This is a genomic window from Pseudomonas sp. NPDC096917 (genome assembly GCF_044762555.1).
GTDB lineage: Bacteria > Pseudomonadota > Gammaproteobacteria > Pseudomonadales > Pseudomonadaceae > Aquipseudomonas.
In genome coordinates, this window is the sequence record NZ_JBIWEO010000002.1 from 115344 (window position 1) to 230686 (window position 115343).

Annotated in this window: 98 protein-coding genes, 1 pseudogene and 1 riboswitch (2 of these 100 cut by a window edge); of the genes and pseudogenes, 52 read left to right on the forward strand and 47 right to left on the reverse strand. The window is 58.9% G+C overall.

The features are described 5' to 3' along the window. The 9 genes from ACIQYF_RS02705 to ACIQYF_RS02745 all read left to right on the forward strand — a co-directional run. Nucleotides 1-1012: the 3' portion of a flavin monoamine oxidase family protein gene (locus tag ACIQYF_RS02705; protein WP_402856511.1), read on the forward strand. 671 nt of this gene lie to the left of the window's left edge; the window shows 1012 of its 1683 coding nt (coding positions 672-1683); the start codon falls outside the window, past its left edge; it ends in the stop codon at nucleotides 1010-1012. Between the two features lie 98 nt (nucleotides 1013-1110). Then, the gene (locus ACIQYF_RS02710) at nucleotides 1111-1905 is read left to right on the forward strand and encodes a carbon-nitrogen hydrolase family protein (RefSeq protein ID WP_402856514.1); all 795 of its coding nucleotides are present in this window, start codon (nucleotides 1111-1113) and stop codon (nucleotides 1903-1905) included. A 49-nt stretch (nucleotides 1906-1954) separates the two neighbouring features. Continuing rightward, nucleotides 1955-4399, forward strand: a complete 2445-nt coding sequence (gene pqqF, locus ACIQYF_RS02715) for a pyrroloquinoline quinone biosynthesis protein PqqF (protein WP_402856517.1) — start codon at nucleotides 1955-1957, stop codon at nucleotides 4397-4399. A 150-nt stretch (nucleotides 4400-4549) separates the two neighbouring features. After that, nucleotides 4550-4624 carry a pyrroloquinoline quinone precursor peptide PqqA gene (pqqA, locus tag ACIQYF_RS02720; protein WP_003422658.1) on the forward strand — a complete coding sequence of 25 codons (75 nt, stop codon included), beginning with the start codon at nucleotides 4550-4552 and terminating at the stop codon, nucleotides 4622-4624. A gap of 97 nt (nucleotides 4625-4721) precedes the next feature. Beyond that, nucleotides 4722-5633, forward strand: a complete 912-nt coding sequence (pqqB, locus tag ACIQYF_RS02725; RefSeq protein ID WP_402856520.1) for a pyrroloquinoline quinone biosynthesis protein PqqB — start codon at nucleotides 4722-4724, stop codon at nucleotides 5631-5633. Between the two features lie 38 nt (nucleotides 5634-5671). Next, nucleotides 5672-6424, forward strand: a complete 753-nt coding sequence (gene pqqC / locus ACIQYF_RS02730; protein WP_131653336.1) for a pyrroloquinoline-quinone synthase PqqC — start codon at nucleotides 5672-5674, stop codon at nucleotides 6422-6424. After that, nucleotides 6421-6696 (forward strand): pyrroloquinoline quinone biosynthesis peptide chaperone PqqD, encoded by a 276-nt coding sequence (gene pqqD, locus ACIQYF_RS02735; protein WP_402856524.1) that lies wholly within the window; start codon nucleotides 6421-6423, stop codon nucleotides 6694-6696. Before pqqC ends, pqqD begins: the two co-directional genes overlap by 4 nt. Then, nucleotides 6668-7840 (forward strand): pyrroloquinoline quinone biosynthesis protein PqqE, encoded by a 1173-nt coding sequence (gene pqqE / locus ACIQYF_RS02740; RefSeq protein ID WP_402856527.1) that lies wholly within the window; start codon nucleotides 6668-6670, stop codon nucleotides 7838-7840. Before pqqD ends, pqqE begins: the two co-directional genes overlap by 29 nt. Further along, complete coding sequence (locus ACIQYF_RS02745) at nucleotides 7806-9632, forward strand: S9 family peptidase (protein ID WP_402856530.1); 1827 nt, start codon at nucleotides 7806-7808, stop codon at nucleotides 9630-9632. The genes pqqE and ACIQYF_RS02745 overlap by 35 nt, the downstream gene beginning before the upstream one ends. Before the next feature lie 93 nt (nucleotides 9633-9725). Here the strand turns inward: ACIQYF_RS02745 and ACIQYF_RS02750 are convergent, their stop codons facing one another. After that, a complete protein-coding gene (locus tag ACIQYF_RS02750) occupies nucleotides 9726-9890 on the reverse strand; it encodes a YqaE/Pmp3 family membrane protein (RefSeq protein ID WP_402856533.1) in 165 nt (54 codons plus the stop codon). A gap of 180 nt (nucleotides 9891-10070) precedes the next feature. Then, nucleotides 10071-11354 carry an aspartate aminotransferase family protein gene (locus ACIQYF_RS02755; protein ID WP_402856536.1) on the reverse strand — a complete coding sequence of 428 codons (1284 nt, stop codon included), beginning with the start codon at nucleotides 11352-11354 and terminating at the stop codon, nucleotides 10071-10073. Nucleotides 11355-11582: 228 nt separating this feature from the next. Between ACIQYF_RS02755 and ACIQYF_RS02760 the strand changes: the two genes are divergently transcribed. Beyond that, the gene (locus ACIQYF_RS02760; protein WP_402856539.1) at nucleotides 11583-12467 is read left to right on the forward strand and encodes a LysR family transcriptional regulator; all 885 of its coding nucleotides are present in this window, start codon (nucleotides 11583-11585) and stop codon (nucleotides 12465-12467) included. A 301-nt stretch (nucleotides 12468-12768) separates the two neighbouring features. Here the strand turns inward: ACIQYF_RS02760 and ACIQYF_RS02765 are convergent, their stop codons facing one another. The 7 genes from ACIQYF_RS02765 to bioB all read right to left on the reverse strand — a co-directional run bounded on the left by ACIQYF_RS02765 (nucleotide 12769) and on the right by bioB (nucleotide 21364). Continuing rightward, nucleotides 12769-14547: an acyl-CoA dehydrogenase C-terminal domain-containing protein gene (locus ACIQYF_RS02765; RefSeq protein ID WP_402856542.1), complete on the reverse strand. Its 1779-nt coding sequence runs from the start codon at nucleotides 14545-14547 to the stop codon at nucleotides 12769-12771. 229 nt (nucleotides 14548-14776) lie between these two features. Further along, nucleotides 14777-16582 carry a phenylacyl-CoA dehydrogenase gene (locus tag ACIQYF_RS02770; protein WP_402856544.1) on the reverse strand — a complete coding sequence of 602 codons (1806 nt, stop codon included), beginning with the start codon at nucleotides 16580-16582 and terminating at the stop codon, nucleotides 14777-14779. A 255-nt stretch (nucleotides 16583-16837) separates the two neighbouring features. Beyond that, nucleotides 16838-17518 carry a dethiobiotin synthase gene (gene bioD / locus ACIQYF_RS02775; protein ID WP_402856546.1) on the reverse strand — a complete coding sequence of 227 codons (681 nt, stop codon included), beginning with the start codon at nucleotides 17516-17518 and terminating at the stop codon, nucleotides 16838-16840. Further along, nucleotides 17515-18327, reverse strand: a complete 813-nt coding sequence (gene bioC / locus ACIQYF_RS02780) for a malonyl-ACP O-methyltransferase BioC (RefSeq protein WP_402856549.1) — start codon at nucleotides 18325-18327, stop codon at nucleotides 17515-17517. The genes bioD and bioC overlap by 4 nt, the downstream gene beginning before the upstream one ends. Continuing rightward, the gene (locus ACIQYF_RS02785; RefSeq protein WP_402856552.1) at nucleotides 18320-19051 is read right to left on the reverse strand and encodes an alpha/beta fold hydrolase; all 732 of its coding nucleotides are present in this window, start codon (nucleotides 19049-19051) and stop codon (nucleotides 18320-18322) included. Before ACIQYF_RS02785 ends, bioC begins: the two co-directional genes overlap by 8 nt. Beyond that, nucleotides 19044-20216 (reverse strand): 8-amino-7-oxononanoate synthase, encoded by a 1173-nt coding sequence (bioF, locus tag ACIQYF_RS02790; protein ID WP_402856555.1) that lies wholly within the window; start codon nucleotides 20214-20216, stop codon nucleotides 19044-19046. The genes ACIQYF_RS02785 and bioF overlap by 8 nt, the downstream gene beginning before the upstream one ends. A gap of 92 nt (nucleotides 20217-20308) precedes the next feature. Next, on the reverse strand, nucleotides 20309-21364 hold the full coding sequence (gene bioB, locus ACIQYF_RS02795; RefSeq protein ID WP_402856557.1) for a biotin synthase BioB: 1056 nt from the start codon (nucleotides 21362-21364) through the stop codon (nucleotides 20309-20311). 88 nt (nucleotides 21365-21452) lie between these two features. Between bioB and ACIQYF_RS02800 the strand changes: the two genes are divergently transcribed. The 5 genes from ACIQYF_RS02800 to rarD all read left to right on the forward strand — a co-directional run bounded on the left by ACIQYF_RS02800 (nucleotide 21453) and on the right by rarD (nucleotide 27201). After that, the gene (locus ACIQYF_RS02800) at nucleotides 21453-22193 is read left to right on the forward strand and encodes a ComF family protein (RefSeq protein WP_402856560.1); all 741 of its coding nucleotides are present in this window, start codon (nucleotides 21453-21455) and stop codon (nucleotides 22191-22193) included. A gap of 59 nt (nucleotides 22194-22252) precedes the next feature. Next, nucleotides 22253-23017 (forward strand): TOBE domain-containing protein, encoded by a 765-nt coding sequence (locus tag ACIQYF_RS02805; RefSeq protein WP_402856563.1) that lies wholly within the window; start codon nucleotides 22253-22255, stop codon nucleotides 23015-23017. Nucleotides 23018-23209: 192 nt separating this feature from the next. Further along, nucleotides 23210-25111: a PhoX family protein gene (locus ACIQYF_RS02810; RefSeq protein ID WP_402856564.1), complete on the forward strand. Its 1902-nt coding sequence runs from the start codon at nucleotides 23210-23212 to the stop codon at nucleotides 25109-25111. Nucleotides 25112-25269: 158 nt separating this feature from the next. Then, a complete protein-coding gene (locus ACIQYF_RS02815; protein WP_402856566.1) occupies nucleotides 25270-26244 on the forward strand; it encodes a serine/threonine protein kinase in 975 nt (324 codons plus the stop codon). A 69-nt stretch (nucleotides 26245-26313) separates the two neighbouring features. Continuing rightward, nucleotides 26314-27201 carry an EamA family transporter RarD gene (gene rarD / locus ACIQYF_RS02820; RefSeq protein ID WP_402856569.1) on the forward strand — a complete coding sequence of 296 codons (888 nt, stop codon included), beginning with the start codon at nucleotides 26314-26316 and terminating at the stop codon, nucleotides 27199-27201. A gap of 17 nt (nucleotides 27202-27218) precedes the next feature. Here rarD and ACIQYF_RS02825 read toward each other — a convergent pair whose 3' ends face one another. Continuing rightward, nucleotides 27219-27737, reverse strand: coding sequence for a glycine cleavage system protein R (locus ACIQYF_RS02825; protein WP_402856571.1), 519 nt, complete (start codon nucleotides 27735-27737; stop codon nucleotides 27219-27221). A 422-nt stretch (nucleotides 27738-28159) separates the two neighbouring features. Between ACIQYF_RS02825 and ACIQYF_RS02830 the strand changes: the two genes are divergently transcribed. Next, the gene (locus ACIQYF_RS02830) at nucleotides 28160-30337 is read left to right on the forward strand and encodes a malate synthase G (protein WP_402856574.1); all 2178 of its coding nucleotides are present in this window, start codon (nucleotides 28160-28162) and stop codon (nucleotides 30335-30337) included. A gap of 78 nt (nucleotides 30338-30415) precedes the next feature. Here the strand turns inward: ACIQYF_RS02830 and ACIQYF_RS02835 are convergent, their stop codons facing one another. After that, a complete protein-coding gene (locus ACIQYF_RS02835) occupies nucleotides 30416-30856 on the reverse strand; it encodes a response regulator (protein ID WP_402856577.1) in 441 nt (146 codons plus the stop codon). A gap of 269 nt (nucleotides 30857-31125) precedes the next feature. Here ACIQYF_RS02835 and ACIQYF_RS02840 point away from each other — a divergent pair, with 269 nt between their 5' ends. The 8 genes from ACIQYF_RS02840 (at nucleotide 31126) to ACIQYF_RS02875 (ending at nucleotide 40557) form a co-directional block, all read left to right on the forward strand. Then, the gene (locus ACIQYF_RS02840; protein WP_402856579.1) at nucleotides 31126-33060 is read left to right on the forward strand and encodes a putative nucleotidyltransferase substrate binding domain-containing protein; all 1935 of its coding nucleotides are present in this window, start codon (nucleotides 31126-31128) and stop codon (nucleotides 33058-33060) included. Beyond that, a complete protein-coding gene (locus ACIQYF_RS02845; RefSeq protein ID WP_402856582.1) occupies nucleotides 33057-33767 on the forward strand; it encodes a PolC-type DNA polymerase III in 711 nt (236 codons plus the stop codon). Before ACIQYF_RS02840 ends, ACIQYF_RS02845 begins: the two co-directional genes overlap by 4 nt. Before the next feature lie 229 nt (nucleotides 33768-33996). Beyond that, on the forward strand, nucleotides 33997-34515 hold the full coding sequence (locus ACIQYF_RS02850; protein WP_402856585.1) for an RNA polymerase sigma factor: 519 nt from the start codon (nucleotides 33997-33999) through the stop codon (nucleotides 34513-34515). Further along, nucleotides 34512-35480 (forward strand): FecR family protein, encoded by a 969-nt coding sequence (locus ACIQYF_RS02855; protein WP_402856587.1) that lies wholly within the window; start codon nucleotides 34512-34514, stop codon nucleotides 35478-35480. The genes ACIQYF_RS02850 and ACIQYF_RS02855 overlap by 4 nt, the downstream gene beginning before the upstream one ends. A gap of 97 nt (nucleotides 35481-35577) precedes the next feature. After that, nucleotides 35578-38004, forward strand: coding sequence for a TonB-dependent siderophore receptor (locus ACIQYF_RS02860; RefSeq protein ID WP_402856590.1), 2427 nt, complete (start codon nucleotides 35578-35580; stop codon nucleotides 38002-38004). A gap of 116 nt (nucleotides 38005-38120) precedes the next feature. Beyond that, nucleotides 38121-39233, forward strand: coding sequence for a PepSY-associated TM helix domain-containing protein (locus ACIQYF_RS02865; protein WP_402856593.1), 1113 nt, complete (start codon nucleotides 38121-38123; stop codon nucleotides 39231-39233). Then, entirely contained in the window at nucleotides 39230-39406 is a 177-nt protein-coding gene (locus tag ACIQYF_RS02870; RefSeq protein ID WP_402856596.1) for a hypothetical protein, read from the forward strand. Before ACIQYF_RS02865 ends, ACIQYF_RS02870 begins: the two co-directional genes overlap by 4 nt. Before the next feature lie 185 nt (nucleotides 39407-39591). Then, complete coding sequence (locus ACIQYF_RS02875) at nucleotides 39592-40557, forward strand: RHS repeat-associated core domain-containing protein (protein ID WP_402856599.1); 966 nt, start codon at nucleotides 39592-39594, stop codon at nucleotides 40555-40557. Between the two features lie 16 nt (nucleotides 40558-40573). Here the strand turns inward: ACIQYF_RS02875 and ACIQYF_RS02880 are convergent, their stop codons facing one another. Beyond that, nucleotides 40574-41074 carry an ATP-dependent zinc protease gene (locus ACIQYF_RS02880; protein WP_402856602.1) on the reverse strand — a complete coding sequence of 167 codons (501 nt, stop codon included), beginning with the start codon at nucleotides 41072-41074 and terminating at the stop codon, nucleotides 40574-40576. A 261-nt stretch (nucleotides 41075-41335) separates the two neighbouring features. Between ACIQYF_RS02880 and ACIQYF_RS02885 the strand changes: the two genes are divergently transcribed. Continuing rightward, nucleotides 41336-42223: an acyltransferase gene (locus ACIQYF_RS02885; RefSeq protein WP_402856605.1), complete on the forward strand. Its 888-nt coding sequence runs from the start codon at nucleotides 41336-41338 to the stop codon at nucleotides 42221-42223. A gap of 3 nt (nucleotides 42224-42226) precedes the next feature. Here the strand turns inward: ACIQYF_RS02885 and ACIQYF_RS02890 are convergent, their stop codons facing one another. Further along, entirely contained in the window at nucleotides 42227-42799 is a 573-nt protein-coding gene (locus tag ACIQYF_RS02890; protein WP_402856608.1) for a DUF2780 domain-containing protein, read from the reverse strand. 269 nt (nucleotides 42800-43068) lie between these two features. Between ACIQYF_RS02890 and ACIQYF_RS02895 the strand changes: the two genes are divergently transcribed. The 3 genes from ACIQYF_RS02895 (at nucleotide 43069) to ACIQYF_RS02905 (ending at nucleotide 45610) form a co-directional block, all read left to right on the forward strand. Then, a complete protein-coding gene (locus tag ACIQYF_RS02895) occupies nucleotides 43069-43701 on the forward strand; it encodes an RNA polymerase sigma factor (protein WP_402856611.1) in 633 nt (210 codons plus the stop codon). Beyond that, the gene (locus ACIQYF_RS02900; RefSeq protein ID WP_402856614.1) at nucleotides 43698-44372 is read left to right on the forward strand and encodes an anti-sigma factor domain-containing protein; all 675 of its coding nucleotides are present in this window, start codon (nucleotides 43698-43700) and stop codon (nucleotides 44370-44372) included. Before ACIQYF_RS02895 ends, ACIQYF_RS02900 begins: the two co-directional genes overlap by 4 nt. 215 nt (nucleotides 44373-44587) lie before the next feature. Then, nucleotides 44588-45610 (forward strand): RHS repeat-associated core domain-containing protein, encoded by a 1023-nt coding sequence (locus ACIQYF_RS02905; RefSeq protein WP_402856617.1) that lies wholly within the window; start codon nucleotides 44588-44590, stop codon nucleotides 45608-45610. Nucleotides 45611-45684: 74 nt separating this feature from the next. On the opposite strand, the gene fdhA is transcribed toward ACIQYF_RS02905, so the two are convergent. From fdhA to glyA, 7 genes are all read right to left on the reverse strand, one after another. After that, nucleotides 45685-46881 (reverse strand): formaldehyde dehydrogenase, glutathione-independent, encoded by a 1197-nt coding sequence (gene fdhA / locus ACIQYF_RS02910; RefSeq protein WP_402856620.1) that lies wholly within the window; start codon nucleotides 46879-46881, stop codon nucleotides 45685-45687. A gap of 396 nt (nucleotides 46882-47277) precedes the next feature. After that, nucleotides 47278-48135 carry a formyltetrahydrofolate deformylase gene (gene purU / locus ACIQYF_RS02915; protein ID WP_402856623.1) on the reverse strand — a complete coding sequence of 286 codons (858 nt, stop codon included), beginning with the start codon at nucleotides 48133-48135 and terminating at the stop codon, nucleotides 47278-47280. A 65-nt stretch (nucleotides 48136-48200) separates the two neighbouring features. Next, nucleotides 48201-48833 (reverse strand): sarcosine oxidase subunit gamma, encoded by a 633-nt coding sequence (locus ACIQYF_RS02920; RefSeq protein ID WP_402856626.1) that lies wholly within the window; start codon nucleotides 48831-48833, stop codon nucleotides 48201-48203. A gap of 12 nt (nucleotides 48834-48845) precedes the next feature. Continuing rightward, entirely contained in the window at nucleotides 48846-51863 is a 3018-nt protein-coding gene (locus ACIQYF_RS02925) for a sarcosine oxidase subunit alpha (protein ID WP_402856629.1), read from the reverse strand. After that, the gene (locus ACIQYF_RS02930) at nucleotides 51860-52192 is read right to left on the reverse strand and encodes a sarcosine oxidase subunit delta (protein WP_402856632.1); all 333 of its coding nucleotides are present in this window, start codon (nucleotides 52190-52192) and stop codon (nucleotides 51860-51862) included. The genes ACIQYF_RS02925 and ACIQYF_RS02930 overlap by 4 nt, the downstream gene beginning before the upstream one ends. 14 nt (nucleotides 52193-52206) lie before the next feature. Then, nucleotides 52207-53457, reverse strand: a complete 1251-nt coding sequence (locus tag ACIQYF_RS02935) for a sarcosine oxidase subunit beta (RefSeq protein WP_122784113.1) — start codon at nucleotides 53455-53457, stop codon at nucleotides 52207-52209. 22 nt (nucleotides 53458-53479) lie between these two features. Beyond that, nucleotides 53480-54733, reverse strand: coding sequence for a serine hydroxymethyltransferase (gene glyA / locus ACIQYF_RS02940; RefSeq protein WP_402856637.1), 1254 nt, complete (start codon nucleotides 54731-54733; stop codon nucleotides 53480-53482). 362 nt (nucleotides 54734-55095) lie between these two features. Between glyA and ACIQYF_RS02945 the strand changes: the two genes are divergently transcribed. After that, nucleotides 55096-56136, forward strand: coding sequence for a threonine aldolase family protein (locus ACIQYF_RS02945; protein ID WP_402856640.1), 1041 nt, complete (start codon nucleotides 55096-55098; stop codon nucleotides 56134-56136). A gap of 112 nt (nucleotides 56137-56248) precedes the next feature. Here ACIQYF_RS02945 and ACIQYF_RS02950 read toward each other — a convergent pair whose 3' ends face one another. From ACIQYF_RS02950 to gbcB, 3 genes are all read right to left on the reverse strand, one after another. Next, nucleotides 56249-56551: a cell division protein ZapA gene (locus ACIQYF_RS02950; protein WP_402856643.1), complete on the reverse strand. Its 303-nt coding sequence runs from the start codon at nucleotides 56549-56551 to the stop codon at nucleotides 56249-56251. Next, the gene (locus tag ACIQYF_RS02955) at nucleotides 56548-56778 is read right to left on the reverse strand and encodes a hypothetical protein (RefSeq protein ID WP_402856646.1); all 231 of its coding nucleotides are present in this window, start codon (nucleotides 56776-56778) and stop codon (nucleotides 56548-56550) included. Before ACIQYF_RS02955 ends, ACIQYF_RS02950 begins: the two co-directional genes overlap by 4 nt. A gap of 223 nt (nucleotides 56779-57001) precedes the next feature. Further along, nucleotides 57002-58102 carry a glycine-betaine demethylase subunit GbcB gene (gene gbcB / locus ACIQYF_RS02960; protein ID WP_402856649.1) on the reverse strand — a complete coding sequence of 367 codons (1101 nt, stop codon included), beginning with the start codon at nucleotides 58100-58102 and terminating at the stop codon, nucleotides 57002-57004. Nucleotides 58103-58383: 281 nt separating this feature from the next. Between gbcB and gbcA the strand changes: the two genes are divergently transcribed. Beyond that, nucleotides 58384-59676, forward strand: a complete 1293-nt coding sequence (gene gbcA, locus ACIQYF_RS02965; RefSeq protein WP_402856652.1) for a glycine-betaine demethylase subunit GbcA — start codon at nucleotides 58384-58386, stop codon at nucleotides 59674-59676. Between the two features lie 32 nt (nucleotides 59677-59708). On the opposite strand, the gene ACIQYF_RS02970 is transcribed toward gbcA, so the two are convergent. From ACIQYF_RS02970 to ACIQYF_RS03000, 7 genes are all read right to left on the reverse strand, one after another. Then, nucleotides 59709-60287: a GNAT family N-acetyltransferase gene (locus ACIQYF_RS02970; RefSeq protein WP_402856655.1), complete on the reverse strand. Its 579-nt coding sequence runs from the start codon at nucleotides 60285-60287 to the stop codon at nucleotides 59709-59711. 523 nt (nucleotides 60288-60810) lie between these two features. Beyond that, nucleotides 60811-61581, reverse strand: coding sequence for an electron transfer flavoprotein subunit beta (locus tag ACIQYF_RS02975; protein WP_402856658.1), 771 nt, complete (start codon nucleotides 61579-61581; stop codon nucleotides 60811-60813). Nucleotides 61582-61641: 60 nt separating this feature from the next. Continuing rightward, the gene (locus ACIQYF_RS02980; RefSeq protein ID WP_402856661.1) at nucleotides 61642-62853 is read right to left on the reverse strand and encodes an electron transfer flavoprotein subunit alpha/FixB family protein; all 1212 of its coding nucleotides are present in this window, start codon (nucleotides 62851-62853) and stop codon (nucleotides 61642-61644) included. Then, nucleotides 62850-64793, reverse strand: coding sequence for a dimethylglycine demethylation protein DgcB (gene dgcB / locus ACIQYF_RS02985; RefSeq protein WP_402856664.1), 1944 nt, complete (start codon nucleotides 64791-64793; stop codon nucleotides 62850-62852). The genes ACIQYF_RS02980 and dgcB overlap by 4 nt, the downstream gene beginning before the upstream one ends. Nucleotides 64794-64837: 44 nt before the next feature. Next, nucleotides 64838-66898 carry a dimethylglycine demethylation protein DgcA gene (gene dgcA, locus ACIQYF_RS02990; protein WP_402856667.1) on the reverse strand — a complete coding sequence of 687 codons (2061 nt, stop codon included), beginning with the start codon at nucleotides 66896-66898 and terminating at the stop codon, nucleotides 64838-64840. A gap of 15 nt (nucleotides 66899-66913) precedes the next feature. Next, nucleotides 66914-67444, reverse strand: coding sequence for a DUF5943 domain-containing protein (locus tag ACIQYF_RS02995; RefSeq protein ID WP_402856670.1), 531 nt, complete (start codon nucleotides 67442-67444; stop codon nucleotides 66914-66916). Between the two features lie 92 nt (nucleotides 67445-67536). Next, nucleotides 67537-68514, reverse strand: coding sequence for a dipeptidase (locus tag ACIQYF_RS03000; protein ID WP_402856673.1), 978 nt, complete (start codon nucleotides 68512-68514; stop codon nucleotides 67537-67539). Between the two features lie 229 nt (nucleotides 68515-68743). On the opposite strand from ACIQYF_RS03000, the gene ACIQYF_RS03005 reads away from it, so the two are divergent. The 3 genes from ACIQYF_RS03005 to ACIQYF_RS03015 all read left to right on the forward strand — a co-directional run bounded on the left by ACIQYF_RS03005 (nucleotide 68744) and on the right by ACIQYF_RS03015 (nucleotide 70076). Next, the gene (locus tag ACIQYF_RS03005; protein ID WP_402856676.1) at nucleotides 68744-69145 is read left to right on the forward strand and encodes a lysozyme inhibitor LprI family protein; all 402 of its coding nucleotides are present in this window, start codon (nucleotides 68744-68746) and stop codon (nucleotides 69143-69145) included. Nucleotides 69146-69159: 14 nt separating this feature from the next. After that, a complete protein-coding gene (locus tag ACIQYF_RS03010) occupies nucleotides 69160-69576 on the forward strand; it encodes a DUF3010 family protein (RefSeq protein WP_402856679.1) in 417 nt (138 codons plus the stop codon). 245 nt (nucleotides 69577-69821) lie between these two features. After that, on the forward strand, nucleotides 69822-70076 hold the full coding sequence (locus tag ACIQYF_RS03015) for a hypothetical protein (protein WP_402856682.1): 255 nt from the start codon (nucleotides 69822-69824) through the stop codon (nucleotides 70074-70076). A gap of 61 nt (nucleotides 70077-70137) precedes the next feature. Here ACIQYF_RS03015 and ACIQYF_RS03020 read toward each other — a convergent pair whose 3' ends face one another. The 4 genes from ACIQYF_RS03020 to ACIQYF_RS03035 all read right to left on the reverse strand — a co-directional run bounded on the left by ACIQYF_RS03020 (nucleotide 70138) and on the right by ACIQYF_RS03035 (nucleotide 75141). Next, complete coding sequence (locus ACIQYF_RS03020; RefSeq protein WP_402856685.1) at nucleotides 70138-71241, reverse strand: GlxA family transcriptional regulator; 1104 nt, start codon at nucleotides 71239-71241, stop codon at nucleotides 70138-70140. Nucleotides 71242-71587: 346 nt separating this feature from the next. Next, on the reverse strand, nucleotides 71588-72643 hold the full coding sequence (locus ACIQYF_RS03025) for an RHS repeat-associated core domain-containing protein (RefSeq protein WP_402856688.1): 1056 nt from the start codon (nucleotides 72641-72643) through the stop codon (nucleotides 71588-71590). 221 nt (nucleotides 72644-72864) lie between these two features. Beyond that, entirely contained in the window at nucleotides 72865-73959 is a 1095-nt protein-coding gene (locus ACIQYF_RS03030; RefSeq protein ID WP_402856691.1) for an RHS repeat-associated core domain-containing protein, read from the reverse strand. Between the two features lie 201 nt (nucleotides 73960-74160). Then, the gene (locus ACIQYF_RS03035) at nucleotides 74161-75141 is read right to left on the reverse strand and encodes an RHS repeat-associated core domain-containing protein (RefSeq protein WP_402856694.1); all 981 of its coding nucleotides are present in this window, start codon (nucleotides 75139-75141) and stop codon (nucleotides 74161-74163) included. Between the two features lie 452 nt (nucleotides 75142-75593). Between ACIQYF_RS03035 and ACIQYF_RS03040 the strand changes: the two genes are divergently transcribed. After that, nucleotides 75594-75944: a DUF6124 family protein gene (locus ACIQYF_RS03040; RefSeq protein WP_402856697.1), complete on the forward strand. Its 351-nt coding sequence runs from the start codon at nucleotides 75594-75596 to the stop codon at nucleotides 75942-75944. A gap of 119 nt (nucleotides 75945-76063) precedes the next feature. On the opposite strand, the gene ACIQYF_RS03045 is transcribed toward ACIQYF_RS03040, so the two are convergent. After that, nucleotides 76064-77440, reverse strand: coding sequence for an L-serine ammonia-lyase (locus tag ACIQYF_RS03045; protein WP_402856700.1), 1377 nt, complete (start codon nucleotides 77438-77440; stop codon nucleotides 76064-76066). 358 nt (nucleotides 77441-77798) lie between these two features. Between ACIQYF_RS03045 and ACIQYF_RS03050 the strand changes: the two genes are divergently transcribed. The 3 genes from ACIQYF_RS03050 to choV all read left to right on the forward strand — a co-directional run bounded on the left by ACIQYF_RS03050 (nucleotide 77799) and on the right by choV (nucleotide 80836). After that, on the forward strand, nucleotides 77799-78746 hold the full coding sequence (locus tag ACIQYF_RS03050; RefSeq protein WP_402856703.1) for a choline ABC transporter substrate-binding protein: 948 nt from the start codon (nucleotides 77799-77801) through the stop codon (nucleotides 78744-78746). 69 nt (nucleotides 78747-78815) lie between these two features. Continuing rightward, a complete protein-coding gene (choW, locus tag ACIQYF_RS03055; protein WP_402856706.1) occupies nucleotides 78816-79661 on the forward strand; it encodes a choline ABC transporter permease subunit in 846 nt (281 codons plus the stop codon). Further along, nucleotides 79658-80836 (forward strand): choline ABC transporter ATP-binding protein, encoded by a 1179-nt coding sequence (gene choV, locus ACIQYF_RS03060; RefSeq protein ID WP_402856709.1) that lies wholly within the window; start codon nucleotides 79658-79660, stop codon nucleotides 80834-80836. The genes choW and choV overlap by 4 nt, the downstream gene beginning before the upstream one ends. 113 nt (nucleotides 80837-80949) lie before the next feature. On the opposite strand, the gene ACIQYF_RS03065 is transcribed toward choV, so the two are convergent. Next, nucleotides 80950-82887: a BCCT family transporter gene (locus tag ACIQYF_RS03065; protein ID WP_402857175.1), complete on the reverse strand. Its 1938-nt coding sequence runs from the start codon at nucleotides 82885-82887 to the stop codon at nucleotides 80950-80952. Between the two features lie 389 nt (nucleotides 82888-83276). On the opposite strand from ACIQYF_RS03065, the gene betI reads away from it, so the two are divergent. The 6 genes from betI (at nucleotide 83277) to mdtD (ending at nucleotide 91902) form a co-directional block, all read left to right on the forward strand. After that, on the forward strand, nucleotides 83277-83870 hold the full coding sequence (gene betI / locus ACIQYF_RS03070; RefSeq protein WP_402856712.1) for a transcriptional regulator BetI: 594 nt from the start codon (nucleotides 83277-83279) through the stop codon (nucleotides 83868-83870). A gap of 109 nt (nucleotides 83871-83979) precedes the next feature. Then, entirely contained in the window at nucleotides 83980-85452 is a 1473-nt protein-coding gene (gene betB / locus ACIQYF_RS03075) for a betaine-aldehyde dehydrogenase (protein WP_402856715.1), read from the forward strand. Nucleotides 85453-85587: 135 nt separating this feature from the next. Further along, entirely contained in the window at nucleotides 85588-87291 is a 1704-nt protein-coding gene (betA, locus tag ACIQYF_RS03080; RefSeq protein ID WP_402856717.1) for a choline dehydrogenase, read from the forward strand. A 262-nt stretch (nucleotides 87292-87553) separates the two neighbouring features. Beyond that, a complete protein-coding gene (locus ACIQYF_RS03085; protein WP_402856720.1) occupies nucleotides 87554-88996 on the forward strand; it encodes a TldD/PmbA family protein in 1443 nt (480 codons plus the stop codon). Next, nucleotides 88996-90333: a TldD/PmbA family protein gene (locus ACIQYF_RS03090; protein ID WP_402856723.1), complete on the forward strand. Its 1338-nt coding sequence runs from the start codon at nucleotides 88996-88998 to the stop codon at nucleotides 90331-90333. Before ACIQYF_RS03085 ends, ACIQYF_RS03090 begins: the two co-directional genes overlap by 1 nt. 138 nt (nucleotides 90334-90471) lie before the next feature. Next, nucleotides 90472-91902, forward strand: coding sequence for a multidrug transporter subunit MdtD (mdtD, locus tag ACIQYF_RS03095; protein WP_402856726.1), 1431 nt, complete (start codon nucleotides 90472-90474; stop codon nucleotides 91900-91902). A 129-nt stretch (nucleotides 91903-92031) separates the two neighbouring features. Here the strand turns inward: mdtD and ACIQYF_RS03100 are convergent, their stop codons facing one another. Then, the gene (locus ACIQYF_RS03100; protein ID WP_402856729.1) at nucleotides 92032-92418 is read right to left on the reverse strand and encodes an MAPEG family protein; all 387 of its coding nucleotides are present in this window, start codon (nucleotides 92416-92418) and stop codon (nucleotides 92032-92034) included. Between the two features lie 13 nt (nucleotides 92419-92431). Then, a pseudogene (locus tag ACIQYF_RS03105) lies at nucleotides 92432-92711 on the reverse strand (EamA family transporter); the annotation flags it as partial. A gap of 144 nt (nucleotides 92712-92855) precedes the next feature. On the opposite strand from ACIQYF_RS03105, the gene ACIQYF_RS03110 reads away from it, so the two are divergent. The 3 genes from ACIQYF_RS03110 to ACIQYF_RS03120 all read left to right on the forward strand — a co-directional run bounded on the left by ACIQYF_RS03110 (nucleotide 92856) and on the right by ACIQYF_RS03120 (nucleotide 96608). Further along, complete coding sequence (locus ACIQYF_RS03110) at nucleotides 92856-94121, forward strand: cation:proton antiporter (RefSeq protein ID WP_402856732.1); 1266 nt, start codon at nucleotides 92856-92858, stop codon at nucleotides 94119-94121. A gap of 122 nt (nucleotides 94122-94243) precedes the next feature. Further along, on the forward strand, nucleotides 94244-94615 hold the full coding sequence (locus ACIQYF_RS03115) for a hypothetical protein (protein ID WP_402856735.1): 372 nt from the start codon (nucleotides 94244-94246) through the stop codon (nucleotides 94613-94615). Nucleotide 94616: 1 nt separating this feature from the next. After that, nucleotides 94617-96608, forward strand: coding sequence for a pyrroloquinoline quinone-dependent dehydrogenase (locus tag ACIQYF_RS03120; protein ID WP_402856738.1), 1992 nt, complete (start codon nucleotides 94617-94619; stop codon nucleotides 96606-96608). Nucleotides 96609-96846: 238 nt separating this feature from the next. Here the strand turns inward: ACIQYF_RS03120 and ACIQYF_RS03125 are convergent, their stop codons facing one another. Next, nucleotides 96847-97488: an HD domain-containing protein gene (locus ACIQYF_RS03125; protein WP_402856741.1), complete on the reverse strand. Its 642-nt coding sequence runs from the start codon at nucleotides 97486-97488 to the stop codon at nucleotides 96847-96849. Here ACIQYF_RS03125 and ACIQYF_RS03130 point away from each other — a divergent pair. Together ACIQYF_RS03130 and ACIQYF_RS03135 are read left to right on the forward strand one after the other, a co-directional pair. Beyond that, nucleotides 97487-97618, forward strand: coding sequence for a hypothetical protein (locus ACIQYF_RS03130; protein WP_402856744.1), 132 nt, complete (start codon nucleotides 97487-97489; stop codon nucleotides 97616-97618). The two genes, ACIQYF_RS03125 and ACIQYF_RS03130, sit on opposite strands and share 2 nt — an antisense overlap. Nucleotides 97619-97680: 62 nt before the next feature. Then, on the forward strand, nucleotides 97681-98646 hold the full coding sequence (locus ACIQYF_RS03135) for a GlxA family transcriptional regulator (RefSeq protein WP_402856747.1): 966 nt from the start codon (nucleotides 97681-97683) through the stop codon (nucleotides 98644-98646). A gap of 53 nt (nucleotides 98647-98699) precedes the next feature. Here the strand turns inward: ACIQYF_RS03135 and ACIQYF_RS03140 are convergent, their stop codons facing one another. Together ACIQYF_RS03140 and ACIQYF_RS03145 are read right to left on the reverse strand one after the other, a co-directional pair. Then, complete coding sequence (locus ACIQYF_RS03140) at nucleotides 98700-99419, reverse strand: 16S rRNA (uracil(1498)-N(3))-methyltransferase (protein ID WP_402856750.1); 720 nt, start codon at nucleotides 99417-99419, stop codon at nucleotides 98700-98702. Nucleotides 99420-99552: 133 nt separating this feature from the next. Beyond that, entirely contained in the window at nucleotides 99553-100959 is a 1407-nt protein-coding gene (locus ACIQYF_RS03145) for an adenosylmethionine--8-amino-7-oxononanoate transaminase (protein ID WP_402856753.1), read from the reverse strand. Between the two features lie 287 nt (nucleotides 100960-101246). Here ACIQYF_RS03145 and ACIQYF_RS03150 point away from each other — a divergent pair, with 287 nt between their 5' ends. Both ACIQYF_RS03150 and ACIQYF_RS03155 read left to right on the forward strand, forming a co-directional pair. After that, nucleotides 101247-101798: a cytochrome b gene (locus ACIQYF_RS03150; protein ID WP_402856756.1), complete on the forward strand. Its 552-nt coding sequence runs from the start codon at nucleotides 101247-101249 to the stop codon at nucleotides 101796-101798. 32 nt (nucleotides 101799-101830) lie between these two features. Next, the gene (locus ACIQYF_RS03155) at nucleotides 101831-102409 is read left to right on the forward strand and encodes a YceI family protein (protein ID WP_402856759.1); all 579 of its coding nucleotides are present in this window, start codon (nucleotides 101831-101833) and stop codon (nucleotides 102407-102409) included. Between the two features lie 140 nt (nucleotides 102410-102549). On the opposite strand, the gene ACIQYF_RS03160 is transcribed toward ACIQYF_RS03155, so the two are convergent. The 3 genes from ACIQYF_RS03160 to ahcY all read right to left on the reverse strand — a co-directional run bounded on the left by ACIQYF_RS03160 (nucleotide 102550) and on the right by ahcY (nucleotide 107121). Next, nucleotides 102550-104403 carry a DEAD/DEAH box helicase gene (locus ACIQYF_RS03160; RefSeq protein WP_402856762.1) on the reverse strand — a complete coding sequence of 618 codons (1854 nt, stop codon included), beginning with the start codon at nucleotides 104401-104403 and terminating at the stop codon, nucleotides 102550-102552. A 388-nt stretch (nucleotides 104404-104791) separates the two neighbouring features. Next, a complete protein-coding gene (gene metF, locus ACIQYF_RS03165) occupies nucleotides 104792-105637 on the reverse strand; it encodes a methylenetetrahydrofolate reductase [NAD(P)H] (RefSeq protein ID WP_402856765.1) in 846 nt (281 codons plus the stop codon). A gap of 74 nt (nucleotides 105638-105711) precedes the next feature. After that, the gene (ahcY, locus tag ACIQYF_RS03170) at nucleotides 105712-107121 is read right to left on the reverse strand and encodes an adenosylhomocysteinase (RefSeq protein WP_402856768.1); all 1410 of its coding nucleotides are present in this window, start codon (nucleotides 107119-107121) and stop codon (nucleotides 105712-105714) included. A 23-nt stretch (nucleotides 107122-107144) separates the two neighbouring features. Further along, a riboswitch (S-adenosyl-L-homocysteine riboswitch) is annotated at nucleotides 107145-107251 on the reverse strand. 198 nt (nucleotides 107252-107449) lie between these two features. Here ahcY and ACIQYF_RS03175 point away from each other — a divergent pair. Together ACIQYF_RS03175 and ACIQYF_RS03180 are read left to right on the forward strand one after the other, a co-directional pair. Further along, nucleotides 107450-107851 (forward strand): acyl-CoA thioesterase, encoded by a 402-nt coding sequence (locus ACIQYF_RS03175; RefSeq protein ID WP_402856771.1) that lies wholly within the window; start codon nucleotides 107450-107452, stop codon nucleotides 107849-107851. Nucleotides 107852-108024: 173 nt separating this feature from the next. After that, nucleotides 108025-108879, forward strand: a complete 855-nt coding sequence (locus ACIQYF_RS03180) for a formate/nitrite transporter family protein (protein ID WP_402856774.1) — start codon at nucleotides 108025-108027, stop codon at nucleotides 108877-108879. A 125-nt stretch (nucleotides 108880-109004) separates the two neighbouring features. Here the strand turns inward: ACIQYF_RS03180 and ACIQYF_RS03185 are convergent, their stop codons facing one another. The 3 genes from ACIQYF_RS03185 to ACIQYF_RS03195 all read right to left on the reverse strand — a co-directional run. Then, complete coding sequence (locus ACIQYF_RS03185; RefSeq protein ID WP_402856777.1) at nucleotides 109005-109622, reverse strand: hemolysin III family protein; 618 nt, start codon at nucleotides 109620-109622, stop codon at nucleotides 109005-109007. Between the two features lie 227 nt (nucleotides 109623-109849). Beyond that, nucleotides 109850-110299 (reverse strand): chemotaxis protein CheW, encoded by a 450-nt coding sequence (locus ACIQYF_RS03190; RefSeq protein WP_402856780.1) that lies wholly within the window; start codon nucleotides 110297-110299, stop codon nucleotides 109850-109852. Beyond that, nucleotides 110292-115343, reverse strand: the 3' portion of a protein-coding gene (locus tag ACIQYF_RS03195) for an Hpt domain-containing protein (RefSeq protein WP_402856783.1). The gene runs 858 nt beyond the window's last position; only the last 5052 of its 5910 coding nucleotides appear in the window; its start codon lies off the right edge, out of view; it ends in the stop codon at nucleotides 110292-110294. The genes ACIQYF_RS03190 and ACIQYF_RS03195 overlap by 8 nt, the downstream gene beginning before the upstream one ends.

Genomic DNA, 115343 nt, shown 5'->3' on the forward strand with positions numbered 1-115343 from the left:
GTTTGGGCAGGTCGGGTTTGGCACGGGCGGCTGGGACTCGGACTTCCCGAACTCCATGCTCGAAATTTTCCGCGTGGTGATGACCAACTGCGACGACCACCAGCACTTGGTCGTCGGCGGCGTTGAGCAAGTGCCGCTGGGCATCTGGCGCCATGTGCCTGAGCGCTGCGCACATTGGCCCGAGGGCACCAGCCTGCGCTCGCTGCACCGTGGCGCGCCACGCACCGGGGTCAAAGCCATCTCGCGCTCGGCTGACGGGCACTTTTCGGTCACCGACAACCTCGGCGTTACCCGCACTCACGAGGCCGTTTTGGTCACCTGCCAGAGCTGGCTGCTGACAACGCAAATCGAATGCGAAGAGTCGCTGTTCTCACAAAAATTGTGGATGGCGCTGGACCGCACGCGCTACATGCAATCCTCTAAAACCTTCGTCATGGTCGATCGCCCGTTCTGGAAAGACAAAGATCCAGAAACCGGCCGCGACCTGATGAGCATGACCCTCACCGACCGCCTGACCCGTGGCACGTATCTGTTCGATAACGGCGACGAAAAACCGGGGGTCATTTGCCTGTCGTACTCGTGGATGAGCGATGCGCTGAAAATGCTCCCGCACCCGGTGGAAAAGCGCGTGAAACTGGCGCTCGACTCGCTGAAAAAAATCTACCCCAAGGTCGATATTGCCAGCCGCATCATCGGCGATCCGATCACCGTGTCATGGGAAGCCGACCCACACTTCCTGGGCGCCTTCAAAGGCGCATTGCCGGGTCACTATCGCTATAACCAACGCATGTATGCGCACTTCATGCAGCAAGACATGCCCAGCGAACAACGCGGCATTTTCATTGCTGGCGATGATGTATCGTGGACCCCAGCCTGGGTTGAAGGCGCGGTGCAAACGTCATTGAATGCGGTGTGGGGCATCATGACCCACTTCGGCGGCCGCACCCACGCGCAAAACCCTGGCCCAGGCGATGTGTTCAACGACATCGGGCCGATTGCCCTGCCGGATTGAAACAAGCCACCGCTAGCCGCTGGCGCAGGCTGCGATAAGGGCCGAAGAACCTTCACCCCATCGCAGCCTGACAGCGTTATGAATCAGGAGAGCCTCCCATGCGCGTCGCCCTATACCAATGCCACCCATTGCCGCTGGATGTCGCTGGCAATCTGCAACGCTTGAAAACCATCGCCTCACAGACCCAAAACGTTGATTTACTGGTGCTGCCCGAGATGTTTCTCAGCGGCTACAACATTGGTGCTCAGGCCGCGGCCGATCTGGCCCAGGCCCACGATGGCGATGCCGCACAACAGATCGCAGACCTGGCAAAAACCAGCGGTATGGCGATTGTCTACGGTTACCCCGAACGCGATGCAAACGGGCACATTTACAACAGCGTGCAGGTCATCGACCGCCACGGCAAAAGCCTGTGCAACTACCGCAAAACCCACCTGTTTGGTGATCTGGATCGCGACATGTTCAGCGCCGGGCCTGATGCGTTCCCGGTGTTCGAACTCAATGGCTGGAAACTCGGGGTATTGATCTGCTACGACCTCGAGTTCCCGGAAAACACGCGCCGCCTGGCCTTGGCCGGGGCTGAGTTGATCGTTGTACCAACCGCCAATATGACGCCCTACGACTTTATTGCCGATGTCACCGTGCGTTGTCGGGCTTTCGAAAACCAGTGCTATGTGGCCTACGCCAACTATTGCGGGCATGAAGGCAGCATCCAGTACTGTGGCCAAAGCAGCATCGCCGCGCCCAATGGCCTGCAAGTCGCATTGGCCAAACAGAACGAAACGCTGATCGCCGCCACCCTCGACCGCCAACAGCTGCTGGATGCCAAAACCGGAAACTTCTACCTCGCGGACCGCCGTCCCCAGCTTTACAGCGCACTGAGCAAGCGCTGATTACCCGTAATCCGCTAGCATGGTAGGCATCTCTGTTCCGGAAATGCCCATGCCTGCGCTGAACCACCCTCATGCCCAACGTTTGACCCTCGATAGCGGTCTTACCCTTTCACTGCGCCATGAACCGCGCCTTAAACGCTGTGCGGCTTTTTTACGGGTTCACGCAGGCAGCCACGACGTACCAGCTGCCTGGCCCGGCCTGGCACATTTTCTGGAACACCTGCTGTTTCTGGGCACTGAACGCTTTGCAGCTGACGACAACGTGATGGCTTACGTGCAACGTCACGGTGGTCAGATAAACGCCCGCACCAGCGAACGCCACACCGATTTCTTTTTTGAACTGCCGCCCGCCGCTTTTGAAGGCGGCCTAGAGCGGCTGTGCGACATGCTCGCCCACCCGCGCATGAATCTGGACGACCAACTGCGCGAGCGCGAAGTGCTGCACGCAGAGTTCATTGCCTGGGCCCGCGAGCCTTCGGCGCAGCGTCAACTGAGCCTGCTCCAGCCGCTGAACCCTGCGCACCCGCTCAGGGCTTTCCATGCGGGTAATCGCTACAGTTTGCCGATCCCGCGTCCAGCCTTTCAGCAGGCGCTGCGGGGCTTTTACCAGCAGTTCTATCAAGCGTCGAACATCAGCCTCAGCCTCGTAGGGCCCATGCCGCCAGACACACTTCGCGCCCTCGCCGAGCGTTACACCGATCAATGGACGACAGGCCCGACGCATGTCCCAGCCCGCCCACCCGCGCTGATGCCAAACCATGAAACGGCGTACCAACAGCTTGCCGGGCAGCGCCTGAACCTGATGTTCCCCTTCGAGCAATTGCCAGAGGCGTCAGACGCGGCCCTGGACTTCCTGTGTCATTGGATCAATGCCGACAAGCCCGGGGGACTCATCGCACACCTGCGTGATCAGCAACTGTGCAACAGCCTTAAGGCTGACGTGCTGTATCAGTTCAACGGCCAGGCCCTGCTCCACCTCGAATTCAGCGCACCGAATGACATCGCACACCACACTGCGCAGATCTGCGACACGTTTTACGACTGGCTGGCGTTCTTCAGCGCTCAACACGACTGGCCTGCCCTGCGCAGTGAATTCCAGCGGCTGCAACAGCGTCAGCAAGACGTCAGCGGCGCACTGCAACTTGCCCGTCGTGACGCTGAGCAACGTGCAGCCGAGCTGTCAGATCAAGCCGTGGCTGCGCTCAAGGCCCTCTTGCAACACATGCTGCCCGCCACGCAGCCTGCCGTCCGTCACGCTTGGCAACTGCCTGCGCCCAACCCGTTTCTGGCTGCGCCAAAAGAGCCGGCCAATGCCGGTCTGATTCGAGGCCAGACCAGCGCTCACCGAGGCCTGCGAACCTTTGCTCAGGATCGCCTGCGCAGCCGTCGCGACGGATCGTCGGCCATGAGCTTCAGCGCGGAACTGCCTACGCTCGACGGCGAGGCGGCGATTTACCTGCGCTGGCGTTTAGCGGCCACCCCGCAGAGCACCCTGCTGCCGGGGTTGGAAGAGCGTTTGCGCCCGCTGCAGCACGATGCCCGCCAAGCCGGGGTTGAACTGTCATTGAGTGCAGCCGGCAAAGACTGGGTGCTGAAAATCCATGGCTTTCATACGCCGCTTCCCGCCATCCTGGAGCACGCACTGCGAGCGCTGAGTGCGCCCATGGCTGACATGTTCACCCCGCCGCCTGCAGCGCCGTTAATGCCCATCCGCCAATTGCTTAAACGCCTGCCCGATGCCAGCCAGCCGCCTACCGAATCGATGATCAGCGACGTGGCGCAATGCTGGGCCTCAGCGCGCTGGGACGGCCTGGCCGTTGGTCTGCCCAGCGCTACGCAGCCTTTGATCAGTGCCGCATTGAGCAAAGCCCCCGGCACCCCGGATGCGAGCTTGCCGACACTCGAACATCCCGCCCAACGGCGCTGGATCACCGAAACGTGCGACTCCAGCGAACAGGCCTTGCTGTTGTTTTGCCCGGCCCCCACAGGTGATCTGGAGGCCGAAGCGGCCTGGCGCCTGCTCGCTCACCTCACACACACGCCCTTCTACCAGCAACTGCGTGTTGAGCAGCAACTGGGTTACGCGGTGTTCAGTGGCCTGCGCCAGCTCAACGGGCAAACCGGCCTGCTGTTCGGCGTGCAATCGCCTCACGCCTCATGCGCCGAAATCTTTGAGCACATCCGAACCTTCCTCGCTGATTTGCCTGCGCTGATTACCGCGCTGGATGAAACATCTTTCATCCAGGCACGTGCCACCTTGGCACAACAATTCTCACCCGAGTCCCTGAGCGGGTTTCCTGCCTGCGAACTGTTGTGGCAAGCCAAATTGGGCGGCCACCCGTCGGACTACTTGAAAGCCCTCTACGCCGCGCTTATAAGGCTGGATCTACGGGCTACACTGAAAGCAGCCCAGCACATTGCTGACCCTGACTGCGCGTGGTTATGTGTCGCCACTCAGTCAGCAACTGAAACGTTTTTTCTCGGGAAAAGCTGATTTTTACCAGCGCCGTAAAGAGCTTTCTCCTACATTGAGCGTTCAGCAGCAGACAATTTTAGTAACATAGCCACCTAAGCATCGGAACAACTCCTTCGGGAGCTGGACTGACCAAGAGAAACCCCACCCACCCGCTGAAGGAGACACCCTATGTCGTGGACTAAACCTGCTTACACCGACCTGCGTATTGGCTTTGAAGTGACCATGTACTTCGCAAGCCGTTGATCTGCCCTGGCTCTTGGTTAACAAGAGTTGAGCAGCGCAACCCAACGCCTCGGCTCGCCGGGGCGTTTTTATTTGAAGATTGACAAGAGAACACGCCATGTTTGTCCAGATTTTAGGTTCCGCCGCTGGCGGTGGTTTCCCACAGTGGAACTGTAACTGCGTCAACTGCGCGGGTTTTCGTGATGGCAGCCTGAACGCCAAGGCACGTACCCAATCCTCGATTGCGATCTCTGACGATGGCGTGAACTGGGTGCTGTGCAACACCTCACCGGACATTCGTGCGCAACTCCAAAGCTTTGCCCCGATGCAGCCAGGCCGCGCCCTGCGTGACACGGGGATCAGCGCAATTATCTTGATGGACAGCCAGATCGACCACACCACCGGCCTGCTGAGTCTGCGCGAAGGCTGCCCGCACGATGTGTGGTGCACCGACATGGTCCACGAAGACCTGAGTACCGGTTTCCCGCTGTTCAACATGCTCAAGCACTGGAACGGCGGGCTGAACTGGCATCGCATTGAGCTTGAAGGCTCGTTCACCATCGCTGCCTGCCCGAACCTGCGCTTCAGCCCTCTGCCCTTGCGCAGTGCTGCCCCGCCCTACTCGCCGCATCGCTTCGACCCGCACCCGGGCGACAACATCGGCCTGATCGTCGAAGACCTGCGCACCGGCGGCAAACTGTTCTACGCCCCCGGTTTGGGCAAGGTTGACGCGCCTTTACTGGACATCATGGCGGGCAGCGATTGCCTGCTGGTGGACGGCACGATGTGGGACGACGACGAAATGCAGCGCCGTGGCGTTGGCACGCGCACAGGGCGTGAAATGGGCCATCTGGCGCAAAACGGCCCCGGCGGCATGCTCGAAGTGCTGGAACAATTGCCCGAACAGCGCAAAGTGCTGATCCATATAAACAACACCAACCCGATTCTCGACGAAGACTCGGCCGAACGCGCCGAACTGGCCCGTCGGGGCGTTGAAGTGGCTTTTGATGGCATGAGCATCGAGCTGTAACAGCCAGCGGCGACACAATCAATTAATTTGGAGACACCATGACCCAAGCCCCTCTCTCCACCGCCGAGTTCGAAGCCGCACTGCGGGCCAAAGGCGCGTATTACCACATCTATCACCCGTATCAGGTGGCGATGTATGAAGGCCGCGCGACCCGCGAGCAGATTCAGGGCTGGGTCGCCAACCGCTTCTATTACCAAGTGAACATCCCGCTCAAAGACGCCGCCATTCTGGCCAATTGCCCAGACCGCGAAGTGCGGCGCGAGTGGATCCAGCGCTTGCTCGACCACGACGGCGCCCCCGGTGAAGACGGCGGTATCGAAGCCTGGCTGCGTCTGGGCCAGGCAGTCGGCCTGGACCCGGACCAACTGCGCTCACAGGAACTGGTCCTGCCCGGCGTACGCTTTGCGGTCGACGCCTACGTTAACTTCGCCCGTCGCGCCAGCTGGGAAGAAGCCGCCAGCAGCTCATTGACCGAAATGTTCGCGCCGCAAATCCACCAGTCGCGCCTCGACAGCTGGCCTCAGCATTACCCGTGGATCGACCCGGCCGGTTATGAGTACTTCCGCACCCGTCTGGGTCAGGCCCGCCGCGATGTGGAGCACGGGCTGGCGATCACCCTGCAGCACTACACCACCTACGAAGGCCAGCAGCGCATGCTCGAAATTCTCCAGTTCAAACTGGACATTCTGTGGAGCATGCTCGATGCCATGACCATGGCTTACGAACTGGACCGCCCGCCTTATCACAGCGTGACCGACCAACGCGTCTGGCACAAAGGAATCACCCTATGAGCTTTGATCGCAGCAAAATCCCGACCTGGCGCCCGGGCTATCGTTTCCAGTACGAACCCGCGCAAAAAGGCCATGTGCTGCTATACCCCGAAGGCATGATCAAACTTAACGACAGCGCGGCCTTGATCGGCGGGCTGATCGACGGCCAGCGAAACGTCGCGGCCATCATTGTCGAACTGGATAAACAGTTCCCCGGCGTACCCGAGCTCGGTGAAGACATCGAGCAATTTATGGAGGTCGCGCGTGCACAGCACTGGATCGAACTTGCCTGAACGCCCACTGGCGCTGCCGCCAAAACCCGAAATCGGCTTGCCGCTGTGGCTGCTGGCCGAGCTGACCTATCGCTGCCCGCTGCAATGCCCGTACTGCTCCAACCCGCTGGACTTTGCCCAGCAAGGTAAAGAGCTAAGCACCGAGCAATGGATCAAGGTGTTTCGCGAAGCGCGGGAAATGGGCGCGGCGCAACTGGGCTTTTCAGGCGGTGAACCGCTGGTGCGCCAGGACTTGGCCGAGCTGATTGGCGAGGCGCGCAAACTGGGGTTCTACACCAACCTGATTACCTCGGGCATCGGTCTCACCGAGCAAAAAATCAGCGACTTCAAACAGGCCGGACTGGACCATATCCAGATCAGCTTTCAGGCCAGCGACGAACAAGTGAACAACCTGCTGGCGGGCTCAAAGAAGGCTTTCGCGCAAAAGCTCGAAATGGCTCGCGCCGTCAAAGCCCACGGCTATCCGATGGTGCTGAACTTCGTCACGCATCGGCACAACATCGACAAGATCGACCGCATCATCGAGCTGTGCATCGCCCTTGAAGCCGACTTCGTCGAGCTTGCCACCTGCCAGTTCTACGGCTGGGCGCAGCTCAACCGGGTGGGCTTACTACCGACTAAAGAACAGTTGGTGCGCGCCGAACGCATCACCAATGAATACCGGGCCAAACTTGAAGCCGAAGGTCACCCCTGCAAGCTGATTTTCGTGACCCCAGACTACTACGAAGAACGTCCAAAAGCCTGCATGAACGGCTGGGGCAGCATCTTCCTGACAGTGACCCCGGACGGCACCGCCCTGCCGTGCCACGGTGCTAGACAAATGCCGGTCGAGTTCCCTAACGTACGTGACCACAGCATGCAGCACATCTGGTACGAATCGTTCGGCTTCAATCGATTTCGAGGCTATGACTGGATGCCCGAGCCTTGCCGCTCGTGCGACGAGAAAGAAAAGGACTTCGGCGGCTGTCGATGCCAGGCCTTTATGCTCACCGGGGACGCCAGCAATGCGGACCCGGTGTGCAGCAAATCGCCGCAACACGACCTGATTCTCAAGGCGCGCGAAGAAGCTGAGCACGCTACCCAGACCATCGAACAATTGGCCTTCCGAAATGAACGAAACTCTCGCCTCATCGCCAAAGGCTGAACCTTTCAGCGCCGCCCTCGCCGTAGCCGCGGGTATCGATTTCGCAGAATTGCGAGTCGGCCCACGGGGCCTGTTCTGGAACGAATACCGCCCGCAAGACGGGGCCAGCCGCATCTGGCACTGGCGTGATGGCCAGGCACATTGCCTGACACCCGCCGAATTCAGCGTGAGCAGTCGGGTGTACGAGTATGGCGGCGGTTCGTTCTGCCTGAGCGATGACGGCGTCGTGTTCGTCAACGAAAAAGATCAACAGCTGTATCGACACGCCTTGGATGGCAGCGCCCCGCAAGCGCTGACCCAAGGCAACTGCCGTTACGGCGATGTGCAGTGTGCTGACGGCCAGATAATGGCCGTCGAACAAGACGCCGATCAACATCGACTGGTCAGCATTGACGTGGCCACGCAACAGCGTCAGGTATTGGCTGAAGGCGCCGACTTCTATGCCGCCCCGACCCTCAGCCCAAATGGCCAGCGTCTGGCCTGGATCGAGTGGAGCAAGCCGCATCAACCGTGGACCTCAACCCGCCTGATGCTTGCCGAAGGGCAAACAGATGGTCATTGGAACCCCGCGCATTGCATTGCCGGAGACCTCAGTGAAGAGTCGCTGCAACAACCGCGCTTTGACGAGCACAACCGCCTGTATTGCCTCACCGACCGTGCAGGCTTCTGGCAGCCGTGGGCCGAGTCGGGCGAAGGTCTGGTAGCGGCGCAAAGCGCTGCTGCCGATCATGCCGCAGCCCCTTGGCAACTGGGCGCCAGGACGTGGCAGCCACTGGGCGAGCAGGCCTATCTGGCCACCTGGACTGAAGCCGGCTTCGGCCGTTTGGGCATTCACGCAGCCGATGGCTCAATTGAGGAGTTCACCGGCCAATACAGCCGTTTCCGCTGCCTGGCGCTGGATGATGGGTTTATCTATTGCATCGCCGCGTCGCCGGTCAGCCCGTCGGCGATTATCAGCATCCGTCGCCGCGACAAGCAGATCAGCGTGCTGGCCGGTGGTGTTGCGCCGTTGCCGCCCGAGCACATCAGCCGTCCACAGACCTTGCGTTACCCATCGGGTAACGGCGAGGCGCATGGCTTTTTCTACCCCGCCATGAACGGCAAAAGCAAACCGCCCCTGGTGGTGTTTGTACACGGCGGCCCCACGTCGGCCTGCTACCCGATGCTCGACCCGCGCATCCAGTACTGGACGCAGCGCGGCTTTGCCGTGGCCGACCTCAACTACCGTGGCAGCACCGGCTATGGCCGCGAATACCGTCAGGCCTTGCACCTGAACTGGGGCAAAGTCGACGTCGAAGATGCCTGCGCGGTCGTCAGCTACCTCACGGCACAGGGTGTGATTGATGGTGACAACGCCTTCATTCGCGGCGGCAGTGCGGGCGGATACACCACCTTGTGCGCGCTGGCCTTCCACGATGTATTCCGCGCGGGCGCCAGTCTGTATGGCGTGAGCGACCCAATAGCTTTGGCGCGCACGACGCACAAGTTCGAAGGCGACTACCTCGACTGGCTGATTGGTGACCCCGTGCGCGATGCCGAACGTTATGCAGCGCGCACGCCATTGCTGCACGCGAACCAGATCCGCGTGCCGGTGATTTTCTTTCAAGGTGAACTGGATGCAGTGGTGGTGCCCCAGCAAACCCGCGACATGCTCAAGGCCCTTGAAGACAATGGCATCCCGGCCAAGGCCTACTACTACCCTGAAGAACGCCACGGCTTTCGCAAAGCCAGCAACCAGGCCCATGCGCTGGAGCAGGAATGGTTGTTCTACAGCGAGTTGCTGACCCAATAACGACATGGGAGCTGCCGCAGGCTGCGATCTTTTGATGGTGAAGATCATAGAATCGCAGCCTACGACAGCGCCCACGCAGGTTAGGCGTCAGTATCAGTCTGAACGCTTGGCAATGATGTACACCGCGTGCACGATGCCCGGAATGTAGCCGCACAGGGTCAGCAAAATATTCAGCCAGAACGCGCCGCCTAAACCCACTTGCATAAACACACCCAGTGGAGGAAGCAGAATGGCGAAGATGATTTTAATAAGTTCCACAGGCTCAGCTCCCAATTGATAACGGGCTCCAATGAGCCCCACAGTCAATCGACTCCGGGCGCCGACAAAAGGTTCATCTGGCCTTTTATCCACAGACAAAAAAAACGCCCTGTGCCGAACTAAAAGGCACAGGGCGATGCGTTATACCGCGAGACGGTTCTTTAAATGCGGTGTGGCGTTTTAGACGCCAATCCCGCGACGACAATGCAGTCGTGCTGTGCGAACGCGGGCGAAGGCCCGGGCCAGGCGCAGCAACATCTCATCAATGTTGCCTTTGCTCACGCACAGCGCCGGGGTAAACCGCAGGCAGTCGGGTTGCGGGGCACTGATCAGCAACCCTTCGTACAACGCGGCTTTAACCACCTCAGCGGCCGAGTCATCCGATAACTTCAGGCCCCAAAACAAGCCCTGCCCGCGCAATTCACCCTGTGCATAACTATTGGCCAGTCGCCCAAGGCCTTCGCGCAGGTATTGACCCGCGTCGCGCACGTGCGGCAAAAAATCTTTTTCCAATAGCGTATCCAGCACTGCAACACCGGCCGCTGTCATCAGCGCATTACCGTGATGGGTGCCGCCCAACTCACCCGGCGCCAGGCAACACGCCTTGCCCCGCGCCAGCACCGCCGCCAGTGGCACACCACCGCCCAGGCCTTTGCCCAAGGTGATGATGTCGGCACGCACGCCGTAATTCTGTTCAGCGAGCAAGGTGCCGCAACGGCCCATGCCGGTCTGGACTTCATCCAGAATCAGCAAAATGCCCAGTTCACGGCACAGACGCTCCACGCCCTTGAGGTAATGCTCGGTGGCAGGAATCACCCCGGCATCGCTTTGAACCGGCTCCAGCATGATGGCAACGGTCTGCGCATCCACCGCTGCGTGCAACGCGGGCAGGTCGTTGAACGGCACATGGATAAAGCCCGGCAGTTGCGGCTCGAAGCGATTATCAAAGGTGGTACTGCCTGAGGCTGACATAGCACCAAAGCTGCGGCCATGACAGCTGCGGCTCGCGGTAATAATGCGATGAGCGCCGCCACGGTGCAGTTGCCCCCACTTGCGCGCGAGCTTGATCGCGCCTTCGTTGGCCTCAGCCCCGGTGTTTAAAAAATACACCTGATCGCTGCCGGTGCTGTGGCACAGGCGCTCCGCCAGGTTCAGCATGGGCCGATTGAAAAAGCCTGCGCCGGGGTTCATCAACGACTGAGCTTGATCAGCCATCGCCTTGATCAGCACCGCCGGGCTATGACCCAGGCTGTTAACTGCGCCACCTTGGATGAAATCGAGGTAAGCGCGGCTGTCGCTGTCCCACATCCACGAACCCTGGCCACGCACAAACTCCTGCGCCGGGCGCTCAACGCTGGGCATCAGGCAATGACGAGCCGAGGGGTTGCTGGTGTGCGACGGCACCGATTCAGCCGTCAGTTGATCAAGACTTGAGTGTGAGCGACGCAGGTTAAACAGGTTCATGCACGCAGACCTTGTAATCATAAGCAGATTCGATTTGCAACTACCCCACTGTTACCGGGGCGCTAAAACCTCTATCGGGTTTTTAGCCTTACCTATGCAAATTAGTGCTCCAATCGGGCGCTTTAGCTCGCGCTATCACTCGATGCACCCAGTAGAACGGGCGTAGACTAGGCGGCCACGGCGCGTTGAGCCATTTCGTTTTTTAAGCATTTTCGATAAGTAATACTTATGGATTTCAAACAACTGCGTTATTTCGTCGCGGTGTACGAAGAGGGCCATGTCGGGCGTGCTGCCGAGCGTCTGTCGATCTCACAACCTGCGCTGTCACAACAGATCCGCCAACTGGAACACAACCTTGATGTGACCCTGTTTGAACGCAGCAGCAAACGCTTGCTGCCGACCCTGGCCGCACACACCTTGCACAACCATGCATTGCCGCTGCTCGAAGGGTTGCATCGCGCCAAAGAGGCATTACGCAACTTCCAGGGCCATGCGCTGCGCACCATTGCCATTGGCGTGCTGCAAACCGTGCACACCAGCCTGGTACCGCAAATGCTTGAGCGCGTGCGCCAGGCGCAACCGCACCTCGTGGTACAGATTTACGAACTCACGGGGCTGGAGATAGAGCGTCGCTTGCTCAATGGATCGCTCGACATCGGCATCAGCTACCTGCCTGCGCGCCAACCGGGGCTGCACGGCACGTTGCTGTACGAAGATGAATTGCAATTGGTGATCCCGACGGATCACCATTTGCGCGAATTCAAGAAAGTCTCGCTGACCCAGGCAGCCGAATTGCCAATGTTGCTGTTGGGAGAAGAGTTTCAGGTGCGCCAGATCTGGCAAGCGCAACTGGCCAGCTTAGGCCGCCGTCCACAGGTACAGGCCGAGTTGAACACCATGGCCGCGATACTCGACAGCCTGCTACATACCCGGCTGGCGACGGTGCTGCCGGGGCGCTCCCGTCACGAACATGACCATCAGGCATTGCTATGGAAACCGCTGACTGAGCCTCGGGTGCCGCTGAAGGTAGGTTTGGTGTGCCGCGACGTGCAACGCCAGCAAGCCACAATGGGGCTATTGCGCACCTTGCTGGAGGACGTGATGAATTCGTAGGCGCTGCCTAAGGCAGAGATTGCCGCAACGCCCATCGCAGCCTCGCGCCTCGACAGCGACTGCAAGGAATAGATTTTTCAGACACGGAAAAAAGAAAACCCCGCCTAAGCGGGGTTTTGCAGACTGTTTCCCTGACATCCTTTTCACTCCGCCATCCTGGCAGAATCCTACGTGTCCGTGTTGTTGCTTTGAGCTTCCTGCTCAACGTCCATTGAAAGTAGATTACCCCTGGATCCAATCTGGCGATATGGGCGATTGCCAGCACGCAATGTAAGCAAATGCTTACATCACACTAAACACCTTAAAAGTGTGCTTCATCCAGCAAATACAACGACTCACTGCCCGCCTTCACCGATGCACTCAACGAATGGATACGCGGCAGTAAACGCGCGAAGTAGAAGCGTGCAGTGCCCACTTTGCTGACATAGAACGCATCCTCAGACACTTTGCCCAGCGCCGTGCGGGCCATCAGTGCCCACATGTAGGCATACGCCGTGTAACCAAAAACTTGCAGGTACTCGACCGACGCCGCGCCGATTTCGTTCGGGTTTTGTTGCGAGCGCTCCAAGACCCAAGCTGTCAACTGGTCAAGGTTTTCCAGCGCCGCCGCCAGCGGTTGAGTGAACTCATTCAGTTCGTCAGAGGCAGAGGCGATGAACTGACGAATTTCGTCCGCGAACACCCGGTAATCCGCCCCGCGGTTGCCGACGATCTTGCGCCCCATCAGGTCCAAGGCTTGGATGCCGTTGGTGCCTTCGTAGATCTGAGTGATGCGCACATCACGCACTAATTGCTCCTGGCCCCACTCGCGAATGTAGCCATGGCCGCCAAACACTTGTTGGCCATGAACGGTGGTTTCCAGTCCCAGGTCGGTCAAAAAGGCCTTGGCCACCGGCGTCAGCAATGCCACCAGGCCATCGGCCCGCGCACGTGCGGTCGGGTCTTCGCTGAATTTGGCGATGTCCAGTTGATTGGCCACGTAAGTCGAAAAGGCCCGGCCACCTTCGTTGGAAGCTTTCATGGTGAGCAGCATGCGGCGCACATCCGCGTGCACGATGATCGGATCAGCGATTTTGTCTTTGGCCTGTGCACCCGTTGCAGAACGCCCCTGCAGACGGTCACGAGCGTATTCCACTGCGTTCTGATACGAACGCTCGCCCGACGCCAGGCCCTGAATACCGACCCCAAGACGCTCGTAATTCATCATGGTGAACATGGCCGCCAGGCCACGATTAGGCTCGCCCACCAGATAACCGACGGCCTCGTCGAAGTTCATCACACAGGTGGCCGAGGCCTGAATACCCATTTTGTGTTCGATAGAGCCGCAGGTCACCGAGTTGCGGTCGCCCAGGCTGCCATCGGTATTAACCATGAACTTGGGCACCAGAAACAGCGAAATGCCTTTGGGTCCGGCGGGGGCATCCGGCAGCTTGGCCAGCACCAGATGAATGATGTTTTCGGTCAGGTCGTGCTCACCGCCGGTGATAAAAATCTTGGTCCCGCTGACTTTATAAGAGCCGTCTGCCTGAGGCTCAGCCTTGGTGCGGATAATCCCCAGATCAGTACCGGCATGTGGCTCGGTCAAGCACATGGAACCGGCCCACTCGCCCGAGTACATGTTCGGCAAGTAAGTCGCTTTCAGTTCCTCGCTGGCATGGGCATTGATCGACACGCACGCGCCGGAAGTCAGCATCGGATACAGGCCGAATGCCAGGCTTGAGGAGTTGATCATTTCTTCGACTTGCGCCGACACCGACTTGGGCATGCCCATGCCGCCGAACTCAGGGTTGCCGCCCACGCCGACCCAACCGCCTTCGGCGTAGGTTCTGTAGGCGTCGACAAAACCGGCTGGCGTCGTGACCACGGTGTCATGCCAATGGCAGCCTTCTTCATCAGCGCTGCGGCTCAATGGCGCGATGCTTTTGGCGGTCACTTTGCCTGCTTCTTCGAGAATGGCTTCAACCGTTTCAGCATCAACAGACTCTGCCAATGCAGGCAGTTGCGCCCAAAGAGAAGCAACGTCGAACACTTCATTGAGGACGAAGCGCATATCACGCAGGGGCGCTTTGTAATCAGCCATGGCAAACCTCGTAATCGGTAAACGGTGAAGCCCTGAACGGGCCATTGAACGAAGGATTCAGTCTAGCTTAACGACGATAGTGATACATAGGGTCATGCTGTGACTAAAACAATAAACCAAGTCACGCCAATTCCTGCGGCAGCTCCCACGTGATTGAATCGAGCCACATAAACCAAAAAAGCCGCTCCTCCAAAGGAGAAGCGGCTTTTTAAAGGTGACTCACCAAGACTTAGTAGCCCAGGTCGAAGTCTTCTTCTTTCATGTCCATCAGGTTAGCAGCACCCGACAGCATAGCTGCAACGTGCGTGCGAGTACGCGGCAAGATGCGCTGGAAGTAGAAACGCGCCGTTTGCAGCTTGGCTTTATAGAAGGCTTCTTCGGACGTGCCCTGTGCCAGCTTTTCAGCCGCCAGACGCGCCATGTCAGCCCAGAAGTACGCCAGGCACGCATAACCGCAGTACATCAGGTAGTCGACCGAAGCCGCCCCCACTTCTTCGCGGTCTTTCATGGCGGCCATACCGACCTTCATGGTCAGCTCGCCCCATTCCTTGTTCAGTGCAGCCAACGGCGCGACGAACTCTTGAACCGCTTCGTTGCCTTCGTTGTTCTGGCAGAACTTGTGGACGATTTTGGTGAAGCCTTTAAGGGCCTCGCCTTGGGTCATCAAGACTTTACGGCCCAGCAGGTCGAGAGCCTGAATGCCGGTGGTGCCTTCGTACAGCATCGAAATGCGGCTGTCGCGAACATTCTGCTCCATGCCCCACTCAGCGATAAAGCCGTGGCCGCCGTAGATTTGAACGCCGTGGTTAGCAGCCTCAAAGCCAACTTCGGTCATGAAGGCCTTGGCAATCGGCGTCATGAACGCCAGCAGTGCGTCAGCTTTCTTTTTCTCTTCTTCGTCAACGCCGTATTTCACGATGTCGACTTGCTTGGCAGTGAAATAAACCATGGCGCGGTTGCCTTCAGCGAACGCCTTGGTGGTCAACAGCATGCGACGTACATCCGGGTGGACGATGATCGGGTCAGCCGCCTTTTCAGGGGCTTTAGGGCCGGTCAACGAACGCATTTGCAAACGGTCACGCGCATATTTCAAGCCGCCCTGGAAGGCGATTTCAGCGTGCGACAGCCCCTGCAGTGCAGTCCCCAGACGCGCAGTGTTCATAAAGGTGAACATGCAGTTCAGGCCTTTGTTCGGCGGGCCGATCAAGTAACCCGTGGCGCCGTCGAAGTTCATCACGCAGGTGGCGTTACCGTGGATACCCATTTTGTGCTCAAGGGAACCACACGACACCGCGTTGCGCTCACCGGGAGTGCCATCGGCATTCACCTTGAACTTAGGCACGATGAACAGCGAAATGCCTTTGGTGCCAGCCGGTGCATCCGGCAGGCGGGCCAGAACGATGTGGACGATGTTGTCGGCCATGTCGTGCTCACCGGCCGAGATGAAGATCTTGGTGCCGGAGATTTTGTACGAACCATCAGCCTGGGGTTCAGCCTTGGTTCGCAGCATGCCCAAGTCAGTACCGCAGTGCGATTCGGTCAGGCACATGGTGCCCGTCCATTCGCCGCTCACCAGCTTGGTCAGGTAAGTGGTTTGCTGTTCTGGGGTGCCGTGCTCGGAAATGGTGTTCATCGCGCCGTGCGACAGGCCAGGGTACATGCCCCACGACCAGTTGGCCGCGCCAACCATTTCACTCACTGCCAGACCCAGCGACTCGGGCAGGCCTTGGCCGCCATGGGCTACGTCATGGGCCAGGCTTGGCCAGCCGCCTTCAACGAATTGTTTGTAGGCTTCTTTAAAACCGGTAGGAGTTTTAACCCCGGACTCGCTCCATGTGCAGCCTTCGATGTCACCCACACGGTTCAGCGGTGCCAGCACTTGCTCACAAAACTTGGCGCCCTCTTCGAGAATGGCGTCAACCATATCTGGAGTAGCGTCCTGGCAAGCGGGCAGGCTCTGATAGTGAGCTTCGTAACCGAGCAGTTCGTCACGAACGAAGCGAATATCACGCAAGGGGGCCTTGTAGTCAGGCATAGCGATAAACCTCTGCTGATGAATCCGGGGATGAACAACCGCATGAATTTTTATAGGCGGTCAAACAGTTGTTTGAAACATACGTTTACGCCCATTTATTGTCAAGCAGCACGAAGCCTCCGTTCGTCTAGGTACGGGGCGATCAGATGAGGGAGATTTGGAAATAATCGTGCAGGAGCGAGCTGGCTCGCGAGCTTTTATACGTTCAAAAGATCGCGAGACAGCTCGCTCCCACGCCGTTTAGAGCGCTGGGACTCAGTCCAGCAAGTCCAGTTGCAAATGCTCGGCCACGGCTTGGGCCGACGCCGATTTGAGTTTGGGCACACGCCCCAGACAAGGTGCCGGGAGACGCTCCGCCAGGGTGGCGAGGTTCTCTTCAAGGCGCGCGTTTTTCGACCCAATAATGTTGGCCACCCAACCGGCCAATTGCAGGCCGTCGCGGGCAATCGCCTCGGCTGTCAGCAAGGCATGGCTGATGCAGCCCAAACGCACGCCGACCACCAGAATCACCGGCAGGCCCAGCGCCTGGGCCAAGTCCGACAAGCTGTCCTGACCCGACAGCGGCACGCGCCAGCCACCGGCCCCTTCAATCAGGGTGAAATCTGCCTTCTGCGCCAGGATGTGGCGCATAGGCGTCAATAACGATTGCACGCTCACCCCCACACCGGCTTCACGCGCCGCAATGTGCGGAGCGATGGGCGGTTCGAAGGCAAACGGGTTGACCTCATCGTAGGTCAGCGCCACAGAACTCTCGGCCATCAGCGCCAGCGCGTCGGCATTGCGCAGGCCTTTGGATGTCATTTCACAGCCGGACGCCACGGGTTTGCCCGCCGCGGTGCTTAACCCGGCTTCGCGTGCGGCATATAACAAACCGGCGGCAATCGTGGTTTTGCCTACATCGGTGTCGGTTCCTGTAATGAAGTACGCAGGGCTCATCGCGTTTTCTCCAAAATGCCGTAGACCACCTGATACGTCGCCGGGAGGCCCTGTGGCTGACGAAATTGCTCGTAGGCGCTGACCAATCCTTGAAGCCGCGCCCTGCCAGTCAACCCTTCAGGGCGGCCAGGGTTTAGATTATGCGCGCCCAACGCTTTAAGTTCATGGGTCAGTTGGCGTACCTGCGCGTAGTGCAGCACATGTGGCTGACTCTGCAAGTCAAGCACGCGCAAATCACTCTCGGCGCACAGCTGCTGATAGCGCTCGAACTCACGAAAACGGTTCACGTGGACTTGCCCGTCAACCGTGCGCCAACTGTCGCGCAGTTCGCTCAAGGTGCCGACGCACAAACTGGCAAACGCCAGCACGCCGCCGGGTTTAAGCACACGATGGACTTCACTGAGCACACGGTCGAAATCAGCGCACCATTGCAACGCCAGACTTGAAAAAACCAAGTCACAGCTGTTGGGCTGCAACGGCAGGCTTTCGGCATCTGCGGCAATAAAATACGCGGCGCCGCCCAAGGGCCGGGCAAACGTCAACATGCCATGGGCGATGTCCAGCGCCAGCCCTTCACTGTGGGCAAACTGCTGGCTCAGCACCCGACTGAAATAACCGGTGCCGCTGCCCAGATCCAGCCACCGTTGCGGCGCCAAACCGGCGGGCAAGCGGGTCATCAACTCATGCCCCACTGCACGTTGCAGCTCGGCCACGCTGTCGTAACTGGACGCCGCCCGCGAAAACGAAACCGCTACCTGACGCTTGTCTGGCAGATGGCCTGCCAGGGTTGCCACACTTAAATCAGTCATCGCCCAGCTCGTGTAAAAAAGCCTGAATCGCGGCCGCCAATTCGTGGGGCGCTTCCAGTAGAAATGCATGACAGGCCTGTTCAATCAGACCCACTTCGACATCGGGCAACAGGGCCAGCAACGCATTGGCCGCTTCGGCTGGCACCACACCATCGGTGCCGGCAAACAGGTGCAATTGCGGCCCATTAAACGCTTGCAGCGCGGGGCGAACGTCCAGTTGCCCAAGCAACTCAAGACCCGCCAGCAAGGTGGACGGCTGCGCGCGCGGTGCCCCGTCCAGCAGCAACTTCGCCATCGGTCGCGGGTCAACCGCGCCTTGGCTGCACAACAGGCAAAAACGTTTGAAGGTACTGTCAGGCGCTTCGGCAAAACCGGTAATGAAGGCATCGAAGGTCGTGTTGGGCATGGCCGTGGGCCAATCGTCACGACTGACAAAACTCGGGTTGCTGGCCAGCGTGACCAGCCCGCAGCAACGCTCGCCGCGCCGTGCTGCCAGTTCACTGGCGAGCATGCCGCCGAGCGACCAGCCGCCCAGCCATGCGTTGTCTGGCAGGGTGCTGTCCAACTCGTCGAGCCAGTCATCCAGCCGGGCAGACTCCAGCACCGGCAGCGGTTCTATTTCGACCCGTAAATGCTCGTCCACCCCTCGTAGCGCAGCGGCCAAGGGTTCCAACGGAGAAATACCCAAGCCCCAGCCGGGCAGCAAAATCAGACGATCACGCATGGTCGGGCTCCAGCTTGCGCCAACAGTCATACAGGACGCTTAACAATAGCTGCACCTGTGCCTCTGTGTGGGCTGCCGACAAAGTCACGCGCAAACGCGCACTCCCGGCAGGCACGGTTGGCGGGCGAATCGCAGTCACCAACACGCCACGCTCGCGCAACATCGCAGACAGGCGCACCGCCCGGCCGCTGTCGCCAATCAGGATCGGCTGAATAGGCGTGAAGCTGTCCATCAACTGCAGGCCGATCTGCTCCGCGCCCTCGCGGAACTGACGAATCAAGGTGTTGAGGTGCTCGCGGCGCCACTGCTCGCGGCGCAACAGCTCAAGGCTCTTCAACGTGGCGCACGCCAACGCGGGAGGCTGGCTGGTGGTGTAAATGTAGGGCCGGGCGAACTGGATCAGGCTTTCTATCAACGCTTCGCTGCCCGCGACAAACGCGCCGCTGGTGCCAAAGGCTTTGCCCAGAGTGCCCACCAGCACCGGCACATCGTCCATGCTCAAACCAAAATGCTCGGCAATCCCGCCGCCATTGGCGCCCAAAGGGCCAAAGCCGTGGGCATCATCGACCATCAGCCACGCGCCTTTAGCTTTGGTTTCGCGGGCCAAGGCGGGTAAATCGGCCACATCGCCATCCATGCTGAACACGCCATCGGTGACCACCAGTGTATTGCCGCAGGCTTTCTCCAGGCGCTTGGCCAGGCTTGCCGCGTCGTTATGCAGATAGCGATTGAAGCGTGCGCCGCTGAGCAAACCGGCATCCAGCAAAGACGCGTGATTTAGACGGTCTTCGAGCACCGTATCGCCCTGCCCGACCAAGGCTGTGACAGCGCCCAGATTGGCCATGTAGCCATTGCTGAACAACAGCGCCCGCGGGCGTCTGGTGAATTCGGCCAGGGCTTCTTCCAGCGCGTGGTGCGGACCGCTGTGGCCGATGACTAAATGCGACGCCCCGCCGCCCACGCCCCAGCGCGATGCTCCGGTCTGCCAGGCTTCTATCACCTGCGGATGATTGGCCAAACCCAGGTAATCGTTATTGCAGAACGCCAACAAAGGCTGGCCATCCACCACTACCAGCGGCCCTTGCGGGCTTTCAAGCAGTGGGCGTTGGCGATACAGATTGTCGGCACGACGCGCGGCCAGACGGGCGCTTAAATCAAAAGACATTTTGCGCAAGACCTCTTGTAGCCGCTGTCGCAGGCGGCCCTGCTGTTGAACCAAAAGCGAAGGGCCTGCGGCAGCGGCTACAAACTGTGTGGTTAAACCGCAGCGTTGTAGAACTGTTCGCTGGATTTGTGTTCGATCAGCGCTTGCTCAATCGCCGCCTGATGTACCTCGTCGGCGTGCTCTTCACGGGCTTCAGGCAAGATGCCCAAGCGCGCAAACAGCTGCATGTCTTTGTCGGCCTGCGGGTTGGCCGTGGTCAGCAATTTGTCGCCGTAGAAAATCGAGTTGGCCCCGGCAAGGAATGCCAGCGCCTGCATTTGCTCGTTCATCGCCTCACGCCCGGCCGACAACCGCACATGGCATTTAGGCATCATTATCCGGGCCACTGCCAGCATGCGGATGAAATCAAACGGGTCGATGTCCTCAGCGTTTTCCAGCGGCGTGCCCGCCACTTTCACCAGCATGTTGATCGGCACCGACTCCGGGTGTTCGGGCAGGTTGGCCAGCTGGATCAACAGATTCGCGCGGTCGTCCAGCGACTCGCCCATGCCCAGAATCCCGCCGGAACAGATTTTCATCCCGGCATCACGCACGTAGCTCAGGGTTTGCAGGCGCTCGCTGTAGGTACGGGTGGTGATGATGCGGGTGTAAAAGTCCGGCGAGGTGTCGAGGTTGTGGTTGTAGTAATCCAGCCCGGCGTGCGCCAGCGCTGCCGTTTGCTCCTGATCAAGCTTGCCCAGCGTCATGCAGGTTTCCAGGCCCATGGCTTTTACGCCTTTGACCATCTCCAGCACATAGGGCATGTCTTTGGCAGACGGGTGCTTCCAGGCCGCGCCCATGCAAAAACGCGTCGAGCCGATGGCCTTGGCCCGTGCGGCTTCTTCGAGCACCGCCTGCACCTGCATCAACTTCTCTTTTTCCAGGCCCGTGTTGTAGTGGCCCGACTGCGGACAATATTTGCAATCTTCCGGGCACGCGCCGGTTTTGATCGAAAGCAGCGTCGAAACCTGAACCCGATTCGCGTCGAAATGCGCGCGGTGAACGGTCTGCGCCTGAAATAACAGGTCATTGAACGGCTGGACAAACAACGCCCTGACCTCGGCTAAAGTCCAATCATGTCGCAAGTTGGCAAGGGTGCTGGCGCTCATCGGCGTTTCTCTTGTTTATGCTTTGACTAGAACCTGAGGCAATCGCCCCAGGCACGGCACGGATGCTCGGCATGTTTAAGGATGTGACATGAGTTGTCAACCGCGCTTGAGAGCGCTGGTTGACAGCTGGTTATTTAATAACCAAACCTGTTTATTGTGTGATGAACGCACCCATACCCGCCTCGCGCTATGCACGGCGTGTGAACTTGAACTGCCCTGGTTAGGCGACAGTTGTCAGCGCTGCGCATTGCCCTTGCCAATGGAGGGGCTCACCTGTGGCTTTTGCCTCAAGCAACCTCCGGCCTTCGAGGCGGTACATGCGCCGTGGGTGTATGGCTTTCCAGTCGACAGTTTGATCATTGGTTTTAAACACAACAGCAAGTGGCCCTATGGCCGACTGTTAGCCGAACTTCTCGGCCAATCGCTGCGCAATCACTTCGATACAGGCAACGAGCCGCCCGACTTTTTACTGCCCGTGCCGCTGTCTGTTCAGCGCCTGCGCCAACGGGGCTACAACCAGTCGACCATGCTCGCAGACTGGCTCAGCGCACACTTGAAAATCCCTTGTCGAGAACACTGGCTGCTGCGCCCCCAAGACACCACCGCGCAACAGGCACTCAACGCCAAGACCCGCAAACGCAACTTGCTGCAAGCCTTCAGCCTTGCGCCGGGGATTGAGGTGCAAGGCTTGCACCTCGCGCTGGTGGACGATGTGCTCACCACAGGTGCCACTGCTCAGAGCCTGGCTCGCCTGCTACTCGAGGCAGGGGCGCGGCGGGTGGATGTGTACTGCCTGGCGCGAACGCCCAAGCCCGACGGGCCACCTTGACGGCACCTCGCTGAGCAGGCACTTTCCGAGGCTCTGCCCGCTTTGCGAAACACGCCGCCATGCCGCTACCCACTTTGCTGACGCAACACATCGCCCGCCGCCCACAGCGCATTGCCCTGTTGCAACACATCGCCGAGCAAGGCTCGATCACCCGTGCGGCCAAAAGCGCGGGCATCAGCTACAAATCCGCGTGGGACGCCATTGATGAGCTGAACAACCTGGCACAAACCCCGCTGGTTGAACGCAGTGTCGGCGGTAAAGGCGGCGGCGGTGCGCACTTGTCTGTTGCCGGCGAGCGGGTACTGCGGCTGTATCAGCGCTTGCAGGTGCTACAGAGCCAGGTACTGGACGCTGCCGAGGACAGCAGCGACCTCGATCTGCTAGGTCGGTTGATGCTCAGGACCAGCGCTCGCAACCAGTTGCACGGCAGCGTGATAGCCATCGAGCCCCATGGGCACAATGATCTGATTCAGTTGGCGTTGCCCGGTGGTCTGACGCTGAACGCACACATTACCCGCGACAGTACCCAGCGCCTGGAATTGAGCATCGGAGCCCCGGTGGTGGCGCTGATCAAAGCGCGATGGCTGCAACTGACTGCCCCGGACCAACCCGCGGTGCCTGAACACAATCAACTGCAGGGGCAAATCGAACAAATTCTCCACGCCGACGATGGCCCCAGCGAAGTGCGCATCAGCCTGCACAGCGGCCAAATCTTGTGCGCCCTGACCGAAACGCAACAACTCGAAACACTCCAGTTGAAGGTCGGCAGCCCGGTCAATGTGCAGTTCTCGCCGGCGCTGGTGTTGCTGGGTACACCGCTTTAAAGAAAGCCCAACGCCCTGTAGCCGCTGCCGCAGGCCGCGATGGTTTGCATCGCGACTCTGTTGTTGAAGGTCCAGCGGCCCTGATCGCAGCCTGCAGCAGAGGCGCCTGGGCGGGCTCGCCTAAAATCTGAAACATCGCTGTCATACCCGCTGCTTAAGGTTGCTGCAAAAACCTTCGAGAGCCTGCGCGATATGAACCTGTTAGAAGAACAACAACTCACCGACCTTGAGCAAATGATCGGCCTCAGTCGGCGGCGTTTTATCAGCGCCGGCGCTCTGTGCGGGGCGGCCATGTTTTTAGGGGGCAACCTGTTGAGTCGCAGCGCGCTGGCCAACGGTGTCAGCGCCGCCTCCAGCCCGTTGCTCGGCTTTGAAAGCATCAACGCCGCCAGCAGCGACACCCTCAGCCTGCCGCCCGGTTATCGCGCCTCGGTACTCATCAGTTGGGGCCAACCCTTGCACGTCAACGGCCCGGCCTTCGACCCGAGCGGCAATGGCAGCGCCGAAGCCCAGGAGGTGCAGTTCGGCGACAACAACGACGGCATGAGCCTGTTCGCGTTCCCCGATGACCCGAACCGCGCCCTGCTGGCGATCAACAACGAATACACCAACTATCGCTACCTTTACCCGCATGGCGGCCAGCCCACGTCGGCCGAAGAGGTGCGCAAGGCCCAGGCCAGCGAGGGCGTGTCGGTAATCGAAGTTCAACGCAAAGAGCATGGCTGGCAGTTTGTGCAGGGCTCGCCCTTCAACCGGCGCATCCACGGCAACAGCCCGATCCGCCTCAGCGGCCCCGCCGAAGGCCACGCCTTGCTGCGCACCCAAGCTGATATTAATGGCTCGCGTGTGCTGGGCACGTTTCAAAACTGCGCCAACGGCAAAACGCCATGGGGCACCTACCTGACCTGCGAAGAAAACTTCACCGACTGCTTTGGCAGCTCTGATCCCAAGCAAACCTTCGACCCCGCGCAAAAACGCTACGGCGCCGTCACCACCAGCAAAGACATCAACTGGCACCTGCACGATCCGCGCTTCGACCTGGCGCTCAACCCCAACGAATTCAACCGTCACGGCTGGGTGGTCGAAATTGACCCGTTCGACCCGCAGTCAGTGCCGGTCAAACGCACCGCGCTGGGCCGCTTCAAGCATGAAAACGCCGCACTGGCGCAAACCCGCGATGGGCGCGCCGTGGTGTACATGGGCGACGACGAGCGCGGTGAGTTCATCTACAAATTCATCAGCCGCGACAAGATCGATCATCAAAACCCCAAGGCCAATCGCGACCTGCTGGATCACGGCACGCTGTATGTGGCGCGCTTCGACGCAGGTGACAACAACCCCGATCACCCCAAGGGCCAGGGGCAGTGGATCGATCTCAGCCACGGGCAAAACGGCCTCGACGCAAGCAAGGGCTTTGCCAGCCAGGCGCAGGTGCTGATTCACGCCCGGCTGGCGGCCAGCGTGGTCAACGCCACGCGCATGGACCGTCCGGAATGGATCGTGGTCAGTCCTAAAGACGGCCAGGTGTATTGCACCCTCACCAACAATGCCAAGCGCGGCGAAGACGGGCAGCCTGTGGGCGGCCCCAACCCGCGCGAGAAAAACGTCTACGGGCAGATCCTGCGCTGGAAAACCCACAACGACGACCACGGCGCGAACAGCTTCGACTGGGACCTGTTCGTGGTCGCAGGCAACCCGGTGGTCCACGCCAAACAGCCCAAGGGCGGTTCGCCCAACATCACCCCGCAAAACATGTTCAACAGCCCGGACGGCTTGGGCTTTGACGACGCCGGGCGGCTGTGGATCCTGACCGACGGCGATGACAGCAACAGCGGCGACTTCGCTGGCATGGGCAACAACCAAATGCTCTGCGCCGACCCCGACAGCGGCGAAATTCGCCGATTCATGGTCGGCCCGATCGGCTGCGAAGTGACCGGCATCAGCTTTTCACCCGACCAGAAAACCCTGTTTGTCGGCATCCAGCATCCTGGTGAAAACGGCGGCTCGACCTTCCCCGAGCACACTCCCAACGGCAAACCCCGCTCATCCGTCATGGCCATCAGCCGCGAAGACGGCGGCATCGTCGGCAGCTAACCACTGTGGGAGCTGACGAGGCACGAAGGCTGCGATCTTTTCAACAGATCAAAAGATCGCAGCCTGCGCCAGCGCCCACAGGTTTTGTGCCAGGTTGTAAGCGGTCTACGCTAAGATGCATGGCCGGACGCGGCAGCCTGCTGCGCGCAGGAGTCAGCATGTCTCATCCGTTTGCAACACTTACCCCTGATCTGGTGCTCGACGCCGTCGAAAGCATTGGTTTCCTCAGCGATGCCCGCGTGCTCGCGCTCAACAGTTACGAAAACCGCGTGTACCAGGTCGGCATCGAAGACTCGGAACCGCTGATCGCCAAGTTCTATCGCCCGCAGCGCTGGACCAACGAAGCCATTCTCGAAGAACACCGCTTCACCTTCGAACTGGCCGAGTGCGAAGTGCCGGTGGTCGCCCCAATGATTCACAACGGCCAAAGCCTGTTCGAACACGAGGGCTTTCGCTTCACCCTGTTTCCACGCCGTGGCGGCCGTGCGCCCGAGCCGGGCAACCTCGACCAGCTGTATCGACTGGGCCAACTGCTGGGCCGCCTGCATGCCGTTGGGGCCACCAAGCCGTTTGAGCACCGCGAAGCCCTGGGCGTGAAGAACTTCGGCCATGACTCGCTGACCACGTTGCTCGAAGGCAACTTCATTCCGCGCAGCCTGTTGCCTGCCTACGAGTCTGTGGCCCGTGATCTGCTCAAGCGGGTCGAGGATGTGTACGCCGCCACCCCGCACACCAACATCCGCATGCACGGCGACTGCCACCCCGGCAACATGATGTGCCGCGACGACGTGTTCCATATCGTCGACCTCGACGACTGCCGCATGGGTCCAGCCGTGCAAGACCTGTGGATGATGCTGGCCGGTGATCGCCAGGAATGCCTGGGCCAACTGTCCGAATTGATGGACGGCTACAGCGAGTTCCACGATTTCAACCCGCGTGAACTGGCCTTGATCGAACCGCTGCGCGCCTTGCGCCTCATGCACTACAGCGCGTGGCTGGCCCGCCGCTGGGACGACCCGGCCTTCCCGCACAGCTTTCCGTGGTTTGGCAGCGAGCGCTATTGGGGCGACCAGGTGTTGGCGTTACGCGAACAACTGTCGGCACTGAATGAAGAACCGCTGAAGTTGTTTTAAGATCATGCCCCCCGGCAGGAGCCCGCGCGCTCCTGCCGCACCCGTCAGTTGCCTAAGCAAGGATTCTGCATGCAAGCCGCAAACCCGCGTCGCGGGTACATTTTAGGCCTCAGCGCCTATGTCATCTGGGGGCTCTTCCCGCTCTACTTCAAGCTACTAGAGAGCGTACCCGCCGCCGAAATCATCGTCAGCCGAGTGCTCTGGTCAGCGTTGTTCGGCTCACTTCTACTGCTGGTCTGGAAACACCCCGGCTGGTGGCAAGAACTGCGCGACAACCCCAGGCGCATCGCTGTACTCGCCGGCAGCGGTCTGCTGATCGCGATTAACTGGCTGACGTACGTGTGGGCGGTCAACAACGACCGTATGCTCGAAGCCAGCCTGGGTTATTACATCAACCCGCTGGTAAACGTGCTGCTCGGCATGTTGCTGCTGGGCGAGCGTTTGCGTCGCTTGCAATGGATTGCCGTAGGTCTGGCCGTCGTGGGTGTTGCGCAACAAGTGTGGCAAGTCGGTAGCCTGCCGTGGGTGTCGCTGGTACTGGCGCTGACCTTTGGCTTTTACGGACTGATTCGCAAACAGGCGCCGGTCAAGGCGCTGCCGGGGCTGGTGGTCGAAACCTGGATTCTGGTGCCCATCGCTATCGTCTGGCTGCTGATACACCCCGAGGCCAACAGTGCCCACGCCGAATTCTGGACGACATCCCAGGCATGGCTGTTGGTGGCGGCAGGCCCGGCAACGTTGATTCCACTCGTCTGCTTCAACGCCGCCGCCCGGCATTTGCCCTACACCACACTCGGCTTTATGCAGTACCTGGCGCCGACGCTGGTGTTAACCCTGGCGGTGTATGTGTTTGGCGAGCACTTGTCCGAAAGCACCTTGCTCGCCTTCATATTTATCTGGGCGGGTCTGGTGGTGTATAGCCTCGACGCGTGGCTGAGCATGCGCCGAAACGCCTGATCAAAAAACGCACAGGCTTACTCGTCTGTGCGTAATTTAAGCTCAACCAGCATTTCATCGGCCAACGCCTCCAAACGTTCCTGCAATACGTGCAGCGACAACGTCAGCGGCACCGCCAGAATCGCTTCGGCATGAAACAGCGGCTCGTTGCTCATGGGCGCGGGCCGCACATCGGTCACCAGCCGCTCAAGGTTAACGCCCTGCTCCGTCAATACCCGGGTGATGTCGCGCACGATGCCGGGGCGGTCATTGCCCACCAGCTCCATGGCAATGGGCTTCCAGGTGCAGGACTGCTCAATGCCGCTTTCGGCGATCAAAATCCGAATCCCTTCTGGCGCCAAACCGTGCAGCGCCTCGACCAGCCCGTCATGGGCCTCGGCGGGCACCCCCACGCGCAAGATCCCGGCAAATTGCCCGGCCATGCGCGACATCCGGCTTTCCAGCCAATTGCCGCCATGCTCGGCGATGCATTGGGCAATGCGCTCGACCTGCCCGGCCTTGTCCGGGGCAAACACCGTAATCACGAGATGGTTCATGACAGGTTCTCTTCTCTTATTAGATTAGGGGGGGTCGGGTGAGTATAGGCAGCGTCTGCGTGAGAGCTGGTGCAGACTGCGATCTTTTGATCTGGAAAGATCGCAGTCTTCGTCCCTCGACAGCGCCCACGGGGATCAACCACGAACAAATTGTGTACTGTTTTTAGAATTATCTGGAACAACCTGTGTGTTTCTTGAGAACATCCCGTACTTCTACGTGACCGATAGCTTAAAAACAGTCGCACAAAGACGTAGCTAGTCTGATTTTCACATCGGCAAATGATCATGTAGTATGCCTCGGCGACCACTACATAATTAGCAACAAGGTCGGTCAAGGCGTCTGCTTTACCCCCGTACAAACCCGCTCAGGCGGTGTTTTGAGAAGCGCTCCAGGCTTTAAATAAAAATGAGTGAGGCAAGCAATGACTGAACACGTTCACGTCGGTGGCCTGCAGGTCGCCAAAGTCCTGTTCGACTTCGTCAACAACGAAGCCATACCCGGTACCGGCCTCAACGCCGACCAGTTCTGGGCCGGTGCCGACAAGGTCATCCATGACCTGGCACCCAAGAACAAAGCACTGCTCGCCAAACGCGATGATTTGCAGGCGCGGATCGACGCCTGGCACCAGGCTCAGGCTGGCAAGGCCCATGACGCCGTGGCTTACAAAGCCTTTCTACAAGACATTGGGTATCTGCTGCCAGAAGCGGCTGATTTCCAGGCAACGACGCAAAACGTCGATGACGAAATCGCTCGCATGGCTGGCCCCCAGTTGGTGGTGCCGGTCATGAATGCGCGCTTTGCCCTCAATGCGTCGAACGCCCGCTGGGGCTCGCTCTACGACGCGCTGTACGGCACCGATGCCATCAGCGAAGCCGAGGGCGCCGAAAAGGGTCAAGGCTACAACAAGGTCCGAGGCGACAAAGTCATCGCCTTCGCCCGCGCCTTCCTTGACGAAGCCGCACCGCTGGCCAGCGGCTCGCACGTTGCCTGCACCGCCTACACGATTGTCGACGGTGCCTTGCAGGTCACGCTCAAGGGCGGCGCCCTCACCGGCCTGCGCGACACTGCGCAACTGATCGGCTACCACGGCTCGGCCTCGGCGCCGACCGCTGTGTTGCTCAAACACAATGGCCTGCACTTCGAGATCCAGATCGACGCCACAAGCCCTGTCGGCCAAACCGATACGGCAGGTGTCAAAGACGTGCTGATGGAAGCCGCGCTGACCACCATCATGGACTGCGAAGACTCGGTCGCCGCCGTCGATGCCGACGACAAAGTGGTGATCTACCGCAACTGGCTCGGCCTGATGAAGGGCGACCTGAGCGAACAAGTCTCCAAAGGCGGCACCACCTTCACCCGCACCATGAACCCGGACCGCGAGTACACAGCGCCCAATGGCGGCACGGTCAGCCTGCATGGCCGTTCACTGCTGTTCGTGCGTAACGTGGGTCACCTGATGACCATCGACGCAATCCTCGACAAAGACGGCAACGAAGTGCCTGAAGGCATCCTCGATGGCTTGTTGACCAGCCTGGCAGCGATCCACAGCCTTAACGGCCAAGCCACGCGCAAAAACAGCCGCACCGGTTCGGTCTACATCGTTAAGCCGAAGATGCACGGCCCGGAAGAAGCCGCGTTCACCAACGAGCTGTTCGGGCGCATCGAAGACGTGCTCGAGCTGCCACGCAATACGCTCAAAGTCGGGATCATGGACGAAGAGCGTCGCACCACCGTCAACCTCAAGGCGTGCATCAAGGCCGCCAGCGAGCGCGTGGTGTTCATCAACACCGGCTTCCTGGACCGTACTGGCGACGAGATCCACACCTCGATGGAAGCCGGGCCGATGGTGCGCAAGGCCGACATGAAAGCCGAGAAGTGGATTTCGGCCTACGAAAACAACAACGTCGATGTCGGCTTGAGCACGGGCCTGCAAGGCCGCGCGCAAATCGGCAAAGGCATGTGGGCCATGCCTGATCTGATGGCGGCGATGCTGGAGCAGAAAATCGCTCACCCGCTGGCCGGTGCCAACACCGCCTGGGTGCCTTCGCCGACAGCCGCGGCTTTGCACGCGCTGCACTACCACAAGGTTGACGTGTTCGCGCGTCAGGCCGAACTGGCCAAGCGCGCGCACGCCTCGGTCGATGACATCCTGACCATCCCGCTGGCCGTGAACCCGCAGTGGACGCCTGAGCAAATCCAGAACGAACTGGACAACAACTCGCAAGGCATTCTGGGTTACGTGGTGCGCTGGATCGACCAGGGTGTGGGTTGCTCGAAAGTGCCGGACATCAACGACATCGGCCTGATGGAAGACCGTGCGACGCTGCGTATTTCGAGCCAGCACATCGCCAACTGGCTGCGTCATGGCATTGTCAACGAGACTCAGGTACTTGAGAGCCTCAAGCGCATGGCACCGGTGGTTGATCGCCAAAACGCCAACGACGCGCTGTACCGTCCATTGGCACCAAACTTCGACAGCAACATCGCCTTCCAGGCGGCGGTCGAACTGGTGATCGAAGGCACTAAACAGCCAAACGGCTACACCGAGCCGGTGCTGCACCGTCGTCGTCGTGAGTTCAAGGCTAAAAACGGCTTGTAATTCCAGTCGCGCCACACCCGCTGTAGGAGCGAGCTTGCTCGCGATCTTTTGATGTTTAAAAGATCGCGAAGCGAGCGCCTACAGGTTTAGTTCCCGCTTAATCAGCTTCAGCAGCTTGTGCGTATCGATGGGCTTGAGCAGAAAGTCCACCACGTTCAGGTGCATCGCCTCGATGGCGTCACGCACCCCTGCGTCGCCCGACATGATGATGATCGGCAACAGCGCGCGATCCGATTCGCGCACCTTGCGGATCAGGTGCAAGCCATCGTGGGGCTCCATGCGCAAGTCAGTCAGCAGCAGGCCAATCGGCCGCTCAGAATCGAGCAACATCAACGCCTGCTTTTCATTGCTCGCCGTCAGGCACTCGATCTCATGCAACGAGAGAAGCTCCGCCAGCAATTCACGCGCAGACTGATCATCGTCCACGATCAATACCCACTGCTCGGCCTGCGCGGGTGCTTGCATCACCTCGCTCAAGGCCTCACGTTCGGCAGCGCTCAAAATATCGTGATCAGTCATAGCCTTCTCGAAAGCTGCCACGGGCGAAATAACCCAGCGGTCCTATCAGTTATCTTTTTATGTACTCAATGTGCACTCAGACAAGACAGTTTCCAAGCACACGCCACATGAAATAAACAAAAAGCACGCACCTCGTCGAAAATCGGGGGCTCCAGGCGGTGTCCCTAGACTTACGTCCAATGGGCACCTGCGTGCAGACAACCGAGCATGAGGGTCAGCAGGGGCCCCGTCCCGTCATAACAACAACGGCCAACAATGCGGTAACGGTAATGAGTAAATCGGATGCGTTTCTCCAGGCAGGGAAAACTGCTGTATTGCAGAACATTCACGGCACCATGCAGTTCTTGCAGCGATTCCCGCCCTTTAACCAAATGGAAAACGCTCACCTGGCGTTTCTAGTGGAGCAGTGCCAACTGCGCTTCTATGGCCCCGGTGACAGCATCATTCGGCCTGCCGATGGACCGGTCGAACACTTCTATATCGTTAAGCAGGGCCGTGTAGTGGGCGAGCGCACGCACGAGGGGCGCGACGTGGCCGAAACCACGTTTGAAATCACAGCGGGCGAGTGCTTCCCGCTGGCCGCCTTGCTCGGTGAACGCGCCACTCGCACCGAGCATCGGGCCGCAGAAGACACGTTCTGCCTGCAACTGAACAAAGCCGCGTTTATCAAACTGTTCGCCCTGTCCGACGAGTTCCGCGACTTCGCCCTGCGCGGGGTCAGCAGCCTGCTCGACAAGGTCAATCAGCAAGTGCGGCAAAAAGCCGTTGAGACCCTGGGCACGCAATACTCGCTCAACACCCGCCTGGGTGAACTGGCCATGCGCCACCCGGTCACGTGCAGCCCGCACACAGCCCTGCGCGAGGCCGTGCGCCTGATGCACGAGCAACAAGTGGGCAGCATCGTGATCGTTGACGAACACAAGGCGCCGCTGGGGATTTTCACCCTGCGCGACCTGCGCCATGTGGTGGCCGAGGGTATTCATGACTTTGAGCAAGCCATTGAGACGCACATGACGCCGGGGCCGTTTTATCTGTCCCCTGATCACAGCGCCTTTGATGCCGCCATTGCCATGACTGAACGGCACATCGCCCACGTGTGCCTGGTCAAAGAACAGCGTCTTTGCGGCGTAGTGTCCGAGCGTGACCTGTTTTCCCTGCAACGGGTCGACCTCGTTCACCTGGCCCGCACCATTCGCCACGCCCCGCGCCTGGACACCCTGATCAACCTGCGCGGCGAAATCGGCCAACTGGTGGAACGCATGCTCGCCCACGGCGCATCGTCGACCCAGATCACGCACATCATCACCCTGCTCAACGACCACACCGTGTGCCGCGTGATCGAGTTGGTGCTGGCCGAAAGAGGCGACCCCGGCGTGCCTTTCAGTTGGCTGTGTTTCGGCAGCGAAGGACGACGCGAGCAAACCTTGCACACTGATCAAGACAACGGGATCTTGTTCGAAGCCGAAGACGCCACGCAGGCCGCTGAGATTCGTCAGCGCCTGCTGCCCATTGCGCAGCAAATCAACACCCACCTCGCAGCGTGCGGCTTCACCTTGTGCAAAGGCAACATCATGGCCGGCAACCCCGACCTGTGCCTGTCACGCGCCGAATGGGCCCGACGCTTTGCGGGGTTTATCCGCGAGGCCACTCCCGAAAACCTGCTGGGTTCCAGCATCTATTTCGACCTGCGGGTGGTCTGGGGCGATGAGCAGGGTTGCCAGCAACTGCGCCGCGGGGTCCTTCAGCAAGTGGCCGACAACCGTTTGTTCCAGCGCATGATGGCCGGCAACGCCCTGCGCCATCGCCCGCCCGTGGGGCGCTTTCGCGAGTTTGTGCTGGAGCGCAAAGGCGGCGACAAAGCCACCCTCGACCTCAAGGTACAAGGCCTCACCCCATTCGTTGATGGTGCACGCCTGCTGGCATTGGCCCATGGTGTTGAAGCCATCAACACCCTTGAGCGCTTGCGCCAGCTCATCACCCTGGGCGTGATTGAGCCGCTGGACGGCTCGGCCTACGAAGAGGCGTATCACTTCATTCAGCAGACCCGCATGCAACAGCACCAATTGCAGACCCGGCAAAACCGCCCGTATTCCAACCGTGTCGACCCCGATAACTTGAACCAGTTGGACCGCCGCATCCTGCGTGAAGCGCTGCGCCAGGCCCAACGCCTGCAAAGCAGCCTGGCCCTGCGGTATCAGCTATGAGCCTGTTTTCCTGGCTGCTGGCGCGTAAAAAACCCAGCTTGAACTCCACTCAGCAGCAACGTTTAGCGCAGTTAACCGAATCAGCAGGGTTGAGCGAACACCCCCTGCGCGCCCAACGCTGGGTGGTGGTCGACCTGGAAACCAGCGGTCTGAACCTTAATCGTGACCAAGTGCTGTCGATTGGGGCGATGGTCATCGAAGACGGCGCCATTAATCTGGGCCAGGCGTTCGAGCGCACCTTGTTACGCACCGACAATCCACTGAGCCCCAGCGTATTGCTGCACGGCCTGGGGCCGAGTGCGATTGCCGCCGGCAGTGACCCGGTGGATGCCCTGCTCGACTTTATGGAGTTTGTCGCCGACAGTCCGTTGCTCGCGTTCCACGCCCCGTTTGACCAACACATGCTCAGCCGCGCACTCAAAGACAGCCTGGGTTATCGCTTACAGCATCCCTTTATGGACGTGGCGGCGTTAGCGCCGATGTTGTGCCCGCAGGTCAATGTGCGAGAGGCCGGACTGGATGACTGGATCCAGCACTTCAACCTGCACGTCGAAGACCGCCACAACGCCAGCGCCGATGCGCTGGCCACCGCGGAACTGGCGCTGATCCTGTTCAACCGCGCCCATGCACAAGGCATCGACACCCCCCAAGCCCTGCAACAGCGGCTTAACCAATGGCAACGGCGCAAGCAAGTGCACAGTTTCTAACTCACATCACCCTGCTTCAAATGTGCAAAACCGTGTAGTCGCTGCCGAAGAATCAGGCTGCGATGGGCTGGGCGGGGGTCCTGCGGCCCACATCGCAGCCTCGTACCTCGTCAGCGACTACACGTCCCGAACCGCTTGCCATCCGATGAGCGTCAATTGCGCAGGGCCATTCGCTCTGACACAATCGCGAATAATTATCGTTAGTTAAAACTTGCCTTCGGTGCTGCTCTTGTCGTCAGTCCAAACCCCTAACAGTGAACTGGTTGGATCGCTTTACCGCGACCATCGCGGTTGGCTGCTGGCGTGGTTACGGCGCAACGTGGCCTGCCCGCAACGGGCCGAAGACTTGAGTCAAGACACCTTCGTGCGCCTGCTGGGCCGCCCTGAACTGAGCACCCCGCGCGAACCCCGCGCCTTTCTCGCGGCCATCGCCAAAGGCCTGTTGTTTGACTACTTTCGCCGCGCCGCGCTAGAGCAGGCGTACCTCAACGAATTGATGCTGATCCCCGAAGCCGAACACCCCTCGCCCGAAGAACAGCACCTGATTCTCGAAGACCTGAAAGCCATTGACGGTCTGCTGGGCAAACTGTCGAGCAAATCGCGCGCAGCCTTCCTGTATAGCCGCCTCGATGGCCTGTCCCACGCCGAAATCGCCGAACGCCTGGGCGTGTCCGTGCCCCGTGTGCGTCAGTACCTGGCTCAAGGCATTCGCCAGTGCTACATCGCGCTGTATGGCGAGCCGACATGAGCGCGATCAGCTCCAAACCGGTGTCCGCCCGTGTACTCGACGCCGCCATCGCCTGGCAACTGTGCCTGGACTGCGGCAATGGCAGCCTGGACGAACAAGCCGAATTCACTCGGTGGTACGAGGCTAACGAAGAGCACGCACGCGCCTGGCAACAGCTGGGCATGCTTGACCACCGCTTCAGTACCGCCAGCCTCCCGGCCCGCAATGCCCTGCTGAACGCCCGCAACGGCTTGCACCAACGGGTACGCAAGCTCGGCAGCGGATTAGCAAGCATCGTGCTGGTCTGCGGACTGACCTTGTTTGCGGGCATAAATTATTTGCCGATTGATTACTGGTTGGCCGAGCAACGCACCGCCACCGGCGAGCAGCGCGAGCTGCGGCTGGCCGATGGCACCGTGATCAACCTCAACACCCACAGTGCCGTGGACGTTGCGTTTGACGCCAGCACCCGGCGGATCATCCTGCAAGAAGGCGAGATCATGGTGCAGACCGGCCATGGCGACCCTCGGCCGTTTATCGTGCAAACCCGTGATGGCAGCCTGCGCGCCTTGGGCACGCGCTTCATGGTCAAGCGCGAAGACGACGGCACCCGCCTCAGCGTGCTGCAATCACGCGTTGCGGTGCGCCCTGAAGCCAGCGCCGACGAAACCCTCTTCAGCGAGGGCCAGCAAGTGCTCATGCACCGCGACCGCCTGGGGCAACGGGTCGCCGTGAACGCCGGGGCCGATGCCTGGACCCGTGGCATGCTGGTACTCGACAACGTGCGGCTGGCCGACATGGTGCGCGAACTGAATCGCTACCAGCGCGGCCATCTGGGCGTCGACCCACACGTGGCCGACCTGCGCATCACGGGCAGCTTCGCGCTGAACAACGTGCAGTTGGCACTTGACGCCCTGCAACCGACCCTCCCGGTGAAAATTGAGCAAATCACCCCGTGGTGGATCACCGTCAGCGCCAAGCCGTAAAAGCCAAATCTAAATTATTTTCAATTAGCCCTATCACTTTTGAAGGCTCGTTCGGCACATAAGCATTGAGAAACATTTCCATTCAGGAATCCGCCGAATGTCCCGCACCCTAGACACGTTTTTGCGCCCTAGCCTGTTAGCCGTCGCCATCGCCCTCAGCGCCCCGCTGGCCAGCACCTCGCTGATCGCCGCCGAGCAAAGCTCAAGCGCGCGCAGCTACAACCTCCCCGCCGGATCGTTGGCCGCTACCCTGAACCAAATCGCCAGCCAGGCGGGTGTGACGCTGGCGATGGATCCGGCGCTGGTCGCAGGCAAAACCAGCAACGCAGTCAAAGGCTCGTTCGAACCCGGCGCGGCGCTGCACGAAGCGTTGCGTGGCACGGGCTTGCAATTGCAGCAAACTGGCGCCGGAACCTACACCTTGGTGCCGATCGTCGAGGGTGCTTTGACCTTAGGTGATGTAAACATCAATGCCAAAGCCGTGGCAGAAGGTTCGGAAGACGCAGGTTACGTCAGCGAAAACGTCAGTAACGTCGGCGCCTTGGGCGGGATGAAACTGCAAGACACTCCCTACTCCATGAGCGTCACCTCCCAGGCGCTGCTCAAAAACATGCAAGCCACCTCGCTGGATGACGTGTTTAAGCGAAACCCGTTCACCCAGGCCTATTCGCCGACCAGCGCCGGTTATGCGAGCGCGGTCAACATCCGTGGTTTCAGCAGCGCAGGCAGCCTGAACATTGCCAACGATGGCCTGCGCTTCACCACAGGCGCCGATGCTGGCAACTTTCTGGAAGACACCGAGCAGCTGGAAATCATCACTGGCCTGACGGGTTTCCTGTACGGGCCTGCGTCACCGGGTGGTTTGGCCAACTATGTGCTCAAGCGCCCCACCTATGAAACCTACCGCAGCGTGACCCTGGGCAATGCCGGCGGTGAAAACTACTACCTGCACGGCGACTTTGGCGGAAAGCTCGACGACGAAGGCAAGTTTGCCTATCGCTTAAACCTGCTGACACAGGACGGCGAAACTGCCATCGACATGCAAAAACGTCGCCGAGAAATGATCAGCCTTGCACTGGACTGGAACGTCAGCGACGACCTGCAACTCCAGTTCGATGCGTCGCACAAGAAAACTGAAAACCGTGGCCTGACCAGCTATTGGTACTTCGGTGATCAGGCCTATCGCCCGCGAGCCTCGCAACTCGACAACGACAAACTGTACAGCCAGAAATGGGCGTTCTCGGATAACGAAACCGACAAGGCGGGAGTACGCGGCAAATGGTTCCTCAACGACACGTTCACTCTGCGCGGCGCTTTAGCGGCACAGAAGTTTACCGAAGAGAACACCTACAACGGCCCCACAGTTTACAGCCCTGGGGTTTATACCCAGCCGTTGTACGCGTTTGCCCCTATCGAACACGAAGAAACATCGGGCTATCTGTTCCTTGATTCGGCGTTCCAGACTGCCAGCATTGGCCACAAGATGACCGTGGGTTATCAGGGTAATGTCTCGCGTATTCGTCAGTATGAAGACCACATTCCCTACCCAGGCCCACAATACGGCGACGTCAGCGGGAGTGGATTGCCTATAGGTGACAGCCAGCAGTTCGACAAGCCTGCCTACTCAATCGGCCATGGTGATCAACGTCTTGCGAGCAAGTCTGAGTCCAACAACTTCTTGATCGGCGACGTCATCACTTTCAACGATCAGTGGTCCAGCATCCTCGGCGTGACCCGCACCCAGATCAAGACCTACGCCAACGAGTTCGTCTACGCCAAGGCGTTTGGCACACCTGAAACCGAAACCCGATACAACCAAAGCAAAACCTCGCCCAACTTCTCGCTGATCTATAAACCACTGCCATGGCTGACCACGTACGCGACCTACATTGAAGGGCTGCAAGCAGGCGGCACCGCACCGAGCACCTCGATCAACTACGGCGAAATGTTCGCCCCACAAGTGAGCAAGCAATACGAAGTGGGCGCAAAAGCGACTGTCGGCGAAACCCTGCTGACCCTGGCTTTTTTCAATATCGAAAAACCTAATGGCTACACCAACGACTTGCGGATTTACGCCGAAGACGGTAAGCAAGTGAACAACGGTCTGGAGTTCAGCGTCACCGGCAAGATAACACCTGAGCTGACCGTGATCGGGGGTTTCACCTTGCTCGACCCAAAAATCAAAGACAGCAGCGTCAAAGCCAATGACGGCAACGCCCCCACCAACGTCGCCAAACAACTGGCCAAAGTGTATGCCGAATACGACATCAACCCGGTACCGGGCCTGGCACTGACGGGTGGCGCGTTTTACACCGGCAAGCAATATACCGATGAAGCCAACGACTACCATTTGCCCTCTTTCACCACCTTTGATGCCGGGGCGCGTTACCGTGTGAAGGTTGCCGAAAATGACCTGACCCTGCGTCTGAACGTCAGCAACCTGACCAACAAAGAATACTGGCTCAATAGCTACTACTTGGGTGACCCGCGGGCCGTGCAATTCTCGGCTCAATTGGAGTTCTAAACCCCATCTGAGCAATACCACCGCCCCTGTAGGAGCGAGCTTGCTCGCGATCTTTTGACCTTTTAAAAGATCGCGAGCCACCGCCCCCACAGGGGAATTTTGCATTTAGGACCCTCATGAAAAGCAAAACCATTCGCCGCTGGTCCTTTATCCACACCTGGACCAGCCTGATTTGCACCGCCTTCCTGTTGATGCTGGCGCTCACCGGCTTGCCGTTGATTTTTCATCATGAAATCGACCACCTGCTGGGCGATGCACCACATGTCAAAGAACTGCCCGAAGGCACGCCGCAACTCGATTTGCAGCAACTGGTGCACGCCGCCGAAGCTCACCGGCCCGGCGAGGTCATGCAGTACTTCGGCTGGGAAGAAGACGAACCCAACACGGTCTTAGCCATCATGGCGGCCACCGCAGGCACCGAACCCAACTCATCCCACACCTTTATGCTCGACGCCCGCACCGGCGAGGCCATAGAAGTGCCCTCCGCCAATGGCGGCATCATGATGGTCATGCTGCGCCTGCATGTAGACATGTTCGCCGGTCTGCCCGGCAAACTGCTGCTGGCCTTTATGGGCACCTTGTTTGTGCTGGCGATCATCTCCGGCACCGTGCTGTACCTGCCCTTCATGCGGCGCCATGAATTCGCCACCGTACGCACCGACAAATCCACGCGCCTGCGCTGGCTCGACCTGCACAACCTGATGGGCGTCGTCACACTCACCTGGGCGCTGGTGGTCGGCGTCACTGGGGTGATCAGCGCCTGCGCCGACCTGATCATCGACGCCTGGCGCAACGACACCCTCAGCGCCATGGTCGAACCCTACCGCAAGGCGCCGCCCCTGACCCAGCTCGCTCCCGCCAGCCACCTGCTGGACATCGCCGCCAGCGCGGCACCCGGCATGCGCCCGGACTTTATCGCCTTCCCCGGCACGCGCTTCTCCAGCGAACACCACTACGCCGTGTTCATGAAAGGCAGCAGCCACCTCACCTCGCACCTGCTGACACCGGTCTTGATCGACGCCAGCACCCTGGAGGTCACCGCCGTGGGCTCACGCCCCTGGTACATGGACGCCATGGGCATGTCGCAGCCGCTGCACTTTGGTGACTACGGCGGCATGCCGATGAAAATCCTCTGGGCGGCCCTCGACGTGCTGACCCTCATCGTGCTCGGCAGCGGCCTGTACCTGTGGTGGGTGCGGCGCAAGGCCGCCAAGGAGAGCGTGCGATGAAACCGCGCCAGTCGAGTTTCAGGAAAGTGTTCTGCGTGCCGCTGGCGATTGCCCTCGTCACCGGTGCGGGCTTGTTCGCAGCGCTGCTGGGCGACGGCACCTGGGACGTGCTGAGCTGGATCGGCCTGGGCATCCCGACGTGGATCAGCGTGCGCGGGCTGCTTAAACGCTGACAGCGCAAGGCACACATAAACCCCGTAGGCGCGAGCTTGCTTCGCGATCTTTTGATCTTTAACTACAACAGCGAACAATGACCGACCAATGGTCGTAAGAGCTAGCAGTTCTGACAGTACCGCTCTGGGTGTTAACCCGTTATCAATAACCCTTCATACAGGGAGAAATTGAAAGGGTTAACACCGTGGCTTCGAAAAAGAAATTACTGTTGCACCACTACGCCTATGACCCGCTGGACCGCCATGTAAAAAGTGGGGGTTCAGAGGGGCCCGATACCCAGTTGTTTTACAAAAACAACTGGGTAGCCGTCGAGATTAAAGGCAATACGGCTTACCGTATCTTTGAAACCGAAGACGTCGCACTGGCCCAACATATACACACCGAGCTAGATGTTGGCACCACGCTGATCGCCCACGACGACAAACGTTCCACTCTGGCTACGCTCGCGCCCGCACACACCACAGCCTTCTCCTATACCGTCGCCGGGTATAGCCCCACCGATGAACACCGCGTACTGGGTTTTAATGGAGAGCGTAACGATAAAACCACCGGATATTACTTATTGGGCAATGGGTATCGGGCGTTCAATCCGGTATTGATGCGTTTTAATAGCCCGGACAGTTGGAGCCCGTTTGGTGAGGGCGGAATTAATACGTATGCGTATTGCGAGGGCGACCCGGTGAATCGAGTCGACCCGACGGGGCATGCGTTTGCATTTATCAAGCGAATCAAACGGTTTTTGGGCGTAAAGGAACCCTCTCGCTCACAAATTCAAAGCCCCGTTAACCACTACGCTGATGTTTCAGAAGAGTTGTACCCAGCACTCTTGCAGAAGTTAGAAGAGACTGAGAGAGCACTCGCCAAGTCGCTAAATAAAGGGCGTAAGCTGGAAATGGAACGGGAAGCCAATCGAATGGCGAGCGGGGATCACATTGCCAAGCTGAACGCCTTAAACTCGGCATTATTAGAGAAAAACCAGAGGCTCACCCAGCGACTTGGCGAGAAACGCCTCACCTCCAGAATGCCTCCGCCGCCCCCAAGCCGACCTAATGCCACGCTGACACAGGCATCCCGCCAGATCCCCGTGAAATTCAATCGACTCGACTATCTGGACTTGGCGGTTCCCAATAACACCATCCGCAAAAACTAGTCCCTCGCCTGTGCAATTAGCACCCCGGCTTGTCCGCTGTGTACCGGCGCGCAGGGTTCACAGCCGCACCAAACTCACGGAGCGCTTTGGCGCCGATCAACAACGGGTAGTTAAAGCTGCTGCGATCGGTGAGGTTGACCTCTACGGTGCGTTTAACGTCACCCAGGCACATCTCCAAATCGACCACCGGGCGTTTGGCCACGTCAGTGCCGTCTTTGTCTTCATCTTCATCGGCGCGGTTTTTGATTTTGCTGATGCGCGACACTTTGTGTTCATACACCTTACTGCCCGCGTCGGGAGTGGCCAGCTGAAAACGGACCCACTCTTCACCATCGCGGGTGAAGGTCTGGATGTTTTTGGCCGACAGCGAGGCGGTCAAGGCACCGGTGTCCATTTTGGCTTTGAGCGTTTCGCCGATTTCCGGCAGCTTGATGTACTCATACCGCCCGTACAAGGTCGGTTCGGCGGCCATCACCGGCAGCGCCAACAGAGACAGCAGAGCAAGAACAGACTTCATAGAGGTCATTTCCTTAAAAGATTGAGGGTTAGACCCTCTATTTGTCGTTGGTTCATGCCGCTAGGGCGATTGTGGGTGGGAGCCTGCTCGCGATTCAGGCACCCGGTACGCCTGCTGCACCGTGCTGATGCTATCGCGAGCACGCCCGCTGCCACAGGGCACTATAGCGGTGGCCTGGTGAAACATTTGTTAGCACTTCGATTTGGCGTTCGGCGGTGTGCTGCTTATCATGGCCGGTCCTTAAACGTTCAAGAGTTGCTTATGCGCCGCCTGCTCACCGGCTGTTTGGTCCTCCTCCTGTTGCTGTGCAACACCCTCATTCTGTTCGGCCCGTTGATGCTGTTTGCGCTGCTCAAACTGATCTCGCCAGGGCGCCTGCGCGATTACAACTCGTGGGCCGTGATGTGGATCGCCGAGACCTGGTCCGAAATCGACAAACGCATCTTCGCCCTCTGCCTGCCCACGCAATGGGACATTCGCGGCGCCGAAAACCTCAACCGCCACACCTCGTACCTGGTGATCAGCAATCATCAATCGTGGGTTGATATTCCCGCGCTCATGCAGGGCCTGAACCGGCGCACGCCGTTCTTCAAATTCTTCCTCAAGAAAGAACTGATCTGGGTGCCCTTTTTGGGCCTGGCCTGGTGGGCACTCGACTACCCGTTCATGAAGCGCTACTCCAAGGCATTTTTGGCCAAACACCCCGAACTCAAAGGCCAGGACCTCAACATCACCCGAGCCGCCTGCGAGCTGTTCAAGCGCCAGCCGGTCACCGTGGTCAACTACCTGGAAGGCACGCGCTTTACCCCGGCCAAACGTGCGCAACAGCAATCGCCCTACACCTACCTGCTCAAACCCAAGGCGGGTGGCGTGGCCTTTGTGCTGGCGGCGATGGGTGAACAGCTGGACGCGGTGCTCGACGTGACCGTGGTGTATCCACAGGCCAACATTCCGGGCTTTTGGGCGTTGATCAGCGGGCAAGTGCCCAAGGTGATTGTCGATATTCAGACCCGCGAGCTGGACCCGGCGTTGTGGCAGGGCGATTACGAAAACGACCCGGTGTTTCGCGAGCAGGTCCAGAGCTGGATCAACCAGCTCTGGATCAATAAAGACCAGCGCATCAGCACATTGCGGGCAGAGCGCGGCTAATTCTTAAATGCCCCAGAGGCTGCCCAGGGTAGTCAACAGCGGACTGGCAACGCCCTGTTGACCCAGGTACTGAGTAATCAGCGGGGCAAACTGCTGAACCATGCTGCCCTTCATGCCCAAGGCTTCGAACGCGGCGTCCAGTTGCGAGGTGTTGGTCACATTGCTGACCGCTACTTTGGCGTCCGGGCTGACCGGATTGATCGGGCCCAGGAGGGCTTGAAGCTGCGGGTTCTTGGCGCTCAATTGGCTCAGTTGAGTCAATGCCCCGGCCCCCGTCACTTTGCTGATACCCGGCACTTGCTGGGTCAGGGCGCTGTAGTCGTTAGAGGTCAGTTGGTTTTTAGCCAGGCTCAGCATTGCACCCGCGCCACCTGCGGCTTGCTCCGGCGTAACCCCCAAGGCCTTGGCTTTAGTCAGCAAATCGACTGCCTGCATGGTCTTGTCAGAGCTGGCGCTGTTGCCGCCTTGTACCTGATTAAGTATTTGCGTTGCCGCGCCTAAGTCAAAGCCTGCAAATACCGGGCTCGCTGCCACGCTCATCAATGCTGCCAGTGCTACCGCGTTCAACGTTTTCATTGCATCAACCTCTTAAACCAAAAAGCCGCCCGCAACGGAGCAGCGAAACTGTTAATAAGACCCAGGTCCTCGGCAGATGTTCCCAACAGCCCGAGGCGGATCAAAGGGTGCGTAAGCTTAATGGAAAAAAGTTGATCTGCGCTGCATCCGCTGTGCAACTCCCTGCGTATATCAAAGAAGCACAGACTTGACGGACCGTTCACTGGGCGGGCTATTAACCAACTGCCCGGTCAGGAAAAAGCCATGAGAATGAGTGGATTAACCTCGTCATGAATGGAATATCCCCGAATCTTGAACTAACCTCTCGAGGCAAATGGCACTGTGCTATCCCTCTGATATATGGGAGAACGGTTATTTTGATCTCCGACGCTGAGTACCTCAAAAAGCTGTTGGCCCAGTGTTCCTTGGGTAATCGCCGAGCTTTTGAAACGTTGTATCGCAGCGTCGCTCCCCGTCTGCACAGCGTGGCCCTGCACTGCATGGGTCGCCGGGACTTGGCCGAAGAAGTCGTACAAGAAAGTTTCGTGCGTATCTGGCACAACGCCGCGCGCTACGAACCCCGCTTGTCCGCACCGCTGACCTGGATGATCACCATCACCCGTCATCAAGCCATCGACCAACTGCGCAAGCAGCGCGAGCTGCCGTTAAGCGATTTACAGCAAGACGCCCTGACCGACCAGAGCCCCGGCGCTGACGAACAACTGGACACGGCCCGCCAGGCCAAGGCACTCAACCAGTGCCTTGAACAACTGGAGGGCAAGCAGCGCCAAACCCTTACTAGGGCTTATTTTCATGGCCACAGCGCCCGCGAATTAGCTGAGCAGTTGGCCGAGCCGCTGGGCTCGGTGAAGTCCTGGATTCGCCGGGGCATGGAACGTCTGCGCAGGTGTCTTGAATCATGAACTACCAAACCCCTAGCCTGCGCCGGGCACTCGCCGGCGATTACGCCATCGGTTTAATGCCGTCTGGTGCCCGCAAACGTTTTGAACGACTGCTGCTAGACGATGCTGGCCTGCGCGAAGAACTCGCCGCCTGGCAAACCACCCTCGTGCGGCTGACCGATACGCTTGGCCAAGACCCCGTCCCCGAGCATGTGTGGCGAGGCATCGTAGCGCGCATTGAGCCGCAAAAACTCCACGTGCCGGCCAAGCCGCCATTCTGGAACTGGCTGCGCGTCACGGCTGCCGCGTGTGCGGTGGTGATCGCCGTGGCCGTGGGCGTGCTCACGCCCCGCGACAGCATCACCTACAACGCCACCTTGCTCAGCGGCACCGCACAACCCACCCTGCGCATTGAAGCGCATGCCGACTACCTGAACGTGAAGCCGCTGCAACTGGCCGCGGTGGACAGTGGGCGCAGCCTGCAATTGTGGGCGATCCCGGTGGGCGGCAACCCCGTGTCACTGGGCCTGCTGCCTGCGGCAGGCGAAGGCAGGATCGACCTGAGCGCCAGCCAGCAACAACTGCTGGCCAGCAACGTGGTGTTGGCCGTGAGCCTGGAACCCGAAGGCGGCTCACCGACCGGACTGCCGACCGGGCCAGTGTTGTATCAAGGGCCTTTGGCCGCGTTATAAGTGAGGTGCCTCGCGGTCTTTTAACGATCAAAAGAGCGCGAGGCCATCGAGCCCGGTGGCCCGGATTGGCGAGAACGGCATCCCTGATCGCAACCTCACTACCCTCCTGAGCGGCGACAGGCGTACACCTGTACCTATCAGATCTGCTAGCTATACAGCCCATGAGTCGAGGCAGATGCTGTGTGTTCGTCCACGCGTTATTCCCGGAGTTCAGCATGAGCAAGGTGCATAAAGTATTGGCTAACACCTACCAATACGATCCATTGAATCGCCTGTGCGCCGCCAACAGTCTGCAGCGTTTTTACAACAACACCCGCATCGCCACTGAAATAGAAGGTGAACGTAAAACCCGTTTTTTTGAGACCGACTCTCAACCGCTGGCATTGCAACAACACGGCACGGCACCCGGTACCACCTTGTTCGCGACCGATCAACAAACGTCTGTGCTCAATGGGATAAGTGCACCGGGAGAACAGCAAGCGCAGGCTTACTCGCCATTTGGCTTTCATCCACTCGACGCTTTACTCAACGTGGTGGGCTTTAACGGCGAACGGCCAGACCCCGTGACCGGGCATTATTTATTGGGCCAGGGCTATCGAGCGTTTAACCCGGTATTGATGCGCTTTAACAACCCGGACAGTTGGAGCCCGTTTGGGGAGGGGGGGATTAACGCGTATGCGTATTGTGATAATAACCCCTCCAACTTAAACGACCCATCAGGCCACTTTCCAAATTTAATTAAAGCGTTCAAAAACATGTTTATGGGAAGAGTACCCAAGCGCTTACGCCCAACCGTGAGCAAGGCAAGAACTCCCACCCCTCCACAAATTAAAATTTATGAGCGGCAAATGACGAGAACAACACCTCCGTCCATGTCCGACGAGCCGGTCAAACCCCTGAGCAGACGAAGGACGAAACTGTTACGCACTGAATACAAAAATAACCAAGCCATTCTTAAAAAATCAAATGAAGTAATAGAGAGCGACAGCCTTGCATTTGGCCAAGTCACACACAATAGGTTCAAAGACCCTGAGCTTCACGATATGGTGATGGACCAACTAATATTTAGGGATAACTTACTCGATCGCCAGCATGTCATCAGCACGCGCTTGAACGAGGTACCCGACTACAACATTTTGACTGGACTCCCTCGTTACAGCGACGCACTTCAAAGAGAGTTAAATATACAGAAAGTGAACGCACTAGTAAGACAGACGTCAACTGCGATATTGTTTTAAGTATCACCCGTAATAACGCTAGGCATCGAAAATAATAAGCGGTAGCTGAAATTCCAGCTACCGCTTGTCAATCACTACGCACTAAACAACTTATGCGGATCAATCACAAACTTCTTCGGCACACCCGCATCGAACTCGCCATACCCGCGTGGCGCGTCATCCAGGCTGATCACCTCAACGCCGACAATGTCGGCAATTTTGATCCGGTCCCACATGATCGCCTGCATCAACTGGCGGTTGTATTTCATGACCGGGGTTTGTCCGGTGTGGAAGGAGTGAGACTTGGCCCAGCCCAAACCAAAGCGAATGCTCAGGCTGCCCATTTTTGCCGCCGCATCCACAGCGCCCGGATCTTCGGTGACGTATAGGCCCGGAATACCGATTTTGCCCGCTACCCGGACCACGCCCATCAATGAGTTGAGCACGGTGGCCGGCGCTTCGTGTTTGACCCCGTCATGCCCGTGACCACGGGCTTCAAAACCCACGGCATCGACCGCGCAATCCACCTCTGGCTCGCCCAGCAGATCAGCAATTTGTTCGTGCAGCGGGGTGTCTTTGGACAGGTCGGCAATTTCAAAACCCTGCGCCTTGGCGTGGGCCAAACGAATCGGGTTCACGTCACCCACAATCACCACTGCTGCGCCCAATAAACGCGCCGAAGCGGCTGCAGCCAGGCCCACCGGGCCAGCGCCTGCGATGTACACCGTGCTGCCCGGCCCCACACCTGCGGTCACAGCGCCGTGGTAGCCCGTGGGCAGAATGTCGGAGAGGCAGGTCAGGTCGCGAATCTTCTCCATCGCCGCGTCGCGGTCTGGCAGTTTGAGCAGGTTGAAATCGGCATAGGGCACCAATACATATTCAGCCTGGCCGCCGACCCAATCGCCCATGTCCACATAGCCATACGCACCGCCGGGACGGGCCGGGTTGACGGTCAGGCACACCCCGGTGTTTTGCTCTTTGCAACTGCGGCAACGCCCGCACGCCACGTTAAACGGCACCGACACCAGGTCGCCGACTTTCAAATGCTCAACGTCACGCCCGGCTTCGATCACCTCGCCGGTGATCTCATGGCCCAGCACCAGCCCGGTTTGCGCGGTGGTGCGGCCACGCACCATGTGTTGGTCAGAGCCACAAATATTGGTCGACACCACCCGCAGAATCACCCCGTGGTGGATCGGCTTGCCTTGTGGGTTTTGCATCTTGGGAAAAGGAATGCTTTGCACTTCAACCTGGCCATTGCCCAGGTACACCACACCGCGATTGTCAGCCATCGTATTCACCCTTCTTATTGTTAGAGAGAAGCAGCGGCAAGCGACAAGCCGATCTGCTTTTACGTGCAGCTTGCAGCTTAGAACGTGGCGCTGGGGTCATCGCCCCCTGTACGACCTCGGCATAGGCAAATGCGTCGTCCGCAGAGCCGCTACCTAGGGGCTGTTCTGCTAGCTAGGCATACCGTGTGATCGCTTCGATACTGAGCACAGAGAGGGCCTGATCAATGATCCACTACCGTTACGACCCGCTGGACCGTCTGACTGACGTCCATACCCTACGACGCTTTTACTGCGCCCAGCGTATAACCAGCGAAATCGAAGGCGATTGCCGCCAATAAACGAAACGTGATCAGAGGCACCGACTGATCGGCGCATCGGCAGGCACCACTGTAGCGACTACAACACCACTGTCCTGCCACCATTCAAAAAAACCCGCCGCTCAATGTGATAGCCCACACCCCGCGCCAGGGTCTGGGCTTCGATGTCGCGGCCTTTGGCGATCAGGTCTTCGGGGTAGTGGCTGTGGTCGACCACTTCCACACCCTGAGCGATGATCGGGCCTTCGTCGAGGTCGTTGTTGATGTAGTGCGCGGTGGCGCCCACCAGTTTCACGCCCTTCTCGTAGGCTTGGTGATACGGCTTGGCGCCTTTGAAACCGGGCAGCAACGAATGGTGAATGTTGATCGCCTTGCCATCGAGTTTGCGACACAGCTCGGGCGACAGCACTTGCATGTAGCGCGCAAGAATCACCAGCTCGGCGCCGGTGTCTTCGATCACTTGCCACACCTGGGCTTCTTGCGCAGGTTTATTGGCCGGGTTGAGGGCGAAGTGGTGATAAGGAATGCCGTGCCATTGAGCCAGCGGCTCAAGGTCAGGGTGGTTGGAGACCACGGCCACCACGTCCATCGACAATTGACCGATGCGCTGACGATACAGCAAGTCGTTGAGGCAATGGTCGGCCTTGGACACCATGATCAGCACTTTGGGCCGGTAGTGCGGCGCAATCAGTTCGAAGGCCATGCCGAATGCCTGGCCGCGTTCGACCAGACCTGCGCGAAAAGCGCTCTCGTCAAAGCCTTCGGGCTGACGGAATTCGACGCGAATAAAAAAACGTCCCGAACGCTGATCGTCGAAGGAATGGTGCTCGGTGACGTAACAACGGTGTTCGAACAGATAACGGGTCACGGCGTCGACCGTGCCGAGCAGGCTTGGGCAGTCGGCAGTGAGGATCCAGGTGTCAGGAGCGCGGCTCATGGTGAAGTTCCTTGTTATAGACCCCCTGTAGGAGCGAGCAAGCTCGCGCCTGCACAGGATTGGCATTATGCCTCGACATTCAACCCATATTCCGCCGCCGCATCTTGCAGCCACAGCCACCAGTAGTCCGAAAAACTACGACGAATCAGCAGCTCCCACGTGTCTTCAGCCGTGTGGCGAATCACCAGTTGGGATTTGGCAAACACTGTCCCTATCGCCTTGCCCACCGGGAAGTTGTCGGGGTGCACATCGTAGCTGGTGGACTTCATCAACACGTTGCGCACGTTCGGCCCGCTCAACTCCAGCAGTTGTTGCCCGCCACTGACGTTGACCACCGCAATATGCAGCCCCACTAACGCGGCGCGCAGGGCTTGTTCCACAGCGTACTCCTGACCGCCTGGCACGATCAGCAGCCACTCATCCGGCCCCATCCACTGCAACGAAGTGTCGCCCTTGGCCACCAGGCTCAAGGCCACCGGCAACTCCAGGCCCAGGGCTTTGTGGACGCCTGCGGCAAAGGCCGGGTCTTTGGCGTCGCCGCGCAGGGTCAGGTGGCCCAGCAGTTTTTTCTCGCGCACGGTGACGCCGGGATTTTTACGGCCCTTGCCGGTCAGGCTGGCCAAGTTGGTGTGGTGCAGCGAGGACTCGGCTTTGGCGCCCGAGTCCGGGCGTTGTTGGTAGACGTTTGCGGTTGTCATGAGATCACCCAATCAAATATTTTGCCGATCGCCTTTCGGGTCGAAGAACACCGAAGGCACGATTTCAGCTTCGATCACGCTGCCATCCGCCTGGGGTGAGAACACCCGCTCGCCAATGCGCTTCAAGCCACCCTTGACCACGCCCATCGCAAACGAATAACCCAATGAGTTATGGGCGTAGCTGGATGTCACGTGGCCGACCATGGTCATGGGGATGGGCTGCTTGGGGTCGAACACCAGTTGCGCGCCCTCCGGCAGCCACTGGGTCGGATCGACCGGCTTGAGGCCCACCAGCTGTTTACGCTGGTCACGCACACAGTCTTCGCGGTTCATGCCGCGCCAGCCGATCCACGAAAACGCTTTGGTACGGCCTACGCACCAGCCCATGTTCAGGTCGTCCGGGGTCATGGAGCCGTCAGTGTCTTGGCCGACGATGATGAAACCCTTCTCGGCCCGCAGCACGTGCATGGTCTCGGTGCCGTAGGGCGTCAGGTTGAACTGCTTGCCCGCCTCGACGATTTTTTCCAGCACGCCCATCGCATAGTCAGCCTGGATGTTGACTTCGTACGACAGCTCGCCGGTAAACGAGATGCGGAACACCCGCGCCGGTACGCCAGCGACCAGGCCTTCTTTCCAGGTCATGAACGGGAACGCCTCGCGGTCCAGATCAATGTCGGTCACTTCGCTCAACAGCTTGCGGCTGTTAGGCCCACTCAAGGTCAGCGTCGCGTAGTGGTCGGTAACGGAGGTGAAGTACACCTTCAGCTCTGGCCATTCGGTCTGCTGATAGATTTCCAGCCACTGCAACACGCGCGCCGCACCGCCGGTGGTGGTGGTCATGACGAAATGGTTGTCGGCCAAACAGGCGGTCACACCATCGTCGAAGACCATGCCGTCTTCTTTGCACATCAGCCCGTAACGCGCCTTGCCCACGTCCAGCTTGGTCCAGGCATTGGTGTAGATGCGGTTCAAGAACTCACGCGCATCGGGGCCTTGAATGTCGATTTTGCCGAGGGTGGAGGCATCCAGAATGCCGACGCTGTCACGCACCGCCTTGCATTCGCGCTTGACCGCTGTGTGCATATCTTCGCCGTTACGCGGGAAGTACCACGGGCGTTTCCATTGGCCGACGTCTTCAAACTCGGCGCCTTGCTTGACGTGCCAGGCTTGCAGCGCGGTGTAACGCACCGGCTCGAAAATATGCCCGCAATGCCGACCCGCCACCGCGCCAAAGGTCACCGGCGTGTAGTTGGGGCGGAACATGGTGGTGCCCATCTGCGGGATGGTCACGTTCAGCGAACGTGCGGCAATCGCCAGCCCGTTGACGTTACCCAGCTTGCCCTGGTCGGTGCCGAAGCCCAGCGCGGTGTAGCGTTTTACATGTTCGACCGACTCAAAACCTTCGCGGGTGGCCAGTTCAATAGCCGCCGCAGTGACGTCGTTTTGCAGGTCGACAAATTGTTTCGGAGCCCGCGCCGTGCCCTTTTCATGGGGCACATGGAACAACGCCACGGTGGGCTCCTGATGGTGGTTCAAGGCTGTTGGCAGCACACCTTCGACCGCTTTAAAGCCGGCCTCGCTGGCAGCGCGCACGCCACCTTCAAAGCCATCGGCCAGGCTGTCGCCCAAGCCATAAACGCCATTGATGCCGCCGACGCACACACGTTTTTGCGGCGCTTCACCGGGCACAAACCCCAGGATGTCTTCGCGCCAGATCGGCTTGCCGCCCAAGTGCGAGGCCAAATGCACCACCGGGCTGTAACCACCCGAGGTGGCCACCAGATCACAGTCCAACCATTCGCCAGGGCTGGTGACGCTGTGGGTTTTAAGGTCGATCGCCGCCACACGGGCACCCGTCACGCGCTTGTTGCCACGGGCTTCAATCACCGCGCTGGCGGTCAAAATCCGAATGCCCTTGGCCCGTGCTTCTTCTACCAGGGCGCCTCGCGGGTTGCTGCGGGCATCGGCAATGGCGACCACGTTCTGGCCCGCATCCACCCAGTCCAGTGCCACGCGATATGCGTGATCGTTGTTGGTGCTCAGCAACAGTTTTTTACCCGGCGCCACGCCGTAGCGGCGCACATAGGTCGACACCGCACCCGCCAGCATGTTGCCCGGCACGTCGTTGTTGCCATACACCAGTGGTCGCTCGCACGCGCCGGTGGCCAGCACCACGCGCTTGGCCCGTACCCGGTGCAGGCGCTGGCGTACCTGACCCATCGGTGCACGGTCACCCAGGTGGTCGGTGAGGCGCTCGTGGATGGTCAGAAAATTGTGGTCGTGATAGCCGTTGACGGTCGCCCGAGGCAGCAGCAGCACATCGGGCAAGCCCTTGAGTTCGGCGATGGTTTTGGCCACCCATTCCATGGCGGGCTTGCCGTCCAGACTTTCGCGACTGTCGAGCAGGCTGCCGCCAAACTCTTCCTGTTCATCGGCCACGATCACCCGTGCACCGCTGCGTGCGGCAGCCAATGCAGCAGCCAGACCGGCCGGGCCTGCGCCGACGATCAGCACGTCGCAGTGATGGTTCATGTTGTCGTAGGTGTCGGGGTCGTTCTGCGTCGGCGAACGGCCCAAGCCTGCGGCTTTGCGGATGTACTTCTCGTAGGTCATCCAGAATGATTTCGGGTACATAAAGGTTTTGTAGTAAAAACCCGGCGGCATCAGCTTGCCGCCGACTTTGCCCAAAATGCCCATCATGTCGGTGTTTACGTTGGGCCAGCCGTTGGTGCTGGTGGCGACCAAGCCTTGGTACAGCGCCTGCTGCGTGGCGCGCACGTTAGGAATTTGCGTGGCTTCGGTAGCGCCGATTTGCAGCACCGCGTTCGGCTCTTCAGCGCCCGCGGCATAGATGCCCCGAGGTCGGGAATATTTGAAACTGCGTCCGATGATGTCCACGCCATTGGCCAGCAGGGCGGCGGCCAGGCTGTCGCCTTCGTAGCCTTTGTACTGTTGGCCGTTGAAGGTAAAGGTCAGCACTTTGTTGCGATCAATGCGGCCGCCATTCGGCAAGCGATGGGTCTGGCTCATACCTTTTCTCCCTGCTCACGGATAGCGGTTGGCGCTGCGCACGCCGCCTGTTCGGTGAACTGCGGCTTAGTGCCGACCAGGTAGGTTTCTAGAATCTCGTACGTCACGGTGTTGCGCGTGGCGTTGAAGAACTGGCGACAACCGGCTACGTGGTTCCACAACTCGTGGTGCAGGCCACGCGGGTTATCGCGAAAGAACATGTAATCGCCCCACTCCTTGTCCGTGCAGGCGTTGGGGTCGAGCGGGCGCGGAATGTGCGCCTGGCCACTGGCGTGAAATTCTTCTTCGCAACGAAGCTCGCCACAGTGGGGACAGAAGATATGCAGCATGAGTATTTCCTCTGTTAGTGGGCGACCGCGGCAGCGCCGTGTTCGTCAATAAGGGCACCGTTGTAAAACCGGTCGATGGAAAACGGTGCCGCCAGCGGGTGCATTTCGCCTTTGGCCAAACTGGCCGCAAACACGTTGCCCGAGCCCGGCGTAGCCTTGAAGCCGCCCGTGCCCCAGCCGCAGTTGAAGAACAAATTCGGCACCGGGGTTTTGGAGATGATCGGGCACGCATCCGGCGTGGTGTCGACGATGCCGCCCCATTGACGGTTCATGCGCACGCGGGACAACACCGGAAACATCTCCACAATCGCTTGAATGGTGTGCTCGATCACCGGGTACGAGCCGCGCTGACCGTAGCCGACCCAGCCGTCGATACCCGCGCCGATCACCAGGTCGCCCTTGTCGGACTGGCTGATGTAACCGTGTACGGCGTTGGACATGATCACGCTGTCGATAATCGGCTTGATCGGCTCCGAGACCAGCGCTTGCAGCGGGTGCGATTCGATCGGCAGACGGAAGCCGGCCTGACGCGCCATGTGCCCGGAGTTACCGGCCGTGACCACGCCGACGCGCTTGGCGCCGATAAAGCCTTTGCTGGTTTCAACGCCGATGCACACGCCGTTTTCCTTGCGAAAACCCAGCACTTCGGTCTGCTGAATCAAGTCAACGCCCAGCGCGTCGGCCGCACGGGCAAAGCCCCAGGCCACGGCGTCATGCCGGGCTACGCCGCCGCGTCGTTGCACGGTCGCGCCGATGATCGGGTAGCGGGTATTTTTTGAGCAGTCCAGGTACGGAATTTCGTCCGCCACTTGTTTGCCGTTCAGCAGCTCACCGTCGACACCATTCAGGCGGTTGGCGCTGACCCGGCGCTCCGAGTCACGCATGTCTTGCAGGGTGTGACACAAGTTGTACACACCGCGCTGCGAGAACATCACGTTGTAGTTCAGGTCTTGAGACAAGCCTTCCCACAATTTCATGGCGTGTTCGTACAAGTGGGCCGACTCGTCCCACAAATAGTTGGAGCGCACGATGGTGGTGTTGCGCGCCGTGTTACCGCCGCCCAGCCAGCCTTTTTCGACCACGGCCACGTTGGTGATGCCGTGCTCCTTGGCCAAGTAATACGCGGTGGCCAGCCCGTGCCCGCCGCCGCCGACGATGATCACGTCATAGACCTTTTTCGGGGTCGGCGTGCGCCACATTTTCTGCCAGTTTTCGTGGTGGCTGAGGGAGTGTTTGAAAAGGCCGAAGCCTGAATACCGTTGCATAGGAATGACTCCAAAAACGCGCTCAGCGATAAACCGGGAAGTCTTTGCACAGCGACGTCACCTGACGGGCCACGTCGGCCTCAATGTCGGCGTCACCGAGGTGATCGAGGATGTCGCAGATCCAGCCTGCCAACTCCGTGCACTGCGCCACTTTAAAACCGCGCGTGGTCACCGCCGGGGTGCCGATGCGCAGGCCCGAGGTCACGAAAGGCGATTGCGGGTCGTTCGGCACGGCATTTTTGTTGACAGTGATGTGCGCACGGCCCAAGGCCGCGTCAGCGTCTTTGCCGGTCAGGCCCTGACGAATCAGGCTGACCAAGAACAGGTGGTTATCGGTGCCGCCCGAAACCACGTCGTAGCCGCGTTTGACAAACACCTCGGCCATGGCCTGAGCGTTGTCGATAACCTGTTGTTGATACGCTTTGAAACTCGGCTCCAGCGCTTCTTTAAAACACACGGCCTTGGCGGCGATCACGTGCATCAACGGCCCGCCCTGACCACCGGGGAACACAGCGGAGTTGAATTTCTTCTCCAGCGCTTCGTTGGCCTTGGCCAGGATCAGCCCGCCACGCGGCCCGCGCAGGGTTTTGTGGGTGGTGGTGGTCACGACGTCAGCGTACGGCAGCGGGTTGGGGTACAAGCCCGCCGCGACCAGACCGGCCACGTGGGCCATGTCAACAAACAGGTAGGCACCGACCTTGTCTGCGATCTGACGAAAGCGTGGGAAATCCAGAGTTTTAGAGTAAGCAGAGAACCCGGCAATGATCATTTTTGGCTGATGCTCAACCGCCAAACGCTCCACTTCGTCGTAGTCGATCAGCCCGGTGGCGGTGTCGATACCGTACTGCACGGCGTTGTACAACTTGCCCGAGAAGCTGACGCTGGCGCCGTGGGTCAAATGCCCGCCGTGGGCCAGGCTCATGCCCAACACCGTGTCGCCGGCATTGAGCAGCGCCAGGTACACGGCCGCGTTGGCCTGGCTGCCCGAGTGCGGCTGCACGTTGGCGTAATCGGCACCGAACAGTTGCTTGGCGCGGTCGATGGCCAGTTGCTCCACCTTATCCACATGCTCGCAGCCGCCGTAGTAGCGTTTGCCGGGATAGCCTTCAGCGTACTTGTTGGTCAGGCCGCTGCCCTGGGCCTCCATCACACGCTGGCTGGTGTAGTTTTCGGAGGCGATCAGCTCAATGTGATCTTCCTGACGCTGATCTTCGGCGTTGATCGCCGCCAACAAGGCATCGTCGTAACCCTGAATCTGATCCTGTTTGCTGAACATTGCGTACTCCCAGCGCCAGCGCGCCATTCGTCTCGGTGAGGCTTATGCCCTTTGAGCCAGATGGTAGAGCTGGCGCAGGCAGATCAAATGCCTGCGCACGCCACGCAATGGTGCGTTTACGACATGGAGCAAAAGCAAATCCCTGCAGCCGCTGGCGCAGGCTGCAATAAGGCTCGAAGGGGCTTGGCTTTTAAAATCGGGGCCGCTGCGCAGCCCATCGCAGCCCACGGCAGCGGCTACAGGTGTCGGGGTGTTTTGCGGCGATCGCAGTTGTAGGCAATTTCTGTGTCTAAACCGGTATCTGTGCACCCGCCGCGTTCTTGGATAAAGTGCACCACACCCTTCGACCACGGAACCGGGAAATGACTGATAAGAGCCAACAATTCGCCAGCGACAACTACTCCGGTATCTGCCCCGAAGTCTGGTCGGCCATGGAAAAAGCCAACCACGGCCACCAACGTGCCTACGGCGATGACGAGTGGACCCTGCGCGCCGCCAACGACTTTCGCAAACTGTTCGAAACCGACTGTGAAGTGTTCTTCGCCTTCAACGGCACGGCCGCCAACTCGCTGGCCCTGTCGTCGCTGTGCCAAAGCTTCCACAGCGTTATCTGCTCGGAAACCGCCCACGTCGAAACCGACGAATGCGGCGCTCCGGAGTTCTTTTCCAACGGCTCCAAGCTGCTGCTGGCAGGCACCGAAAACGGCAAGATTACCCCTGACTCGATCCGCGAGATCGCAACCAAGCGCAAAGACATCCACTACCCAAAACCACGTGTGGTCACCATCACCCAGGCCACCGAAGTGGGCAGCGTGTACCGCCCGGAAGAAATCCGCGCCATCAGCGCCACCTGCAAAGAGCTGGGTTTGCTGCTGCACATGGATGGCGCACGCTTCTCCAATGCTTGTGCGTTTCTGGACTGCTCGCCTGCCGAACTGAGCTGGAAAGCCGGGGTGGATGTGCTGTGCTTTGGCGGGACTAAAAACGGCATGGCGGTGGGCGAAGCGATTCTGTTCTTCAACCACGAGTTGGCGGTGGACTTTGACTACCGCTGCAAACAGGCGGGGCAACTGGCGTCGAAAATGCGCTTTTTGTCAGCGCCGTGGGTGGGCCTTTTGGAAAACGACGCGTGGCTCAAACACTCGCGCCACGCCAACCATTGCGCACAGTTGCTGAGCCAATTGGTGAGTGACATTCCAGGCGTTGAGCTGATGTTTCCGGTCGAGGCCAACGGTGTGTTTCTGCAACTGTCGGAACCCGCAGTGGCTGCACTGACCGCCAAGGGCTGGCGTTTCTACACCTTTATCGGCAAAGGCGGCGCACGCTTCATGTGCTCGTGGGACACCGAAGAAGCGCGAGTGCGGGAATTAGCGGCAGATATTCGAGAAGTGATGATGGGTTGAATACTTGTAGTCGCTGCCGCGGGCTGCGAAGGGTTGCACCGCAACCCGTTTTTTGAAGGCCCTGCGGTCCTTCTCGCAGCCTTAGGCAGCGACTACAGAGTTGTGTGATTGTTCAGACTTGCCCGAGGGTTCGCTCAATCACATCGACCGTGGCGCTGACTTGCTCTTGATAACGGTCGAGTTCCTGTTTGTGGCTCAGTTGCAATTCAATCTGCTGTGAACACAGATTCAACGCGGCCAATACCAGCAATTTGTCCCCGATCAAGCTCGGGTACTTCCTTTTCGTTTCGGCCAGAGCAGCTTTCAACATGACCGTGGCGGCCATCAGCGTCTGTCGCTCCCCTTCCGGCGCCTTGATCGTGTAGTCGTTACCCAGGATCGAGACGACGCTTACACCGTCTCTGTCCACGCTCATGCGTTGACAGGGCTCACGCTCGCGCGCTCAACCAGGGCTTGAATGCGCGCAGCAGTATCACCCTGCTTCTCTTCGGCTTCCATCAGGGACAGTTGCAGGCTTTCGTTTTCGTCTTTGGCTTGGGCCAGTTCAGCGGTGAGCTGAGTGTTGGCGTCCAGCAGCTCTTGCTTTTGCTGAACCAGGTCGCTGACCAGTTGTTCCAGTTTGCTAAGGGATGACTCAATCATGGTGGTGTTCTCAAGCAGTTTCAGAGGGCGCGTACGATAAAGAAAAGTCACCGGCTAAGCTAGCGGCAACCTGCCTTTGCGAGCCCTAAAGACTGCGGTTTAGAACCTTTGTTCCCGCAACCTGCTTGCAAACCTCGTGGGAGCTGCCAAAGGCTGCGATCTTTTGATCCTGAAAGATCGCAGCCTGCGTACCTCGACAGCTCCCACGCCGGGCGTACAGCCTCTAGAACTCTATTCTCACATCGCCCTTCGGCACGCTACAGCACGACAGAATATAGCCTTCTGCCACGTCTTCGTCGGTGATGCCGCCGTTGTGCTCCATCTCCACCTCGCCCCCCAATTTGAGCACCTTGCAGGTGCCGCAAATGCCCATCCCGCACGCTTTGGGAATCAACAGCCCCAGTTTGGCCGCTGCCGCGTGCACCGTTTCGGCCGGGCCCACGCGGATGCTTTTGCCTGAAGCGGTGAATTCGACCTGGTTCAAGTCCGCCACGTCCAGCTCCGGGGCCTCGGCGGCTTGCTCGGCTTGCTCCACCGCGTCGGCCCGCGCTTCAGGCGGTGTCGCGCCGAACGACTCTTCATGGTAGCGGCTCATGTCAAAACCGTTGGTTTCCAACAAGCGCTTCACAGCATTCATGTACGGCGTAGGCCCGCAGCAAAACACCTCGCGCTCCATAAAGTCGGGCGCCATGAGTTCAAGCATTTTGTGGTTCAAGTAGCCGCGATAACCCGCCCACGGTTCGCCCAAGCCATGTTTCTCGCAGATCAGGTGCAGGCTGAAGTTGTCGATGCGCGAGGCCATGTGTTCGAGCTCGCGGTGATAAATGATGTCTTTGGGGGAACGGGCGCTGTGGATAAACACCATGTCGACGTTGGCGTTGGTGTCGTAAAACCAGCGCGCCATCGACATCACCGGGGTAATGCCGACGCCGCCGCTGAGGTACAGCACTTTTGGGCTCGGCGCGTCGATGGCATTAAACAACCCGACCGGCCCGTGCACGGCCAGCTCCTGGCCTTCTTGCAGGGTGTCGTGCAGCCAGTTGGACACCCGCCCGCCCGGCACGCGCTTGATGGTCACCGAAAAGCTGTACGGCACCGACGGCGAACTGGAGATGGTGTACGAACGCATCACCGGGTCGCCGTCGATTTCCAGCTCCAGGGTCACGAACTGCCCCGGCTTGAAAAAGAACAAGATCGGCTGATCGGCCATAAAGCAGAAGGTGCGTACATCCCAGGTTTCCTGAATCACTTTGACGCAACGCACGATGTGTCGACCATTGGCCCAGGTCTGGGTGGTAACCGGATTCAGAAAGCTGTTGGACATAGGCTTCTCCACGGCCGACAGCCGGCCTCTTGATGGCGATTCTGCGCATGCCCCGAGGCGGCCATTTATCTATTCACGACATTCACATACTTATCGCGACCAGCCCCTGAAAACAGGGCCTCGCGCGTCGGGAACAGATTGGGCCATGTCGCCCGCAGATATGGCATCCCAGCGCTTGGAACGCACACTCAGCGCCACACATAACGCTGATTGCTATGTCTTGCGTCGAACCCTGATCTGCCACTTTTAGGCCACATTCTATGGCCATGAGGACTACAACGATGGACGTCACCGCAACCTTGAGCCTGGGCGATCCACTGGAACCCGCACGCAAGGCCACCGCCCAGATGTTGCAAAACCGCGAGCGCACGTTTTCGCTGCCGCAGCCGTTTTACAACGACGAGCGCCTGTTCGAAATCGACATGCAGGAGATTTTTCAGAAAGAGTGGCTGATTGCGGGCATGACCTGCGAGATCCCGACCAAGGGCAACTTTCTGACCCTGCAAGTGGGCAAAAACCCGATCATCGTGATTCGCGGCGCCGAGGGTCAGGTGCATGCCTTTCATAACGTGTGCCGCCATCGCGGTTCACGGCTGTGCACCAGCGACAAGGGCAAAGTCGCCAAGCTGGTGTGCCACTACCATCAATGGACCTACGAGCTGGACGGGCGCCTGCTGTTTGCCGGCACCGAGATGGGCGCCGACTTCGACATGAAGCAATACGGCCTCAAGCCTGTGAACGTTAAAACCGCAGGCGGCTACATCTTTATCAGCCTGGCTGACAACCCGCCGGCGATTGACGAGTTTCTGGCGACGCTCAACCACTACATGGAACCCTACGACATGGAAAACACCAAGGTGGCGATTCAAACCACCCTGGTCGAGAAAGCCAACTGGAAACTGGTGCTCGAAAACAACCGCGAGTGCTACCACTGCAACGCATCCCACCCCGAGCTGTTGAAAACCCTGCTGGAGTGGGACGACGTCACCGACCCGCGCGCCGACCAGGCCTTCAAGGACCACGTGGCGGCCTCGGCCGCGGCGTGGGATGCAGAGAAAATCCCGTACGCGCACGCCAGTTTTGGCCTGCGTAACCGCATCGTGCGCATGCCGTTGCTCAAGGGCACCGTGTCCATGACCCTGGACGGCAAACAAGGCTGTGCAAAACTCATGGGCCGGATCAAAAACCCGGACCTGGGCTCGATGCGCATCCTGCACCTGCCGCACTCGTGGAACCACTGCATGGGTGACCACATCATCGTGTTCACTGTGTGGCCGATCGGCCCACAGGAAACCCTCGTGACCACCAAATGGCTCGTGCACAAAGACGCCGTAGAAGGCGTGGACTACGACGTCGATCGCATGCGCCAGGTGTGGGATGCGACCAACGACCAGGACCGTCGTCTGGCCGAAGAAAACCAGCGCGGCATCAACTCCGTGGCGTACCAGCCGGGCCCTTACTCCCAGACCTATGAGTTTGGCGTGGTCAACTTTGTGGACTGGTACAGCGAGCGCTTGCTCAACAACCTGGGCGCGGCGCCAGCGCCGTATCTCAAAGGCGTCGTCGCCCAGTAATCACATAAAACGATGCAGGAGCGAGCTTGCTCCTACAGAGGTGTGCGCTCCAGAGACATCAAATAGGCATCGCCCGTTACCCGGATCATCGGGTGCGGGACGATGGTGCAGGTTTGGACGATAGTGAATCCATGCCGCTCATAGAACCGACGAGCGCCGGTATTCACCGCGTAATCGATCAGGCTCAAGCCCTTGAGCCCCAATTCATCACAGCGCTGGTGGGCGTGCTTGAGGAACGCTTGGCCCAAGCCCTGGTTACGCCACCCTTCATGCAAGGCCAGGCTTGAGATGTACAGCGTGTCGGGAATTTCCATGCTGGCATAAGGCGCCAGCACCGGGTCGGTCACAGGCTCGGGGTTTGGGTCTTCACGCATCACGTAACTGTGCATCATGCCGATCACCTGACCCTCGGCCTCGGCGATCAGGCAGTTTTCGTACGAAAAATTGACCCCTTCACGGGCATAACGTTGTGCGCCAACGTCCAACAGCGCTTCACCGGGCTGCGCCATTAGGCTCCAGATGTAGTCGGCCCCACCCTCAGATGAAATTTGAAACAGACGCGCAATCTCACGCGCATCAGTACGCAAGGCCGGACGAAATAAGACAGGCATAAGCTTCACTCCACGGGCATAAGGGGCTCTTTTTAGCGCAGGGCCCCTCAATGCAAAACAGAGCGCGGGGGGTGTTTTATATCCAAGTATTACTGTCCACTGGCTATTTTTTGATCAAACCGCTCTACCCTGCGCTTTCAAAGGCGCGCAGCCCTTCACCAACAACTTATCCACAGTCACACCCACAGCAATTGTGGGGAAGTGGGTAAGTTATCCCAAAAAGTGCGATTGGTTGTTTTTTGTACAAATTAGCGTAAGCCACGTTTTACATGGGCTGTAGACAACCGCGAACACGTTATCCACATAACCGCCAACAGAGAATGTGCGCAACTTATGCACTGCCCTCCCTCACTGTGGAAAACCCCTTAAAGCCGCCATTCTTCAAGGGTTTAAGCATGAAGCGGTGGATAACTACGGCATTTGGGTGTTTTTTGATCAGAAGCCTGTAAGCCTTGATTTGTATAGCGCTTAGCCGACAGCAAACAACTTATCCACATAAGCGCTAACAGACTTTGTGGGCAACTCAGCGCACCACGCCTTCTTCGATTAATAACTTCAAAATGGCCTGCGCGCCCTCTTCGGCGCTTACGCCGTTGAGCACGTGGCCCGAACCACCTGCAGCCTTGGCGGTGGCCGCTTTCATGCGGTCTGCGCCACTTTTGGCTTTGATCACCTTTAACCGCTTGGGGCGCGACTTCGCGGCCTGGAAAACGCCCAATGTGGATAAGTCATCCATCATCACTTCAACGGCTTGTGCACCGATGTGCCCCCGAGTAGCGGGGCCGTAGGCACTTTGACGCGCCTGGGGGCCTGCGTTATCCACAGTCGCCATAAAGGGCAGGCGCACTTTGAGTCGACGACGCTGGCCTCGGGGCAGCGCTTGCAGCACCAGCGCCACGCCGTTGTGGACAGATTCGATCTGCGCCACGCCCACCAACAGCGGCCAGCCCAGCTGTTCGGCCAGCAGGTACGGCAACATGCCCGAGCCTTCGCCGGTTTCGGCCTGGCTGCCCGCGAGTACGAGCTGGACGCCGGATTCGCGCAAATAGTCGCGCAGTATCGGTACGGCATCGCTGCCGTCTGGCTGCTCCAGCACATGCAGTTCGTCCAGGCCCATGCCCAGATAAGCGCGAAGAGCGGGTTCGTGCGGGTTGCCCGCGTGCAACACATGCAGGTTATCCCCAGCCAGTTGCAGACCCAGCTCTACAGCACGGGCGTCGTGCTCAGCACGACGGGCACGGCCCGAGGCCGGGTGAGCGCCGATTGAAACCAGTGCAACGGTCGCGATGGTCATTTTTTAATCTCCCAATCAAAAGCCCCTCTCCCTCTTGGAGAGGGTTGGGTGAGGGCGTTCTTAGGCGGCGTCTTGTTTCGCGCCATGCCGCCAGTTATCAACAGCCGCTATCAGCGCTTGCAGCACCGCCGCGCCATCGCCGATCACCGACAAATCCGCACGTTTGATCATGTCGCAGGCTGGGTCCAGGTTGATCGCCACCACTTTGTCGCAGGCACCAATGCCTTGCAGGTGCTGGATCGCGCCGCTAATACCGACTGCCACATACACCCGCGCCGTCACCCACGTACCACTCGCGCCCACTTGGCGCTCGCGGCCCATAAAGCCATCATCCACCGCCACCCGTGACGCACCTTCTGTGGCTCCCAACGCGGCGGCCGTCTTGTGGAAAAGTCCCCAGTCTTTAACGCCATTGCCACCACTGAGGATAAATTCCGCCTCCGCCATGGGAATCGCTGCCGGGTCCACGTCCACCGCGCCCAGGTCTTCAATGCGCGGCAAGCAGCGCGGCGCATCTGTGGATAACTCCACGACAAGCGCTTCATGCCGGGTTTCGCTCACCGGCTCGGCGCATTGCGCCGCGGCCAGAATCAGCCGCGGTACGGGTTGCGCCACGTCTTGCAGCCCGGCCCCGGCACGGCCTACGCACTGGCCGTCCTTGACTTGCCACACGCGCGTGGCCGGGCGCTCGCCCAGGCTTGCCGCCAAGCGTCGACCCAATTCACCCCCGCCGTTACGGCTGTCCGGCAGCAACCAATGCTTGGGCGCGAACTGGTTATCCACAGCCCGCAACCCCACCACCTGTTGCTCCGGTGCATACCCTTGGCTGTCGAGCAGCAACAACCGGTCAACGCCCGCCGTGGCAAACGCGGCTTCCCTGGATTCGCCAAACACCACCGCCAGCACCGCGCCGTCTGGGCCAGCCAGTTGATGGGCCAGCCCCAGCAGGTCACGGTCATGACTGCTCAAACGGCCACCTACCATGTCCGGCACCACGGCGATATAAAACGCCGGTGCCGCCACCTGATGCAGCGGCAATTGCACTGCAACACTGGCCGTACGTTTGCTCACCCCGGCTTGCTGTTCGCCGCTGCGGTCTATGCGCTTGATGCCGTGAGGGCCGATAAACCCCACACCGTGCACGTTTTTGCGCAGCACGCCGTTGGGCCCCATCCAGCTCGGTTGTGTCGGTTGCATGGCCGCGTGCAGCGGGTGCAGGCGATTGCGGGCGATCCACTCGGCACGCGGGTCGCGGCGAATAATGTCACTCATGCGGTCACCTCTTCGGTTGCGCACTTGGCCGTTTTGGCCGGTGCCGGGGCTTCAATCAGCGCGTCAGCCACCAGTTCAGCAAGGTCTTTGATCAGCGGCCTGGGTTCGACCACGCCTTCGAGCATGGCGGTGCATTGCGGGCAGCCCACGGCCACGCGCTCGGCGCCGGTCTCGCGAATGTCGTCCATGCGCATGTCGGGAATGCGTTGCTTGCCGGGAATGTCGGTAATCGGCGCGCCACCGCCCCCACCGCAGCACCGCGAGCGAAAGCCCGAACGCGCCATCTCTTTGACTTCAATGCCCAGTGCGCGCAGCACCGCACGCGGCGCCTCGTACTCACCGTTGTAGCGGCCCAGGTAGCACGGGTCGTGATAGGTCACGCAGCCGCCCGTGTCGGCGCTCACCTTCAGCGCCCCGACCGCCAGCAACTCGGCCATGTAGGTGCTGTGATGCTGCACAAAGTAGTCGCCACCAAAGGCTGCGTATTCGTTTTTCAGCACATGAAAACTGTGCGGGTCGCAGGTCACGATGCGTGTGAACCGGTACTGCGCCAAGGTCTGGATGTTGCGCGTGGCCAGCGCCTGAAACGTCGCTTCATCGCCCAAACGCCGGGCCACGTCGCCGCTGTCGCGCTCTTCAAGACCCAGCACGGCGAAGTTGACCCTGGCCGCTTTGAGCACGTTAACGAACGCACGCAAGGTGCGCTGGTTACGCATATCAAAGGCGCCATCACCGACCCAAAACAGCACGTCCACCGAGCGCTTGTCGCGCATCACATCGAGGCTCAAATCGGCCGCCCAGTTCATCCGTCCGCCGGGGGCAAAACCGCCGGGGTTGTCGGTGGCGATCAGGTTGTCCAGCACCTGCGCGCCGTTGTTGGGGGTGGCGCCTTTTTCCAGGGTGAGGAAACGGCGCATATCGACGATGGCGTCCACGTGCTCGATCATCATCGGGCACTCTTCGACACAGGCACGGCAGGTGGTGCACGCCCACAAGGTGTCGGCATCGACCAGGCCATTGACGATGGGTTGGTGCGGGTTGCCGGCATGCTCGCCAATCGGTTTGCCAGGGTACGGGCTGCCGGCAAACTGCGCGTCCGTGCCGCCCGCCAATCCTACGACCATGTCTTGAATCAGCTTTTTCGGGTTCAGCGGCTGGCCGGCAGCAAAGGCCGGGCACGCGGCCTCACACTTGCCGCACTGCACGCAGGCGTCGAAACCGAGCAGTTGGTTCCAGGTGAAGTCCATGGGCTTTTCGACACCCAATGGCGCGCTGCGGTCATTCAGGTCCAGGGCTTTTAAACCCGTGGAACGGCCGCCACCAAAACGCTCGGCCCGGCGGTGCCAGGCCAGATGCAAGGCGCCCGCGAAGGCGTGTTTCATCGGCCCGCCCCAGGTCATGCCCAAGAACATTTCCGACACGCCCCACGCCACGCCGACGGCCAACAACGCGGCCAGCAACCAGCCGCCAAAGCCTTCAGGCAGCCAACCTGCGACCGGCAAGGTGAGGATAAAAAAGCTCGCTGAAAACACCAGCAAGCTTTTCGGCAGGCGCATCCACGGCCCCTTGGACAGGCGGGCCGGTGGGTTGATGCGACGTTTAAACACAAACAGCGCGCCGACAAACATCAGCGCCGTGGCGAACAGCAACGCGTAGCCGAGCACGCGGTTTTGCACGCCAAGCCCGTGCACCAGAATCGCCAGCACCGCTGCCAGCACAAAGCCGCCAGCCGTGGCGACGTGGGTGTTGGCCATGTATTTATCGCGGGCCACCACGTGGTGCAAATCGACCATGTAGCGACGCGGCATGGCCAGCAGGCCGCCGAGCAAATCGACCTTGGCCGGGCGACCGCGACGCCACCTATTCATCCGGCGCACCGCGCCCAGAATGGCCAGCGCAAGGGCGGCGAATAACAAAACCGGGAGAACAATAGTTAGCATGGTGAAGCTCCCAAAACAGCGGCTACAGGGTTATGGGGCGCTGCTTAGAAATCCTTACACAACCTGAGCGCGTCATAGATCGCGGCATGCACGTTGCGCTGCGCCACGCAGTCACCGATGCGGAACAACAAGTAGCCGTCCCCCGCTTCGCTCAGGCATGGCTGCGGCTGGATGGCGTACAACGCTTCTACGTCGATCTGGCCCTTGTTGCGCGAATCCGGTTTAAGCGCGTAGTACAGCTCTTCGTCGGGGCGCACGCCGTTTTCAATCACCACTTGGTCGACCACGCGTTCTTCTTTGGCGCCGGTGTATTCGTTCTCCAGCACGGCAATCAGCTTGTCACCCTCGCGGTAGACCTTCTCGAGCATCAGGTCGCCGGTCATGATCACTTCTTTGGGGTACAGGCTGCGGTAGTAGGTGGGGAATGATGTACCGCCAATCGCCACACCCGGCTTGGTGTCATCGGTGACGATTTCGACCTGCGCGCCTTTGTCGGCCAGAAAGTCAGCCACGGACATGCCGGTGAATTCGCAAATGGTGTCGTACACCAGCACGTTTTTACCCGGCGCTACTTTGCCGTCGAGCACGTCCCAGCTACTGACCACCAACCCTTGAGCTGCGCCCCAGTGTTCGTTCTGTTCCACATACGAATGACCGCCCACCGCCAACACCACGATGTCGGGGCGCAGGTCACGAATGGTCGCCACATCGCCAGCAGTGCCCAAGCGCAAGTCAACGTTCAGTCGCGCCAGTTCCAGTTGGAACCAGCGCGTGATGCCGGCCATCTGGTCACGTTGCGGGGCCTTGGAGGCTGTCGTGATTTGCCCACCCATCGCCTCTTTTTTCTCAAAAAGCGTCACATCATGCCCGCGTTCAGCAGCCACCCGTGCGGCTTCCATCCCGGCCGGGCCTGCGCCGACGATCACCACTTTGCGTTTAGGCCCGGTGGTTTTCTGAATGATGTGCGGCACGCCCATGTATTCACGCGACGTCGCCGCGTTCTGAATGCACAGCACATCCAGCCCTTGGTACTGGCGGTCGATGCAGTAGTTGGCGCCCACGCATTGTTTGATCTGGTCGACCTGGCCCATTTTGATCTTGGCGATCAGGTGCGGGTCAGCGATGTGGGCACGGGTCATGCCGACCATGTCCACGTAGCCACCTTCCAGAATGCGTGTGGCCTGGTTCGGATCCTTGATGTTTTGCGCATGCAGCACCGGCGCCTTGACCACTTCTTTGATACCTGCGGCCAGGTGCAAAAATGGCTCCGGCGGAAAACTCATGTTCGGGATCACGTTGGCCAGGGTGTTGTGCGTGTCGCAACCCGAACCGACCACGCCGATGAAGTCGAGCATGCCGGTGTCGTCGTAATACTTGGCGATTTGTTTCATGTCCTCGTGGCTCAAGCCATCGGGGTGAAACTCATCACCGCACAGGCGAATGCCCACACAGAAGTCCGGGCCGACTTCGGCGCGCACCGCTTTGAGCACTTCCAGGCCAAAGCGCATGCGGTTCTCAAAACTGCCGCCCCATTCATCGGTGCGCTTGTTAACCCGCGGGCTCCAGAACTGGTCGATCATGTGCTGGTGCACCGCCGACAGTTCCACGCCATCCAACCCGCCTTTTTTAGCCCGCCCCGCGGCGCTGGCGTAGTTGCCGATGATGCGCCAGATTTCTTCGGGCTCGATGGTTTTGCAGGTGGCGCGGTGCACCGGCTCACGTACGCCGGACGGCGACATAAGGGTGGGCCAGTTAAAGCCATCCCACCGTGAGCGACGGCCCATGTGGGTAATCTGGATCATGATTTTGGCGCCGTGCTTGTGCATGGCGTCGGCCAAATTCTGAAAGTGCGGGATGATACGGTCGGTGCTCAGGTTGACCGAACTCCACCACTCCTGCGGACTGTCGATGGCCACGACAGATGAGCCGCCGCAAATCGCCAGGCCAATGCCGCCTTTGGCTTTTTCCTCGTAGTACTGCACGTAACGCTCAGTGGTCATGCCGCCATCAGTGGCGTAGACCTCAGCGTGCGCGGTGCTGAGTACACGGTTGCGAATGGTCAGTTTGCCGATTTGAATCGGCTCAAACATTGCTTCGAACGCCATATCCCGATCCTCGACTTACAACGGCTTGACGATAAACAGGCCGTGATCGTGGCCTTCTTCCGATCCGCTATAGACCTGTTCGGCCACGGTACGAATGTCACTGCCACGCGCTTGCAGGATCTGGTCCATGGCCCCTGCAAACCAGCCGGTGAACATGTAGTCGACCTTGCGCCCGACCTTGCCGTACACATAAACAAAGCAGGAGTGTTCGAGCTTGATCGTGGCCGTGCCTTTATCGAGGTCGATGGCCTGAATGGTGAACAGGCCCCAGCCGCGTTGCGACAGGCGTTTCATGTAGTGTTCGAACACCGCAACGCCTTCCAGGCCATGGCATTCAGCTTCTTTTTCGCACCAGTGCCAGGCGGACTTGTAACCGGCTTTGTAGAGAATCTCGGCGTAGGCCTCAGCGCCCAGCACCTCTTCAATGCCCATGTGGTTGTTGACGAAAAAATGCCGTGGCACGTAGAGCATCGCCAGGGCGTCGGACGTCCAGACACCGGTCTCGCTGTCGACTTCGATAGGTAATTGCGGGGCGATTTTAGCCATGGAATAAAACTCCAGAATTCGAGGTAAGGTTCGTTTCGCCCCTCACCCTGCCCTCTACCGGGGGAGAGGGTTGGGTGAGGGCGAGTGGCGGCTTATTCGCCCCAGACGTCTTTCAGGACGTTGACCCAGTTTTCACCCATGATCTTGCGCACCACGCGTTCGCTGTGGCCGCGCTTGAGCAGGGTTTGAGTGAGGTTCGGGAACTCGCCCACGGTGCGGATGCCCAGCGGGTTGATGATCTTGCCGAAGCTGGTCAGACGCCGGGCGTAGCCTTTGTCGTGGGTCAGCATTTCGAAAAAGTCCTGACCGTGGCCTTGGGTGAAGTCGGTGCCAATGCCAATCGCGTCTTCGCCCACGATGTTCATCGTGTATTCGATGGCTTCGGCGTAATCGTCGACAGTGGCGTCGATGCCCTTGGCCAGGAACGGCGCGAACATGGTCACACCGACAAAGCCACCGTGGTCGGCAATGAACTTGAGTTCAGCATCCGATTTGTTGCGCGGGTGTTCTTTAAGGCCGGACGGCAAACAGTGCGAGTAGCAGACCGGCTTTTTCGATTCGAGAATGACTTCTTCAGAGGTTTTTGAGCCTACGTGCGACAGGTCGCACATGATGCCGACGCGGTTCATTTCAGCCACCACTTCGCGGCCAAAACCCGAGAGCCCGCCATCGCGTTCATAGCAGCCGGTGCCCACCAGATTTTGCGTGTTGTAACACATCTGCACGACGCCAACCCCGAGCTGTTTGAAGATCTCGATGTAGCCCAACTGGTCTTCAAATGCGTGGGCATTCTGGAAGCCGAAGATGATCCCGGTTTTGCCCAGTTCCTTGGCACGACGAATGTCGGCGGTGGTTCTGACCGGGATCACCAGGTCGCTGTTTTCGCGGATCAGGGTCTGGCTGGCGACGATGTTATTGATTGTGGCAACAAACCCCTCCCACACCGACACCGTGCAGTTAGCGGCAGTCAAGCCGCCTTTGCGCATGTCTTCAAACAACTCGCGGTTCCATTTGGCAATGATCAGCCCGTCGATAACGATGCTGTCTGCGTGCAACTCGGCTGGGCTCATCAGGCGTCCCCTTGTAGGCGATTGCTGCGCCGAATCGTCTGCCGGCGCTTTGGGGCCAGCATAGGCTTGGGGTTAAAAACAGCCGGGTGCAAAAGCGACAGCGCGATTGCCGAAAGCGTCAATCCGCGACAAAGCGTGGGGCGGCCCTGAACGCTGCTTGCCAGCCGTGACTGTTAATTGGCCGACGCTTAAGCCAGAATCCGTTCCAACTATGGATTAGGAAGCCGCAATGAAATCGATTCTCCTGGCCTTGGCGTTGATCACCAGCGGGGCGTACGCCGCCGATGATGCCGATTACAACCCGTGTGATGCGGTAGAGAACGACCAGCAAACGCTGGCGTGTTCGGTGTACAGCAAACAGGCCGCAGAGCAGTTGCTGAGCGAAAACTACGAAGCGCTGCAAGCGCGCATGAAGTCGCTGTACGGCAGCAACGCGACCCAGCTCAACAACATCATCAGCAAGATCAAAGCGGCGCAGGCGCTGTGGTTGCACCAGCGCGATGCCGATTGCGCAATTGTGGTGTTCCCGGCAACGGCGGGCACCGAAGCGTTCAACATCGCCCAAAACGACTGCATGGCGGCCATCAGTGATGACCGCTCGGAATTTTTGGAATCGATTGGTCAGGAATGACCTGTGAGGCTTATATGACTATTTGCGGTATCGAAATCAAAGGCAGCGAAGCCATTTTCGCCTTGGCGACCCAAGGCGCAAATGGCCTGGAGCACGTGGCCATTGCCACTAAAAAAATCGCCCTCGACGACGATGAAGACGCCGCCAACGTCAAAGCCTTCGCCGCGCAGGTCGCAGCGTTCGTGAAGGCCAACGCCATCACTCGTATCGCCATCAAAAAACGCAGCAAAAAAGGCGAATTCGCCGGTGGCCCCACGACCTTTAAAATCGAAGGCCTCATTCAATTGCTGGACGCGTGCGAGGTGCAATTACTGTCACCGCAAACCCTCAACGCGCAATTCAAAAAGCATGCGTTCGACCTGCCTGCATCGCTGAACAAATACCAGCACGACGCCTACAAAGCGGCGTGTGCAGCGCTGCTAAAGGGTTAAGCCCCATACAAAAAAGCCCCGAACCTGCCGTGACAGGTTCGAGGCCAAGCGTGCGGGATGCCGAGAAGGTGACCAAACCAACGGCCGTGTTGCTGATTGCAGTGTGCCCAGCTCGGGGCAGGGTTACTTAGCTAAAAACGACCTGTTCTTAGGCGTACCAGACATCCTGTCAAACCTCGCTTGCCCCTTTCTTGAAGCACTACCAGAATCAAACTTCGATCGCGCCTCTGTGGAAGGGAAAAAGCATGATGCACGCAGATTTGATTGATGAGCAGGACCTGCTGAACCAACTGCGTTCACTGGGGTTTGAAGTGTCGGGGAACGCTGAACAAGCGTGCTCCAGCGTGGTGTGCGGGCTCAACGAAACCAATGCCCGCGCACTCAAAGGGCTGGTAGAGAAACTGTACACCAGTAGCGCGACCCTATTGCCTGCGGTGCGCCAGGCCATCGACCAGCAACTGCTGCCGGGGTTGGCGCAGTTCAGGCAGAGCCGGGCTTGACAGTCAAAAGCCCCTCACCCTAGCCCTCTCCCACAGAGAGAGGGCACTTTTGACCACAGCACTACACCCTCACGCTGGCAAACGTCGATTCATTGCGGGCCTGATTAAGCGCCGACATCGGCCCGGCCAATGGCGTCAACAACAGCGAATGAGGAATCGCCACCAGCGTGGTTTGCTGCGCCGTATTAGAGCCCACGCGCTCATCGCGTGGCGGAATCCCAAAATACTCGCGATAACACTTGGAAAAGTGCGGCGTCGAGACAAACCCGCACACTGCCGCCACTTCGATAATCGACATCGGTGTTTGCTTGAGCAACTGCCGCGCCCTCACCAGTCGCAGCTTGAGGTAGTAGCGCGACGGCGAGCAGTGCAAATACTTCTGGAACAGGCGCTCTAGCTGACGACGGGACACCGTCACGTACACCGCGAGCTCATCCAGGTCGATCGGCTCTTCAAGATTGGCTTCCATCAGCGCGACGATTTCCTGCAACTTCGGCTGGTTGGTACCCAGCATGTGCTTGAGCGGCACGCGCTGATGGTCCTGCTCGTTACGAATACGTTCATACACAAACATTTCCGAGATCGCCGCCGACAGTTCGCGGCCATGATCACGGCTAATAAGGTGCAACATCATGTCCATCGGTGCAGTGCCACCTGAACTGGTGAAACGGCTGCGGTCCAGAGTAAACAGACGGGTGCTCATGGACACCCGCGGGAAGGCTTCCTGCATCGACGCCAGGCATTCCCAGTGCACGCTGCAATCAAATCCGTCGAGCAACCCGGCATACGCCAGCGCCCAGCTGCCGGTACACACCGCCCCCAAGCGGCGCGATTGGCGCGCCTGGCTTTGCAGCCACGAAACGTGTTCGCGGGTAACAGTGCGTTGAATACCAATACCGCCACACACAATCACCATGTCCAGCGCCGGGGCCTTGTGCATGCTCGCGTCAGGGGTGATTTGCAAGCCATCACTGGCCCACACCTGGCTGCCGTCCGCGCTGAGGGTGCTCCAGCGATACAGCTCGCGGCCGGACAACTGATTGGCCATGCGCAAGGGCTCTATCGCGGAGGCCAGGGAAATGAGCGTGAAATTGTCCAGCAGCAAAAAACCGATGGATTGAGGCGTACGGTTCTGGGGTTGGGCCCCGGAGTTGAACGACGTCATCGCGATATCTCCTCACACAAAGCGGGTGATGGCCCCAGGCGCAGGCTCTTGTTATGGCCCACGTTTAGCGGGGGCTTTGCAATGACAACGCAAATGCCGTGCCTAAACTTGAATGCGCATTCAACAAAGCCTAAAAACGACGTCGCAATGCGTCTAGGCGGGTAATGGCAAATGCAAGGGCAAACGACGTCTAAACAGACGTGGCGCAGAGCGCAGAGGCGTGTTGAGCAAATCGGTAGCACTTGTGGGAAACACGTAGGACGAGCCCGTGTCACCAAAGGTGCAGATGACAGGTGTGCGCTGAAAAGGGGCGGAGTGCGCTGTAACCGGGCAGGATTATCCAGCTTTAATTAGTCCCCCGTAGCGAGTCAACATTCTCAGGCATAAATTTAACTGGCTTGTAGTTTCTTAAGGCGAAATCCATTGGTGACAGTTTATAAATGCCTCTGTCATTTCTAAAAATCCTCATCGGTGTGCTTGATTGATATATTTCCCCGACCACCATATCCGGCATCCACTCGTCTGGAAGCATGGCAGTCACAGGACCATTAAACCCTTTTGCGGGTAGCCGGGTTAAGTTGGCAACGTCTTGGGCAAATCCCAAGCTCGCACTGGTGCATATAATTAAATCAACCGCTTTATAATCCCTAAAATCCACACCGGCGTCGCGAGCTAGCGCAACCAGCCCTTTAGAACTCAAGGGTATATTGCCTGCAGCCACAACTATTTTTCCGCCAAGGGGCGCTCCATGACCGCCCAGAACAAGTTTTTTATGCCCTGACTTAGAGACTCGTTCGAAGGCGGTAATACCATCAGCCAACTTTCTAATGTTTGAAATTTCCGCGGATTTGCTGCCCAAGAAAAAATCGGCAACTGCCGTTTTCATATTTTTAAGTGAGCGATTAATCGCTTTAAAAAAATGACCACTAGAGTCTTCAAAGTTAAGGGGGTCGCCACCACAGTATCCGTACGCATTAATCCCGCCCTGCCCAAACGGGCTCATGCTGTCCGGGCTGTTAAAACGCATCAACACCGGGTTAAACGCCCGATAGCCATTGCCCAACAAGTAATGCCCCGTCTGCGGGTCAGCCCGTTCGCCATTAAACCCCAGCACACGGGCCACGCCGCTTTCAGCCGGGCGATGGCCATACACGTTATAGGCAAGGGGTTGGCTTTTATCGGGATTAACCGTGTGCAATACCGAGCGTTGCAGGTCGGTGGCCAGCAGGTTGCTGACACCCGCCCCGCCCTCGGCCAACAAGTGATCGCCCACCTGAAACACGCTGCGCCGCACTGTGCCCTGAATCTCGGTGGTCATGCGCGAGCTGTTGTAAAAGCGCTGAATGCCTGCCGTTTGGATCAAGCGGTTCAGTGGGTCGTAGGTATAGAGCACTGTGGGCATGTTTGTGCGCGCTCGCCGTGAACAAGTACGAGCGCTCAGCTTGCACCCGCACGGCGCGGCTGCCTACTGGCAGAACTGCTAGGTACGCCCCTGTAGGAGCGAGCTTGCTCGCGATCTTTTGACCTTCAAAAAATCGCAAGACACGCTCGCTCTACAGCCTTAAATGGCTGACTGCTGAGTAGTCCCGTGACCGATTTAGCCATTAAGTTTTTAGTTAAACTTTAACGTCCACCAAAATGGACAGGACGGTATTCAAATTCAGGTCTCAGCGCGTCGGGTACGCTGCTTGATGTTTTAATAATCACCTCACGGCGAAGCACGCTGACCGTGTCAGACATATTAAAATTATGACCCTGTGTAGCCGCAAAGCTCTCGTAAAGTTCCCGGGGCCCATTTTTAGTCGCTAACAACCCAGCATAAGCCGTTACAGGAACACCTGTGAGTTCATGAAGCTTCCCCGCCAAACCATTCGCCCCACCATTGCCTGAGTAACAAATCATTAGCCTTATTTTATCTACCTTCAACAACTGGGCGTCTCTCATCCATTGATGCAGCTCTTCGGCGACTATTTTTTTACCTTGACTGGTTAAATACCCACCCGTTTCTGAAGAGTAATAACCATGAGCCTGAATATTAACCCTGCGTTTTCCGTTCTTAGAATAATCAATAGCCGCATAGACATCGGGTTTCAATTTTTGCAATGACTCAAAGGTTGTAATGGGCACACCACTGGCCTTAGTCACTTGCAGATTCAATTCGTGGCTCTTCATACCCTTAAGAGCAGACGATAGGTTAAGCCGCGACCAAACATCCGAAACATACCTTAAAAATACATGCCCCGTTGGATCGCTAAAATTAATAGCATCCCCACCACAATACCCATACGCATTAATCCCGCCTTTCCCAAACGGGCTCCAACTGTCCGGGCTATTAAAGCGCATCAACACCGGGTTAAACGCCCGATACCCATTGCCCAATAAATAATGCCCCGTCACGGGGTCAGCCCGCTCGCCATTAAAACCCAACACACTGGACAAGCCGCTTTCAGCCGGGCGATGGCCATACACGTTGTAAGCCATAGGCTGGCATTTATCGGGATTAACCGTGTGCAATACCGAGCGTTGAAGATCGGTGGCCAGCAGGTTGCTGACACCCGACCCGCCCTCGGCCAACAACTGATCGTCCACCTGAAACACGCTGCGCCGCACCTCGCCCTGAATCTCGGTCGCCAAGCGACTTTTGTTGTAGAAGCGCTGACTGCCCGCGGATTCGAGCAAACGGTTCAGCGGGTCGTATTGATAGAAGGCAGTGGGCATTTATCTAGGCTCGACCAGGATGAAGGCGAACGCTCAGCTTACACCTGCGCGGTTGAACTGCGTACTGGTAGATCTGCCAGGTTGTAGCCGCTGCTGCCCACAACGCTCATGTATAACCAGCCGTTTCGTACGACGTTTCCCTAAAGCACTAAAGCGGCACGCGCCTGAGTGCAAGCAGGCGCGCTAAAGGATCAAACTGTTTTAGGGTTTGCGTTTAATTTGAACGCTCTCAGGCCAAAGATTGGGAGCTTCATGCAACCAGGCATATTTATTGACTGTTTCCAGTAACGAGTCCTTTACAGCGGGTGAAAAACCTTTGGTTAATTGCTCATTTAACAGACTCAATGAAATATCTCCTATATCAACTTCCGAATATTCAGCAGCGCTTTTAATAGCTCTCGCCTGATTAAACACAAGCAAATCGTCATACTTAGCATTGCCCGGATTTAAATTTAATTTAACCCTATAAAGCTCTGTCATTCTCAATGCGGCTTCATAGTCAGCCGCCTGTCGGGCTTTAGCCGCATCAATCCCAGGATAGAGTTTTTCGTAATTAATTGTCTTCCCCAAAAAACCTCTATATTTAGGGACGCCTTCACGAGGTTTGGGAATAGCATTTGCAAACTTGTTGATCGGGGTTGTAGGCGCTTTCTTAACAAGCCTCATCCCGCGCAATATTTTTTTCAAAAAAACAGGTGTATGCCCTGAGGGATCACCTAGATTAACCGGATCTCCTTTGCAGTACCCATAAGCATTAATACCGCCTTCAGCAAACGGGCTCAAACTGTCCGGGTTATTAAAACGCATCAATACCGGGTTAAACGCCCGATACCCATTGCCTAACAAGTAATGCCCCGTCACGGGGTCAGCCCGCTCGCCATTAAAACCCAACACACTGGACAAGCCGCTTTCAGCCGGGCGATGGCCATACACGTTATAGGCCATGGGTTGGCGTTTATCGGGATTAACCGTGTGCAATACCGAGCGTTGAAGATCGGTGGCCAGCAGGTTGCTGACACCCGACCCGCCCTCGGCCAACAATTGATCGCCCACCTGAAACACACTGCGCCGCACCTCGCCCTGAATCTCGGTCGCCAAGCGACTTTTGTTGTAGAAGCGCTGACAGCGCGCGGACTCGAGCAAACGGTTCAGCGGGTCGTATCGATAGAGGTCAGTGGGCATTTATCTAGGCTCGATCAGAACAGAGGCGAACACTCAGCTTGTACCTGCGAGGTTGAACTGGGTACTGGTAGATCTGCCAGGTTGCACGAGCCAGGCTGTAGCCGCTGCCCACAACGGTCATGAATAATCAGCCGTTTCGTACGACGTTTCCCTTTCAATCCTGCGAATCTTCCGAGAAAATCTCGCACCCTTGCGCCTTCCAAAATCGGGGTCTAGTCTGCGCCCATCGCTGCAAAAACAGCGGTCGGGTTTAGTCGCCCGGTTTAGTTCGGCGCAAGGCGCCACCTCCGCGAGGCGCTTTTTTACGGCCTGCGTTTTATGGTGGCCGTGCGCAGGGCACCTTCGGGTGCGCCGGGTTCCGAACTTACCGGTCGACTAACCTGCGTACGGCTGCCACCTAATTCGTTTAGTCGCGACGGGAGCAGCTCCCTAAATAAGTTCGGAGTAGTGCCATGAAAAAAATTGTCCCAGATCCATCTGTTTCCCCTGCGCAAGATGATGCTGACTGCACGTCATCGTCATTGGACCGTGCCGCTGCCGACCGCGCGTTGAACTACTACCTGCACGACCCTAAGCCTGCTCGCGGGACAGGCACTGCCACGTATGCCATCCATGACAGCGTCAATTTAGAAGCGGCTCTGGCCCAGGCATCAGACTTGTTGCGCTGTATGGTTGCTTCGGCGAGTGAGGTGGGGAATGGCTTGAGCGGGAATCAGCGCGATGTGGTGCTGTCGCTCGCGCACTTGGCGGAGCTGGCCAAAGCGTATGTCGACAAGTCGCTGGACAGTCTGGTCACCCACTAAAGCGGCACGCGCCTGATTAGCGACAGGCGCGTTAACTTGGCTCTTAAGCCAAAGCAAAGCCAGAGCAACAGATCGCGAGCAAGCTCGCTCTTACAGGTTTTGTGCACACACATTGGCGATTAACATTCCACCGCGCTCACCGCCAGGCCGCCGCGTGAGGTTTCTTTGTATTTGTCGTGCATGTCGGCGCCGGTGTCGCGCATGGTGCGAATCACCCGGTCGAGTGAGATGAAGTGTTGGCCGTCGCCACGCAGGGCCATTTGCGCGGCGTTGATGGCTTTGACTGCGGCAATGGCGTTGCGCTCGATGCACGGCACTTGCACCAGCCCACCCACCGGGTCGCAGGTCAGCCCCAGGTTATGCTCCAGGCCAATTTCGGCGGCGTTGCACAGTTGCTCCGGCGTGGCGCCGAGGATTTGCGCCAGCCCAGCCGCCGCCATGGCGCACGCCGAGCCGACTTCGCCCTGGCAGCCCACTTCGGCGCCGGAAATAGAGGCGTTCTTTTTGCACAAGATGCCAATCGCCGCTGCGCTTAATAAGTAGTCAACGACGTTGGCTTCGCTGACCTCGTCGCTGAATTTCATGAAGTAGTGCAACACCGCCGGGATGATCCCTGCCGCGCCGTTGGTCGGTGCGGTGACCATGCGCCCGCCCGCTGCGTTTTCTTCGTTGACCGCCAGGGCGAACAGGTTGACCCATTCCATAGCGCTGAGGGTGGAGCCGATGACGTTGGGTTTGCCCAGCTCTTGCAGACTGCGGTGCAAGCGCGCAGCGCGGCGCCGTACGTGCAGCCCGCCGGGCAAGATGCCTTCATGCTTGAGGCCCTGTTCGACGCAGTCCTGCATGGCGCGCCAGAGGGTCATCAGGCCACAGCGGATTTCGTCTTCGCTGCGCCAGGTGCGTTCGTTGGCCATCATTAACGCGGCGACGCTGAGGTGGTGTTCACGGCACAGGTTGAGCAGTTCGACGGCGCTGGAAAAATCATAAGGCAGGACCGTGCGGTCCGTGTCCAACACGCCGCTGGCCGCTTGCGCCGCGTCCACCACAAAGCCGCCGCCCACCGAATAATAGGTGTCGCGGTGCAGTTCGCCGTGATGGCCTTCAGCGATCAAGGTCATGGCGTTGGGGTGGAACGGCAGGTTTTCATCGATGAGGCGCATGTCGTTCGCCCACACGAACGGGATCGGCAAGTAGCCATCCAGCAGCAGCGTTTGGCTGTCGTGCAGTTCGGTGATGCGCGGGCCGATGTGCGACGGGTCAATGGCATCTGGCCATTCGCCCATCAGGCCCATGATCACGGCGTTGTCGCTGCCATGGCCAATGCCGGTGGCCGACAGCGAGCCGTAAAGCTGCACTTCAATGCGTCGCACCTGTTGCAACTGACCACGCTCGCGCAGCCCTTGCACGAACAGGGCCGCCGCCCGCATCGGGCCCACGGTGTGGGAGCTGGAGGGGCCGATGCCAATCTTGAACAGGTCGAACACGCTGATAGCCATGAGCAAGAACCTTGTGAGTGAGTGCTCGCATGATGAGCCGTTTGCCTAGCCGAAAAACGTCCAGCTGCGACCCGCTATTGCCTGTCAGCGCCCTCGCCGTTTTAGGCGGTGCAGACGCTCTAAAAGTGCTGTTTTTGGACAGGAAACGTCCAGATACGACCTCGCAGGTATCAGATACGACCCTGCCTGTACTGGATGCGACGCACCCTGTAGGCGTTTGATTTTGGCTGTTACATGATCAGTCTCGACTCGATTGCTGGATGCGCCGGCAGCACGTTTGCCGGGCATCGCCCAACCGCAACTGATCCGTGCGGCTTTCCGATCGAAAACCGCCCCCCAGACACACAGGAGTTGTTGCATGAAACATTCCTCCCCCTTGCTGTTGGCTGCATTGCTGAGTCTGCCGGTCCTCGCCCAGGCAGCTGAACCTGAGCAGTGCAACACCGTTAACTTCTCAGACGTCGGCTGGACCGACATCACGGTGACCACCGCCGTCACCAGCGCCGTGCTGGATGCGCTGGGTTACAAGACCAAAACCACAATGATTTCGGTGCCGGTGACGTACAAGTCGCTGGCAGATGGCAAGAACATGGATGTGTTCCTCGGTAACTGGATGCCCACCATGGAAAACGACATCAAGGCTTACCGCGAAGCGGGAACGGTGGAGACCGTGCGCGCCAATCTGGAAAACGCCAAGTACACCCTCGCCGTGCCCCAGGCGCTGTATGACAAAGGCCTGAAAGATTTTTCCGACTTGCCCACGTTCAAGAAGGAGCTGGACGGCAAGATCTACGGGATTGAGCCGGGCAACGACGGCAACCGCATGATCCAGACCATGATCGACAAGAACGCCTTCGGCCTTAAAGACGCGGGTTTCAAGGTGGTGGAATCAAGTGAAGCCGGGATGCTCTCGCAAGTGGATCGCGCTCAGCGCCGTGGCACCGATGTGGTGTTCCTGGGCTGGGAACCGCACCCGATGAACACCCGCTTCAAGATGAAGTACCTCACCGGCGGCGATGAGTTTTTTGGCCCCAACTATGGCCAGGCGACTATCTATACCAACACACGCAAGGGCTATACCCAGGAGTGCCCGAATGTGGGCCAGTTGCTGAAAAACCTGGTCTTCACCCTGGACATGGAAAGCACCCTGATGGGCAAGGTGCTGGACGACAAGATCAAGCCGGACGTGGCCGCCAAGGCCTGGCTTAAACAGAACCCTCAGGTGCTCGAAACCTGGCTGGCGGGCGTGACCACTATTGATGGCAAGCCGGGCCTTGAGGCGGTCAAGGCCAGCCTCGCGAAGTAATCGGGGGCGCCGGGCGGCGTGCCCGCCTGGCTCCGTTTCAATTCCTCCTGCATGCGGACGTTCACTACCATGCTGATCGATCACAAAATCCCACTGGGCGAGTACATCGCAGGCTTCGTTGACTGGTTGACCAAACACGGGGCCAGCACCTTCGACGCCATCGCGAGCACACTCGAAGCGATGATTCACGGCGTGACGTTTGCGCTGACCTGGTTCAACCCGTTGGCGTTTATCGGGTTGATTGCCTTGTTTGCGCATTTTATTCAACGCAAGTGGGGGCTCACGGTGTTTGTCGCGCTGTCGTTTCTGTTGATCCTCAACCTGGGGTATTGGCAAGAGACCATGGAAACCCTGGCGCAGGTGCTGTTTGCCACCTTTGTCTGCGTGATCATCGGCGTGCCCTTGGGGATTCTCGCCGCGCACAAGCCTACGTTTTATACCTTTATGCGCCCGGTGCTGGATTTGATGCAGACCGTGCCTACCTTCGTTTACCTCATCCCGACCCTGACCCTGTTTGGTCTGGGCGTGGTGCCGGGGCTGATCTCGACTGTGGTGTTTGCGATTGCCGCGCCGATCCGCCTGACCTATCTGGGCATTCGTGATGTACCCCATGAGCTGCTGGATGCGGGCAAGGCCTTTGGCTGTTCGCGCCGCCAGTTACTGACTCGCATCGAACTGCCGCACGCCATGCCGAGCATCGCGGCCGGGATTACCCAATGCATCATGCTGTCGCTGTCGATGGTGGTGATTGCCGCCCTGGTGGGCGCTGATGGCTTGGGCAAACCGGTGGTCAACGCACTGAACACTGCCGACATTGCCCTGGGCTTTGAAGCCGGGCTGGCAATTGTGTTGCTGGCGATCATGCTCGACCGGATCTGCAAGCAGCCGGACGCCAAAAAAGGAGCTGACGCATGAGTATTATTCGCTTCGATCAGGTTGACGTTATCTTCGCCAAAGATCCGCGTGAGGCGTTGAGCCTGCTGGACCAAGGCCTTTCGCGGGATCAGATTCTGAAAAAAACCGGGCAGATTGTCGGCGTTGAAAAAGCCAGCCTGGACATCGACAAAGGCGAGATTTGTGTATTGATGGGCTTGTCCGGCTCGGGCAAATCCAGCTTGTTGCGCTGTATCAACGGCCTCAACACGGTAAGCCGCGGCCATTTGTATGTGGAGCATGAAGGCAAGCAAATCGACATCGCGTCGTGTACGCCCGCCGAGCTGAAAATGATGCGCACCCAGCGCATTGCGATGGTGTTTCAAAAGTTCGCCCTTATGCCGTGGCTGACGGTGCGCGAGAACATCAGCTTTGGCCTGGAAATGCAGGGCCGTCCCGAAAAAGAACGGCGCGCGCTGGTAGACGAAAAACTGGAGCTGGTGGGCCTGACCCAATGGCGCAATAAAAAGCCGGACGCGCTGAGCGGTGGCATGCAGCAGCGCGTAGGCCTGGCGCGGGCGCTGGCGATGGATGCCGACATTCTACTGATGGACGAACCCTTTTCAGCGCTGGACCCACTGATCCGTCAGGGCCTGCAAGACGAGCTGCTGGAGCTGCAACGCAAGCTGAGCAAGACCATTGTGTTCGTGAGCCACGACCTCGATGAAGCCCTGAAACTGGGCAGCCGCATCGCCATCATGAAAGACGGCAAGATTATCCAATACAGCAAACCTGAAGAAATCGTACTCAACCCGGCGGACGACTACGTGCGCACGTTTGTGGCGCACACCAACCCGATGAACGTGTTATGCGGACGCAGCCTGATGCGCACGCTGGACAACTGCAAACGCATCAATGGTTCTGTGTGCATTGATCCGGGGGATGACTCCTGGATTGATCTGGCGGAAGGCAACACCATCAAAGGCGTGCGTAATGGCGCGGGCGTGGTTGATTTACAGCAATGGCAGCACGGGCAATCGGTTGAAACCCTGAGGCGTGGACCGACCCTGGTGGATTCGAATATCGGCATGCGTGACGCGCTGCAAATCCGCTACCAGACCGGCAACAAACTGGTGCTGCACGACAATCAGAAAGTGGTGGGTATCTTGGGAGATACCGAGTTGTATCACGCGCTATTGGGCAAGAATTTGGGCTGATTGCTAACTGTGTAGTCGCTGCCCAAGGCTGCGATAAGGACCGCAGGGCCTTCAAGAAACGGGTTGCCACGCAACCCTTCGCAACCTGCGGCAGCGACTACACGAGTCTTGCGTTAGCTATAGACCCTGCCAAGCAGTTGGCGATGGCTTTCGAACTGGTCGAGCACGTCACGGCTGATTTGCTCTTGGGTGAAGCCCATCAGGTCGTAATCCTGGTTGCCGTTGTGCAAGTACACCTCAGCCCGGTAGTAACGACTGCGCACTTCGTCCTGGCCAGACTCGCTCGGCGCGGCCAGGTAGCCGTCCAGGCTGACTTCGTAGACAAACGGGTTGCCTTCTTCCATCTCGACACGCACGCCCATGCAACGCTTGGCGCTGCCCAACAGGGTTTGTACTTTCAGCCCTTGGCTGCGCAGAAGCACGGCGGCTTCTTCCAGGGCCGGGGTCACGTGTTTGTCCATAAAGCGCTGCACCACCGCTTGGGTCGGTTGCAGGTCCTGGGCGGTCAAACGCTCGCTGAAACCACGACGACCACGGGCCGCCAGCTCGGCTTGTTCCTGCTCAACCAGGGTGTCTTGGCGCATGGCTTTGTGCAGGCCAAACATGAACAGTACCAGCACCACCGAGAACGGCAGGCCTGCCAGCACTACCATGGTTTGCATGGCCGCAAAGTTGCCGGCAAACAACAAACCAATGGTCACCAGGGTAATGACCACCGACCAGAAAATACGCAACCAGTGCGGTGCATCTTCATCCACATCGCCGCCTTTACACGACAGGTTGGCCATCATCACCGCGCCGGAATCCGCCGGCGTCAGAAACAGTACGAAACCGACAAAGATCGACACGCCAATCACGATTTTCGACGCCGGGTAGTGCTCAAGCAGTTGGTAAATCGCCATCGAGGGTTGCTCAAGTGCCGTTTTACCCAGCTCTACCGCCCCTTGGTTAACCACCAGGTCCAAGGCCGAGTTACCGAAAATCGACAACCACGCCAAGGTGAAGCCCAGCGGAATCAACAACACACCCGCGACCAGTTCACGCACGGTGCGACCACGCGAAATACGGGCGATGAACATGCCCACGAATGGGGCCCAGGAAATCCACCAGGCCCAGTAGAACAAGGTCCACAAGCCCAGCCAGCCTTCGGTTTTGCGGGTGTCGCCTTCGTACACGTACAGGTCGAAGGTTTTCATGATGATGCCGTTAAGGTAGTCACCGGTGTTTTGCACAAAGCCGTTGAGCAGGTGTAAGGTCGGGCCGAACAACAGTACGAAAATCAGCAAGCCACTGAACAGTACGATGTTCAGGTTGGACAGGCGGCGAATGCCGTTTTCAACACCCGAGACCGCCGCGATGGTCGCCACGGTGCTCATCACGATGATCACGATCAGCAAGTTGGTGTTGCTGTGCTGCATACCGAACAGGTTTTCCAGCCCCGACGACACTTGCATCGAACCAATGCCCAGGTTGGTCACCAGCCCCAACAAAGTCACGAACATGCCGAAGCCGTCGACTGCATGGCCCGCAGCGCCTTTGACCCATCGCTCCCCCATCAGCGGGTACAGCGCCGAACGCAACGCCAGCGGCTGGTTGTGACGGTAGGCAAAGTAGGCCACGGCCAAACCGACCAGTGCGTAGATCGCCCAGCCGTGCAGGCCCCAGTGCAGAAAGGTCAGTTGCAACGCCTGACGCGCCGCTTCATGGCTGGCTGACACGCCTTCTGGCGGATTGAAGTAGTGGTCCAGCGGCTCGGACGCGCCGAAGTACAGCAAGGAGATACCAATGCCGGACGAGAACAGCATCCCGGCCCAGGCGCCATAGCTGAAGTCAGGCGTGTCTTGCTTGGTGCCCAGTTTCAATTTGCCGTAGGACGAAAACGCCAGGCCCACGACAAAAATCAGGTAAGCGGCGATCACCACCATGTAGTACCAGCCGAAGCTGCGCGACAGCCATTCTTGGGCAATGCCCAGAATGCGGCCGGCGTCTTCGGGGGCCGCGATCAAAATGGCAGTCAACAGCAATATCAAGGCGGTGGAGGTGTAGAACACCCAACCGTTGACCGTCACCTTTTGCGGCGGGGTCTTTATTAGGGAGGCAGAACTCATTGCACGGGTGCTCCAGGCAGTGCGACACAAGGACTTAAGGCAACGCACCACTCGACCAATCGATTACATAGCGACTAACGGTCGAGTGATATAAAGACACCGCTAAAAACCGGACCCCTGCCTCTCCCTGAGCTCGCTCCTACAGATGCGAGGATCCAGAGGCATTTAACGGGTCGTTTTTCGCCGTTCACTTGTAGGAAAAAAACCACAAATCGCGACGAATTGTCGCAGAGCTTATTCTTTGTTGATTGAACGTTCAATCAAAACAAAATAGACTGGCCGTCGTTCAGTGATCGTTATGCACTGCTCGCCGGCCCAAGGAGATGGACAAAATGCCCAAGGTCGGTATGCAACCCATACGCCGCCAGCAGTTGATCGAAGCCACGTTAACGGCGGTTGATCAGGTCGGGATGGCAGATGCCAGCATTGCGCTGATCGCCCGTTTGGCCGGCGTGTCGAACGGCATCATCAGTCACTACTTTCGTGACAAGAACGGTTTGATTGCCGCCACCATGCGGTACTTGATGAACGTATTGATCGATAACGTCAGCGAGCGCCGCCAAGCGCTCGAGGACGACAGCCCAAGGGCGCACTTACAGGTGATCGTTGAAGGCAACTTTGACGCCAGCCAGGTCAGTGGCCCGGCAATGAAAACCTGGCTGGCTTTTTGGGCAGCCAGCATGCACCAACCGTCGTTGCACAGATTGCAGCGCATCAACGACCACCGTCTGTACTCCAATCTGTGCTGCCAGTTCCGTCGAGCACTGCCGCTGGCTGAAGCCCGCAATGCCGCACGAGGCCTGGCAGCCCTTATCGATGGTCTATGGTTGCGAGGTGCCCTGTCGGGAGACGCTTTCGACACCGAGCAGGCACAACGCATCTGCTACGAATACATGGATCTACAACTGGCGAAACAGGTGAGTTAGGCCCCAATTAACGCTTAACCCTGAACTGTCGTGAATCTGCGGTGCCACAACTAGATGGCCCCCGACTCACGATTAACGCCAACCACTTGTCTGCACTTGCGAGGATTTTATGGCCCGTTTCGAACTGCAAAAACTCTACATCGACGGCGGTTACACCGACGCCGGTAGCGACGCTACTTTCGATGCCATCAACCCGGCTAATGGCGAAGTCCTCGCTCAAGTGCAACGTGCGACCAAAGAAGACGTTGAGCGCGCCGTTGTCAGCGCTGAAAAAGGCCAGAAAATCTGGGCCGCCATGACGTCGATGGAGCGTTCACGCATTCTGCGACGCGCCGTTGAGATTCTGCGTGAACGCAACGATGAGCTGGCCGCCCTGGAAACCCTGGACACCGGCAAGTCATACTCCGAAACCCGTTACGTCGACATCGTCACCGGCGCCGACGTGCTGGAATACTACGCAGGCCTGGCGCCCGCCATCGAAGGCGAGCAAATTCCGCTGCGCACCACCTCTTTCGTTTACACACGCCGCGAGCCGCTGGGCGTGGTCGCCGGTATCGGCGCGTGGAACTACCCGATCCAGATCGCTTTGTGGAAATCCGCCCCGGCGCTGGCGGCCGGGAACGCGATGATCTTCAAGCCAAGCGAAGTCACGTCACTGAGCACGTTGAAACTGGCGGAAATCTTCACCGAAGCCGGTCTGCCAGACGGCGTGTTCAACGTACTGACCGGCAGCGGCCGTGAAGTCGGCACTTGGCTGACCGAGCACCCGCGCATCGAGAAAATCTCGTTCACCGGCGGCACCGACACCGGCAAAAAAGTAACCTCCAGCGCCACCAGCTCTTCCCTGAAGGAAGTCACCATGGAACTGGGCGGCAAGTCGCCACTGATCATTTTTGACGACGCCGACCTGGACCGCGCGGCGGATACCGCGATGATGGCCAACTTCTACAGCTCGGGCCAGGTGTGCACCAACGGCACCCGCGTGTTCATCCCGACTGCGCTCAAAGCCGCCTTTGAAGCCAAGATTCTGGAGCGTGTTGCACGCATCCGCATCGGCAACCCGGAAGACGAAAACACCAACTTCGGCCCGCTGGTCAGCTTTGCTCACATGGAAAGCGTGCTGGGCTACATTGCCAAAGGTAAGGAAGAAGGCGCCCGCCTGCTGTGCGGCGGCGAACGCCTGACCGAAGGCGCGCTGGCTCAAGGTGCCTACGTGGCACCGACCGTGTTCAGTGACTGCACCGATGAGATGACCATCGTCAAAGAAGAAATCTTTGGCCCCGTGATGAGCATCCTCACGTATGACAGCGAAGAAGAAGTGATCCGTCGCGCCAACGACACCGAGTTCGGCTTGGCCGCGGGTGTTGTGACCAAAGACCTGAACCGCGCGCACCGCGTGATTCATCAGCTGCAAGCGGGTATCTGCTGGATCAACGCGTGGGGCGAGTCCGACGCAAAAATGCCGGTCGGCGGCTATAAGCAGTCGGGGATTGGCCGTGAGAACGGCATCAGCTCGCTGGCGCAGTACACCCAGATCAAATCGGTACAGGTCGAGCTGGGCGATTACGTTTCGGTGTTCTAAACCGAGCGTCTGACCGCTTACCCGCGGGCGCTGCCGAAGGCTGCGATGAGGTCCTTGGAGACTTCAAGAAAACGGGTTGCTCCGCAACCCTTCGGCAGCGACTACAGGCTTCTTTTTTACAAGAGGGTGCATTTAATGTCCCAAGAATTCGACTACATCATCATTGGTGCCGGCTCTGCCGGTAACACCCTGGCGGCCCGTCTGACTGAAGACCAAGGCGTCACCGTACTGCTGCTTGAAGCAGGCGGCCCGGACTACCGTTTCGACTTCCGTACTCAGATGCCCGCAGCACTGGCGTTCCCGCTGCAAGGCCGTCGCTACAACTGGGCATTTGAAACCGACCCGGAGCCGCACATGGACGGCCGTCGCATGGAGTGCGGCCGTGGCAAGGGCCTGGGCGGCTCTTCGCTGATCAACGGCATGTGCTACATCCGTGGCAACGCGCTGGACTACGACGGATGGGCGAAAAACCCGGGCCTGGAAGACTGGTCTTACCTGGACTGCCTGCCGTATTTCCGCAAGGCCGAAACCCGCGACATCGGCCCTAACGACTACCACGGTGGCGATGGCCCGGTCAGCGTGACCACACCAAAAGCCGGCAACAACGTGCTGTTCCACGCCATGGTTGAAGCAGGCGTGCAAGCCGGTTACCCGCGCACCGAAGACTTGAACGGCTACCAGCAAGAAGGCTTCGGCCCGATGGACCGTACCGTGACGCCGAACGGCCGCCGCGCCAGCACCGCTCGCGGTTATCTGGACACGGCCAAGCAGCGCTCGACCCTGACCATCGTCACGCATGCCCTCACCGACAAGATTGTGTTTGAAGGCAAGCGTGCGGTCGGCGTGCGCTACATGATCGGCGACAACCATGTACGCATTGAAGCCAAGGCGCGCAAAGAAGTGCTGCTGTGCAGTGGCGCCATCGGTTCACCAACCGTGCTGCAACGCTCCGGCGTTGGCCCGGCCGAGCTGCTGGAAAGCCTTGACATCCCGGTGGTGCATGACCTGCCGGGCGTAGGCCAAAACCTGCAAGACCACCTTGAGCTGTACCTGCAATACGCGTGCACCCAGCCCGTGTCGCTGTACCCGTCATTGCTGTGGTGGAACCAGCCGGCGATTGGCGCCGAGTGGCTGTTCATGGGCAAAGGCATCGGCGCCAGCAACCAGTTCGAAGCCGGTGGTTTTATCCGCACCCGCGAGCATTTCGACTGGCCGAACATTCAGTACCACTTCTTGCCCGTCGCGATTAACTACAACGGCAGCAATGGCGTGAAAGAGCACGGTTTCCAGGCGCACATGGGCTCCATGCGCTCGCCAAGCCGTGGCCGGGTCAACGTGAAGTCCAAGGACCCGCGTGAGTACCCGAGCATCCTGTTCAACTACATGTCCACCGAGCAAGACTGGCAAGAATTCCGTGATGGTATCCGCCTGACCCGTGAAATCATGCAACAGCCTGCGCTGGATGCGTTCCGTGGCCGCGAAATCAGCCCCGGTATCGACAAACAGACCGACGAAGAGCTGGACACGTTTATCCGTGAACACGCCGAGACCGCGTTCCACCCGTCTTGCTCGTGCAAAATGGGCACCGACGAGATGGCCGTGGTTGACGGAGAAGGTCGCGTGCATGGCATGCAGGGTCTGCGTGTGGTCGATGCCTCGATCATGCCGTTGATCACCACGGGTAACTTGAACGCACCGACGATCATGATCGCCGAGAAAATCGCCGACAAGATCCGTGGCCGCCAGCCATTACCGCGCAGCACCGCCGACTACTACGTCGCAGGTGACGCGCCAGTACGTGGCAAGCCACTGCGTGACGTGAGCCGTACCGCGCAATAACCCCGCCACAATGTAGGAGCGAGCGTGCGATCTTTTAAAAGATCGCACGCACGGGTCCGCGTATTTCATCTTCCCTGCGCTTGCCCCCACCTCTACGCAGGCCTACTCTAGAGCCTCGTTTCGCGCCTTACTGCCCGCATTCCCCGTGGGAGCTGCCGAAGGCTGCGATCTTTTTAGCTTGATACCCGCAAGATCCCAGCCTTCGGCAGCGCCTGCATGAGTTCCAATCGCCAGTCGATTTCCCGCTTTCGGAGGTCCGTGCATGTTCGATTTTTACCCTCAGCTCAGACAGCGCTTTGCCGCGCTGCGCACCCGGGCCGAGTTCTTTTCGCTGCGCTATGTACGCGAGTCCGGGCAATACCTGTCGGTGCGCAAGAATGTCGCAGAGCCGCCGTCATTCAGGCACGACCAAGGCGCGATGCTGACGGTGCGACTCAAGGGGATTGAAGCCTACGCGGCGACCAATGACCTGTCGCAAGCCGGACTGCAAGCCGCCCTCGAACGCGCCGAAGCCCAAGCTCACCTGATTGCCGACCATGCGCTGCTCGATCTGAGCCAGGAGGCGGTCTCCAGCGCCCAGTCCGATTACTTTTCACCCGATCTTGATCAGGCCTTCCCGTCGCTGAGCGAGTGCTATGAACTGCTGGGCGCAGAATCAGCCTCGGTGCCCAAAGATCAGCGACTGGTGAGTTGGGAGGTCTCGCTCGGCCTTAATAACGTCGAACAGATTTACCTGAACAGTGCAGGCGCCGAGTTGCGTCAGGCCCAGCGTTTTGTATTCCCCGGCATCAGCGTCACCGCCTATGACGGCAACGACAGCCAAAGCCGCAGCCTGGGCCGCGAGAACTTTGGCCAACAAGGTGGTTTTGATGCGATCCGGCGCAGCGGGTTGATCGGCGCGGCCCCCACCGTCGCCGATCAGGCACTGCAACTGTTGCTCGCGCCCAACACCCCGCAAGGCAAGCGCGACCTGCTGCTGATGCCCGACCAGATGATTCTGCAAATCCACGAGTCCATCGGCCACCCGCTGGAGCTGGACCGCATTCTGGGTGACGAGCGCAATTACGCGGGCACCAGTTTCGTTAAAACCAGCGATTTCGGCCACCTGCAATACGGCTCCACATTGCTCAACGTGACCTTCGACCCCACTATCCCGGAGCAACTCGCCAGCTATCGCTTTGACGATGACGGCACCCCGGCGCACAAAGCGTTTCTGATTCGCGAAGGGTTACTGCTGCGCCCGCTGGGCGGTGCGCTGTCGCAGTTCCGTGCCGGCCTCGAAGGCGTTGCCAACAGCCGCGCATGCAGCTGGAACCGCGCACCGATTGACCGCATGGCCAACCTCAACATCGAGCCCGGTGATCAATCGCTGGCGCAGATGATTGGCGGCATCGAAAACGGCATTTTGATGGCCAACAACCGCTCGTGGTCGATTGACGATGCGCGCAACAAGTTCCAGTTCGGTTGCGAATGGGGCCAGTTGATCGAGAACGGCGAGCTCAAGGGCGTGGTCAAAAACCCCAACTACCGGGGTATTTCCGAACAGTTCTGGCGCAACCTCAGCGCCGTGGGCGACGCCAGCACCTTCAAAGTGCTGGGCACACCCAACTGCGGCAAGGGCGAACCGAACCAGGTGATCCGCGTGGGCCATGCGTCCCCGGCCTGTGTGTTCAGTGACATTGATGTGTTTGGAGGTGATGCCTGATGAGTACCCCATTGAGTCAGGCCGAGCAGTTCCAAGGGTTGGTCGCGTGGCTGCGGGACGCGATTCAAAGCCCTGAGCAATTCACCCTGGGCTACGACGCTGAAGCCTCTGAATTTATCCGTTTCAACAAGGGCAAGGTGCGCCAGGCCGGACAGGTGCAACAAGCAAGCCTGGCCCTCAAGCTGATTAACGACGGTCGGCATGCCAGCGTCCGCGTCACGCTGGCAGGTGCGCCCGCTGTCGATCAGCAGCGCTTGGCCGACGCCTTGAAACAACTGCGTGACACCTTGGCGCTGCTGCCGGCCGACCCGTATTTACTGCTTAACCCCGAGCCATGGCACAGCCACAACGTGCAGGCCGATCCGTTGCCAGACACCGCTCAAGTGCTTGATGACATCCGCCGTGAGGCCAAAGGTGCCGACCTGGTCGGGTTCTACGCCAGCGGCCCGATCAGCTATGGCTATGCCAGCTCTGAAGGCGCGTTTGGCTGGCATCAGGCCAACAGCTTCAACTTTGACTGGAGCCTGTTTCACAGCAACGGCCAAGCGGTGAAAGCCAGCTACGCCGGAGCCAACTGGAACAGCGAACGGTTCGCCCAGCGCATGCAACTGGCCCGCGAGCAATTGGCGTTTCTGGACCGCCCGGCGCACGTGCTCGCCCCCGGCGAGTACCGTGCCTACCTGGCGCCCGCAGCGTTGGAAGAAGTGATGAGCATGCTGTGCTGGGGCGGTTTCTCGGCGCAGGCCTTGGCCAGCAAATACAGCCCGCTGCAAAAGCTCTACGCCGGTGATGCCGCATTGAGCCCGCTGGTGTCACTGGACGAACAGGTGAGCCAATCCTTGAGCCCGGCGTTTTCGGGCGAAGGGTATCCGCGACAGGATTTGTCGCTGGTTAAACAGGGCAAGGCCCATCAGCAATTGGTGGGTTCGCGCAGCGCGGCCGAGTATGGACTCAAGGTCAACGGCGCCCTTTGCGGTGAAGCACCCAGCGCACTGGCAATGGCCGCAGGAACCCTGGCGCAGGCCGATATTCTGAAGCAACTGGGCACAGGTCTGTACATCAGCAACCTGTGGTATTTGAACTATTCTGACCAACCAGCAGCGCGCCTCACGGGCATGACTCGCTTCGCCACCTTCTGGGTTGAAGACGGCGAGATCAAGGCGCCGGTCAATACCATGCGGTTTGATGACAGCGTGTACAGCCTGCTGGGTTCGCAGCTTGAAGCGCTGACCGCAGACCGTGAGCTGCTGTTGTCGGCCAGCACTTACGACCAGCGCCAGACCGCGTCGAACCTGCTGCCGGGTGCGCTGGTTAAAAAGCTCACGTTAACGCTGTAAGAGGCACTATCACTCTACAGTGTGGGCGCGGGCTTGCTTGCGATGACAGCGGCACGGTGAAGCAGACAAACCGGGTTGTCTGCATCGCAAAGCAAGCCCCCTCACAGGTTTTTTGGTTGATCACAAACAAGAGGTTCTATGCCCGTACGCCCGGTTCTCACGCCTGAAACTTTACGCTGGTTACCGTGGGTGGTGGCCATCGCCTTCTTCATGCAGTCGCTCGACGGCACCATCCTGAATACCGCGCTCCCCGACATGGCCCGCGACCTTAAAGAAAACCCGCTGCGCATGCAGGGGGTGATCGTGGCGTACATGCTCACGGTGGCCTTGCTGATCCCGGCTTCGGGCTGGATCGCTGACCGCTTCGGCACCAAAAAGATCTTCTTCAGCGCCATTCTGCTATTCAGCATCGGATCGCTGTTTTGCGCCTTGTCCAGCACCCTCAACGAATTGATCGCAGCGCGGGTTCTGCAAGGGTTGGGCGGTGCCTTGATGATTCCGGTCGGGCGCCTGGTGGTGCTCAAAGCCTACCCGCGCTCGGAGCTGGTGCGCATCATGGGGTTTATCACCATCCCCGGCCTGCTCGGCCCACTGATCGGCCCGACCATGGGCGGCTGGATGGTGCAGTACCTGAGCTGGCACTGGATTTTCTTGATCAACTTGCCGGTGGGCGTGCTCGGTTGCTGGGCCGTGTGGCACTTTATCCCGGACTTGCGCGGCAATGAACGCACGCGCTTCGACGCCTTGGGCTTTGTGCTGTTTGGCGCGGCCATGGTGTTTATCACCATTGCGATGGAGGGCCTGGGCGAGCTGCACATGCCGCACCTGCGGGTGATGTTGCTGCTGTTTGCAGGGCTAGCGTGCCTGGCGGCGTATTGGTTGCGCGCAGCCAATATCAGCAACCCGCTGTTCTCTCCGGTGCTGTTTAAAACCAAAACCTTTGCCGTGGGTATCCTGGGCAACCTGTTCGCCCGCCTGGGCAGTGGCGCGCTGCCGTTTCTGGTGCCGTTGCTTCTGCAAGTGGCCTTGGGCTATTCACCCTCGCAAGCCGGGATGAGCATGCTGCCGCTGGCAGCCGCCGCGATGCTGGCCAAGTGGGTCGCGCGGCCGCTGATCGAGCGCCTGGGCTATCGCACGATTCTGACCGGCAACACGCTCGCGCTCGGGATCATGCTGGCCAGCATGGGCCTGGTTACCGCGCAGACGCCATACCCGCTGCTGCTGGCGATGCTGGCCATTTTGGGGGCCATCAACTCCTTGCAGTTCACGGCGATGAACACCGTGACCCTGATTGACCTTGATGACGCCAGCGCCAGCAGCGGCAACAGCTTGCTGTCGGTGGTGGCGCAACTGTCGCTGAGTCTGGGGGTGGCGTGTGCCGGTGCCCTGCTGGGGGGCTTTACCGGGGACGGCGCCAATGAAGGCGTGGACACGGTGCTGGGGGCGTTCCAGCTGACCTTCCTGACAGTCGGGATGATGGCCATGCTGGCCGCGGCGATTTTCCTGCAACTGTCACCGCACGATGGGCGCAAACCTAAAGCCAACTCGGAGCATGAGCTGGACCACTGATCGAGCAGATCAAAATATCGGGGGGCAAGCTCACTCCTATGTATGGACTCGCCCCCCCTGGTCAACCCGCTTTTGTCCACTGTTGTTAAGCATGCGTGGGCGAGTTGATGTCATTACACGGTCTGGGATTTACATCGACACAAAGAAGAAGCTGACGATCAGCCCCATGCCGATGAACCAGACTATCGATCGCACCAATGCCCAGTCGGCCAGGTAGCAGATGATGTACAGCAGGCGGCTGGTGATAAACAGCACGGCCAGTACGTCAATGGTCACAGGCTGGGCGTTGCCCACGATGTCGGCGATGATCACCGCCGCTGCGAACGCGGGGGTCACTTCAAAGCTGTTGAGTTGGGCGTTGTGCGCGCGTTTGGCAAACCCCTCCAGCGTGTCGAGAAACGCACGCGGATCGTGGTTCTGCCGAGGCCCGAACTTGCCCTGGCTGAACTTGGCAATGCCGGTACACACGTACGGCAAAAACAGGGCAATCAGTACACACCAGAAGGCAACGGTCATTGGAATTTCCTTTTTAGAGTTTCATCACGAGCATGCCAATCAGCACCAGCCCACAGGCTAAGAGCCTCGGACCCCCAAAAGGTTCTTTTAGGTAACGCATGGCCCACAGCACCAGCGCGTAACTGGCCGGCACGCACACACACCACTACACCCAAACGCCATTGCGTGCGCCATACCAGGTAGTCCAACGGGTGCGACCACCGCTTGATCGCCTGACCGTCTAGAAAGGTATAGCAGCCAATGCACAGGCCAATCAATACGACGACTGGCAGCCTTGACCACGGCAGGCGTTCAATACGGCCGCTACCAACACCACGGTGGTTGCCAGCACCGCTATCTCCTCAACTAAAGATGTGTCCCTGACACGTAAGCCTACATCCAATCAATGGCCCGAACTGATCGGGTTTTCATTCACCCACGCCACCACAGGATCCCGGATGCTTGAGCTTGTTGCTGCGTTTATTTGCCTGACCTCACTACTCACCTACGTAAACTTCCGTTTTATCGGCCTGCCGCCAACGATTGGCGTCATGGTTACCGCCCTTATGTTTTCGCTGCTGTTGCAGGGTTTGAGCTTTCTCGGTTATCCGGGACTCGAAGACCGTGTGCAAGAGCTGATCGGCCAGATCGACTTCGGCGATTTGCTGATGAACTGGATGCTGTCGTTCCTGCTGTTTGCCGGCGCCTTGCACGTCAATATCAATGACGTGCGCAGTTATCGCTGGCCCATCGGCCTGCTGGCCACCGTCGGTGTGTTGATCGCAACCACGGTCATCGGCAGTCTGGCGTACTGGATTTTTGCCCTGTTCGGCTGGCATATCAGCTTCTTGTATTGCTTGCTGTTTGGCGCGCTGATTTCCCCCACCGACCCGATTGCCGTACTCGGTGTACTGCGGACCGCCAACGCCTCCAAGCCACTGAAAACCACCATTGTTGGCGAGTCGCTGTTCAATGATGGCACAGCGGTGGTGGTGTTCACCGTATTGCTCGGCATCGTGCAACTGGGCGAAACCCCGAGCATCAGTGCCACGGCGATGCTGTTCGCGCACGAGGCCATTGGCGGCGTGGTGTTCGGCGGCCTGATTGGTTATTTGGTGTACCGAATGATCAAAAGCATCGAGCAGTACCAGATCGAAGTGATGCTGACCCTGGCGCTGGTGATTGGCGGCTCGGCCATGGCCAGTGAGCTGCATGTGTCTGCGCCGATTGCGATGGTGGTTGCCGGTCTGATCATCGGCAATCTGGGCCGCAACAAGGCGATGAACGAGATGACCCGTCGCTATATGGACGGTTTCTGGGAGTTGCTCGACGACATGCTCAACGCGCTGTTGTTTGCGTTGATCGGTATGGAGCTGTTGCTGCTGCCGTTCTCGTGGCTGCACTTGCTGGCAGCCAGCGTGCTGGCCCTGGCGATCTTGCTCTCGCGCCTGCTCACCGTAGCCCCGGCCATTGTGCTGCTGCGCCGCTGGCGCACAGTGCCGCGCGGCACTATCCGCATCCTCACCTGGGGCGGCCTGCGGGGCGGTGTTTCGGTGGCCTTGGCCCTGGCCTTGCCGCTGGGTCCGGAACGTGACCTGATCCTGAGCATTACCTACATCGTGGTGCTGTCTTCGATCCTGTTCCAAGGCCTGACCATCGGCAAACTGGTCAAGCACGTCACCAAAGATGCACCGGCTCAGGCGCAGTCTGAACAGGCGCATTAAACCTCGCCCCCCGTAGGTGCCACGGCGCCTACGGGCATTTTCCCTTCCGCCCTACGTTTCCCGTCAGCTTGGCTACACTCCTTTTCTAAATGTAAAAAAGTACGTCATGAAAGGAGAGAGGGATGAGTACGTCTGCCACCTATGCCCCACCCCGGCGCCATCTTGGCGCTAACATCGTGATCATCACGGCCCTCGTTGCTTTGTGCATTACGGCGTGGAGGTTTTTCACCCCGCTGTCAGGCGTAACAGGTTCCGGTGGTGCGATTGTCACAATGCTTGCTGCGTTAGTGCTGTTGATTCTTGGCGTGTTATTGAGCAAAACAGGGCCAGGCGGTGCCAGGAGTTTCTTCCTGTTCTTAGCCTGGGCCGGCGTGATCGGAACGTTTTTTGCTGCGTTGCTGCTGCATGGCTGGTGGACAGCCGCCGTACTGGTCGTGTGCGCTGTGGGTGTCGTCATTGAAACGTTTGGCGGCAAGCCAACAAGGAGCGCGTGATATGAGTGGAATCAAAAAACACCTTCTGACAGCACCTGCCCTGTGCATGCTGGCGGGCATTTCAACCGCCTATGCAGACACACCTTATGTGGTTCCATCACCCATCCTCGCTGAGTCGAGCATCTCTGCCGAAGACGCCAAACTGCCTCTGCCGACAGGTAAAGAGTGGGACAGTTTTCATGGCCAACTGAGCTCGCAGAAGTACTCACCGCTGACGCAAATCAACAAGGACAACGTCGGGCAGTTGAAGAAGGTCTGGCAGTATTTCACCGGCGACATGTCTGATGGCACCGGCAAAGTCCCTGCGACCGTCTGGTCCGCCACCCCGATTTTTGCCAACGACACGCTGTACGTCGGCACGCCTTTTTACCGGATCATTGCGCTTGATCCTGAGTCGGGCAAAGAGAAATGGACCTTTGACACCAAGTCCGCTTTAGTCGCCGAAACACAGCCCGCACTTAAGTCTCGCGGCGTGGCTTACTGGCAGGAAAAAAACCCGCAAGCGGGCGTGGCCTGTCAGAAAGTCGTTTACCTGGGCAACATGACCGCACAGCTCTACGCGGTAGATGCTGACACCGGCAAGCCGTGCGAAAACTTCGGCAAAAACGGTGTGGTGGATGTTAACCAGTGGAACACCGTCAACGCCAAATGGCCGTTGTCGCAGTTGCAGCCGCCAACCGTTATCGGTGACAAGCTGATCGTCGGCTGGGCCGGTAAAGACTGGGAGTATGAAGTCGAATCGCCAGGTTCTTTGTTTGCCCTTAACGCCCGCACGGGCGAGCTGGAGTGGGAGTTCAAGCCGATCCCGGATAGTGAGGCCCTGAAAACCGGTACCGCCAATATCTGGACCGCCATGTCCTATGACCCGGCCCTCGGTTTGCTGTACATCCCCGTGTCTTCACCGTCACCCAACTACTGGGGCGGCAATCGGACACAACCGATTCCTCTCGGCACCTCGACCACCGCACTCGACATCAACACAGGCAAGGTGGTGTGGTCGCGTCAGTGGGTTCACCACGACATCTGGGACTACGACATCAACTCTGCACCGACCCTGATGGACATCACCGTCAATGGCAAACCTGTGGCAGCGCTGGTTCAGGCGACCAAAATGGGCTTCCTGTTCACGGTTGACCGTCGCACCGGTGAAGACGTGTGGCCGATTGAAGAACGCCCCGTGCCAAAAGGTGAGGCCGAGGGCGAAGTCTACTCACCGACCCAACCGTTCCCGACCAAGCCTGCTCCGCTGATGGATCAGTCAAAGAAACCGGCTATCTGGAAAATCGCTGACATTGTCGGCTTTGGCCAGTGCACCAAAATGTGGGACGGCCTGGAATACAACGGCATGTACTCGCCGCCTGGTCTCAAAGGCAACGGCGTGCTGGCCTACCCGGACAGCGCCGGTGGCGTGCAATGGGGCGGTGTAGCGTTTGACCCGGTCAGCCAGGTTGCCATCGTCAATACCTCGCACATCGTGCAAATGATCAAGCTGTGGGATCGCGCCTCTTACGACAAGCAGCCTAAAGACTCTGGCAACGAAAACGGCTTCTACCCGCAAATTGGCGCGCCTTACGGCATGTCTTTGTTGAACGCGCAAAACTGGGCCGGCATGCCGTGCTGGGCTCCGCCGTTCGGTGAACTGGTGGCCATCGACATGCACACCGGTGACGTGAAATGGCGTCGTCCGATGGGTGCCGTCCAGCAGTGGGGCTGGTACATGCCTGCCGACATGGGCTCGCCAACCATTGGCGGCCCGGCAGTGACGGCCGGTGGCGTAGTGTTCATCGGGGCATCGATGGACGCCAAGGTTCGCGCCTACTCACTGGATGACGGCAAAGAACTGTGGTCGGACATCGTGATGGCTCCCGCCGTCGCCAACCCTGCCGTGTACGAATACAAAGGCAAGCAATACGTCGCCTTTGTCGCGGGCGGCAACTCGATCATGAAAGATCAAGTGGGCGACCAAGTGGTGGTGTACGCACTGCCGAAGTAAACGTGTGAACCTGTAGCCGTTGCCGCAGGCTGCGGCTACAGGGTTTCATCATCCTGGCGTTTACGACTGCTTCACCACTCAGCAAAGCGACGAATGACGTCGCCCCTCAATTTCCTGCCTGCCCGTCGATCAACGGATACTGGCGGCAGCCCTGAGTTCGCCGGGGCTGACTCTGGCGCTTTACACACTCAAGGGTTGCAGCCTCAGACTGCCCCTGAGCGACCCGCAGGTAATGGCTTTACGACACCCAAGGCGATTTGCGGATGATCTCGACGAAGTTCATGGGCTTGAAGCTGGGATCGATGTCCACCAGCACGTCGGCGTTAACCGTGCCAAAGGTGGTGTCGGGCCGGTGTTTGAAGCCGTTTGCGAACGCGCAGAGGATGCACTCCTTGAACCCTTCGCCGCGCGGATGCGCATGTACAACGGCTTCGCGCTGTTCGGCAGGGAAAGCCGCGTAGTCGATACCCAGCACGTCCATTTCAACGCCCGCCGTCACCAGCGCCACGTTGGGGCGCAGATGCTGCGGCACGCCCGGCGTGGTGTGCAGCGCGATGGCCAGCCACACTTGTTCGACATCGTCGTCGCTCAGGCCAAAGGGTTTCATGAAGGCTTTGGCCCTGTTGGCACTGTCCACTTCAAAACGCTCCTTGTCGGTGCGATGGCCTTCGACCAGCCCTAGGTCGTGGAACATGGCACCGACGTAAAGCAGTTCCGGATCGTAGGCCAATTGTTTGCGCTGGCCGCTCAAGGCGCCAAACAAAAACACCCGGCGTGAGTGGTTGTAGAGCAGATCGGACTCCACATCGCGGATGTACTCAGTCGTGGCTGTCGCCAAGGCGCTGTCCGGTATGACGATGCCTGCAATGGTCTGACTCATGGCGAACTCCTCGATCAAGCGCCGGGGTGGCGCTGTGGATTTCAGTGTGGGCGCCGAGGAGCATGGCAACAATCGACACGAAGGTGCGATTCGTGCCAATCAGGTTGCAATGCCGGCCATGCCTTTTTGACGGGCTTGCTACATGAGACAAGTGCGGTATTTGATGTAAGCCCCCTCTGACGGCTAACCCTGATGACTCTGAGCGTAGCGTTGATTGTTTTCCCCGGCGTGCAGGCGCTGGATGTGACTGGCCCGCTGGACGTTTTTGCCGAGGCCAATGCTTTTTTGCCGCCACACAAGCACTACCAACTGGAGGTGCTGGGGTTGGAGTCGGGGTTATTGGCGTGCTCGAACGGGTTGTCGATTCAGGCGCATCGCCATTTCACTCAGGCCCGAACAGGTTATGACCTGGTGTTGTGCGCAGGTGGCCCGGCGCTGCCCCACCAGGATTTCGGACCTGATTTTGATCGTTGGTTGCGGGCTATTTGCCGAAAATCCCGGCGATTTGGCTCTATTTGCAACGGCGCCCTGATGCTCGCCCGCGCAGGTTTGCTCAACGGTCGTCACGTGACTACACACTGGAGTGACGTCGCAGAACTGGCGCGCTTGTGCCCAACGGCCAAACTGGAGGCAGATCGCTTGTATGTGCAGGACGACAACTTGTTTACCTCGGCCGGGGTCACGGCGGGGATTGATCTGTCGCTGTATGTACTAAGTCAGGATCACGGCCCGGAGGTGGCGCTGAATGTCGCCAAACGGCTGGTGGTTTTTACCCAGCGTTCGGGTGGGCAATCGCAGTTCAGCCCGTTTTTGACACCCACCACCCACAGCGATTCGCCGGTGGCCGCCGTGCAATATTTTGTACAGACAAACCTGCGCGGCGATCTGACCATCCGCGAACTGGCACAGGTGGCCAACATGAGCCCGCGCAATTTCTCTCGGGTGTTTGCTCGTGACACCGGTATTACACCGGCACAATTTGTAGAAGGCGCGAGGGTGGATGCTGCCCGTGGACTACTGGAAAACCCGGCGCTGGCCCTCAAGACCGTGGCCTACGAATGTGGTTTTCGCGATGCGCACCACCTGCGCAGCGTGTTCATGCGCAGGCTGGGCGTGTCGCCGCAGCAGTTGCGGATGAACTTCGCGGTGATGGTGTAGCAACTTTTCCTGTGCAGGAGCGCGCTTGCTCGCGCCTACAAAGAGCAATGGGTTTAGAAATCGCCCCACAGTTGTTGAGCCACGGCCAACGCCACCACGGGTGCGGTTTCGGTGCGCAGCACGCGCGGTCCGAGGCGCGCCGGCTGAAAGCCCGCCGCTTGGGCTTGATCAATTTCGTGATCGGTCAGGCCGCCTTCAGGGCCGATCAAAAACGCCAGGCGCGCGGGCTTGGCATGGCTGGCCAACGGCTCGGACACGGGGTGCAGAACCAGCTTGAGGTCGGCCTCGGTGGTTTTGATCCAGTCGCCCAGCAGTACCGGCGGGTGAATCATCGGCACACGTGAACGGCCGCACTGCTCGCAGGCACTGATCGCCACTTGCCGCCAATGCGCCAGACGCTTGTCGGCACGCTCGTCCTTGAGCCGCACTTCGCAGCGCTCGCTCATGATCGGGGTGATTTCTGTGACCCCCAGTTCGGTCGCTTTTTGAATGGCCCAGTCCATGCGCTCACCACGGGACAAGCCCTGGCCCAGATGAATGGCCAACGGCGACTCGACCTGCCCGTCAAAGGCTTGATCGAGCACGACGCGCACACGCTTTTTACCGACTTCCAGCAAACGCCCCAGAAACTCCTGACCCGAGCCGTCGAACACTTGCAGGGCATCGCCCTCGGCCATACGCAGCACGCGGCCAATGTAATGCGCCTGGGCTTCAGGCAATTCATGCTCACCGAGGCTCAAAGGGGCATCGATAAAGAAGCGGGACAATCTCATTTAAGTTCTCTGAAAATTAAATTACTTATGTCGCCGCTGCCGCAGGCTGCGATGGGTTGCGCAGCGCCCCCGTTTTACAAACGAAGGTCCTGTGGCCCTTATCGCAGCCTGCGGCAGCGACTACCAATAAGGCTTAACCCGGATCCCGGAAATCGGGATGAAAGTTCGCCGGCACCGCCACGCTGATGTCGGTGCGGGTGGCGATGTCGATCCCTTCACTGGCAACCTCTGCCAGAAAGTCGATCTGCTCGGGTGTGATCACATAAGGCGGCAAGAAATACACCACACTGCCCAACGGACGCAACAACGCACCGCGCTCCAGTGCGTGCTGAAAGACTTTCAAACCCCGCCGCTCCTGCCACGGATAAGCCGTTTTGCTGGCTTTGTCCTGGACCATTTCAATCGCCAGCACCATACCCGTCTGACGGACTTCCGAGACATGAGGATGATCAGCCAGGTGCGCAGTCGCACTGGCCATGCGCTGGGCCAGGGCTTTGTTGTTGTCGATGACGTTGTCTTCTTCGAAAATATCCAGCGTCGCCAAAGCCGCGGCACACGCCAGCGGATTGCCGGTGTAGCTATGGGAATGGAGGAAGGCCCGCAAGGTCGGGTAGTCATCATAGAACGCGCTGTACACCTCATCGGTGGTCACGCAAGCCGCCAGCGGCAAGTAGCCTCCCGTCAGCGCCTTGGATAAGCAGAGGAAGTCCGGGGTTATACCCGCTTGCTCACAGGCAAACATGGTGCCAGTGCGGCCAAAGCCCACAGCGATTTCGTCGAGGATAAGGTGCACACCATAACGGTCGCAGGCTTCACGCAGCAGTGTGAGGTACACCGGGTGATACATGCGCATGCCGCCCGCGCCCTGCACCAACGGCTCGACGATCACCGCGGCCACCGTGTCATGGTGCTCGGCCAGGGCCTGTTCCATGACCAGGAACATCGTGCGCGAGTGCGCTTCCCAGCTCACACCCTCAGGGCGCAAGTAGCAGTCAGGGCTCGGCACTTTAATCGTGTCGAGCAACAAGGCTTTGTAGGTCTCAGTGAACAACGGCACATCGCCCACTGACATCGCGGCCATGGTTTCGCCGTGGTAGCTGTTGGTAAGGGTCACGAAGCGTTTTTTGTTCGGCTGGCCACGGTTAAGCCAGTAGTGAAAGCTCATCTTCAATGAGACTTCGATACACGATGAGCCGTTGTCGGCATAGAAGCAGCGGGTCAGGCCCGCGGGTGTCATTTTCACCAGACGCTCAGACAGCTCAATCACCGGCTGATGACTGAAACCGGCCAAGATCACGTGCTCCAGTTGATCAACCTGATCCTTGATGCGCTGGTTGATCCGCGGGTTGGCGTGGCCAAACACATTGACCCACCAGGAGCTCACGGCATCCAGGTAGCGCTTACCTTCGAAGTCTTCAAGCCACACGCCTTCACCCCGTTTGATCGGGATCAGCGGTAACTGTTCGTGATCTTTCATTTGGGTGCAGGGGTGCCATAACACGGCAAGGTCGCGCTGCATCCACTGGTTATTCAGGCCCATTTCCACTCTCCTGGCGCTGGCTCCCGGCGTGTGCGGGCAAACAATCGCGCAAGACTATGCAATGCACAGGCTCGTAACAAGTCATTACGTTTACTGTGTGGCCTTAGGCTTTACTTTCAGTGCCGCGCTCGGCATAAAACACCCCACCATAGGGTCTGTTAACGTTTGCTTAATTCTTCCTCCCCAGGCTAAAGATCGTATTTATCGATACCTTGCAGCAAAAAAATGCGCTTTCATTCGATAGGTAAATCATTAGTCTTAGCGTCAATTCCCACAGGATGTTGGCTATGCAGCTGCGTAACTCTTCTTCTCGCTATGGTGCTGTCAGTATTTTTCTGCACTGGTCGGTTGCATTGGCGGTGTTTGGATTGTTTGCATTGGGCTTGTGGATGGTCGGTCTCGACTACTACGACCCTTGGCGCAAAGAAGCCCCTGACCTGCATAAAAGCATTGGCCTTACGTTACTGGCCGTCATGCTGATCCGCGTTGTCTGGCGGTTCATCAGCCCGGCGCCGCCAGCGCTTGAAAGCTATAGTCGTGCAACCCGTATCGGCGCCAAGTTGGGTCACGCGTTTCTGTACCTCAGCTTGTTTGCCCTCATGATTGCGGGATATTTGATCTCAACAGCCGAAGGCGTTGGTATTCCTGTTTTCGGTTTGTTTGAAGTACCGGCACTGATCTCCAGCCTGCCCAATCAGGCTGATGTTGCCGGGGTTGTCCACCTGTGGCTGGCCTGGACCGTGGTGATCTTCGCCGGTTTGCATGGTCTGGCGGCCTTGAAACACCACTTTATCGATCGTGATGTGACCCTGACTCGTATGCTGGGGCGCAAAGCCTGATGCTCAACCTCAATTCAAAAGGAATAGAACGCATGTTGAAAAAGACTCTCGCCGCTTTAGCACTCGGGACTGCACTGCTGACCGCCGGTCAAGCCATGGCTGCTGACTACACCATCGATAAAGAAGGCCAGCACGCCTTCATCGACTGGAAAATCAGCCACTTGGGTTACAGCTTCGTTCACGGCACGTTCAAGGACTGGAAAGGCACTTTCTCGTGGGACTCGGCCAAGCCTGCTGATAGCAAAATTGATATCACGCTGCAAACTGCCAGCTTGTTCTCCAACCACGCTGAACGTGACAAGCACATCGCCAGCAAAGACTTCCTGGACGTGGCCAAATACCCTGAAGCGACCTTCAAGTCGACCAAGGTTGTGCCAACTGGCGACAAGACGGCTGACGTGACCGGCGACCTGACCCTGCACGGCGTCACCAAGCCAGTGACCTTCAAAGCTACATTCAACGGCGAAGGCAAGGATCCTTGGGGCGGCGAACGCGCTGGCTTCAACGCGACCACCACGCTGAGCCTGAACGACTTCGGTATCAAAGGCCCGGGCCCAACCTCCCAGACCCTGGATCTGGACATCTCGCTGGAAGGCGTGAAGGCCAAGTAAAAGCGCTTTCATTCGGCTAAAAAAAACGCCCAGGCTTGCGAGAGCCGGGCGTTTTTTTGTGGGCGCTGCACACACATAAAGCCTTCATACAAAAACGCCCCCGATCTTTCGACCGGGGGCGTTTTTCATGCAGTGCTCACTCAGCGGTTGCGAGTCAACAGCGCAGGCTTCTCGCCACGAGGGCGGTTCGGCAGTTGATCCAGTTGCTCAGGCGTCAGGAAGCGATCGGTTTTCGATTCCTTGTGCATGATCTTCGGCTGGTTCTCACGTGGACCTTTAACCGCAGGCTCTTGACGCGAATCATCACGCGCCGGGCGGTTGTTGTCGCGGCGGGCCTGGCCGTCACGTGGTGCACCGCTACGTGGGCCGCTGCGCTTGGCTGGCGGGGTGCCAGTGCTTGCACCGCTGCCAGTACGCGTGCCATTTTGACGACCGCCCGTACGGGCCGCAGTGCCAGCGCCAGTGCCCGTGCCTTGCGCCGGAGCGCCCGGACGACGGCCACGGCTCTGGTTGTTCTTGTTTTGGTACGGGCTGACGTAATCAGCGCGGTTACCAAAGTTATCCACATCGTCATCGCGGAACTCGTCCGGCGCGCGGTTGGCGTCAGCACGCGGGGTTGGCTGACGCTGTTCGCGGGCAGGCTGGGCTTCACGTGGCTTTTGTTCACGTACAGGGCGCTCGCCGCGTGCAGCGGCTGGCTTCTCTTTGCCCTTGTCCTTGCCTTTGTCCTTACGACCGCCGCCACCGCCATTACCTGGGCCGTCGCCGCGTGGGCCACGTGGCGGGTTGCGCGGGTTACGCACATCCGGACGCTCGCGCACTTCAGGCTTTTCAGCTTCTACGGTACTGGAGTCAAAACCCATCAGGTCGCCATCAGCGATTTTCTGCTTGGTCATGCGCTCGATGCTTTTCAGCAGTTTTTCTTCGTCCGGAGCCACCAGCGAGATCGCCTCGCCCGAACGACCGGCGCGGCCTGTACGGCCGATACGGTGAACGTAGTCTTCATCGACGTTTGGCAGTTCGAAGTTGACCACGTGCGGCAACTGGTCGATGTCCAGACCACGCGCAGCAATATCGGTCGCTACCAGAATGCGCACAGAACCGGCTTTAAAGTCGGCCAGGGCTTTGGTACGGGCGTTTTGGCTCTTGTTACCGTGGATGGCCACAGCGCTGAGGCCGTGTTTGTCCAGGTATTCAGCCAGACGGTTGGCGCCGTGCTTGGTACGCGTGAAGACGAGTACCTGCTCCCATGCACCTGCGGTGATCAAGTGAGCCAGCAAGGCACGCTTGTGGGTGGCCGGCAGGCGGAATACGCGTTGTTCGATACGCTCAACCGTGGTGTTCGGTGGCGTGACTTCAATGCGTTCCGGGTTGCGCAGCAGCTTGCCGGCCAGGTCGGTGATGTCCTTGGAGAACGTCGCCGAGAACAGCAGGTTTTGACGCTTGGCAGGCAGACGCGCGAGAACTTTTTTCACGTCGTGGACGAAGCCCATGTCGAGCATCCGGTCAGCTTCATCAAGCACCAGGATTTCAACGTGAGACAGGTCAACACTGCCTTGGCCGCACAGGTCGAGCAGACGACCCGGGCAGGCAACCAGTACGTCAACACCGCGGGACATGGCTTGAACCTGTGGGTTCATGCCGACGCCGCCGAAGATGCAGGCACTGACGAACTTCAAGTCGCGGGCATAGAGCTTGAAGCTCTCGTGCACTTGAGCGGCGAGTTCGCGAGTAGGGGTCAGGACCAGTACGCGGGGTTGGCGCGGACCGTGACGCTGGGATTTGTCCGGGTGGCCATTGGGAAACAGCTTTTCCAGAATCGGAAGAGCGAAACCACCGGTTTTACCAGTACCTGTCTGAGCCGCAACCATCAAATCGCGACCTTGCAACACGGCGGGAATGGCCCGCTGTTGCACCGGAGTAGGCTCGGTATAGCCCGCAGCTTCAATGGCGCGGACTAAAGCCTCGGAGAGACCGAGGGAAGCAAAGGACATGAGTAATCCTGTTTTAGTTAGGGCTTGGCCCAAAGGGATAGTCTTGCCTGGCGTGAATGGCGTTTAAGGTGACGCAATCCCGTCCGGTCCTGCTCCAGTCCTGAAGGCCCACTCACACCGCTCGCGCTGGCCGTAAGCTGCGCCGTAACGGGGTGGAATGCCTTGTACAAGGACGAGCGGCCGGGCGTAAGCCTGGCGGAAAGCCCGGAGTATAACAGAGCAATCACGGCGCGCCGATTTCATGCTGCTCAACGGTTTTGTTGAACGATACGCCACAAAACCTGTAGTCGCTGCCGCAGGCTGCGATAAGGCCCGAAGCCCCCTCGTTTTGCAGCAACCAGCGGGCCCGCCGCAACCCATCGCAGCCTGCGGCAGCGACTACACCGTTTTACTGCGCCAGCTTCAGGTTGTTCCAGATCGCCAGGCTCGGCTCAGCCTGGTTCAGGGTGTAGAAGTGCAGTCCAGGCGCGCCACCATCGAGCAAACGCTCGCACATTTCGCTGATGACGTGCTCACCAAAGGCCTGAATGCTCTGCACATCGTCGCCGTAGGCTTCCAGCTGCTTGCGAATCCAGCGAGGGATTTCTGCACCACAGGCATCAGAAAAACGCGCCAGCTTGCTGTAGTTGGTGATTGGCATGATGCCCGGTACGACAGGAATCGTGACGCCCGCCGCCTGCACACGCTCGACAAAACGGAAGTAGCTGTCGGCGTTGAAGAAGTATTGGGTGATTGCACTGTCGGCGCCCGCATGAGCTTTGCGCACGAAGTTGGTAAGGTCGTCTTCGAAATTGCGCGCTTGTGGGTGCATTTCCGGGTACGCCGCCACTTCGATGTGGAAGTGATCGCCCGTTTCTTCACGAATGAAGCTCACCAGGTCATTGGCATAACGCAATTCGCCACTGGCCATGCCCATGCCCGAAGGCAGGTCGCCACGCAGCGCGACAATACGCTTGATACCCGCCGCCTTGTACTGGGCCAACAGACCACGCAAATCGTCCTTGCTGTCACCCACGCACGACAAATGCGGGGCCGCAGGTACTTTTACTTCGCTCTCCAGTTGCAGCACGGTGTTGATCGTGCGGTCACGGGTCGAGCCACCGGCACCGTAGGTGCAGGAGAAAAAATCCGGGTTGAAGGTCGCCAGGTGGCGAGCCGTGTTCATCAGTTTTTCATGCCCAGCATCGGTCTTGGTCGGAAAGAACTCGAAGCTGAAACGACGGTCTTGAGACATGGTCATATCCTTGGCAATACGAAAGCCGGACGCGAACCCGCCCCCCACAGGGAGAGCGGGCGGTCTGATCTAAATCAGTAGCGGTATGCGTCTGGCTTGAACGGGCCTTCGACGGTGACGCCGATGTAGTCAGCCTGTTGCTGGGTCAGTTGCGTAACCACGCCACCGAAGCCGCGAACCATTTCCAGGGCCACTTCTTCGTCCAGTTTCTTTGGCAGAACTTCTACGGTCAGACGCTCAGCTTGCAGCTCGGCTGGCAGGTCAGCGTATTTCTGCGCGAACAGGAAGATCTGCGCCAGTACCTGGTTGGCAAACGAGCCGTCCATGATGCGGCTTGGATGACCTGTAGCGTTGCCCAGGTTAACCAGACGGCCTTCGGCCAGCAGGATCAGATAATCGTCGTTCTGTGGATCGAATTCGCCCAGGCCAGTACGGTGAACCTTGTGTACCTGTGGCTTCACTTCTTCCCATGCCCAGTTTTGGCGCATGAAAGCGGTGTCGATTTCGTTGTCGAAGTGACCGATGTTGCACACTACGGCGCGTTTTTTCAGCGCTGCCAGCATGTTTTTGTCGCACACGTTGACGTTACCGGTGGTGGTCACGATCAGGTCGATCTTGCCCAGCAGTGCAGCGTCGATGCTGGCAGCCGTGCCGTCGTTCTGGCCGTTGATGAACGGCGAAACCACTTCAAAGCCGTCCATGCATGCTTGCATGGCGCAGATTGGGTCAATTTCGGAAACCTTGACGATCATGCCTTCCTGACGCAGCGATTGAGCCGAGCCCTTGCCCACGTCACCGTAACCAATCACCAGCGCTTGCTTGCCGGACAGCAGGTGGTCAGTACCACGCTTGATCGCATCGTTCAGGCTGTGACGGCAGCCGTACTTGTTGTCGTTTTTGCTTTTAGTGACCGAGTCGTTCACGTTGATCGCCGGGATCATCAGCTCGCCTTTGGCCAGCATGTCCAGCAGGCGGTGTACACCCGTGGTGGTTTCTTCGGTCACGCCGTGGATCTTTTTCAGCATGGCCGGGTATTTCTTGTGCAGCAGCTCGGTCAGGTCGCCGCCGTCGTCGAGGATCATGTTGGCGTCCCAAGGCTGGCCATCTTTGAGGATGGTTTGCTCAAGGCACCACTCGTACTCTTCTTCGGTCTCGCCTTTCCAGGCAAAAACCGGGATGCCGGCAGCAGCGATCGCGGCAGCAGCCTGATCCTGAGTCGAGAAGATGTTGCACGACGACCAACGCACTTCGGCACCCAGGGCAACCAGGGTTTCGATCAGAACGGCCGTCTGGATAGTCATGTGAATGCAGCCCAGAATCTTCGCGCCCTTGAGCGGTTGTTCTGCGGCATACCGACGACGCAGACCCATCAGGGCCGGCATTTCGGATTCAGCGATGAAGGTTTCGCGACGGCCCCATTGGGCGAGGGACATATCAGCGACTTTATAGTCGGTAAAACCTGCAGGCGTGTTTACAGCGCTCATTAAGAGCCTCCATTCGTTTAAATCGCGAATGGGCGCCGTTGTGCGTTTAGTGCCTGCCCAGGGAGCCCTGAACAAACAACGCCCCATCCGAGCCTGACAGGTTAAACCTGCTGCAGCGCCCCTCGGACAGGTGGCGGGAAAACGGTACCGGGAAATAATGACCGTTTTTAAAGCGAGGGAGATTATAGCCATCCGCAACGATGTTCCCAAGGTTTTATCCAAGGCTTTTTCATTTGCCTAATCGAAACCATAGACCAAGGTTAATAGAGCTTAGCGCTGGGGTCTGACATCATGGCCCGCATCTTAGGCAAGACGGTCAGGAGCGATTATGAATTTTCACACCCGCAAATGGGTTAAACCCGAAGACCTAAACCCCAACGGCACCTTGTTCGGTGGCAGCCTGCTGCGCTGGATCGACGAAGAAGCCGCGATTTACGCCATTGTTCAGTTGAGCAACCAGCGCGTGGTCACCAAGTACATCTCCGAGATCAACTTTGTCAGCGCCTCGCGCCAGGGCGACATCATCGAACTGGGCATCACCGCCACCGAATTTGGCCGCACCTCGATCACCCTGACCTGCGAAGTGCGCAATAAAATCACCCGTAAAAGCATCCTGACGGTCGACAAAATGGTCTTCGTCAACCTCGGGGAAGACGGTCTGCCCGCACCACACGGGCGCACCGAGATCAAATACGTCAAAGACCAGTTCGACGATGAAAAGAAGGACTGATTGCCTTTGACCTTATAGCCGCTGACGCAGGCTGCAAGAAGGGCCGCAAGCCCTTCAACCGGGGGATCGCTGCGCAGTCCCTCCCAGCCCTCGGCAGCGGCTGGAGGTTTTGAGTGAACAGCCTGCCGCCGTGCGTGTCGTACGCTTACACACGCCAACGGTCATGAAACCCCATGAGCACTCAAAACAGCGGAAAAACCCCCAATCTGTCGGCGGAAGAAGAGCACGACGTCACCAAAAACCAGCCTCCACGGGCAGCTGTGCTGCACGAAATTATTCGCTTTCAGGGCGACCAGGAGTTGGAGCGAAGTATTGCTGCGCTCTTCTGGTCGGCACTCGCCGCCGGGCTGACCATGGGCCTGTCACTCATGGCCATGGGGTTACTCAACTCGCGGCTGCCCAGCGGCGAAGGCTTTAAGGTCATCGCCAGTTTTGGTTACTGCGCGGGTTTTCTGGCGGTCATCCTCGCTCGCCAGCAACTGTTCACTGAAAACACCCTGACGGCCGTTTTGCCCATCATGAGCAAACCGACACTGAACAACTTCGGGCGGTTACTTCGTCTGTGGGCGGTAGTGCTGGTGGGTAACTTGGTCGGCACCTTGCTGGTGGCCTACGTGATGTTGCACTTGCCGATTTTTGACACGCAGACCGACACGGCCTTCCTTGAGATTGGGCGCAAGGTGATGGAAAACGACGCCAGTCAGATGTTCTCCAAGGGCATTATCTCGGGCTGGATGATTGCAACCATGGTGTGGATGATCCCCTCCATGGAGAGCGCAAAGATGTGGATCATCATCCTCATCACCTACCTGATGGCATTGGGTGACTTCACTCACATCGTGGTGGGTACGGCCGAAGTTTCCTACCTGGTATTTGCTGGCGAACTGCCATGGAAAGACTTCTGGTTAATCTTTGCCGGCCCGACCCTGGCGGGCAATATCATCGGCGGCAGCTTTATCTTCGCCCTGATCAGCCATGCGCAGATCCGCAGCGACAACAAAAAACCCAAACAACAGTCTCAGCATTAAGCACCACACCTGTAGGCGCGAGCTTGCCTATGGTCTGTTCCCGTTTCATTGCAGCCGCGACGAAACGGGAACAGACTCTGGCGATCTTTAGATATTTAAGAGCCAACGATCGCCCCTACAGCCGTCTAAATCACGTAATGCGCGATGGCCACAAAGTGCAGCAGGCTGCCAGCGATCACGAACAAATGCCAAATGCCGTGGGCATGGCGCAGACGATGATCAAGGGCAAAAAAGATAATCCCCACGGTGTACATGACCCCACCTGTGGCCAGCCAGATAAAACCGGCGGTGCCTAGCGCTGCCAGCAGCGGCTTGACCGCCACCAGCACAATCCAGCCCATGACCGCGTAAATCACAATCGACAGAATGCGTGCTTCGGAACGCGGCTTGATCTCTTGCAGCATGCCAATCACCGCCATGCCCCACACAATCCCGAACAAAGACCAGCCCCACGGCCCGTGCAGCGTGACAAGACAAAACGGGGTGTAACTGCCGGCGATCAACAGGTAAATCGACAGGTGATCAAACTTTTGCATGATCACTTTCGACCGTCCGCGCACGCTGTGGTAAACGGTCGACACGCTGTACAGCAGCACCAGCGTCACACCATAAATAGCCACACTGACAATCTTTTGCGGGCTGCCGTCCAGGCACGCCATGACCAACAACCAAATACTGCCTACCGCAGCTGCCACAGCCCCCAGCAAGTGAGTCCAGGCGTTGAGTTTTTCCCCGTGATACATGTGCAACATCCTCAATAACCGACAGTGCGAGTGTGTCACCTTGTTACAAGATAAGGGTCAAGCCTGCGACCTTAAAGGGCAATGCGGCGATCGTCGAGGCCGATGTATTTATATCGCTAGGCTGTTCACTTAAACGAAAGGGTCACAGCGTCGGCTGAGCAGCCTGATGGGCTTATGAGAGAACCAAGCCCCTCATGAGACGTGTCCAGTCAATGTAAGAACAGACTTCACCCCTCCCCCAACACCAACCTTTCCAACCCCGGCAAATCCGGAATCTTCGCCACGTAATCCCCCACTTGCACCGCCGCACGCTCCAGCGGATTCAGCGGTACGTCGACAAAGTTCAGTTGGCTGTCGAGTCGGTAGGAGCGTGGGATGCCCTGTACCACCAGCCCTATGAATTTAAGGCGCGGGTCGCCGCTCAGGGTGTTGAGGATGACGATGCGGGCGCGCTCGCCAATGACTAACGGGCTACCGCAGGCAGCTTCGAAGCTGATCAGCGGCAGTTCGCGGTCGCGCCAAGTGATTTGTCGCAGGTGCCAGGGTGGCGAGTCGCTACTGGGTTCGCCGCGCTGCCAGTCGATGAGTTCCGCGATCGCAACGTTGGGCAGTAACAGGTAGCGATCTGCCAGCGGCAGCAACAAGCAGGTCAGGCTGCCCACGCGGTGGTCAAGCATTCAGGTTGCTCCAGTAGGCGATGCGCTCCAGCAATACCGACTCTTGATACGGTTTGCTCAGGTAGTCGTTGACGCCGATGGCCATCGCGCGGTTTTGGTGCTTTTGGCCGGAACGCGAGGTGATCATGATGATCGGCAGATCTTTGAGGTACGGGTCGTTGCGCACGCGAGTGGCGACTTCAAAGCCGTCCATGCGCGGCATTTCGATGTCGAGCAGCATCAGGTCCGGGGTGTGCTCATCGAGCACGCTCATCGCGTCGACCCCGTCCTTGGCGGTAATCACGTTCATACCGTTACGTTCGAGCAAGCGGCTGGTGACTTTGCGCACGGTGACCGAGTCATCGACCACCAGCACCAACAAAGGACGCACCGCCGGAGTGAATTCCAGCAGGCCGTTGGCGTCCCGGTTCGCCCGCTGCAAGGGCTGACGCGCTTGGTACGCGCGGATATAGGCCAGCAAGTCGAGGATCAAGACCACTCGGCCATCGCCCAGGATGGTAGCGCCCGTCACGCCTTGTACCCCGGTAAATTGCGGGCCGAGGCTTTTGACCACGATCTCCCGCGAGCCCGCCAACGCGTCAACCTGTAGCGCCACGTACTGGTCCTGACAATGCACCAGCAACACCGGCAATGATTGGTTTTGCCCAACCAATTTGGGCTTGCCCACGGTTTGCAGCAGTTCGCCCAGGTAAAACAGATCGTAGTCCTGGCCACCGTAGTGGTACATGTGCGGGTCTAGCTGGTAGTAGTCTTCCAGCTCGTGAGGCATAACCCGCACGATGCCTTCGACGGTGTCCAGTGCAATGGCGTACTGCTCGTCCGCGCACTGCACCATCAAGGCGCGATTGAGCGAAACACTGAACGGCAGGCGAATTTGAAAATGCACACCCTGCCCCGGCACCGAGTCGATGGTCATGCTGCCGCCCAGTTGGCGCACTTCTTCATGCACCACGTCCATGCCGACGCCGCGCCCAGAAATCTGGGTGATTTTTTCAGCCGTCGAAAACCCGGGCTGCAAGATGAACTGCAACACGTCGCGGTCGCTGATGGTTGCGTGCGGGTCCAATAAGCCACGCAAGATGGCTTTGCGCCGCACCGCTTCGAGCGGCACGCCGGCACCATCGTCACGGATGTCGAACACCACATCGCCGCCTTCGTTAGACAGCTCAAGGGAGATCCGTCCCTGCTCGGGTTTGCCGCCGGCATGACGGATGGCTGCTGACTCAAGGCCGTGGTCCACAGCGTTACGCAGCATGTGTTCAAGCGGGGCGACCATGCGCTCCAGGACGTTACGGTCGATCTCGGCTTCGGCATTGATGACGCTGAATTCGACCTGCTTGCCCAGCTCACTCGCCACTTGTCGCACCACGCGCTTGAGGCGTGGAAGCACTCGCTCGAACGGCACCATGCGGGTGCCCATCAGGCTTTCTTGCAGCTGGGTATTAACCCGCGCCTGTTTTTTCAACAGGCTGTAGGCGTCCTGATTGCGCGCCGCCAGCGTGGCCTTGAGGTCGAGCAGGTCGGAGGCGGATTCGAAGAGCGCGCGCGACAGTTGTTGCAGCTGCGAATGACGGTCCATTTCCAGCGGATCAAACTCATCGTAAGCCGCGCCATCGACTTCAGTGTATTGGCGACTGTGAATGCGGCTCTGGGTTTCGGTGTCGAGCCGACGCAGTTGATCGTGCATGCGCTCAAGCGTGGTCTGCATTTCGTTGAGGGCGGTTTTGCCGTCGTTGACCTGTTGTTCAAGACGCCCACGAATGATCGAATTTTCACCCGCGAGGTTGACCATTTCTTCCAGCAATTCAGCCGGCACTTTGAGGGTGTCCAAGCCGGTCCGCTCAGCCTCGGGCACCGGCTCCGGTTTGCTCGGCGCTGGCGGCGAAACGGCTTGCCGAGTGCTGCGCTCAACCTTGCGAATGTGCTCGATCAGTACCTGCGGCGAAGGCACTGGCTGGCCACTGCGCAAGGCATCGAGCATTTGCGCCAGCTGATCATGGCTGCGCTGCAACAAGGTAAACAGCTCGGCACCCGCCGTCAGAAAACCGAGGGAAATATCTTCAACAAGGGTTTCCAGCTCGTGGGCAAAATCACCAATGGCGGAAATTTCGACCATGCGCGCCCCCCCTTTGAGGGTGTGCAGGTCGCGCAGCAGGTTTTCGACTTCCAGATGGTTTTGCGGCTCGCCCTGCCAGCGCAACAGCGCCGCCCCAGAGCTTTCGAGGATGTCGAAGGCCTCTTCCAGAAAGATGTCCAGCAACTCCGGGTCGGTAACGCTTTGCTCGACCGCAGGCGCCCCTTCAGGCTCGACGCCGTTCGGCTCGGCTGACGGCGTGTTGTAAAGCCTGAAGCCGCGAATGGCCTCGATCAATTCGGCAGTGTCACTCAAGGGCTGCTGGTGTTGCAGCTGTTCGAGCAGGACCACCAGTTGCGCGTGGCTGAGTTCCAGCAGGCGGGACAACGTCGGGCTTTCGCTCAGGCGTCGATCCAGCAGCCCTTCGTAGAGATGCTCCAGTTCATGGGCCAAGTCGCCAATCGGCACGATACCGGCCATGCGCGCGCCACCCTTGAGGGTATGCAAGTCCCGCTGCAACGAGGACAGCGGCGCCAGATTGTCGGGCTCCTTGAGCCAGCGCTGCAACGCCTGGCCCGCGCTGTCGAGAATATCCACCGCTTCTTCAATGAAAATGGTGACGATCTCGTCGTCCATCTCCTTGCTCTCTTCAGCCCCCAATTGCGCCGTGGCAGCGCCCAGCTCAGTGATGCCCAGCGTCTGTTGGCCGTCTCGACGAATCAAGCCTGTAGCGTCGGGCGCCAGGCCTTCATGCAGCAGTGCACGCAAGGCGGCAATACGTTGGGGTTGCGGGGTAATCTCTTGCCCGGCCGCCAACTGGTCGAGCATGTTGATCAGTGCTTCATGGGCCTCATCTGCCTCATGAAAGAACCGTTCGCTCACCACCAGACTGCTTTCTTCAACGGCGCCGTACACGTCAAGCAAGGCTTCGCACAGCGCGTCGATGGGCTGTAGATCCAGCAAAAACGCCGATTCGCCCAACGTGGTCAACTGGTCCAGAAGGGTGTCGAGCCCGTCGCGCTCATGCGGGTTCTGTCGCCAGTGACGCAGCAGGTCTTCGGCATCAAACAGAATGTCCATGCTCTGCGCCAGAAACTCGGCGATGCGTTGTGGGTCACGCGCGGTCGTCAACGCGCCTGCAGGTGCATTCAAAACACTTTGCAAGCGCCGGGAAACGCAGTGTTCAGTCCGTTTGATCAAGTCTCGGGCACCGCGAATCTCGCTCAGCGGATCGACATCGAGCTGTTTGAGGCCGCGATGCAGCAAACTGTCGGCCTCCAGTAACAATTGGACTTCATCGGTGTCCAGCGCAAGATTATGGGCCTTGTACTCACGCACCAGATAATCCAGCGGCGCTGCCAGCTCGGCCATTCTGAGCACGCCCGCCATGTGTGCACTGCCTTTGAGGGTGTGCATGGCGAGTTGCAAATCGTCAGTGGCGTACAGCGGAAGCTGCTCGCTGGCCCGATCAAGAAAGTGGTTCAGGCTGTCGAGGTGGGTTTGCGCTTCGTGGCGGAAAATATCCAGCAACTGCGAGTCGAAGCCGGGAGTTTGCTGTTCGATCAAAAGCGGCAGCGGTTCGCCTCTGGACAGAATGTGCGCACGTGCGGCCAGTTGGTCGACGTCTTCGTGCTGACGCTGGTTCCCTTCGGCGAATTCCTGAATCAATTGCGCCAGCTTCACCAGCACCTCATCCAGCAACTCATAAATCGCCGGCGTCGGGGCCACTTTGTGCTCGATCACGCGGTTGAGCAGGTTTTCAACAGCCCACGCCAGCTCGCCCAGCACCAGCGCACGGACCATGCGCCCGCTGCCTTTGAGAGTGTGAAAGGAGCGCCGCAGAATGGCCAGCGCAGCACTGTCGGCCGGGTTGGCAACCCACTGCGGCAAGGCATCATGCAGGGCGATCAGAACTTCGTCGGCCTCTTCCAGAAAGACCTCCAGCAACTCCTCATCGATTGGCTCTTCGTCCGCAGGCGGCGGCAACAGGCTACTGGGGATGTTTTGCGCCGGCGGGTTGACCTCCGACAGCGGGCCGGCCAGCACATCGGCCAGGCTTTGCATCACCTGAGGATCATCCAGGGTCTGCAAGTCATGCATGACCATGACTTCATTGGGGCTGAGCCGGTCATTAAGCAACGGTACATTGTGCTCGACGGGCGCATAACCCAGCTCCACCAAGCTTTTTTCAGCCCGTACCAGCACCTTTTCACCCGCTGCACCGGGGTCCAGCGCGAGTCGCTCCAGATAGTATTCGATGCTGATCAACGCATCCGCTAAATGGTCCAACTGCTCGGTGCGCGGCAACGGGTCGCCCAATAGGTGTTCTACGACAAAGTCGTGGCAGCCTTGCAACAAACTGGCGGCGCGGCTCAGGGGGATCATGGCCAGCGCGCCACGAATTTGGGTCAACAGGTCGGGCAGCGCTTGCAGGTGCTGGAGTTCATGGTTGTCAGCCAGATAATCGGCGATCAGGTCTTTGACATCTTCCAGTCCGATGCGCGCTTCTTTGATCACCAGTTGGTGGATCTGCATCAGATCGGTGGTGGGCAGGCGACTCTCTTCTCGGGACGAAGGCTCGACACTGCCGACCATCCCGGCCAACGTGGACTCGACGTACAGCAGGGCCGCAGCCACGTCCATCAAGACTGCGTCTGTCGGCTCTCGCTGCCCTTGGGCGATGCCTTGCACCACAGCCAGTTGATCGATGATGACCTTGCGCGGCTGCCCAAACCCAAGCACCGCCAGCGTGTCGGCGATCTGCCGCAACGGCGCCATCAGACTGCTCAACTCCGACACATGCAGCCGGTCGCTGCGCACAAACAGGTCGAGGCGTTCCTTGACCCGCACCAGCTCTTCGCACAAAGCCGCCACCACCGAACGCATGGCGTCGCGGTCAGGGCCAGCCAGTCGCGCACGCTCCTCATCAACCATGGCCGCATCAGGCATGGCTTCGTCCAGCTCATAGCG

Coding starts and splice junctions, on each gene's coding strand:
- ACIQYF_RS02710 (WP_402856514.1), top strand. CDS start 1,111: ATGCGCGTCGCCCTATACCAATGCCACCCATTGCCGCTGGATGTCGCT.
- pqqF (WP_402856517.1), top strand. CDS start 1,955: ATGCCTGCGCTGAACCACCCTCATGCCCAACGTTTGACCCTCGATAGC.
- pqqB (WP_402856520.1), top strand. CDS start 4,722: ATGTTTGTCCAGATTTTAGGTTCCGCCGCTGGCGGTGGTTTCCCACAG.
- pqqC (WP_131653336.1), top strand. CDS start 5,672: ATGACCCAAGCCCCTCTCTCCACCGCCGAGTTCGAAGCCGCACTGCGG.
- pqqD (WP_402856524.1), top strand. CDS start 6,421: ATGAGCTTTGATCGCAGCAAAATCCCGACCTGGCGCCCGGGCTATCGT.
- ACIQYF_RS02745 (WP_402856530.1), top strand. CDS start 7,806: ATGAACGAAACTCTCGCCTCATCGCCAAAGGCTGAACCTTTCAGCGCC.
- ACIQYF_RS02755 (WP_402856536.1), bottom strand. CDS start 11,354: ATGAACCTGTTTAACCTGCGTCGCTCACACTCAAGTCTTGATCAACTG.
- ACIQYF_RS02760 (WP_402856539.1), top strand. CDS start 11,583: ATGGATTTCAAACAACTGCGTTATTTCGTCGCGGTGTACGAAGAGGGC.
- ACIQYF_RS02765 (WP_402856542.1), bottom strand. CDS start 14,547: ATGGCTGATTACAAAGCGCCCCTGCGTGATATGCGCTTCGTCCTCAAT.
- ACIQYF_RS02770 (WP_402856544.1), bottom strand. CDS start 16,582: ATGCCTGACTACAAGGCCCCCTTGCGTGATATTCGCTTCGTTCGTGAC.
- bioD (WP_402856546.1), bottom strand. CDS start 17,518: ATGAGCCCTGCGTACTTCATTACAGGAACCGACACCGATGTAGGCAAA.
- bioC (WP_402856549.1), bottom strand. CDS start 18,327: ATGACTGATTTAAGTGTGGCAACCCTGGCAGGCCATCTGCCAGACAAG.
- ACIQYF_RS02785 (WP_402856552.1), bottom strand. CDS start 19,051: ATGCGTGATCGTCTGATTTTGCTGCCCGGCTGGGGCTTGGGTATTTCT.
- bioF (WP_402856555.1), bottom strand. CDS start 20,216: ATGTCTTTTGATTTAAGCGCCCGTCTGGCCGCGCGTCGTGCCGACAAT.
- bioB (WP_402856557.1), bottom strand. CDS start 21,364: ATGAGCGCCAGCACCCTTGCCAACTTGCGACATGATTGGACTTTAGCC.
- ACIQYF_RS02800 (WP_402856560.1), top strand. CDS start 21,453: ATGAGTTGTCAACCGCGCTTGAGAGCGCTGGTTGACAGCTGGTTATTT.
- ACIQYF_RS02805 (WP_402856563.1), top strand. CDS start 22,253: ATGCCGCTACCCACTTTGCTGACGCAACACATCGCCCGCCGCCCACAG.
- ACIQYF_RS02810 (WP_402856564.1), top strand. CDS start 23,210: ATGAACCTGTTAGAAGAACAACAACTCACCGACCTTGAGCAAATGATC.
- ACIQYF_RS02815 (WP_402856566.1), top strand. CDS start 25,270: ATGTCTCATCCGTTTGCAACACTTACCCCTGATCTGGTGCTCGACGCC.
- rarD (WP_402856569.1), top strand. CDS start 26,314: ATGCAAGCCGCAAACCCGCGTCGCGGGTACATTTTAGGCCTCAGCGCC.
- ACIQYF_RS02825 (WP_402856571.1), bottom strand. CDS start 27,737: ATGAACCATCTCGTGATTACGGTGTTTGCCCCGGACAAGGCCGGGCAG.
- ACIQYF_RS02830 (WP_402856574.1), top strand. CDS start 28,160: ATGACTGAACACGTTCACGTCGGTGGCCTGCAGGTCGCCAAAGTCCTG.
- ACIQYF_RS02835 (WP_402856577.1), bottom strand. CDS start 30,856: ATGACTGATCACGATATTTTGAGCGCTGCCGAACGTGAGGCCTTGAGC.
- ACIQYF_RS02840 (WP_402856579.1), top strand. CDS start 31,126: ATGAGTAAATCGGATGCGTTTCTCCAGGCAGGGAAAACTGCTGTATTG.
- ACIQYF_RS02845 (WP_402856582.1), top strand. CDS start 33,057: ATGAGCCTGTTTTCCTGGCTGCTGGCGCGTAAAAAACCCAGCTTGAAC.
- ACIQYF_RS02855 (WP_402856587.1), top strand. CDS start 34,512: ATGAGCGCGATCAGCTCCAAACCGGTGTCCGCCCGTGTACTCGACGCC.
- ACIQYF_RS02860 (WP_402856590.1), top strand. CDS start 35,578: ATGTCCCGCACCCTAGACACGTTTTTGCGCCCTAGCCTGTTAGCCGTC.
- ACIQYF_RS02865 (WP_402856593.1), top strand. CDS start 38,121: ATGAAAAGCAAAACCATTCGCCGCTGGTCCTTTATCCACACCTGGACC.
- ACIQYF_RS02870 (WP_402856596.1), top strand. CDS start 39,230: ATGAAACCGCGCCAGTCGAGTTTCAGGAAAGTGTTCTGCGTGCCGCTG.
- ACIQYF_RS02880 (WP_402856602.1), bottom strand. CDS start 41,074: ATGAAGTCTGTTCTTGCTCTGCTGTCTCTGTTGGCGCTGCCGGTGATG.
- ACIQYF_RS02885 (WP_402856605.1), top strand. CDS start 41,336: ATGCGCCGCCTGCTCACCGGCTGTTTGGTCCTCCTCCTGTTGCTGTGC.
- ACIQYF_RS02890 (WP_402856608.1), bottom strand. CDS start 42,799: ATGAAAACGTTGAACGCGGTAGCACTGGCAGCATTGATGAGCGTGGCA.
- ACIQYF_RS02895 (WP_402856611.1), top strand. CDS start 43,069: ATGAATGGAATATCCCCGAATCTTGAACTAACCTCTCGAGGCAAATGG.
- ACIQYF_RS02900 (WP_402856614.1), top strand. CDS start 43,698: ATGAACTACCAAACCCCTAGCCTGCGCCGGGCACTCGCCGGCGATTAC.
- ACIQYF_RS02905 (WP_402856617.1), top strand. CDS start 44,588: ATGAGCAAGGTGCATAAAGTATTGGCTAACACCTACCAATACGATCCA.
- fdhA (WP_402856620.1), bottom strand. CDS start 46,881: ATGGCTGACAATCGCGGTGTGGTGTACCTGGGCAATGGCCAGGTTGAA.
- purU (WP_402856623.1), bottom strand. CDS start 48,135: ATGAGCCGCGCTCCTGACACCTGGATCCTCACTGCCGACTGCCCAAGC.
- ACIQYF_RS02920 (WP_402856626.1), bottom strand. CDS start 48,833: ATGACAACCGCAAACGTCTACCAACAACGCCCGGACTCGGGCGCCAAA.
- ACIQYF_RS02925 (WP_402856629.1), bottom strand. CDS start 51,863: ATGAGCCAGACCCATCGCTTGCCGAATGGCGGCCGCATTGATCGCAAC.
- ACIQYF_RS02930 (WP_402856632.1), bottom strand. CDS start 52,192: ATGCTGCATATCTTCTGTCCCCACTGTGGCGAGCTTCGTTGCGAAGAA.
- ACIQYF_RS02935 (WP_122784113.1), bottom strand. CDS start 53,457: ATGCAACGGTATTCAGGCTTCGGCCTTTTCAAACACTCCCTCAGCCAC.
- glyA (WP_402856637.1), bottom strand. CDS start 54,733: ATGTTCAGCAAACAGGATCAGATTCAGGGTTACGACGATGCCTTGTTG.
- ACIQYF_RS02945 (WP_402856640.1), top strand. CDS start 55,096: ATGACTGATAAGAGCCAACAATTCGCCAGCGACAACTACTCCGGTATC.
- ACIQYF_RS02950 (WP_402856643.1), bottom strand. CDS start 56,551: ATGAGCGTGGACAGAGACGGTGTAAGCGTCGTCTCGATCCTGGGTAAC.
- ACIQYF_RS02955 (WP_402856646.1), bottom strand. CDS start 56,778: ATGATTGAGTCATCCCTTAGCAAACTGGAACAACTGGTCAGCGACCTG.
- gbcB (WP_402856649.1), bottom strand. CDS start 58,102: ATGTCCAACAGCTTTCTGAATCCGGTTACCACCCAGACCTGGGCCAAT.
- gbcA (WP_402856652.1), top strand. CDS start 58,384: ATGGACGTCACCGCAACCTTGAGCCTGGGCGATCCACTGGAACCCGCA.
- ACIQYF_RS02970 (WP_402856655.1), bottom strand. CDS start 60,287: ATGCCTGTCTTATTTCGTCCGGCCTTGCGTACTGATGCGCGTGAGATT.
- ACIQYF_RS02975 (WP_402856658.1), bottom strand. CDS start 61,581: ATGACCATCGCGACCGTTGCACTGGTTTCAATCGGCGCTCACCCGGCC.
- ACIQYF_RS02980 (WP_402856661.1), bottom strand. CDS start 62,853: ATGAGTGACATTATTCGCCGCGACCCGCGTGCCGAGTGGATCGCCCGC.
- dgcB (WP_402856664.1), bottom strand. CDS start 64,793: ATGCTAACTATTGTTCTCCCGGTTTTGTTATTCGCCGCCCTTGCGCTG.
- dgcA (WP_402856667.1), bottom strand. CDS start 66,898: ATGGCGTTCGAAGCAATGTTTGAGCCGATTCAAATCGGCAAACTGACC.
- ACIQYF_RS02995 (WP_402856670.1), bottom strand. CDS start 67,444: ATGGCTAAAATCGCCCCGCAATTACCTATCGAAGTCGACAGCGAGACC.
- ACIQYF_RS03000 (WP_402856673.1), bottom strand. CDS start 68,514: ATGAGCCCAGCCGAGTTGCACGCAGACAGCATCGTTATCGACGGGCTG.
- ACIQYF_RS03005 (WP_402856676.1), top strand. CDS start 68,744: ATGAAATCGATTCTCCTGGCCTTGGCGTTGATCACCAGCGGGGCGTAC.
- ACIQYF_RS03010 (WP_402856679.1), top strand. CDS start 69,160: ATGACTATTTGCGGTATCGAAATCAAAGGCAGCGAAGCCATTTTCGCC.
- ACIQYF_RS03015 (WP_402856682.1), top strand. CDS start 69,822: ATGATGCACGCAGATTTGATTGATGAGCAGGACCTGCTGAACCAACTG.
- ACIQYF_RS03020 (WP_402856685.1), bottom strand. CDS start 71,241: ATGACGTCGTTCAACTCCGGGGCCCAACCCCAGAACCGTACGCCTCAA.
- ACIQYF_RS03025 (WP_402856688.1), bottom strand. CDS start 72,643: ATGCCCACAGTGCTCTATACCTACGACCCACTGAACCGCTTGATCCAA.
- ACIQYF_RS03030 (WP_402856691.1), bottom strand. CDS start 73,959: ATGCCCACTGCCTTCTATCAATACGACCCGCTGAACCGTTTGCTCGAA.
- ACIQYF_RS03035 (WP_402856694.1), bottom strand. CDS start 75,141: ATGCCCACTGACCTCTATCGATACGACCCGCTGAACCGTTTGCTCGAG.
- ACIQYF_RS03040 (WP_402856697.1), top strand. CDS start 75,594: ATGAAAAAAATTGTCCCAGATCCATCTGTTTCCCCTGCGCAAGATGAT.
- ACIQYF_RS03045 (WP_402856700.1), bottom strand. CDS start 77,440: ATGGCTATCAGCGTGTTCGACCTGTTCAAGATTGGCATCGGCCCCTCC.
- ACIQYF_RS03050 (WP_402856703.1), top strand. CDS start 77,799: ATGAAACATTCCTCCCCCTTGCTGTTGGCTGCATTGCTGAGTCTGCCG.
- choW (WP_402856706.1), top strand. CDS start 78,816: ATGCTGATCGATCACAAAATCCCACTGGGCGAGTACATCGCAGGCTTC.
- choV (WP_402856709.1), top strand. CDS start 79,658: ATGAGTATTATTCGCTTCGATCAGGTTGACGTTATCTTCGCCAAAGAT.
- betI (WP_402856712.1), top strand. CDS start 83,277: ATGCCCAAGGTCGGTATGCAACCCATACGCCGCCAGCAGTTGATCGAA.
- betB (WP_402856715.1), top strand. CDS start 83,980: ATGGCCCGTTTCGAACTGCAAAAACTCTACATCGACGGCGGTTACACC.
- betA (WP_402856717.1), top strand. CDS start 85,588: ATGTCCCAAGAATTCGACTACATCATCATTGGTGCCGGCTCTGCCGGT.
- ACIQYF_RS03085 (WP_402856720.1), top strand. CDS start 87,554: ATGTTCGATTTTTACCCTCAGCTCAGACAGCGCTTTGCCGCGCTGCGC.
- ACIQYF_RS03090 (WP_402856723.1), top strand. CDS start 88,996: ATGAGTACCCCATTGAGTCAGGCCGAGCAGTTCCAAGGGTTGGTCGCG.
- mdtD (WP_402856726.1), top strand. CDS start 90,472: ATGCCCGTACGCCCGGTTCTCACGCCTGAAACTTTACGCTGGTTACCG.
- ACIQYF_RS03100 (WP_402856729.1), bottom strand. CDS start 92,418: ATGACCGTTGCCTTCTGGTGTGTACTGATTGCCCTGTTTTTGCCGTAC.
- ACIQYF_RS03110 (WP_402856732.1), top strand. CDS start 92,856: ATGCTTGAGCTTGTTGCTGCGTTTATTTGCCTGACCTCACTACTCACC.
- ACIQYF_RS03115 (WP_402856735.1), top strand. CDS start 94,244: ATGAGTACGTCTGCCACCTATGCCCCACCCCGGCGCCATCTTGGCGCT.
- ACIQYF_RS03120 (WP_402856738.1), top strand. CDS start 94,617: ATGAGTGGAATCAAAAAACACCTTCTGACAGCACCTGCCCTGTGCATG.
- ACIQYF_RS03130 (WP_402856744.1), top strand. CDS start 97,487: ATGGCGAACTCCTCGATCAAGCGCCGGGGTGGCGCTGTGGATTTCAGT.
- ACIQYF_RS03125 (WP_402856741.1), bottom strand. CDS start 97,488: ATGAGTCAGACCATTGCAGGCATCGTCATACCGGACAGCGCCTTGGCG.
- ACIQYF_RS03135 (WP_402856747.1), top strand. CDS start 97,681: ATGACTCTGAGCGTAGCGTTGATTGTTTTCCCCGGCGTGCAGGCGCTG.
- ACIQYF_RS03140 (WP_402856750.1), bottom strand. CDS start 99,419: ATGAGATTGTCCCGCTTCTTTATCGATGCCCCTTTGAGCCTCGGTGAG.
- ACIQYF_RS03145 (WP_402856753.1), bottom strand. CDS start 100,959: ATGGGCCTGAATAACCAGTGGATGCAGCGCGACCTTGCCGTGTTATGG.
- ACIQYF_RS03150 (WP_402856756.1), top strand. CDS start 101,247: ATGCAGCTGCGTAACTCTTCTTCTCGCTATGGTGCTGTCAGTATTTTT.
- ACIQYF_RS03155 (WP_402856759.1), top strand. CDS start 101,831: ATGTTGAAAAAGACTCTCGCCGCTTTAGCACTCGGGACTGCACTGCTG.
- ACIQYF_RS03160 (WP_402856762.1), bottom strand. CDS start 104,403: ATGTCCTTTGCTTCCCTCGGTCTCTCCGAGGCTTTAGTCCGCGCCATT.
- metF (WP_402856765.1), bottom strand. CDS start 105,637: ATGTCTCAAGACCGTCGTTTCAGCTTCGAGTTCTTTCCGACCAAGACC.
- ahcY (WP_402856768.1), bottom strand. CDS start 107,121: ATGAGCGCTGTAAACACGCCTGCAGGTTTTACCGACTATAAAGTCGCT.
- ACIQYF_RS03175 (WP_402856771.1), top strand. CDS start 107,450: ATGAATTTTCACACCCGCAAATGGGTTAAACCCGAAGACCTAAACCCC.
- ACIQYF_RS03180 (WP_402856774.1), top strand. CDS start 108,025: ATGAGCACTCAAAACAGCGGAAAAACCCCCAATCTGTCGGCGGAAGAA.
- ACIQYF_RS03185 (WP_402856777.1), bottom strand. CDS start 109,622: ATGTATCACGGGGAAAAACTCAACGCCTGGACTCACTTGCTGGGGGCT.
- ACIQYF_RS03190 (WP_402856780.1), bottom strand. CDS start 110,299: ATGCTTGACCACCGCGTGGGCAGCCTGACCTGCTTGTTGCTGCCGCTG.